A 115,343-nucleotide genomic window follows, 5' to 3' on the forward strand; every position below is an offset into this window, starting at 1 on the left:
GGGTCAGGGCGCGACGGGGCGAGCCAGTCCAAGTCACGATCACCACCAAGACATAAGGGGAGGGAAGAATGTCACATCCTCACAGGATAGGTGCGTTGTTGGGCGGCGTCGCGCTGGCGGCCCTGCTGATGCCGGCCGTTGGCCTGGCCCAGACCACGACGGCCCAGACGACGGCCACGAACCCGGCGCCGCAGGCCGCCGGTGCCGTGGACGAGTTGCAGGAAATCATCGTCACCGGCGTGGCCCGGAGTGACGGCATGAAGAAGCTGGACGCCAGCTTCGCCATCAGCACCATCAAGGCCGAGGACATCGTCGCCCAGCAGCCCAACGGCACCGCCGACCTGCTGAAGCTGACACCCGGCCTGTGGGTGGAATCCACCAGCGGCACGGCCGGCCCCAACATCGACGTGCGCGGTTTCCCGGGCGGCGGCGACGCGCCCTTCATCACCATGCAGATCGATGGCTCGCCCATCTACCCCGCACCCACCCTGTCCTTCATGGACAATTCCACCCTCATCCGCCTGGACGACACGGTGGAGCGGGTGGAGGTGCTGCGCGGCGGTCCGGCCACCGTCTTCTCCAACGCCCAGCCGGGCGCCACGGTGAACTTCATCCAGCGCAAGGGCACGGACACGCCGGAAGGCAGCATCCGCCTGACCGTGGGTGACGAAGGCCTGTACCGCGTCGACACCTATTACGGCGGCCCCATCACCAAGGACCTGAACTTCATGGTCGGCGGCTTCTACCGCTACAATGAGGGCATCCGCAGCACCCAGTTCCCCGCCGACGATGGCGGCCAGGTGGTGGCCAACATCACCAAGAAGTTCGAGAATGGCGAGTTCACGTTCTACGGCCGCCGCACGGACGACAAGAACGCCTTCTACACCGCCATCCCGCTGGTCAGCAGCAACGGCGGCAAGAACATCTCGGCCTTCCCCGGCACCGATCCGGGCACCTTCAGCCTGTACAGCAACGACGTCCGCAACGTCACCATCGAGACGGGCCCCGGCCAGTCCAAGAACGTGGACATCGGCGACGGCCGCGGTATCCAGCTGACCACCCTGGGCAACACCCTGGATTTGGACCTGAAGGGCTGGCAGCTCAGCAACAAGATGAACTTCGTCACCGGCCGGGCCTTCACCCAGTCGGAATTCACGGGCTCAAACCCCGAGACGCTGGGCCAGTTCATCAGCGACACCGTGACCTCGGCCAACGCCAACGCCGCCGTGGTGGCGGCGGCCGGCGGCATCGCCACCGGCGGCTCGGCCAAGATCGTCGGCTCGGGCGCCGCCCTGACCAACATGAACCAGCAGGTCATCGCCGTGGGCATGTGGTCGGTGGACAAGCGCATCCAGTCCTTCACCGACGACGCCCGCCTCAGCCATGAGCTGTTCCCCGGCAACACCCTGACGGTGGGCGCCTACTTCGCCCAGTATTCGTCCAAAGACCAGTGGTACCTGGGCAACAACTACCTGCTGACCATGCAGAACCACCCGCAGGCGGTGGACGTGGTGCTGAACAACGGCGCCAAGGCCTCGCGCGGCGGCCTGACCTCCGGTTCCTTCTACGCGCTGGACGCCAGCTACGACGGCACCGCCGTGGCGGGCTTCATCTCCGACGAATGGAAGATCACGCCGGACCTGCGCCTGGACGCCGGTTTCCGCATGGAACACCAGAGCATCAACGGCACCATCAGCAACGACAGCACCGGCGACCTGGATAACAACCCGCTGACGCTGTACGACAACGCCGCCAGCTACACCAACGGCACCTACTACGGCGTCAGTTCCCACCGGACGGAGCCGTCGTGGACCGTCGGCGCCAACTACTACCTGACCGACGACCTCAGCGTGTACGCCCGCGTCAACAGCGGCCACGAGTTCCCTCAGTTCGACGCCCTGCGCGGCGGCGACTACCAGATGGTCAACATCCGGCAGCAGGAAGTGGGCCTGAAGACGTCGTCGCACTACTACAGCGCCTATGTCACCGGCTTCCACAACACCTTCTCCGGCCTCTTGTACCAGGCCGAGGTGGTGAACCCCGACGGCAGCGGCAGCCTGATCAACGAGATCTATGGATCGGAAGCCTGGGGTGCGGAGTTTGAACTGGCGGTGCGGCCCGTCACCAACCTGACGGTCAGCTTCCGCGGCACCTATCTGGATGCCAAGTACCAGGACAACCCCACCTTCAACGGCGACCAGGTGCTGCGCCAGCCCAAGTTCCAGTTCTCCATCGCGCCGTCGTACGAGATCCCGCTGGACTGGGCCAGCCTGCGCCTGTTCGGCACCTACACCCATGTGGGCGACCGCTACGGCGACCCGAACAACCAGCAGCCGCTGCCGGCCTACGACACCCTGGACCTGGGCGTCTCGGCCGAGTTCGACCGCTACACCGTCCAGCTGACCGGCACCAATCTGACGGACGAGCTGGGCATCACCGAGGGCAACGCCCGCGTGGTCGGGTCCGGCACCAGCAGCAGCGGCGTCTTCCTGGGCCGCCCGCTGTTCGGCCGGTCCATCCACCTGAGTGCCGCGGCCAAGTTCTGACCGCCGGCTGATTAGGGGTCGCCGTCCGTGGGGCGGCGCCCCCGGTATGGGGCCGTCGCCCCGAAGACGGCCTCTGGGGATGGGCGGGCATTGCCCCGATCTTTGCCCGCCCATCCTCCTTTTCCATTCGGCTCCTTTTCCTTCGGCCTACAGTGAAGGTGACCATCCCGTGTCCAGCGCCGCCTCCCTCACCTCCGCCCCCCCGGCCCGCCCGCGTTGACGGAAACCGACATCCCGGCCCGGCTGGACCGCCTGCCCTGGGGCCGATTCCACAGCCTGGTGGTGGCCGCGCTGGGCATCACCTGGGTGCTGGACGGGTTGGAGGTCACGTTGGCCGGCGCCGTCGCCGGCGCCATGAAGGAAAGCCCGTCGCTGGCGCTGAACAACGCCCAGGTTTCGGCCGCCAGTAGCGCCTATCTCATCGGCTGCGTGCTGGGCGGCCTGTTCTTCGGCTGGCTGACCGACAGGCTGGGCCGCAAGAAGCTGTTCAGCATCACCCTGCTGGTCTACCTGACCGCCACCGCCGCCACCGCCTTCAGCTGGGATTTCACCAGCCTGCTGCTGTTCCGCTTCATCACCGGGGCCGGCATCGGCGGCGAATACGTGGCCATCAATTCCACCATCCAGGAACTGATCCCCGCCCGGGCGCGCGGCTGGGTCACCCTGGTCATCAACGGCAGCTACTGGCTGGGTGCCGCGCTGGGCGCCATCGGCGCCGTCGTCCTGCTGGATCCGGGCCTGCTGGGGCCGGACATGGGCTGGCGCGCCAGCTTCTTCACCGGCGCCGTGCTGGGCCTGTTCATCCTGCTGCTGCGCCGGGCCATCCCGGAAAGTCCCCGCTGGCTGATGACCCATGGCCGCGTGCCGGAGGGCGAGGCCATCGTCGCCCGCATCGAGGCCGGCATCCAGGCCCAGGGCCTGACCCTGCCCCCCGCCGGCCCGCCCGTGCGCCTGCGTGAGCTGCGGACGGTGTCGACCGCCGCCGTGGCCCGGTCGCTGCTGCGCGATTACGGCCGGCGCACGGTGCTGGGCCTGTCGCTGATGACGGCCCAGGCCTTTTTCTACAACGCCATCTTCTTCACCGAGGCCCTGGTCCTGACCTCGTTCTTCGACGTGCCGTCCAGCAACGTCGGCTGGTACATCCTGCCCTTCGCGGCCGGCAACTTCCTGGGCCCCCTGATCATCGGCCGCTTCTTCGACACCATCGGCCGCGTGCCCATGATCGCCGGCACCTACGCCCTGTCGGGCGTGCTGCTGATCGGCACCGGCATCCTGTTCCAGCAGGGCCTGCTGACCGCCACCACCATCACGCTGGCGTGGAGTGTCATCTTCTTCTTCGCCTCGGCCGCCGCCAGTTCCGCCTACCTGACGGTCAGCGAGTGCTTCCCGTTGGAAATCCGCGCCGTCGCCATCTCGCTGTTCTTCGCTTTCGGCACCGGCCTGGGCGGCGTCTGCGGCCCGCTGGTGTTCGGCGCCCTGATCGACACCGGCTCGCGCACCAACGTGCTGTGGGGCTACGTCCTGGGCGCCGGCCTGATGATCGCCGCCGCCGTCGCCGAAGTGATCCTGGGCGTGAAGGCGGAGGGCCGGTCGCTGGAAGACGTGGCCGCCCCGCTGTCCTCCACCCCGCACAGCTGAACCAACCCGCCCCAGGGAACCCGGGCCCCCATGCCCTGGTTATCCCCTAGGCCACCCGTAGATCAAAACCACGTGGATCTCCCGTGACAGCCTCCCTTTCCCCCTTCCCCGCCATCCCGTCCGCTACCGATCCCTGGGTGGTCATCGCCCGGGGCGACAGCCCGGCGGCGCTGAAATGCACCGAATCCCTGTTCACGCTGGGCAACGGCTTCATCGGCGTGCGCGGCGGCGTCGAGGAGGATGCCCGCTCCACCGCGCCCGTCGTCCATCTGAACGGCGTCTATGAGATCACGCCCATCACCTATCACGAGAAGGCGCCGGGCTTCGCCGAGGCCAGCGACACCCGCATACCGGTGCCGGATGGCACCCTGATCGGGCTGACCGTGGAAGGCGAACCGCTGGACCTCTCCACCGGCACCGTGCTGGAGCATCACCGCTGGCTGGACCTGCGCACCGGGGTGCTGCACCGGGCCCTGCGCTGGCGCTCGCCGGCCGGGCGCACCCTGCGGCTGGCGACCGAGCGTCTGGTGGTGGAGGACCATCCCGGCCCCGTCGTCATCCAGTACCAGGTGACGGCGGAGGACTTCACCGCCGAGGTGGTGGTGGATTCCTGCCTGGCCCCGCACCAGCCCCCCTCGATGGATGAAGGTGGCGTGCACGATCCCCGCGTGGGCCCGCAGCTGGCGGCCCTGGCCTTCCGCCGCTGGATCGAGGAGGACGGCAACGACGGCATGGTGCTGCGCACCAGCCGCAGTCGCCAGGGCGTGGCCGTGGCCATGAGCCACGGCGCGACCGTCACCAGCGACGCCCCCATCCTGACGGCCAGCATCCGCGACCAGGGCATCGTCAGCCACACCGTGCGCACCACCCTGACGCCCGGGTCCGTGCTGACCCTGGTGAAATGCGTCGCCTATGCCGCCGACAAGGGCGTGGACGGCACCCCTGCCGATGACGAGGTGCTGGCCCGCTCCGCCGTGGCCGCCCTGGCCCAAGCCAACGCGATCGGTCTGCCCGCGCTGCGCCAGGCGCGCACCCAGGCGCTGCAGGACTTCTGGCTGTCGTCGGATATCGCCGTCGAGGGCGCGCCGGATCTGGAGCGCGCCGTGCGCTTCAACCTGTTCCAGCTGCTGCAGGGGGCGGGGCGCGACGGCCTGACCTCCGTGGGCGCCAAGGGGCAGAGCGGCGAGGGCTACGAGGGCCATTACTTCTGGGACGCCGAGATCTTCGCCCTGCCGATTCTGGTCTACACCCGCCCGGCCGTGGCCCGCGCCATCCTGGAATACCGGCATCGCACCCTGGACGGCGCCCGTGCCCACGCGCGCGCCATGGGCCACCGCAAGGGCGCCCTGTACCCCTGGCGCACCATTGGCGGCGGCGAATGCTCCGCCTATTTCCCGGCGGGTTCGGCGCAGTACCACATCAACGCCGACATCGCCCACGCCGTGCGCCAATACATGGACGCCAGCGGCGACGATGATTTCCTGGTGCGCCACGGCGCCGAAATCCTGTTCGAGACGGCGCGCCTGTGGCTGGACATGGGGCATTACAACCCCCGCCGCGGCGGCCGCTTCTGCATCCACGAGGTGACCGGGCCGGACGAATACACGGCCATGGTGGACAACAACCTCTACACCAACGCCATGGCCCAGGCGCACCTGGAGTACGCGGCCGAGGTGGCGGCCCGCCTGGGCCGGGAGAAGCCGGAGGCCCTGGCGCGCATCGCCGCCGCCATCGGCCTGGGCGCGGAGGAACCGGAAGGCTGGCGCCAGGCGGCGCAGGCCATGTACCTGCCCTATGACGAGGCCAGCGGCATATACCCACAGGACGACAGCTTCCTGGACAAGAAGCCCTGGGATTTCGCCGGCACCCCCGCCGACCACCATCCGCTGCTGCTGCACTATCACCCGCTGGTGCTGTACCGCCATCAAGTGTGCAAACAGGCCGACGCCGTGCTGGCCTTCTGCCTGTTGCCTCATCGCTTCGAGCCGGAGGCCGTGCGCCGGTCCTTCGCCTTTTATGAGTCGGTGACGGTGCATGACAGCACCCTCTCGGCCGGTGTGTTCGCCCTGCTGGCGGCCCGCCTGGGGCAGTTGGACAAAGCTCTGGCCTATTTCAACGACACCGCCCTGGTGGACCTGGACGACCTGCACCGCAACACCGGCCACGGCCTGCACATGGCCGCCATGGCCGGCAGCTGGATGGCGTTGGCCCAGGGTTTCGCCGGGCTGCACGCCCTGGGCGGCACCCTGCGCTTCACCCCCACCCTACCCCCGGGGTGGACCGGCTACCGCTTCCGCCTGGATTTCCAGGGCAACCGCATCGAGGTCGCCGTCGGTTGCGACGCCGCAACCACGTACCGCCTGCTGACCGGGCCGGGCCTGGCGCTGAACCATCACGGCCAGGTCGCCCACCTGACGCCATCGGCCCCGGAACAGACCTTGCGGACGGAGGGGACCCGCCATGCCGCGCTTTGACGCCGTGCTGTTCGACCTGGACGGCGTCCTGGCCGACACCGCCCACATCCACTTCGCCGCCTGGCGCCGCCTGGGGGAGGAGCTGGGCATACACCTGGAGCCCGCGTTCGAGGAGAAGCTGAAGGGCGTCGACCGCATGACCTCGCTGGAGCTGATCCTGGCCCACGGCAGGCCAGAGGGGAGCGTGACGCGCACGGCGGAGGAAAAGCGCGTGCTGGCCGATCGCAAGAACGGCTACTACACCGCCGCCATCGCCGAGCAAACGCCCGACGATCTGCTGCCCGGCGCCCGCCGCGTGCTGGAGGAGGTGCGGGACGCCGGCCTGAAAATCGCGCTGGCGTCCGCCAGCCGCAACGCCCCGCCCCTGCTGGAACAGCTGGGCATCGCGCCCCTGTTCGACGCCATCGCCGATCCCGCCGCGGTCAAGGCGCCCAAGCCGGCGCCGGACCTGTTCCTGGAAGCGGCGCGCCTGGTGGGTGTCGTGCCGGAGCGCTGCCTGGGCATTGAGGATTCCGTGGCCGGCATCATCAGCATCAAGGACGCCGGCATGGTGGCGGTGGGCATCGGCGACGCCACCGTGCTGACACGGGCCGACTATGTCGTCCCCAGCACGGCCTTGCTGCATATCCGCGATTTCCTGGGCTGAAACGCCGCCACCCTTACCGCTTGGGGGCGGGCTCTTCCTATGCCACAAGCTCCGGCGCCCCGCAGGCGGCCTGGGCATGGTGGAAATAGGACCGCCCCCAGGAGGTGCGGATTTCCTCATGCCGGGGGGCGCGCGCGAAGCCCGGCTGGCGCAGGGGCAGGGCCAGCAGCTCCTCCCCCTCGCGCAATAGCAGATCCAGCGCCTCCAGTTCCGCCACCGCCGCCGAAACGGCCGCCTCGCCAAAGCGGGGCGCCAGGGCCTTCCGCAGCGGGCCGGCTCCTTGGATTTCGGCGCAGGCGTCCAGCACCGCCGCGGCAGCGGCGTCCAGCGCCCGCCGGCGGGGTTGGCTTCCCCGGCCATCCTCCACCACCGCCGTCCCATCGGCCGCAGGCGTCAGGGTCAGCGTCGCCTCGGCCGTGCGCCAAAGGTTCAGCTGGGCGGCCAGCGCGGCGTGGGCGGCGGCCAGTTCCCCATCCGGCCGGTCCGGCACCATGTCGAAGTGATAGGCCAGGCGCGCCAGGCTGTCGGCGTCGTGCGGATAGATGTGGGCGTAGCCCGGCACCGGCTGGATGGTGACGCCGAAGGCGGCGGGCGTGTTGAAATAAGGGCTGAAACGATCGGCGCGCACCCGGTGGAAGCCGCCGGGCGGATGCAGGTGCGTGACCTTGGGCACCACCGCGGCGGCGGCCAGGTAATGGGCCGCCGTCTCACCCGGGAAACCGTACAGGTGGGACCAGTCCACCAGCACCCCGGCCTCCGCCGCCAGGCGCAGGGTCTGGACGTTGCGCAGCAGGGTGGTGCCCTTGCGCATCAGGGCCAGCACGGGCGTGCTGAGCGATTCCACGCCGGGCTGGATCTTGCGCACCCCGGCCCGGCCCAGCAGGGCTAGCTGCTCCGCCCGCAGGTTGGCCTTGACCTCGTAATGCAGCAGCAGGGGCCGGTCCAGCGCCGCCAGGCGGGGCAGGAAGTCGCCGAAGTAACGGCTGTCCAGGATGTTGTCGACCACCATGATCTCGCGCCCGAAGCGGTCGGCCAGGTCGGTCAGCTCGGCATAGGCGCGTTCTTGGCTTTTGCTGCGGTAGGCCATGCCCAGGCCGTTCAGGCCGCAGAAGGTGCAGTGGTGCTTCTGCCCCCACCAGCAGCCGCGCGCGCTTTCGAACAGGGCAAAGGCAGGAAAGCGGCTCGCCACCGCCGGCAGGCGGGCGCGGTCGGCGTAGAAATCGGCGTAGTCCAGCGGCGGCAGGCTGTCCATGTCGGTGATCATGCCCGCCGGCACGGTGGCGGGCAGGGTCGTCCCGTCGGCCGCCCGGACGGTCGCGCCAGGCAGGCCCGAGAGATCCAGGCCCGCCGCGTGGCGGCGGACCAGTTCGGGCAGCACCTCCTCCGCCTCGCCCCCCACGACCACGTCGATGAAGGCATAGCGGCGGTGCAACTCCACCCCCATCTCGTCGCTGCAGTTGGCGCCGCCGAAGACGATCAGGATTTGGGGATGCGCCGCCTTGATGCGCCGCGCCAGCGCCAGCGAGGCCATGGTCTGCTGGAAGGAGGTGGAGAAGCCCACGACGGCATAGCGCGACCAGTCGACCAGGCTGAAGCAATGCTCGATGAAGCCCGGCGCCTTGGTGCGGGCCGCCAGGATGCCCATCAGCCGCTGCGGCCCGAAGTACCGGCCGTAATCCCCCACCATCAATCCGTTCAGGAATGTGAACGGCTCTTCCTCCGGGGTGCCATGAGCGGCACCGGCGAACACCCAGTCCCCCACCATGGCCAGGAAATAGCGGCTGTCCTCCACCGCGGCATAGGCGTCGAAGCCGATGTAATCCGCGAAATCCAGGTAGAAATGGCGGATATCCGCCGCCAAACCCCGGCGGGCCAGCGCCCCTTTCAGCAGGGACAGGCCGATCACGGGATAATGCAAGGCGGCGACGGGCATGGCCACCAGCAGGGCGCGGCCGTCACCGGCCTCCATCATTCCCGATCCATCGGCCATGATCGCGCCCTGAAATCCCTTAAAACAAGCGACGCGTCCCACTGAGTTCCCTCACTGGGGCGCATCGCCCATGATTAAATCAGTACCGGACGCTGGGAATCGGAAGGTTCGCAGCGGCGGCATTTCCTCATCTTGAATGTCACGCATTGAGAGTACGGAGGAAAGCGTCGCTCGCCCCGGAAGCGGAAAAACCCAAGGCCATCAAACTTGGCTCGATATGATCAGCAACGATTTCCGGCATGAAAATCACCTGATTTAGGAATCATCTAGATAATAATAAAACATTAGCCCGCGTAGAGTGATCTAAAGACAATACAATCACTCTATCGCGCAGAAGGCTGCATCCACCGATTGGATGCAGGCCCTCAGCCTTATCACTATTAGAACCAGGTGTTCGGCAGCGGGTTCGCCGAAATGAAGCTTTCGATATCGTCAGCCGCATCGCCGAATGGCTGGTCGCCCAGTTTGGCGAAGAACGCCAGCGCGGCGGGAGAGGCCTTGAAACCCAGGACGGCGAGCGTTCCCGGTACGTCGGCCAGCAACTGCTTGCGGAAGCCCGGTTCAAGCAGTGCGCGGCCCAGGATCTTCTGGACATCCTCGGGAGACATTTCACGTAGGAATTGCGTCATTTTCCCCTCTAAATGCGTCTACGGTCAAAGAAAGAAGAAATATAAGGCCGGACACATCGGATAAATTGTGGTGATCGGCATTTTCATTCCGATATCACCGGCTCTTCATGGAAGTTTCTACTTAAATAGCGCCTGCTGTGCAAGGCGCAAGGTCACGCGCGAGCCCACGCCCACCGTACTTTCCACTGTGAGCATGCCTTTCAGCCGTTGCGTGGCTTGGTTGTAGGCCACATGCAGGCCCAATCCGGGGTGACCGCTTCCCCGGGCCGTGGTGAAGAAGGGGTCGCAAACGTGCGACAGAACCTCGGGCGCGATGCCACAGCCATTGTCGACGACAATGATCGTCGCATTCGCCCCCTCGTCATCCATCGTCGCGGTGACGGTCACGTGACCACCCTGACCCTCGGGGAAGGCATGATCGATCGTGTTCGCCAGGATGCGTGTCAGGGCGTCTGTCAGCGATTCCGGAACCGTCCGGATCACCAGTCCGTCCGCCACCGCCAAATCCAGGCTAATGGCACCGCGATCCAGGGCCGGCCGGAACAGCGCGATTACGTCATGCAGCAAGATGGACAGATCCGTCTCCAGAATCCTGCCTTCGGTTTCATCCACAGCCACGGCGGAGAAACTTTTCACGAGTGTGGCGGTGCGCAAGGCATTCCGTTCCACAACGGTGGCTAAATCGGCCCATTCGGCAATGCCCTGTTCCAGGGCCGAGCGGGTGAGCCGCCCTTGGGCGATGGCGTCACGCAAATCGGTCACACCGCCATGGAGGCTCCCCGCCGCGGTCAGCACCACGCCCAGCGGCGTGTTGATCTCATGGGCGACGCCCGCGACAAGACGCCCCAGTGACGCCATCTTCTCCTGCTGCACCAGTTTATCCTGGGTGGTGCGCAATTCAGCCAGCGTCGCCTCAAGGTCCCGATAGGAACAGGCGTTGGCGATGGCGATGGCGGCGTAAGCGCAGGCGGAACGCAAAATCTCCAACGCTTGCGACCCATAGGCCCGTGGGTCGTGGTTTTGCACAGTGACCACGGCCAAAACCCGGCCCGACACCACCAATGGCCACCAGATGGCCGCCTGCATGGACGCCTGTAACCGATCTCCTGCCACGCCCCGCGCCCAGGAAGCGGCCTCGTCCGCCGTCAGCACCAGCCCACCGCCCTGCCGCAACGCGCGGACAGCCGGCTCCGTCCCCTGAAGAATGGGTCGGGAGAACGCCGGCCAGGGCTGGCCCTCGAAAACGAAACGCTCGAACAGCAGGTCGCGTCCATCCGCCGAAATCCGGACCATGCCGAAAACATCCACGGGGATGAGTTCGGACAAGTGGCGCCATAGCGCGGCGTGCACCTCGCCCAAGTCCAAAGTGGCGGTTAACGCCAAACCGGCGTCACCCAGTTGGCGCAGAGTCTCCGCCGATGCCGCTAAGTCGCCGTTCGCTTGGCGCAATTCCGCCGTCCGGGCTTCCACCTCCTGGCGCAGTATTTCCGAATTGATGCGCAAACGCTGTTGGTAACGGCCAATCAGCCAAGCCAGGAGAGCGATTCCGACCATGACAGCCACGGCCGAGTAGAGGAACGCGCGCACCGTCACTTCCGCCTGACGGGTGGCCTCGGCCGCACGGGATTGGGCGTCCTGGCCCGTCTCGGCGACGATGCGGGTCAATTCTGCCTGCACCCGGTCGAAAACAGCACCAAAGGGTTCGATGAAACTGACCGTGCTGGCGAAATCGATACCCAGCATTGAGCCCACCCAGGCGACAGAGCTTTTATAATCCGCCAGGTTCCGGAGGATCTCATCTAGGCGGGCGCGCTGGTCGGGTGTTGCCTGGACATCGCGATAGGCCTGCAGATCGATGACAATTGCATCGACCTGCGCCGTGATGGCCGCCAGTTCCGCCGTGACGTCCATTGGCTGTCGCCCGGCGGACTTGACCGCGAGCAAACGATTGAAACGGGCGTTGACGTTCTGAACCCGGGTATTGATATCGGACAGCTTGATGCTACCGGCCAAGTTATGGGTGACGATCTGGTCAATCGCGCCGGTCAAGCGGTTTAAGGTCCGCTCGCCCGTTCCGAAAAGGCCGATCATCAACAGGCCCGCCGCGCACACCGGAACCATGATGCGCAGCATCACCCGCATCCGCTCGATCAAGCGTCGTGATGACGCCGCAACCAGGCCGGGGCCCCAACTGCGGTTTTGTTGCCCCTGCACCAATTCTTCCAACTCGTCACCGTCGCCACTTGTCGAGCCGTCGCGGGTGGGGCTGCCAGCCCATATCCTCAAGGGTCATATTACCCGTAGGGGTTGAGATCCAAAAGGTTTAATCGTGCCGACCAGTCAAATGTAGTGCCGGCAATGCCGTCAAGGGTGGAGGCGCCAGAATTCCGGTGATGCCATCGCCGACGTTCGTCTATCGACGGTTCCGCTCAGCCGCTTGTCGGAGAGGGTGATAACCGTTCCGAACCACAGGGGCAACGTCGGTAAATTCTCCGCATAGACCTGCTGCAATTCGGATAAGGCGGCCGCACGGGCGTCCACATTGCATCCGACCGCGACCAGCCTGTCCAGCGCTTCGTCCATCGTCGGTACATGGATACCGAAGTGGTTGTTGCCTTGCCAGTTGTTGGCAGCGGCTGGAATCATGCTCGAGTGGTACCAAGTCCGTGTCGCCTCCCAGCCTTCTTCAAAGCCTTGCGCAAAACCGACCAGGCCAAGATAGCGCTGGCGCGTGTCCAAAGCATCCCCGGATAACTGGGGATCCTCAATAAGATCGACCTGAACCCCGATAGTGCGCCACGCCGCCGCCAACTGGGGCGCAAGATCGATCCAGGGATAATTGCGACGGTAGCGCAATTCAAAGCGCAGCAGAGCGCCGGCACGATTGCGACGCAGACCGTCCGCGCTTTTCGTCCAGCCGGCGCTCTCCAAAAGCGTCGCTGATTTTTGGGGATTGAAGGGGTAGCGGGTCACAACCGCGTACCCGGCCATGAAAGGACTAAGCAGCCCCTGTGCCACAACCCCTTTATTCTCCAACAAGGTGGCGACCAGTTCCTCACGGTTCAGGCCGTAAAGCAGAGCTTTCCTTACCCTGACGTCGGAAAGGATGGGATTATCAAAGTTCACCTTGAGATGAACCATATGGGCGCTCGGCGAATAGAATGCGTCATATCGCGCGCCCAGCTCGTGGGCCAGACGCTGCCCCATATCGAAGGTAAGTGTTGAGAAGATGTCTACGCCGCCGGCCCGTACCTTCTGTTCCAGGCCTGCTTGATTGGCCGCCACGAGAATATTGACGCGGCTGAAGAAGGCCGTCTGGCCGGACCAGTGCCCATTCTTCACGACCTGAAGGCTATCGGTGCTGATCTTTTCCACGCGGAACGGCCCGTTATACAAACCTGAATGCCCCGGCTGCGTCCGATAAAGAGAGTGCTCGAAATAATGGGTTGGGTCCGCCAGCCAAATCGGCCGTTCCAGGCGGGCAGGCAATGGCGCCGGCACATCGAGCTGCTCACCGCAAACCGCGCCATCGTAAGTGATGCTGAACCTGTATTTATCGATAACGTGAAGGTCCCTGATGTTCAGGCGCCGAGAATCTCCGGCAACCAGGTCGCGGCCCCCTTCCCTCAATACCTCCCAGGAAAAAGCAAGGTCCTGGGTGGTGATCTCGGTACCATCATCCCAGAAGATGCCTGGGTTCAGCGTATAGGTTGCAGTCGTCGTCTGTTCGCCATCAGGGCGGCGAGAGATGATGAGTGTCCCATCCGCCTCGGATGGAATTTTAGTGCAGAAGACGCAGCGCTGGTCGCCATCAAACCGGTCAATAACGGGGCGCGTCACAAATCTTTTAATGGCAAACTGTCCCAATTCATTGCCCGTAAGCGGATGGAAGTCCATTGGCCACGAGGCAATGACCGCCGTGGTCACAGCCTGTCCATTCTCAACGATGCCACCACCGGCGGCCCATGTATGCCCTGCAGCCCCGCCCCAGATGGCAACGGCCCACAAGACGCCCATGGAGCGACGTAGCCACCCCCGCAAAAAGCCCATGTCAGACAACGAAGCGCCCCTGGTCCACGAATAAACACCCATCCCGGAAGCACTATCATCCAACTCTCCGCCGGATTGCAAAGGTCCATTAACGCACCATTGACATGGGCGCGGCGGCACCACCTCTGCTGGTGCCATACAGCCGCACGGCATATTGGATCTACCCCACCGGACTACAGACTGGTAGCTTATCAGCCCAACTACAAACTCAACCGATGGGGGTAGTGATGCCGGACACCAGAATTGCCGACACGCAAGCGATCCTGACTGAAACCAAAGCGAAACAATCCAGCGGAAGCCTGGCCATTGTGGGCACCGGCATGCAGGCGTTGGGTCATCTGACCCGTGAGGCCGAGGGTCACATCCGCCACGCCGACGTCGTGTTCCACTGCATCCGCGATCCGCTGATGCTGGCCGATCTGCACGCCCTCAACCCCAACGTCGTCGACCTGACCAGCCTGTACGGCGCGGACAAGCGCCGCAGCCTGACCTACGTGCAGATGGCCGAGGTGATGGTGGCCGAGGTGCGGTCCGGCCGTCGCGTCACCGGCGTGTTCTACGGCCACCCCGGCTTCTATGTCGCCCCCGCCCGCCTGGCCCTGACCACGGCCAAGGGCGAGGGCTATGACACCTGCCTGCTGCCGGGCGTGTCGTCGCTGGACTACCTGTTCGCCGACCTGCGCGTGGACCCCAGCCAGTCCGGCTATCAGGCCATGGAGGCCACCGACTTCCTGCTGCGCAACCGGCCGCTGGTGACCAGCGGGCACGTCGTGCTGATGCAGGTGGGCCCGGTGGGCGACCTGTTCCGCCCGGTGACCGACAATCTGGAGCGCCGCGCCATCCTGTTCGAGCGCCTGATCGAGATCTATGGTGAGAACCATCCGTGCGTGGACTATGTCGGCGCCACCCGCCCGGGCCAGAAGCCCGTGCTGCGCCGCCTGAAGCTGGGCGCCTACCGGGACCCGGCCAACCTGAAGCGGTTGAGCAAGGCCAGCACCCTGTACATCCCGCCCAAGGACAGCCTGGACAATGACATGGCCATGGCGGAACGGCTGGGCATCGGCGCCCTGGTGGGCAAGCCCGTGCCTACGCCCGTCGAACCGTCGGCCCCCGTTACCCTGGTCCCGTCCGCGCCGCCCGCAATGTCCCAGGCCTATTTCAAGGCCATGCAGCAGATCGCTCTGGACCCTAATGCAGCCCAAGCCTTCCGCGCCGACCCGGTGCGCTACGTCACCAGCTTCGGCGCGCTGAGCGCGGATGAACAGCGCTGGCTGGCGGCCTTCGCCAAGCCGGCCACGCCGGTGAAAATTGTCGCCGCCGTCGAAGACGTTCAGGAGCAGAACGTCTCCGTCGAGGATGTCCAGGAGCAGAACGTCTCCGTCGAGGACGTCCAGGAGCAGAACGTCTCCGTCGAGGACGTCCAGGAGCAGAACGTCTCCGTCGAGGACGTCCAGGAGCAGAACGTCTCCGTTGAGGACGTCCAGGAGCAGAACGTCTCCGTCGAGGATGTCCAGGAGCAGAACGTCTCCGTCGAGGACGTCCAGGAGCAGAACGTCTCCGTTGAGGACGTCCAGGAGCAGAACGTCTCCGTCGAGGATGTCCAGGAGCAGAACGTCTCCGTCGAGGACGTCCAGGAGCAGAACGTCTCCGTTGAGGACGTCCAGGAGCAGAACGTCTCCGTCGAGGACGTCCAGGAGCAGAACGTCTCCGCTGAATAAAAGCGGGTGAAATCACTGTGGGGTCTTGGCAAACAGTCTGGGTACGGCATCCTAGTGGCTGACCCCGCCAAGACCCCGTCTTTACCGGAAGGCGCACATCGCGATAGATGGATCGATGATCACGCTGACGCCGTGGTTCGACGTATAAGTGAGCCTCATGCCGGATTTCCTTTGGAAAATTAGCCAATCACTCCGCCGGGGCAGGCTCATGGGCGTCCTGGCTGCCGCCTGCTTGTCAGTTTTCATGGCATATCCGGCCCATGCCGCGGAGATGTGGCATAATTCGGTCATCGATCTATTTACCCGATTCAACGAAAACAAAGGCAACAGCATCGAATACATCACCGCCATCCAGCAGGACCGCGACGGTTTCTTGTGGATCGGCACAGCCAATGATCTGGCAAGGTTCGACGGCTATCGCTTCAAGTCGTATGGTGGCGGGGCGACAGGCCCCTACGGCCTTCCCGACAGCAACATCCGCACCCTGCACACCGACGTCCAGGGACGGTTGTGGGTGGGCACCAGCGCGGCCGGCCTGGTGCGCTATGACGCCGCCACCGACAGGTTCGTGCGCGTCCCGTTGGACATGATGAGCCACATCGACGTCCGCAGCATCGAGGATGACGGCGCCGGCGGGCTGTGGGTGGGAACCGAGGGTGGACTGGACCATCTGACGGCCAACCGGGAACCGGCCGTCCACCTGCATGGCGCCGACAACCCGGCCGGCGGTATCGTGGGCGATAAGATCCAGGCGCTGAAGCGCGACCATCTGGGATATCTCTGGGTGGGAACGGCCAATGGCCTGGCCTATCTGCCGCCCGGGCAGACGGAGTTCCGCAGCGCCACCTTGCCGCGATCAGCGGCCATGGACGGCGTCACCACCTTGTACGAGGACGGCCGCGGCCGCCTGTGGCTGGGAACCAGCCGCCACGGCGTCCTGTTGCTGCAGGTGGACGAGGCGGGCCTCCCGCAGTTCCAGACCGTGCCAGCTCCCTTCGCCGCTGTGGCCGGCGATTGGGTCAAGGCCATCCTGGAGGTGCAGCCCGACATCTTCTGGGTCGGAACCATGGGCGACGGCCTGCTGGAGGTGGACCTGGCCAGCGGCACCGCCAAACCCATCAAGCGCAACCGCACCGTTCCCGACAGCCTGCTGAATGACAACATCCTGTCGCTGTACAAGGACAAGGCGGGCCTGGTCTGGGTGGGAACCTACCCCGGGCTGTGCCGTTTCGACCCATCGGCACAAGCCTTTCGTTTCCTGACGCCCATCTCCGCCAATCCGCAGACGGAAGACCGTAGCGCCCATTCGCTGATGGTTACCCCGGATGGCCGGCTTTGGCTGGGCCGCGGACGCGGTGGGGTTGATGTACTGGATGCCGCGGGCCAGCTTGTCGCCCATCTGGCATCCGATCCGGACAACCCGAACCATGCCTTGCCACCGAAGTCGGTCCGATCCTTCGCGGTTCAGCAGGACGGTACCGTGTGGATCGGCACCCGCGACGGGCTGTACCGCACCGACCTCACCGCCAGCGCCGTGCATCTGGCTCGGGTGCCGGGCCTGGACGCCGCCTTGAACATTTCCAGCCTGCAGTGGGATGGCGGCCAGTTGTGGATCGGTGACGCCAACATCGGCGTCTGGTCCTACAACCCCGCCACCGGCGCCACCCGCCCGCTGGCCCAGGGCACGGGCGGCCTGCAGGACCAGCGCGTCACCGTGCTGCAGCTGGCGGACGACCACGGCCTGTGGATTGGCACCTATAGCGGCCTGTACCTGGCCAACACCGACAACGGCACGGTCCAGAAGATCGACCTGGACAGCGGCAACCCCACCACGCTGACCAGCCACAACATCGCGTCGCTGGCCACGGACCGCCAGGGCCGGTTGTGGGCGACCATCTACGGCCAGGGGGTGGCCATGGTCGGCCAGCCGGACGCCAACGGCCGGCGGCTGGTGACGTTCCTGGCCAGCGATCGGGAACCCCTGCTGGCCACCGCGAACGCCGTGGCCCAGGATGAGGACGGCTTCATCTGGGTATCCACCGACACCGGTGTGGTCCGCATCGATCCCATCACCATGGCCATCCGCCCCTTCCAGCGATCGGACGGCGTGTGGCTGACCACCCACTGGTCGACCTCCGTCGCCACCGGGCCCAACGGCGAAATCCTGTTCGGGGCGGAGGACGGCGTCACCCTGATCCACCCCCGCCTGCTGGCGGACTGGACCTATGTGCCGCCGGTCGTGGTGACCCAGGCCTATATCGGCCGGCGCCAGATTCCCGGGTCCCAGGTGGCCCACACCACGACACCCCTGACGATCCACCCGGACGACCAGGGCTTCCGCCTGGAGGTCGCCTCGCTGGACTTTTCCGCCCCGGAGCGCAACCGCTACGCCTACAAGCTGGAAGGGCTGGATCGCGACTGGCTGGAGATCGACGGCAACTGGCGGCAGATCGCCTACACCAACCTGCCGCCCGGCAATTATACCCTGCGGGTGCGGGGCAGCAACCGCAGTGGCCAATGGTCCTCGGCGGAACTGACGGTGCCGCTGGCCATCCTGCCCGCCTGGTACCAGACCTGGTGGGCGCAGATGCTGGGTATCGTCGCCCTGGCCGGGGCCGTCGGGCTGCTGGTGCGGGGCCGCACCGCCATCCTGCGCCGCCGCCAGCAGGAGCTGGAAGCCGTGGTCGCGCAGCGCACGGTGGAACTAACGGAGGCCAATGCCGCCCTGACCCAGTCCGCCGCCATTCTGCGCCGCCTGGGCGACGCCGGGCAGGACATCACCGCCACCCTGATCCTGGACGCGGTGCTGAGCACGCTGAAGCGCTATGTGGGTGAGCTGCTGACCGGCCACCGCCTGGTGCTGTACCGCCTGCAGGGTTCGTATCTGGAACCGGCGACCGCCGACGGCAGCGCGGTCGAGCCCGTCTATCTTGACGATCCCCTGTCCCTGCCCGCCCGCGCGGCGCAAAGCCGGCAGGAGCTGACGGAGACGGTGGAGGACGGCGTGGCGCTGGCCTATCCGCTAGTGGTGGAAAACCGCGTGCTGGGCGTGCTGGTCGTCGTCGCCGACCATGCCTATGGCGACCGGGAACAGATGATCTTCCGCACGCTGTGCGCCTACAGCGCCATCGCCCTGGAAAACGCGGAGTCCTACCGCCGCGCGGAAACAGCCTGGATGGAAACGGCCCAGGCCTTGGCCGATCTGCGCACCACCCAGTCCAAGCTGATCCAGCAGGAAAAGATGGCCTCGCTGGGTCGTCTGGTGGCTGGCGTGGCGCATGAGGTCAACACCCCCCTGGGCGTGGTGCTGACCGCCGCCGGCAGCCTGCGCGGCAGCCTGGAGGATGTGCGCGACAACATCGCCCAGGGCAAGCTGACCCGCAACGCGCTTGAAACCGGGCTGGAGGAATGGTCCGACCTGGCCGACCTGGTGGAGCGCAACACCAAACGCACGGCCGCCCTGGTGAAAAGCTTCACCGCCATCGCGGCGGAGGACGGCGAAAGCAAGGTGACGGAGGTCGACCTGTCCACCCTGCTCCCCGACGTGGCCAACGTGGCGCGCACCGCCCTGGCCCAGGGTGCCATCGAACTGACGGTGGACGTGCCCTATGGCCTGATGGTCCCCACCGTGCCGGAATCACTGGTCAACGCTCTGACGCACATCCTGGCCAACACCGCCGACCATGCTTTCGATCCCGGAGCCCATGGCCATGTCACGGTCACGGCCTTGGCCGAGGGGGGCGTGGTGCTGATTTCCGTCACCGACAACGGCCGGGGCATCCCCGCCGATGTGCTGCCCCACATCCTGGACCCCTTCTTCACCACCGCCCGGGGCCGTGGCCATCCCGGCCTGGGCCTGCACGTGGCCTATAACCACGTCACCCAGCGACTGAAAGGCAACCTGACGGTGGATAGCGTGCTGGGTCAGGGCACCACCGTCACCCTGGTCATCCCCTCGATGATCGGCGCCAGCCTCAACGCCACCACGGCCGACCGCCTGCGCGCCTTTCGTGCCTGATCCCTGACGCCCGGATTCCGCGCCCGCCCCGCCTTCCCGGCCGACCCCGGTGTTTGCGACGTCGCAAACGCGGCGGCTGCCTTCGCGCGGTCTATTGCACCCATAATAGTTATTCTATATAAGTTAATCGCCGGCCATGACCTGGCCCATGAAGGAATATGCAGTCGAGGAGGCCCTGAGGCCCATGTCCCAGTCCAAATACGCGGATCGCTGGAAGACCGTGCTGGTCGATGTCGTGGACGGTGTCGCCTGGGTCACCCTCAACCGCCCGGACAAGCGTAACGCCATGAGCCCCACCCTGAACCGGGACATGGTCGACGTGCTGGAAACGCTGGAATTGGACGCGGACGCCCAGGTGGTGGTGCTGACCGGCGCCGGCGACGCCTGGACGGCCGGCATGGACCTGAAGGAATATTTCCGCGAGACCGACGCCGGCCCCGAAATACTGCAGGAAAAGGTGCGCCGCGACGCTTCCACCTGGCAATGGCGGCTGCTGCGCCTCTATGCCAAGCCCACCATCGCCATGGTCAACGGCTGGTGCTTCGGCGGCGCTTTTTCCCCGTTGGTGGCCTGTGACTTGGCCATCTGCGCCGATGAGGCGGTGTTCGGCCTGTCGGAGATCAACTGGGGCATCCCGCCGGGCAATCTGGTCAGCAAGGCCCTGGCCGACACCATCGGCCACCGCGCCGCCCTGCACCTGATCATGACGGGTGAAACCTTCACCGGCCAGGAAGCCGCCCGGCTGGGCCTGGTGAACAAGAGCGTGCCGCGCGATCAACTGCGGGACGAGGTGGCCAGGCTGGCCCAGGTCCTGCTGGCCAAGAACCCGGTGGTGCTGCGCGCCGCCAAGAACGGCTTCAAGCGCTGCCGCGAACTGACGTGGGAGCAGAATGAGGACTACCTGTACGCCAAGCTGGACCAGGCCCAGTTGCGCGACCCGGAAAAGGGCAGGGAACAGGGCCTGAAGCAATTCCTGGACGACAAGGCCATCAAGCCCGGCCTGCAGACCTATAAGCGTGGCGGCTGATAGGCGGGGGCCACAACGCCCCCAGGCGGTAAGGATAAGCGCCGTCGCCTTACCTCTCGGGGGAAGTATCCTTACCTCCTGGGGTGTGACGACGGTGGCAACGATAAACCCGAGGGAGGGTTCCCATGACGATCACCACCATTGGCCTGCTGATCGGCGGCCGCGACACACCCGCCAGCGGCGGTGCCACCTTCACCCGCGCCAACCCGGTCAGCGGCAAGGTCGTGACCACGGCGGCGGCGGCCACCCTGGCCGATGCCGATGCCGCCGTGGCCGCGGCCCAGGCCGCCTTCCCCGCCTGGGCCGCGCTCAGCCCTGGGGAACGGCGTCAGCGCTTGCTGAAGGCCGCCGACCTCATGGACGCCCGCACCCCGGAGTTCATCGCCATCGGCGCGGCCGAGATTGGCGGCATGCCCAACTGGTACGGCTTCAACGCCATGCTGGCCGCCAACATGCTGCGCGAGGCGGCGGCCATGACCACCCAGATCAATGGCGAGGTCATCCCCAGCGACGTGCCCGGCAGCCTGGCCATGGCCCTGCGCCAGCCCTGCGGCGTGGTGCTGGGCATCGCCCCCTGGAATGCCCCCGTCATCCTGGGCACGCGCGCGATCGCCACGCCGCTGGCCTGCGGCAACACCGTGGTGCTGAAGGCCAGCGAGCAGTGCCCCGCCACCCATCGCCTGATCGGCCAAATCCTGACGGAGGCCGGCCTGGGCGACGGCGTCGTGAACGTCATCACCAACGCCCCGGCCGACGCGCCCGCGATCGTGGAGCGGTTGATCGCCAACCCCGCCGTGCGCCGGGTGAACTTCACCGGATCCACCGGCGTGGGCCGCATCGTCGCCCAGCTGTCGGCCAAGCACCTGAAGCCGGCCTTGCTGGAGCTGGGCGGCAAGGCGCCGCTGCTGGTGCTGCACGACGCCGACCTGGACGCGGCGGTCGCCGCTGCCGCCTTCGGCGGCTTCTTCAACCAGGGCCAGATTTGCATGTCCACGGAGCGGCTGGTGGTGGACGCCCGCGTCGCCGACGCCTTTGTGGACAAGCTGGCGGCCAAGGCCCGCACGCTGACCGCCGGTGACCCGGCCGCGCCGGGTTCCATTCTCGGCGCCCTGGTGAACGCCCAGGCCGGCCAGCGCATCAAGGCCCTGCTGGACGACGCGGTGGCCAAGGGTGCCCGCATCGCCGCCGGCGGCACGGTCGACGGCGCCATCATGCAGCCCACCGTGGTGGATGGCGTGACGCGGGAAATGAAGCTCTATGCCGAGGAATCCTTCGGGCCGGTGGTCGCGGTCATGCGCGTGGATGGCGATGAGGAGGCCATCCGCGTGGCCAACGACAGCGACTACGGCCTGTCTGCGGCCGTGTTCAGCCGCGACGTCGCCCGTGCCCTGACAGTGGCCCAGCGCATCGAATCCGGCATCTGCCACATCAACGGGCCCACCGTGCACGATGAGGCGCAGATGCCCTTCGGCGGCGTGAAAAGCAGTGGCTACGGCCGCTTCGGGGGCAAGTGGGGCGTGGCCGAGTTCACGGAACTGCGCTGGGTCACCATCCAGACCGGCCCCCGCCATTATCCCATCTGACAGGCCTCCAGCCGGCCATCCTTACCGCCTGGGGGATGGCCGGCGCCGTTAAAATAGCCCCTGGGAGGCAAGGCTGCCGGCGGCGGAGGTGGTTCCCCTGGACGATCAGGACAATTACCGGGATACTTCCACCAACGCTATTGGCCCCGCCGCCCCGGCTGATATAAGGGCCCTGAACCGATCGTTTCAAAATCCGCACCGCTTTTTTGAGACCGCTCCCATGCCGGCCCTGAAGAACACCACGCCCGCCACCGATATCCTGACCGCTGACGAGGATGGCCTGGACGACGCCCTGCCGGCCACGGTCAAGGCGGAGACGGCGCTGGACTGCTCCAAGCTGGAGCGGTTCGTGGGCTTCAACCTGTCGCGGGCGGAAACCCTGGTGCGGCGCCTGGTGCTGGAGCATCTGGCCCCCTGCCAGCTGACCCTGGCCGAGTTCTCGCTGCTGAGCCTGGTCAGCGTGAACAAGGGTGTGAACCAGCGCCAGGCAGGTGAAGTGCTTGAAATCGCGCCGCCCAACATGGCCCATCTGGTGGACCGCCTCGCCAACCGCGGCCTGCTGAAGCGTGTGCGCGGCCGCCAGGATCGCCGCGTGCAGATGTTGAGCCTGTCCGACGCCGGCCTGGAGCTGCTGGTCCGCGCCGAAGGCCTGGTGGAAGAGCAGGAAGCCAGGGTCTCCGCCGTGCTGACGGCGGAGGAGCAGACCCAGTTGCTGGCCCTGCTGAACAAAATCCGCACCCTGTGAACGTCCCACCAACTCGAGTCCATAACGCAAGCTAAGCGCCATTTAGTTTTCTTTTCATGCCTCGCGGCTCAGCGAATCGGGCGTCAACGACCGATTCGATAGTGCTGGCGAATCGGTGCCGGGCGGCACTGGCGCGGCAGGATGTTGACAGGCGGCGCCAAGCTCCGTAATAGCTGTGCCCGGCAATGGATTCCTGCCTGGCCACCCCAAGGCCGAACCGCCCCGCTCCGGGGCTGATGATTCCTACCTTCGGTGTTTCACCACCTGACGGTTGGAGTCTGTCCGCGATGTCCTTGCCCTATCCTTACTTCATTAGCTCCAGGTCCCAAGCAATGATCCCCCGTCGCCTGTTGGCCTCGTGGGCCGCGCAGACGCGTGCCCTGTCGAAATGGCTCTGCCTCACCGCCCCCGTCGCCGCCGTCATCGGCAGCGCCTGCGCCCTGTTCCTGTGGAGTCTGGACCGGGCCACGCAGGCCCGTTTCGACCATCCCAAGCTGCTGTATGCCCTGCCCCTGGCCGGCGTCGCCATCGTCTGGGTCTACGGCCAATTCGGCGGACGGGCCGACGGTGGCAACAACCTGATCGTGGACCAAATCCATGCGCCCGGGGCTGGCGTGCCTTTGCGGATGGCGCCGCTGATCCTGGTCAGCACCGTCGCCACCCATCTGTTCGGCGGTTCCGCCGGCCGTGAGGGGACGGCGGTGCAGCTGGGCGGCAGTCTCGCCAGCGGTTTCACCCGCCTGGTCAGACTGTCCCCCGCCGACACGCGGCTGATGTTGATGGCCGGGGTGGCCGCCGGCTTCGGCGCCGTGTTCGGCACGCCCGTCGCCGGCGCCGTCTTCGCGCTCGAGGTTCTGAGCCTGGGCCAAGTGCGCTATGAGGCGCTGCTGCCCTGCCTGATCGCCGCCCTGGTGGGCGACTGGACCTGCCACGCCTGGGGCATCGAGCATACGGCCTATACCATCGCCCCCGGCGACGGCGGCTTTCACCTGCAAGGCTGGCTGCTGGTCAAGGTGACGTTGGCGGCGGTGGTCTTCGGCCTGGGCGGCCTCGTCTTTTCCGAGGCCTCGCACAGCGCGGCCGCCCTGGTGCGGCGGCTCTGCCCACACCCTCTGCTGCGACCGGTGCTGGGTGGCCTGCTGCTGGTCGCCTTGGTCTTCATCCTGGGCACACGCGACTATCTGGGCCTGGGTGTTTGGTCGGCCGATCCCGGAGCGGTCACCCTGCCCGGCCTGTTCCAAGCCGTCCCCTATCGTCCCCTCAGCTGGCTGTGGAAGGCGCTGTTCACCATCATCACGCTGGCCACCGGCTTCAAAGGTGGCGAGGTCACGCCCCTGTTCTTCATCGGCGCCGCCTTGGGCCACGCCTTGTCCAGCGTGCTGGACGCCCCCACCGACCTGCTGGCCGGCCTGGGCTTCGTGGGATTGTTCGCCGCCGCCGCCAACACGCCGCTGGCCTGCACCCTGATGGGCATTGAACTGTTCGGCGCCGCGCACACGCCCTATATCGCCGTCGCCTGCTTTGTCGCCTACGCCTTCAGCGGCCATTCCGGCATCTATCTGTCGCAGCGCATCGGCGTGCCGAAGGTGGATCTGGCGCCATCCTTACCGCTTGGGGGCACGCTGCGGCAGGCCCGCGATCTGCCGCCGGCCCCCCTCACCCTTCATCGCCAAATTCGCGTTCTGCTGACGCGCCGATTGCGACGTCGCAATTAGCGGAGGAGTTCATCCAACCGTTGGCGCAGCTTTTCCAGCCGCTCCCGATCCTTGGCCGCCAAGCCGTTGGGGCCGACCGACACCTGCGCCAGATCCCGTTCCATGCGCGTGATCAGGCGCCCGGCCGCCGGCGCCGCCTTGGGCGCCGGCGCCAACGGCTCGGCCGGCTTGTTGGCGGCGCGCAGGGCCTTGATGGTCGCGCCCCCCTTGATCAGAGCCCACAGGCGATGGCGGGCGGCATCATCCTCGGCATCAGCCAGGATGAACAGATGGCTCTTGCTCACCTGGTCACGGTATTCGGGATATTCGGCCAAGATGCCCTCCGGCAGGCGCACCAGGGCCAACAGGCGCGACACCTCGGACTTGCTGAGCCCGACGGCACCGGCCAGCTGGTCCTGCGTGTAGCGGTGGGTTTCACCCAGGCGACTCAGGCTCCAGGCCACCTCCAGCGTATCCAGGTCCTGGCGCTGCAGGTTCTCGATCAGGGCGATCTCATCCACCCCGCCCTGGGTCACGATGGCGAAGATGGTGGCCTTGCCCAGCAACCGGTGGGCACGCCAGCGGCGCTCACCGGCGGCGATCAGATAGCCTCCCTCAACCCGCTTGCGCACGACGATAGGCTGGATCAGGCCCTGGGCACCGATGCTGTCGGCCAGTTCCTTCAGCGCGGCCTCATCGAAATGACGGCGCGGCTGGTCCGGGTTTGGATGCACCTGGTCCAGATCCAGTTCCACCAGCTCCGGAAAATCCTCCGACGTGCCGTACAGCTTGTTCAGCGGCTTGGCCGTGGCGGGCAACAGGCTGGCCGCCGTCGCCGCCAGGGCGGGATTGCTGCGGGCCAGTTTACGCGACATCGGCAACGTCCTCTCCATCCGCCTCAAGCAGGGCTTGGGCAACCTCGCGGAAAGGTGCCACGGTTGCCGGGTCTGACGCCACATCGATGGTGGGCTGCCCGGCGGCCACGGATTGCGGGAAGATGGTGGCGCGCGGCACAGGCGTGAAGATGCGGATGGCGCCGCCGAAGCGCGTCTCCAGATCGGCCAGGGTGGCGCGGTCCTGGGTGTGCCGGGCGGTGAACATGGTGGGTAGGATCCCGATCACGCTGAGGTCCGGGTTACCACGCCGTCGCACCTTGCTGATGGTGTCCAGCAGCAGCGGCACGCCCATCAGGGCCAGCATCTCCGTCTGCACGGGGATCAGCACGCCATCGGCCGCCGCGAGCGCGTTCAGGGTCAGCATGCCCAGGTGCGGCGGACAGTCGATCAGGATGTAGTCATAGGCCCGGCGCACCATGGCCAGCCGCTCGCGCAACACCAGGGTGCCCATGGGTTCGGCGATCAGCTCCGTCTCCGCCGCCGAGAGCAGGATGGTGCTGGGCAGCAGGTGGAAGCGACCGTCGCACACCGGAACGGCCGCCTGACCCGTCGCCTGGTCCTTCAGCATGACGTGATAGGTGGTCTTGCCCGCCTCCGACATGTCGGCCTGGCTGATGCCCAAGTGCACCGTGGCGCTGGCCTGCGGGTCGGCATCCACCAGCAGAACGCGCTGGCCCATGGCGGCCAGCGCGGCGCAGATGTTGACCGAGGCGCTGGTCTTACCCACACCGCCCTTCTGGTTCGACAGGGCGATGATGGTGGCGGTCTGGCGGGCGCGGCGGCGGGGGGTCAACAGGTCCACGACCGCCTGTGGAATCTTCTCCCCACCGGTTTCCCAACGGCTGACACGGCCCTTGTCATACTTACGGCCCAGGCTGGCGTTCAGCCAGTCCGCGAAAGTCTGTTGGGTTTCGCCCCGCGCTTCCCGCGCGATCCGCAGTGCGGCGCCATCCATGGCGTGTCCCTTCCGTGTTGAACCCCAAGATGTTGGCGCGCAGCATAAAGATCTTGGGCGATCGGCGTCAACATGTCCCGTTGTGTTACGTCAACATCACGAACCTGGTTGCGACGTCGCAACCGGGGACGGAACGGCCCATCCTTACACCGTGGGGGCGGGGTCCGGGGCTCTATCCTTACGGCGCGGGGGCGCGACGATTTCCACCCCCGTGATGGAGCCCGAGGTCAGCGAGACTAGGACGCCGCGGATGCTGGGTTCATGGTTCATGCGCGCCGTCTGCGCCGTGGCGGGATGGCCCGCCACCAGGACCAGACGGCGCTCACCCCGCGTCGTCTCCTCGATGCGCTCCACCTCCAGATCGCGCAGCAGGGGGGCGGGCACGTTCTTGGCCAGCAGAGCGTGGCGGGCGGCGGCCCATAGGGCGTTGGCGTCGTCGGCATCGGGCAGGGGGGCCGCCTCGATCGCCGTCGGCTCCAGCTTCTCCACCTTGCCGATGCGGCGTGCCCGGCGGCCGACGCTGTGCCGCTCCCGCTCCAGGAAGGTGTCGGCCACCTCGTCCTCATCCTTGGCGAAGAAATCCAGCGTGACCTCTTCCACCTTGCGGCCCCGGCGCACCATCTTGGCCTCCGGCATTTCCACACGGAAGGGTGCCAGCTGGTTCACCTCGGCGATGGCGCGGTCGATGGTGCGGGTACGCAGGATGCCGAAATCCTTGTACGCCCCCTCCGGCACGTTCAGCAGGCGGCGTAACGTGTCGATGTCCAGCGCCAGCGAGGGGAAGTCCATCTGGTAGCGCTGCATGCCGATCTCATAGAGCTTCAGCGCGTAGGTGCTGGTGACCTTCACCATGGCCGGGCCCGACAGCCGCGCCCATAGCTTCGACGCGCGCTGCAGTTCCAGGAAGGCGTCGGTGAACTGGAAGTGGATGTCGGCGCTGTCGCTCTCGATCTCCTCCTCCGGCCGGACATAGCTGCTGAGGATGCGCAGCTCGGCGCGCGACCGGCGCCCACGAAAGGGGCCGATGACCACCAGGCTGGACTCGTAAATCTCCTTCACCGCGTCGAAGATGCGCTCGTTGCCCTTGTGGTTGCCGCGCACGACCTTCTTGGGCAGGCGGTAGAGCTTGTTGGCGAAGTTCTGGCTGCCGGCCAGATGGATCATGAAGTTCAGCATCTTCTGCGCCGGCAGGGACAGGCGGGAGCCATTGGCGGGGTAGGAATAGACCGCCTCCGCCGCCTTGATCAGGTGCTTGTAGCCGTCCCGCTCGAACGTCGCTGCCGCCACCTTGGCCGTCAGGCCCAGCGCGTTCTCCTCCGCCAGCGCCGGGACCGAGGTGTCCATGCCGCCGTCCATGTCGATGACGATGCCCGGCCCGGCCACGTCCTGCGGCCGGTAGGGCATAAGGGCATCCCTGGTCGCGGCCGCCGCGGGCGACACCAAGCGGTCGGCCGTCGGTGCTGACGGCCTCAAGACCGGTTTATCGCTTTTGCGCGCCATGCCATCATCCCGTGAACGAATGGCGGCACTTTAGGAGCTTCCTTACATGGGCCGCAAGTAAGGAAAGGGTCGAAGCCCTTGATTCACCAGTTCCTTACTGCCTGGGGGCGAAACATGGCCGTGCCCTTACGCCCTGGGGCGGCAGGCGACTCGCCCCCGCCGGTAGGGATATTGCCCCCGGCTGGTAAGCATAATGTCGCAAAACCCCAGGGTTTGTCAGGGTTTGCACACGCTAGAATCCTTTTTGAAAGGGAACACCTTAAAAAGACCGGCAAATTCGGGGGTAAAAAGGGCACGCAAGGCCCAGTTGGATGGGGTGAGCCATCGTCACCGCGACTCGCGATGTAAGGAAACGCCGTTACCCTTCACCCGAATCACGCTGGAGGGGGCGACAGCCTGGGGCGGGAGCAGACTGTGAACTCCATCCGTCCTTACCCCTGGGGGGAATCCTTACCGCCTGGGGGAACGGATCGTCCGTCATCCTTACCGTTTGGGGGTTCCGGGAAAAGCATCCTTACCCCTCGGGGGCGGAAATAGGCCCAGGATTGACGGCGTGTCGTCCTCTAACCGACTGGAATTGCTCATAATGGGCATGACGCAGGCTTTCCCTTGGGTGACAGGCGCCCCCGATGTGGGGAATGGCCCCCAAACGGTAAGGACACGTCCACCGATTCCCGCAAACCCAAGGAGTTGCACGCCCCCAGGCGGTAAGGTCGCGCGCCGGGCGCGCCTCGGCGTCACCTGAAGCCGCGCCGTGCCGCAACTCGCCCCCAAACGGTAAGGATACGCGCGGGTGCCCGAGTCCCACGCCCCCAGCCGGTAAGGACGCGGCCCCCAGAACGTAAGGAAAGGGCGGCTTCATCGTGGCCGGTCGACAGCCTTATCCGTACCCGACGTGTCGGAAGCGTTCCGGCGTGTCATGAGGGGCGCTTCGGCACATGGATGTCCGCAGCAGCACCGCGCCTTGAACTTTAGGGCGGCGTGTTGGATAACTTGGCCGCGTTAACCGATTTTAGGACCCGGGCGGGATTAAATATGGCAGTTGCGATGGGCGGCCTGCGCAAAAGATATTCCTCTGGAATGACGAATATCGGGTCAATTGTTCGGCTTTTTATTACCGTATCCCTTCTGATTTTTTGTGCGGTAATCGTTTTGACGACGATTCTCGCACAGATTCGTTTCGGCGGCGCTGTGCCCTTGTCGGACCAGTGGACCGACTTTGATTATACGCGCCGGCTGGCCGAGGGCCGTTTACGGTTCAGCGAACTGTTCGATCAACACAACGAGCATCGCATATTTTTTCCGCGCCTGATTTTCTTCTTGGACTATCTGATCGCGAATAACACCAACACGGTTGATTTGACATTCAACCTGCTGATCGTGGCGGGCACATTATTCTCGATTTTGGCATTGTACCGAAAGCTGGAGAAAGACCGAAGCGTCTATCTGGGCCTTGCGGCAATCGCCACCGTCATTTTGTTCTCGCTGTCGCAGCGCGAAAACTTCCTGTGGGGGTTCCAGGTTCAGTTTTTCGGCGCGGTCGCCGCCGCCGCCGCCGCCTTCCTGGCGTTCAGCGTTTCCATTGAGCGGGCGCAGCGGGGCGGAGGCGCCATGGCGCCCCGCTGCTTGGCCTACTTCCTGGTCCTGGTGGACACCTACACCCTATCCAACGGCATTCTGGCCGCCTTCCTTCTCATTCCCATGGCTTTGGCGCTGCGGGCGGGACGCGCCGTCGTGTTTTCAACAGCGGGATGGGCCCTGCTGCTGGCGGCCAGCTATTTCTTCAACTTCCATCCGGTGCAGGGGCATTCACCCTATCTTTATTCCATAACGCATCCGCTCGATTATCTGGCCTACCTCAGCGGATACCTGGGTAATCTGGTGACATGCCTGGGATTGGCGGAACCGCTGCGCAGTCGAGGGGCCATTTTGCTGGGCGCGATCGGGCTGCTGCTGACGCTGGCCGCCCTGGCCCGTTCCTTACGTACCTGGGACGAGGCACCGGCGCGTGTCGCCCTGCTGGCCCTGATCCTGTTCGTCCTGGGCACGGCCATGCTGACCGCCCTGGGGCGCATCACCTTCGGGTTGGAGCAAGCCTTCTCCGGCCGCTATGTGACCCCCGTGTCCGTCTTCTGGATGGCGCACATCTGTTATTGGGGCCCCTTGCGACGGCTGCGGGACGGTTTGGGCGCGGGCTTGGCCTTGGCTGGCGTCGCGATGGTGGCTGGCCTCATGTTCTGCGCCGTCAAAGGTCATGTGCGGGGCTGGCGGGAAGGGGCAAACCAGGCGCTGACCACCGCGCAGGCACGCGACGCCTTTCTTAGCGACGTTCGCGACGATGCCACATATCGCAACGTGTTCCCGGTGGCGGAAGTCATCGTTCAACACCTGCCGTTCATGCGGGACCACCATCTGTCGATGTTCGCCGATGCGGACAACCGCCTGCTGGGACAGAAGCCGGCGTGGCTGGCGGCGCCACCGGCGGACCAATGTCTGGGCGCCATCGATGTCATGGAACCGCTGTCGACGAACGATGGAAAGATTAGCCTGTCGGTGACCGGCTGGGCTTGGGATCTGAGCGCGCGGGGTGCGGTGAAGCGCGTTCTTTTCACCGACGCCACGGGTACGGTCATCGGTTACGCCGGCGGCGGCTGGCCACGGCCGGACGTCCGCGCGGCCGTGCCGGTGGTGAGTCACGACAAGGTCGGATGGACCGGCTTCCTGAAGGCCGACCCCGCCGCGCCGATAAGGGCTTATGGCTTGACCGGGGGCCGTCATGTCTGCTTGATCGGTGAGAAGGCGGCACCGCAGAATCATTCCCGCTTCGTGCCCCTCTCATCGTTAGGCGATGACGTTCCCGTCGCGACGGGGCCGATCTTGTCAGGTGGCTGGTCCAAGAATGGACAGAACGCCGCCGCTGGCCCACTTCCTGGCGGCGGCGACGTCTACGGCTCCTGGGGTGGCGCCGACAGCAACGTCGGCGACATGCGGATCGGCCCGTTCACCGTATCCAAGGCGCGGATCGCCTTCCCGGTCGTCACCGGCCCGCACGCGGAAAACCAGGTCGCCATGCTTCTGGATGCGGAGACCGGAGCTGAGTTGCGCAGCTACCCGCTGATCCTCTCCACCGTCTGGACGGCCCTGGAAATCGAACTGCCGGAGGCGGCGATGGGCAAGGCGGTGATCCTGGTGTTCCGCGATCACGGGACGGGTTGGGGTGAATGGTCCGCCGTGGGTGCGCTGCATGAGGTGGCGCCCGGCACGCCTTGAGCGCATGGCGGCTGACGATAGGCCGGCCTTGTTACTTGCGGAACGAGAAGTAACGGTGGCCAAAATAGCTGGTCACGACGGGTGACAGTACGCCGATGACGTGGGCGATGTCCTCCGCGTGCCAGGTGAGGCCCAAGGCGGGGAACGCCAACCGCGCCAGGCCCTCGCTGACCAGCCACACCTGGGCCGCAGCCACGGCGTTGACCAGGCAGAAGCGGATGAACTCCTCGTGCGCCTTGCGGCCTGAGGCCTCGAACACGAAGCGGCGGGACAGCAGGTAGGCCGTCACCATGCCGAACAAATAGGCCACCAGCACCGCGACCTCAAAGGGCATGACGCGGTTCAACAGATAACGTGCCACCACGTTGACGCCGGCGGAGAATCCACCCACCAGCAGGAAGCGGGCGAACTCGCTGGCCAGCAGGCGGTCCAGGGGCGACCGGGGCTTGGTCATGGCCTTGTCCATCACAACGCGTCGACCATACGCTTGGCGAAGCGGATGCTTTCGGCGATGCCACGGTCCTCGGGATAGTAGTAACAGGTGTCGGCCACCTGCAGGCCGGCGATTTCCGTCTTCACCGGCGGCAGTTTGTCCAGGAAGTCAGGCTCGCACACCGGCTGGGCGTAGCGCAGGCGCCCGACGTGGGTGTCGATCAGGTCGGCATCGGTGAGGGCCGGATTCAGGCGGCGCACGCAGGCCATCGTTTCCGCCACGAAATCCGCATCCGTCCAGCCCCATTTGGGATGGCTGTGCGGCATGTAATAGGGAATGTAAACCACCGTGTCGGGCAGGGGCCGCAGGTTGGAGAACTCGATGATGCCGGGGATCTCCATCGTCGGGTCATTCACGTTCAACCAGAAGTGCCGGGTGACCGGCCGCTTCAGCTTCAGCATGACGCAGACCACGCCGATGTTCTTGATGGCGTCGTACTTGTCCTTGGTGGCTTTCGTGAAGGCCGGCACCAAGCCTGCCACGTATGGCGTGGGAACCGTGGAGATGACGGCGTCGGCCGGGAAGAAGCCTTCCGCCGTGCGCACGCCCGTCACCCGGCCACCTTCGGCCACGATCTCCTCCACCTTGGCGCCCAGATGCAGGCCGCCGCCGTGTTGCTTGATGGCCGCGGCCAGGGCCTGGACCAGGGTTTCCGACCCGCCCTCCAGGTAACCCAGCTGCTCCTTCATCAGGGATTGGCGGGAATTGCCGATGCGGCGGATGCGGGTGGCGATCCAGCTGGCGGAGACGTTGTCGGCGTATTCGAAGAACTTCAGGTCCAGCAGCCGTTTCCACAGCACGTTGAACGGCTTCTCACCGGCGCCGCGCTTGAACCAGGTGGCCGCGTCCAGATGCTCGATGGACTGGAAGTCGCGGGCCTTGGTGGTCAGGAACATCTGCAGGCCCAGGCGCAGCTTGTCGATGGGGCCCAGCAGGGGGAAGGACAGCAGGGCCAGCGGGTCGCCCCAGCGGTAATGCTTGCCGTCGATGAAATAGCCCATGGAGGTGGTGCGCCACTTCAGCGTGTCGGCGATGCCCAGTTCCGCCAGCAGGTCGAAGGTCGGCTGGTCCGACTTGCAGATGAAGTGGTAGTAGCGCTCGATGCTGAGGCCGCCGAAATCGAAATGCGCCGCCATGCCGCCGGGCTGGGTGTCGACCTCGTGGACCTCCACCTCATGGCCGGCCTTCAGGGCATAGTATGCTGCGGCCAGGCCCATGGCGCCGGCGCCGATGACGGCAAGTTTAGCCATTGCGGGAACCCTTCGGGAAATCAGAAGTCGAGAACGACGCTGGCGTAGCGTGGATCGTTGAAGGTGACGTCCAGCGCCTGGTCCAGCGGCGTGGGCGGAACGCCGAAGATGCCCGGCCAGTCGATGACGATGAACTCGTCCGGTGTCACCAGGGCCTTCAGCTGCTTGGTGGTGAAGGGCGGGTTGCGGTCGACCAGGGCATAGACCGTCAGCAGCGCATGGAACAGGCCGTAGGGAATGCGCACCAGCGGCGTCTTGGCTTTCACCGCTTTGCGGAGGGCGCGGATCAACTCGATATAGTGAATCTTCTGCTGACCGGAGATGTCGTAGGTGCCGGTGCGGCGGCCTTCCAAACAGGCGATGATGATGGCGCTGAAATCCCCCACGTACAGCGGCTGGCGGATATAGCGGCCGGATCCGGGAATGGGGAAGACCGGCACCTTCCGCATGAAGCGGGCGAGCCAGCCCAGGTGCTTGCGGTCGAACCAGCCGAACATCAGCGTGGGGCGCAGGGTGACGTGGGGGATGGGGCAGGCCTCCACCAGCTTTTCCTGGGCCTTCTTGCTCTCGGTATAGAAGTCCACCGCCATCGAATTCACGACGGAGGAACTGGCGTGGATCAGATAGGGCACACCAGCCGCCTGCATGGCCGCCAGCACCCGTTCCGTCGCCTTGATGTTGTTGTCCTCGAATTCCGACCAATCCAGGCCGCCGATTTGGGCGTGCATCTGGATCAGGGCGGCGGCACCGGCCAAGCTGCCCTGCCAGCCGTCGTCCCGCGCCAGGTCGGCCTGGATGACGGTCAGGTCCGGGTGCATGCGCGCCAGGGCCGGGGTGTTGGCCGGGTGCTTGTCGATGCAGACGATGTTGGTATAGCCGGCGTCCTTCAAGCGAACCACCAGGTTCTGGCCCACCAGGCCGGCGGCCCCGGTGATGACGATCTTGTCAGTGCGGCTGACCATCAAATTCCTATCCGTCATCAGATTTTCATACGCCATCAGATTTTCATACGATTGAAGACGACGCCCGGCAGGTTGCGGATGATCATCATGATGCCCATCCAGAACCAGGGGGTGTAGAGGGTGGTGACGCCCCTTTGGGCGGCCTTGTCGATGTCGGCCGCCACCTTGTCCGGCGTGGCCCACAGCGGCCCGCCCTTCGCCAGGCCGTCGGTCATGGGCGTGTCGATGAAACCGGGCTTCACCGTCAGCACCTTGATGTTCGTGCCGGCGAAGCGGTGGGCCATGCCCTGCGCGAACAGGGCCAGGCCGCCCTTGGCGGCGCCGTAGACATAATTGGACTGGCGGCCCCGATCGCCCGCCACCGAAGATATCGCGATCAGCGTGCCCTGGCCCTGGCGCTCCAGGTGGTTGGCGGCGACGGTCAGCCAAGCGCAGGCACTGGTCATGTTGGTGGTCAACTGGCGGGCCATCTCGCCCGTGTCGGCCTCGGCCGCCTTCTGGTCACCCAGGATGCCATACGCCAGCAGCACGGTGTCCACTCGGCCGTCCAGCGTGGCTGCCATCCCGGCCCAGGCGGCATCGAAGCCGGCCGCGGGCGTCGCCAGGTCCAGCACCGCGACCTGGGCGTCCGCGGCCCCTCGGGCCTTCAAATCGGCGGCGATGGCGTCCAGTCGGCGGGCGTCGCGGCCGGCCAGCACCAGCCGGGCGCCCCGGCCGGCATGCAGACGGGCATAACGTTCCGCCACGGCGGAGGTCGCACCCAGGATCACCACGGTCTGCCCGGTCATCGCGTTCACGCCTGTTTGCTGATTTGAGGGGCCTGTTCCATCCGCCGCCAGAAGTCGGACATGAAGGCGGGGTCCATGTGGCGCTTGAATTCCGCCACGGCGGGATAACCGGCGGCGAACAAGTCCGCCGGCATGCGTGCGTCCTTGGCGGGGTAGAGCCGGCCGCCGGCGGCCGCCACCGTGCGGTCCAGATCCGCCATCAGGGCCAGGGTGCGCGGCCCCTGGTTGGGAAAGTCCAGTGCCAGGGTGGTCCCCGCCATGGGGAAGGACAGCAACCCGGCGGGGGCGATGTCCCCGAAGTTCTTCAGCACCACCAGGCACGACCCCGTGCCTGACGCCGCGATGCGGGTCAGAAGCTCCGTCACCGCCGCGCGCGCCACGGCCGGCGGCACCACGCACTGGTACTGGTAAAAGCCCCGGGGTCCGTAGACGCGGTTCCAGTGGTGCACGCCGTCCAGGGGATAGAAGAAGCTGTCGAAATGGTGGCGGCCGCTGAAGCTCGCGCCCGGCCTGTTGTAATAGGCGGCATTGAAGGCGCGCAGGCTGAGGCCGTTGATCAGGCTGACGGGCGGGGTCAGGGGCACCGCCAGCTTGGCACCCGCCGGCTGGGCGACGCGGGGACCATCCGGCGCGTGGCGCCCCCGGGAAAAGATGCCCCGGCCCAAGGTGGCGCCCTGGCTCAGGCAGTCCACCCAGGCCACGCTGTAGGTCCAGTCCGCGCTTTCCGCCGCCAGGTCAAAAAAGCGGTCGACATGGTCGAAGCGGATGTTCTCCACCTCCATGTCGGAAGAGGCGATGGCCTGCAGCCGGATTTCCACCCATTCGATCAGCCCGGTCAGGCCCAGGCCGCCGACGGTGGCGCGGAACAGGTCGGCGTTCCTGTCGGGTGCGCACTCCAGCAGGGTGCCGTCGGACCGGCGCAGGCCCAAAGCGCGCACATGGTGGCCGAAGCTGCCGGCGGTGTGGTGGTTCTTGCCGTGCACGTCGTTGGCCACGGCGCCGCCCAGGGTCACGAATTTGGTGCCGGGAGTCACGGCCACGAACCAGCCGCGTGGCACGGTGATGGTGTGGAGATCCGCCAAGCTCAGGCCCGCGTCCGCCCGCAGCACGCCGGTGGCCGTGTCGAAGGCGTGGCAGCGGTCCATGCGCCGGGTGACCAGCAGGCCGCCGCCGGCGTTCAGCGGACTGTCGCCGTAGGATCGGCCCAGGCCGTACCCCAGCACACTGCCGGCCTTGTCGACCAGCGCGGATAACAAGGGGGCCGCTTCTTCGCGGAAGGTGGGCGTCGACACCTCGTGCTCTATCGTCCCCAGATTTCCCCAGGATGTGATCGTCTGGCGCATGGATCAGATGGCCGCCAGGACGATGGCCACCATGATGGCGCCGGTGATCAGGCTCGTGCGATCGGTGGCGGCGAACACGACGGGGTCGTCATGCAGCTCACCGCGATGGGCCAGCAGCAGCAGCCGGCTGATCCAATACAGGAGGGGCGCGCAGGCCAGCCATAGCAGCGATGGATTGCGATAGAGGACGTGGACTTCCGGGCTGTTGAAATACAGCGCCAGCACCAGGACGGAACAATAACCACTGGCGCTGGCCAGGCCGGACAGGATGCTGAGATCCTCGAGCCGATAGCCGCGACCCTTGGGATTGCCTTTGTTCGCCTTCAAGCTGCCGACCAGCTCGATATAGCGCTTGATCAAGGCCAGGCAGAGAAAGACGAACACCGAGAAACCCAGCAGCCAGGCAGATGACGGGCGGTCGATAGCGGCGCTGCCCGCCAGGATGCGCATGGTATAGAGTCCGGCCAGTGTCAGCACATCGATCAGCATGTGACGCTTGAGATGCAGGGAGTAGGCCAGGGTGATGACGTAATAGGCGCCCAGGACGGCAAGGAAATTGGTGGACACCCCCAGGCCGCACAAGGCGGAAACACCCAGCAGCAGGGGGGCCAGGACGGCACCCTGGATCAAGGGTAAACGCCCGCTGGCCAGGGGCCGGTTGCGTTTGGTGGAATGAGCACGGTCGTTGGGCAGATCAAGCAGGTCGTTCAACAGGTAGGCGCTGGAGGCGGCCAGGCTGAAGGCCAAGGCCGCCAGCAGGCTGGCCGCGATGGTGTGGGCGTTCAGCTCGTGGCTGGCCAGCAGCGGCACGAACACCAGTAGGTTCTTCAGCCACTGATGCACGCGGGCGGCTTTTAGATATATCTTGATCCCAGTCTTGGGCACCGCCAGTTCTAGGGTGTCCTGATGTTCGGCCTTCAACCGCTGGATCAGGCGGGTGGATGCGTTGGTGACGATCGCCCTGCGGCTGCAGCGCCAGACCGCGAAATCCACCCAATCGTTGCCGATATAATCGAAACCGTGCCGACCGAATTCGCGGCAAAGGGCTTCGGCCTTGGCTTTGCCTGACAGGTTGAGGGCCTCATTCGAACCGAAGACGCCATCGGTGAAACCCAGATGCCGCGCCAGCGCCCGCACCAGCCGATGGTTGGACGCGGAGGCCAAGTAAATACGGCGGCCCTTTGCTTTTTCTTCAAGAAGAAAGTCAACCACAGGCTGATTTAAAGGCAGCGTCGTGATGTCGAGGTCAGCGTTGTTGGCCAGATAATCCTTCAGCCATGCCTTGCTGCGCAGCGGCAAACGCCAGACGCCCAGGGCAGCTAACGGCTTGGTGACCAGAAGGGTTAAGAAACTTTCAATAAGAAGATCAGACCTGATGAGGGTGCCGTCGATGTCAACCACCAACGGTACTTCGGCATCATGCGGTAAGGACTTGCTTTCAGCACCACTCATCGACTGGGGGGTTCCCGTGATATGATGGCCAGCGCGTTGATTATCTGCGAGAAAGTATATTCGACCATGATCTGGGCCATGAAACCATCTGGGCGGACAAGAGCCATAGGCGCCGTCCAGGCGTCAATCTTTTAATATCCGGCTTTATACCGCGGTGGCATTGGTTCGGATATGGTTGACCGAGTGGCCGGGGCACGGGGCTTTGGAAACCGAATCGCTGCACCTGCGAATGCCCGTTGGCCCACTTCCGCTCTCGAATGCCCCTCCAGCCCTGCGGATTTGCCGAAGGTTATAAGCCTAATGGCCTAAAAGCCCTCTCCGCTTGTCGGTCGCTTTTCTTTGGCAGATATGCCTTGCCGGCTTACATCTAAAATTAAGGCGATAATCTTCTTGAATCCGACTTGTGCACCGGAACCCACGTGAATTATATCTAACTCCACGCGGGACTGGCGGAACGCGTTAATAAATTCGCCAAGGGGTTTTAACTGACGCGTCAGTGCCGCAGCGGGCTGCGGCTCTATAGCCATAAGCGACGTTTTAGCGGGGGTATTAAAATATGCCGACTCTCTCCGGTGGTAACGGTACGGTTACCTTCTCGACGGCTCCGACCATTTCGCAGGCAGACCAGAACAAAATCACGACGGCTCTGTCCAACGTTCTCGCGAACACCTCCGGCACGCTGAGCCTCACCACCGCCGCGCCGACGTCGTCCAACACCCCGACGCAGACCCTGTCTTCTACCATCACCTTTGGCACGTCGACCGTGACCTCGGTCAGCAGCGTTGTCGTCAGCGGGGGCTCCACGTCCAACCCGACCCTGGCCTCTGTCGATCTGTCCCAGGTGGCCGCCGGTACCAGCACCGGCAGTACCGTCGTGACCAACGTCGTGGCTGACAGCAGTCTCACCTCCGTCGTGCTGACCGGCACCGCTGCCGGCAACACCACCGCCCTGTTCCTGGACGCCAGCTCTGGCGGCAAGGTCGTCGTCGGCGACTCCGGCAACGACTTCCTGGTGCTGAGCGGTGGGTCGGGCACTGGCTCGGGTGGCGTGAACACCGTCGTCGCCGGTACCGGTAATGACAGCGTCATCGGCTCCTCCACTAACGATATCATCAGCTCCAGCGCGGGCAACGACATCATCAACGGCGGTGCCGGCAACGACGTCATCGACGGTCGGTCCAGCTCCGGCTTCGACACCCTGGGGGGTGGCGCCGGGGACGACACCATTTATGCCAGCACTGGCGGCAGCTACATCATCGGCGAGTCGGGCAACGACAGCCTGGTTGGCGGCGCCGGCAAGGACACCTTCATTTTCAGCCCGGGCAGCGGCAGCGACACGGTCGCCGGCTTCGACGCGACGAAGGATGTGCTGGGCTTCACCAGCACCAATTACGGTGGCAAGTCGCTGGACCTCGGTTCGCTGATCAGCAACGCCACGGTCAGCAACGGCAACACCATCCTGACCCTGCCGGACGGCAGCACCATTACCGTTCAGGGTGCCACGGGCGTGAACATCAACTGGTTCATCAGCAAGGGCTGATCCAGTCGCCTATACATGAGTTACACTATGGCGGGCCACGTGCCCGCCATAGTCGTTTCTACGCCATGGTCCTTCTTGCATTCGAGTTTATTCCAGGGCAGGGTGCGGGTGCTTCCTGCTCCTTTCTGTGTTGGTAGACCCATGCAGCCTAATATCTTGGCGCCAGCCGGCACGACGGCGGTGACGACTCCTGCCCCGAGTGGCGATCCGGTGCGCGCGACGCCCAAGGTCATGGCCCTGCCGGCGGGGACCTATTACATTACCGCCCGTTTCGGCATCGAAGGACGGCAGCAGGTCAAGGGCGTGAATTTTCCTTGTGTCCAGCTTTCCTCACTGCCGGAACCTGGGCGCAAGGCCTTGCAATTCCTGACTCCCGACGGTCTCAGCACGTCGACATGGATCGGTGGGTCGGACGGTGTCGCCGTCCTGGTCACGGCGGATTCGGCACCATTGCTGCTCACCACGTTGACGCTGAACGGCCAGCTCTCGTCTTCGGTCGCCATCGGTGTGCAGCGGCTGGGCGATGAGACGGTTCCCGCCAATATTGAGGTGCGCCTGGTCGCCCATATCCAACGCCTGGGAGATCAGGCTTTTGCCGGGGGCGAGTGGGCTTCGGCGGGGGATCACCTTTTGTGGCTCGAAGGGTTCACGGTTGTCGGTTCCCCCGAGCTGGCCGATGGCCTGGAATACTGCGCCGCCAACCCGATCGACCAAGCGGGCACCTGGGTGAAGGCCGGCACGCTGGCAGGAACCCGAGGCCGCGGCCTGCCCCTGCTGGGCGCCAGCTTCCGCTTGGTGGGGCCGTTGGCCGCTACCCACCGCGTGGACTATACGTTGCGTTTTCTTCGCCAAGGCGACGTCAACGGCCAGGAGGGAGTGCTGTGCCGCTCCAACCAGCCCCAGGATCCCCTGATGGCGATGAAGGTCGCGGTTCTGCCGCGCTGAAGCGATCCGCGTGATGTCCGACTCATCTCCTCCCGTCCGGGATCAGACGCTGGCGGACATGGACGCGGCTTTGGCCCGAAATGACTATGATGCGGCCATGGCCTTGGGCTGGGCTGCCCTGGCCGCGCCCCAGACGCGGCTTGCCGCGCTACGGGGGCTGGTACACGCCGCCCTGGGGGCCGGGCGGTTGGAGGAGGCCGCTCACTACGCCGGCCGTTTGGTCCAGGGCGGCCGAATCGCGGTCGATGTCGTCCTCGAAGGCGTCGTCGCCCTGAGCCAGGGACGGCCAAGTCAAGCCGCGGCCTGCTTCACCCGCGCCTTGGAAATGGACAGCACCCATCCCTTGGCGGCGGTTGGCCTGTTCCAGGTGCTGTCGGCGTCCCCTGATGACCTGGCGGCCGCCCTGGGTCAGCTTGTTCCCGCCCTCTGCTGGAACGCCGAAACCAACGACACCTGTCTCGCCGCGTTAAGGGCTCTGGTGGCGGCGGGTACCGTGCCCGCCGTGATCCACTCCCGCGCCGGCCGGATCGAGGGCATCGCCGCGGCTTCCGGGACACAAGCGGCCCTGATATGGAATGGCCTGACGGTGGAACAGACCACCCTGTCCCCTGAGCCGCAAGATCCCCGCGTTTGCTTGTTCAGTTTCACCGCCCCGCCCGACTTGGCCGGGCGGGCCTTGTTCCAGGTCACCGTGAATGGCGTGCCGGCCTGTGGCGCGCCCCTATCGGGTGCCGCGACCCGGCCGCCCCGCCTGATGGCGCGGTTCACCCGGACACCCGGTGCCGGGATGCCGGATTCCGCTCTTCCAGATGGTGCCGAATGGTCGGTGCGGGCCTGGGACGCGGCCTATCCGGCGCGACCCGTCGCCCTTGACCTGGTGGATGGGGACGGCCAGGCACAGCGACTGGTCTTCCGGCCGGAGCAGGGGGGCGCGCGGCCGGCCGAGCCCCAGACGGTGCGGATGGCGCAGGGCCTACGGCCGCTCTTTCCCGCCACCGGCGAACCCGCCTATTGGCAGGGCGGCGTGCTGCCTGGCGAGGAGACGGTCCGGCACCGCGTGGCTGTCGCCTGCGGAGCGCGGCCGGTGGACATCATCGTCCCCATCTATGGCGATGCCGTTGCGACGCGGGCCTGCTTGGCGGCGCTGCGTGGTACCGTGGCGCGGGAGCGGTGCGGTTTGGCCGTTGAAGTCATCCTGATCGCCGATGGTCCCGCGGACGCGGCCGTGACGGCCCTTGTGGATGAGGTGGCGACCCAAGGCTGGGTGACGGTGCTGCGCAATCCCGGCAACCTTGGGTTCGTGCGGACGGCCAACCGGGGGATGGCCCTGCACCCCGATCGCGACGTGGTCCTTCTGAACGCCGACGCCGTGGTGCATGGTGACTGGCTGCGCCGCCTGGCCGCGGCGGCCTACGGCGATGCCGTCATCGGGACGGTGACCCCGCTGTCCAACGATGCCACCATTCTCAGCTATCCCGATGTCGCGGGGACCCCCCTGGCCGACATATCGGTGCCTTTCCTGGACGGTCTGGCCGCCGCCGCGCTGCCGGGCCGGGTGGCGGATGTGCCGACGGGCGTGGGGTTTTGCCTCTATATCCGGCGCGACTGTCTGGATGACGTGGGCTATTTCGATGCCGGAACATTCGGCCAGGGCTATGGTGAGGAGAATGATTTCTGCTGGCGGGCGCGGACGCGGGGCTGGCGCAACGTGGTGGCGCTGGACACGCTGGTCGGCCATGTCGGCGGTTCCTCCTTCGGCGGGGAGAAGGAGGAACGCATCGCGGCGGCCCTGACGGCCCTGGACCAACGGCATCCTGACTATCAGCCCGCCGTCCACGCCTTCATCGCGGCCAATCCGCTGCTGCCGGCCCGGCGCGCCCTGGATGTGGCCTGGGCGCGCGCGCTGGGGCCGCAGACCTGCCTGGTCCTCTGTCCCGTCCTGGGTGGCGGCACGGATCGTTTCGTCGATGGCCAAGTTGCCGCGTTGAGGGCGCAGGGCATCGGTGTGGTGGTGTTGCGGCCGGAGGGTTGGGGAGGCGAGGCCGGGAAGGCGCCCCGCGTCCGGCTGGAAATCGCCGGCGCCCCGCAATTGCGATCCCTGGTGTATGAAGGCTTGGCGGCCTTGCCGGATCTGCGGCGCGATTTGCTGGCCTTGGGCGTGGCCCGAGTGGCCGTGCACCATGTCATGGGCGTGCCGGCCGCGCTGCTGGCGCTGCTGACCGGCCAGTGGCCATACGAGGCGCATGTTCACGATTACGTCTGGTACTGCCCGCGCATCAATCTGGTGGATGGCGGCGGCCGTTATTGCGGTGAACCGGCGGTGGCCGTGTGCGAAGCATGCGTGCGTGACAACGGCCATTCCCTGCTGTCCGAGGACCTGTCGGGGGATCTGCCGGTCGCGGCTTGGCGCCGGTCCATGGTGGCCTTTCTGGCGGGGGCCCGTTGGGTGATTTGCCCCACCCAGGACACGGCGCGTCGCCTGGCGGCCCAGTTCCCCACCGCCGGGCTCCGCCTGGTGGTGCAGGCGCATCCGGACCACGATGTCCCGCCCCTGGAACCCGCGCCGGCCCGGCCGCAGATGGTCCGGGTGGCTGTCGTCGGCGCCATTGGTGAGGCCAAAGGATACGACGTCCTGCTGGCGTGCGCCCATGATGCCCGGGCCCGGAACTTGCCGCTGGAATTCCTGCTGGTGGGCTATGGGCAGGACAACGACCTGCTGCTGCAAACGGGGCGCGTCCGTGTGACCGGATTCTACGCGAAGGATGAGGGGATTGGGCTGATACGCGCGAACCACGCCCATTTGGGGTTCCTTCCTTCCGTCTGGCCTGAAACCTGGTCCTATACGCTCACGGAAATGCTGGCCGCCGGCCTTATGGTCGCCGCCTTTGACCTGGGCGCCCAGGCCGAACGCCTGCGGACGCTCGGCCGTGGCATGCTGCTGCCCCTGGGGATGCCGGCGCCGCGGATCAATGATGCCCTGTTGGAATTGGCGCGCCGCCAGGGGATAGTACCGTCCGCCAACGCCGAACCGAGTTGGCGTGAGCTTGGGACTAAGTAAGCATGACCTTGGATATCCCGGTTTCCCGCACGGTCCTGCATGTCGGATGCGGCGTCCATAAACCGGAGAAACTGCACAGCCTGTTCCGCAGCGGCGAATGGCGTGAGGTCCGCCTGGATATCGATCCGGCCGTACAACCCGATATCGTCGCCTCCATCACCGACCTGTCCATGGTGGCCGACGGCAGCGTGGACGCCGTTTGGTCCTCGCACAATGTCGAGCATCTTCACGCCCACGAGGTGCCCGTGGCGCTGGCGGAGTTCCGCCGTGTGCTGAAGCCCGATGGCTTCGCCCTGGTGACCTTGCCGGATCTGCAGGCCATCGCCGCCCTGGTGGTGGAGGGCAAGTTGGATGAGACGGCCTATATGTCACCTGCCGGCCCCATCACACCCCTGGACATGCTGTTCGGGCTGCGCAGCGCCATCGCGCGCGGCAACGGATATATGGCGCATCGCACCGGCTTCACCGCCGAAACCTTGGGCAAGGCGCTGCTGGCCGCCGGCTTTCCCGTGGCGAAGGTGACGAAGGACAAGGCTGGCTTCAACCTATGGGCCATCGCCTACGTGACGCCCCCGGCCGGTGCCGGCACGCCATCATGAAGCTGCTGTTCGTCCACCAGAATTTCCCCGGCCAATATCGTCATCTGGCACCGGCCATGGCGGCGGCGGGCCACGAAGTGGTTTGCATAGGCGATGATGCGAACGTCCAGGTGCAGACCCCGCCGCCGGGCATGTCCCTGGTTCGCTATCCCACGCCGGCCGGTTCCAGCCCGGGCATCCATCACTACGTGGCCGGGTTCGAGGCGTCGGTCGTCGGGGCCAGGCCGTGTTGCGGGCCTGCATGGAACTGGGTCGTCAAGGCTTCATCCCGGACGTCATCTGCGCCCATCCCGGCTGGGGTGAGGCGCTGTTCCTCAAGGATGTCTATCCCGAAGCCAAGCTGCTGGCGTATCTGGAGTTTTTCTATAACGCGCGGGGGGCGGACGTCGGCTTCGACCCTGAATTCCCGGGCACGCTGGACGATACCTTCCGCATCCGCATCAAGAACAGCGTCCTGCTGCATGGGCTTCAGGCCATGGACTGGGGTGTCACGCCCACCCGCTGGCAGGCCCAACGCTTCCCGGCGGACGTCCAGCACCGCATCACGACCCTGCACGACGGGGTCGACACCGATCTGGTGCGCCCGGACCCGACGGCGACGCTGACGGTCATGCCCGAGGGCGCTTCCACGCCGCTGACCTTACGTCCGGGGGACGAGGTGGTGACCTTCGTCAACCGCAACCTGGAGCCCTATCGCGGCTTTCACACCTTCATGCGGGCCTTGCCGGAATTGCTGCGCCGCCGTCCCAACGCCCAGGTGGTGATCCTGGGCGGGGATCAGGTCAGCTATGGCTCACACCCGGTGGGCCATCCGCACTATCGCGCCCAATACCTGGCGGAGGTGGGCGCGCACCTCGACATGTCGCGGATCCATTTCCTGGGCAAGGTGCCCTACACCACCTTCCTCTCGGCGCTGCACGTCTCGGCCGTGCACGTCTACCTCACCTACCCCTTCGTGCTGTCCTGGTCACTGATGGAAGCGATGGCCGTCGGGTGCCTGGTGGTCGCGTCGGACACGGCGCCGGTCCGCGAGGTCGTCCGTGGCGGACGCAATGGCCTGCTGGTGGACTTCTTCTCGGCGGGGCAGCTGGCGGACACCGTGGCGGGGGCCCTGGACAATCCCGGACGAGTGGAGCGCCTGCGCCGCCGGGCGCGTGAAACCATCCTGGCGCGCTATGATCTGGAGGCGGTCTGCCTGCCGGCCCAGATGCGCCTGATCGAGGATCTGGCGGCTGGCCGCACGCGATCGCGCCGAGCGTCGGTGCCGTCCTCCGCCCCCAGGGCGTAAGGTTCCCCAAGAGGTAAGGAAACACCCTTCGGCGCCCTGGCCGACAGGTTCCTGTCAGGAAACGCGTGGAAACTGGGGTTGCGTGCCCCATATTGGAAACCGGCCCCCCGCCCTCCGCGATGGTCGGAAGAGCGCGGTTCCCGCGCCGGTCCTGGAGTTGAGAGCCATGCCTGTCGTCCAATCGTCCAAGTCCAAGGGCAAGTCCATTGGCAAACCCCTGGCGTGCGCCCTGTTGCTGACGGTCGCCAGTCTCATCGCCTTGGGCGGCGGCGCCAGGGCGCAGACCACGCCAGCCGATGCGCCGGCGAACGCCATCGACGAGGGTCCGGCACGGCCGCCGGTGCTGGACGGTCCTGGCGTCGCCACGGCCGATGGCCGGGATGATGGCGTGGTCGCGGCCCGCCCGCCGGAGGATGACGGCTGGAAGTCCAAGGATACCAGTTGCCGGGCCGGCGGCAGCGTCACCATGGGGATCGGCTTTGGTGGTGGCATGATCGAACGCGGCGCCGGCGCCACCCTGAATTACGGCCAGGACGGCAATCCGCTGCGCCCTTGCGAGGATACCGGCATCGGCTTCTCCCTGTCGGTGTCCCAAGGCAATGTCAGCGGCCATCCCCGCAATGGCGCCTGGGTTGGGGGCGGCCCCTGGGGGACCCCCGGCGCCTTCCTTGATGGACCCTATGACACGCCGTACGCCTACGGCGGCGCCTATTCCACCCCCTACGCCTTCGGGACGCCCGGCTACAGCCGCTGGGTCGATCACGGCAGCATGGATGGCTGGTTCGCCAGCCGCATCCGCCCCTGAGGGCGCGTTTCAATCCCGGGTGCCGTACAGCGCGTCCAGCCGGTCCATCAGGGTCTTCACCGACAGGGGCTTGATGAAGAACGCGTCGGCGCCGCCGGCGCGGGCGGTCGCCTCGTCCACATTGGCGCTGTAGCCGGTGCACAGCACGCAGATCAGGCCGGGGTTTCCGCCCTTGGCGGCGTGGATCAGGCTCAGCCCCGTCATGCCTGGCATGGTCTGGTCGGTGATCAGGGCGTTGTAGCCCCAGGCTTTGTCGGCCAGCAGGCGCAGTGCCGCCTGCGGCTCGCCGCAGACGGTGACGTCATGGCCCCGTCGGGTCAGCCCCTCGCGCAGCAGTTCGCCCATGGCCTCGGTATCGTCCACCACCAGTACCCGCAGGCGCGCCGGGCTTCGATGGGGTGGTGGGGGCACGGCCGTGAGATCCGAGGGGATCGCCACCGCCGTGGGCCCGGATATGCTGGGCCCGGACAGGCTGGGAAGCGTGATGCGGATGACGGTGCCGGTGCCCAGCTTGCTGGCCACGGCCAGCCCGCCGCCATGCGCCTTCACAATGCTGTGCACGTTGGCCAGGCCCAGGCCGGTGCCCTTGTCCTGGCCCTTGGTGGTGAAGAAGGGCTCGAACATGCGGGCCAAGTGGTCGGGTGCCAGGCCGGTGCCCTGGTCGGCCACCTCCAGCACCACATGCGGGGCGTCCACCGGCGCCGGCAGGGTGGTCACCACCGTCCAGTCGGGCGGAAAGGTGAAGGGCAAGGGGCCCCGATTCAGGCGGATGGTGATGTCACCGGCTTCGTTGCGGCGCGCGTCATGGGCGTTGATGACCAGGTTCATCAGCACCTGCATCATCTGCGTCTGGTTGGCGCGCAGGGGCGGCAGGCCCTCTTCCGTCGTGCAGGTCAGGCGGGTGGTGGCCGGCACGGTGGAGCGCAGCACCACCTGCGCGTCCTCCACGATGGCGCGGGCGGGCAGCACCTCCTGCACGCCGGCATCGGTGCGGGCGAAGCCCAGGATCTGGCGCACCAGTTCCTTGGCGCTGGCGCCCACGGCCAGGATGCGATCGGCATAGCCGCGCGCGGGGCTGCCCACCGGCAGGTCGGCCACCAGGAAGCCGGCATAGCCCAGGATCGCGCCCAGCAGGTTGTTGAAGTCGTGGGCCACGCCGCCCGCCAGCCGCCCCACCGTCTCCAGCTTGTCCTGTTGCAGGATGTGGCGCTGCAGCACCTGGCGCTCCCGTTCCACGCGGTCGCGTTCGGAAACGTCACGGGCCACCACCAGGATGTCGCCCCCGGGATCATTGCTGGCGGTGAACTCCACCGCCTCGATCCGATGGCCGGTCAGGGTGGTCCAATTGTCCAATCGCCCGGTCCACATCCCCCTGTGGGCCAGGCTGGTGGTGATCTGCTGGCGCAGGCCCGCCAGCTTGGCCGCCGTCTCCGGCGTGACGAACTGGCCGATGCGCTTGCCCAGCAGGCTCTCGGCGTTGGCGATACCGATCAGGGCCAACGCCTGGTCGTTGGCATACAACACCCTGTAGTCGCGGCTCATCATGTAGATGGCGTCGTGCGCCACGGCGATGCAGGCGGCCACCCGCTGCAGGTCGCGGCGCAGATGGTCGCGTTCCACCAGGGTTTGGCGGAAGTCTTCCAGGCCCCGTGCCAGATCGCCGATGACGTCTGGACAGCTCTGGTCGGGCAGGGTGCGCTCGTAATCGCCCCGTTTCAGGCAGTCCACCCCCGCCTGCAGGCGCTTCAGGGGCTTGGCCACGATCAGGCGCACGGCCAGGATCATCAGGCCGGTCAGCAACAGGGCGCACAGCAGGCCCGCCATCAGGATGGCGCTGCGGATGCCGGCGAAGGGTCGCGCCAGCCGGTCCAGCGGCACGTCCATGACCAGCAGGCGCTTGCCCTCGCCCGGGAATAGATCCACCGGCCAAGTGAAGCGGCGCAGCCGTGACCCGTCGGCAAGGCGGCGTTCCAGGCTGTAAGGCTGGGCCTGGTCGACGAACACCCGCTCCCCCGGCGAGAACTGATAGTCCGGGCCGTCGCCGAAGGTGGCGGTGCTGCCCAGCCGGGCGGGGTCGGGGTGGTAGTCCCAGACTTCCGCCGTGTCGATGATGGCGATGGGCGCGCCGAAGGGGTGGTGCCCCTCATAGACATGGGCGCGCTCGCGCTGGTCCAGATCGACGCCGGCCACGCCGATGAGGCGGTCGCCCACCATGGCCGGAAAGGCGTGGGAAACCAGGGCGGTGGGCACGCCCTGGATGGGGAAGATATGGACCGGCAGGATGGCCAGGCGGTGGCTGCGCTGGGCGCGGGTGTAATAGTCCTGCGTGTCGAAATCCGCCGGTGGGGATTGCAGGCGCACCGTGCCTTCCTGGCTGGTGGCATACAGGGCGTAGCGGCCCGTGCCGGCCATGCCCAGTTGCGGATCTTCCGTGGCCAGCGCCGCCGCATCGGGACCCAGGGCGTCGGGTTCGGCATAGAACCAGACGCCCACCGCTTCCGGATGCAGGGCCGCCGCCTGGCGCAGGTATTCGGTGATATGCCGCCGGTCGGCCAGGGTGGGGGCGGCCCCCTCCCGTTCCCGCGTGGCGGCCAGGGCGGAAACCAGACGGGCGGCGCCCTCGGCCAGGGTCATTTCCTTCTGGATGCCGGCGCTGATGGCCAAGGCCTCGCGCTGGGCGGTGTCGCGGCCGTAATCGTTGATGAAACGCTCCACCACCTGTTGGCTCAGGTGCACGGTCACCAGGATCATCCCCCCCAGCATGACGCCGGCCGCCGGCAGGATCACCAGCAGCAGCCGCACGGGGAGGGAGGAGCGGATCATCCGCGGTTCCATGATGGGTGCCTGGGCCGGTCCATGGGCCGGCGGTCGCGGGTTTGGTGGCGTGGTTGGCACAAAGGCGAAAAAGCGTAGCGCAATCAACGCGGATTTACGCCTTACCAAGAAGGTCAGGGTTGGGACGCCGTTGTCCGTTCGCCGACGGTCCCGGCGGGCACATCCCCGCCCGCCATTTCCGCCGCCATGCCCTTGGGCAAGACCAAACCGGCAATCGGCAGGCCGGCGACCGATGCCCCGGCGGGCTGTCGCGCCAGGCGTCGGCGCAACAGGGTCGCGGGCAGGGACACGGCGTTGGGCACCCGCACCGCCGGCGCCACCTCATCCGCCGTGCCGTCGGCTTGGCGCAGACGGGCGTGCAGGACCAGGGCGAACACCGGCACCAGCCACACCAATCGGTTCTGGTAACGGTCGTGCGGATTGGACAAGGCGCCGCAGATCAGCGCGTTTCCAGCCAGCGCCGCCCACAGGAACAGCAGGGCGCCCAGGGCGACGCCATCGCGACGCCTTACCGCTTGGGGGACCAGGGCCGCCAGCGCGGCCAGGGCCAGATAGGCCAGGGGGACGGTCAGATAGTTGGACAAGTCCGCCATGCCGGGGGTTGGCCCCTCGCTCTGCTGGTCGGCCTTCAGGTAGGCTGGCTCCAGCGCCGCCAGCCATTGATGCACCGCCTCGCGCGTGCTGCGATGGAACTCATCCAGTCCGTCGCCCGTCTGCACGCGGAAGAACTGCTCGACCCCCGCCTGCAGCGAGGACAGGGCCAGGGCCAGCGGGTAGGACCGCAACACCGCCATGTTGATGCGCGCCGCCTCGGGCTCCATGCCTTCCCAGCCGCCCAGGGCGGTCAGGGGGAATCCTCCGCCCACAGGAATTCATCCGCCGTGGTGGGCAGGCGGTGGCGGTAGGAACACAGGGCATAGGCGCGCGGGTCGTCGGCGCAACGGTCATCCAGCAGGCGGCGCACCTGGCCCTGCTGAAGCAGACTGCCGAACAGGAACAAAGGACCGCCGGGCGTCAGCCTGGTTTCTCCGGTGACGGCGCCGTTCAACAGGGGCAGCGCCATCACGCTGCCCGCCACCAGGGCCGCCGCCGGCAGCAGGCGCAGGGCCCGCCAGGACCGGGGAAGCCCCAGGGCGCCGATGGCTTTCATCAGGGCCAGCACGGCCACCAGACCGGCGCCCAGGGCCATGCCGGACATGTGCGACAGCAGGCAGACCAGGCCCACGGCGACGACGCCCAGCCGCGCGCCCCAGGACAGCCGATCCCAGCGGAACGCCAGCAGCCACAGGGTCGCCACCACCAGGGGGATGGCGATATCCGGCATCAGCTGGGCCGTGTACCAGGCCATGCCGGTGCCCAGCGACAGCAGGCCCACCAGGCCCAAGGTGCCGGACCAGTCGCGGTCGCCGTCCGGCGTCAGTCCGGCGCGCAGCAGGCGTAGCAGCCAGAGGGTCAGCAGGCTCTGCGCCACCACCGGCCCCCACGGGGTGCGCCAGTTCAGCGAGGCCGCCTCCAGGAACAGACCGTAGGCCAGCGACCGGCCTTCCACCAGTTCACGCCCGGCCGCCGCCTCGATGTAGCCGCCAGTGTCAAAGAAGACGATGGGGAAGCCGTTCAGCAGGGCCGGCCACAGCATCAGGACCAGGGCGCCAATGGTCGTCAGCAGCGGCAGCATGACGCGCTGGGCGAAGCCGGCGCGCGCAAATCCCCTCAGCCGCGCACCAAGGTGGCGGGCACCAGACGACCCAGGCATGGCGGATGGGTCCCCCAAAACCAAAACTTCCCCAAAATTCTTATGCTTAGCGTGTCAGTAGCGCTGGCGGCGGCCCCTGCTGTCAAGGGCAAAGGGGGAGATGGTTGCAGATATGCGGCCAAGGTGGTTTTCCTGCCACGGCAAAGCGCTCGCCTGGCGCCCGCCCGGCGTGCCCTAAAGCCCCAGGGCCGGTTCGCCGCCGATCCAGGCGGGGTTGGCGGGGCAGGGGGCCGTGGGCCGCTCGGCGAATTCCGCCGCCAGCGCGTCGATGAAGCCGCGCACCGCGGGCACAAGGCCCCGGCGCGAGGGGAAGACGGCGTGCACCACGCCCGCCGGCAGGGTCCAGCCGGGCATCAGCGCCTCCAGCGCGCCCTGGGCCAGATAGGCGTCGATGACGAAGTGGGGCAGCTGGGCCACAGCCACCCCCGTCACCGCCGCGTCGCGCAGCAGGGCCATGTCCTCGGTGATCAGGCGGGGCTGGTGCGGAACCGTGCGCAGGATGCCGTCCGGGCCGTACAGCCGCCAGACATGGTCGCCGCCGGTGCGCGGCATATCCGCGGCGGGCAGGGCCGACAACTCCTCCGGTGTCGTGGGGCGGCCGTGGCGGTCCAGGAAGGCGGGGCTGGCAACCAGGGCGGAACCGTGGCTTTCCAGCACCTTGACGATCAGGTCGCTGTCCTCCAGCGGTGGCATGCGCACGCGGATGGCCAGGTCATATCCCTCTTCGATGACGTCGACGCGGCGGTTGCTGGCTTCCAGCCGGATGGTCACGCGCGGGTGCTCCGCCATGTAGCGGGTGACGACGGGGCCGACACGCGGGGAGACCAGCGCCGTTGGGCAACTGACGCGCACGGTGCCTTGCGGCTCCGCCCGGGTACGGTCCACCGCCTCCTGCGCCGCTTCGGCCTCCGCGATCATGGCCAGGCAGTGGGCGTGGTAGGTCCGGCCCACGTCGGTAACGGCGAAGCGGCGGGTGGACCGCTGCAGCAGCCGCACGCCCAGCTGGTCCTCCAGCAGGGAGACGCGGCGGCTGAGGGTCGATTTGGGCACGCCCAGCGCCCGCTCCGCCGCGGCGAAGCCGCCATGCTCCACCACCTGGGCGAAGTAATAGAGGTCGTTCAGGTCGCGCATGCTCGGGTCCCGATCGCCCCTGGGTTGCCAGGGGTGGCTATTGTTCCAGTACTGGAACATAGAGTGTGAAATCTGCCCTCTGATGGCAAGAGCGTTCCAGTGGCAATCTCAAGGGGTCTCCGGCGGCCGGACCCCACCGGCGCCCACCCCAGAATTGAGAGTATGGATCATGAAGCTCCTGCACATCAACTCCAGCCCCCTGGCCCAAGCCTCCGTTTCCCGCCAGCTGACCGCCGCCGTGGTCCAGGCCTGGCAGCAGGCCAACCCGTCGGGTGAGGTGGTGTATCGCGACGTGGCGGCCGTGGCTCCCGCCCACCTGGACGCCGAGTTGCTGGCCGTCGCCAAGTTCGGCGCCGACCAGAACCTGACCCCGGCCCAGCAGGCCGAGCGCGTTTTAGTCGACACCCTGGTGGATGAGCTGCTGTCCGCCGACGTCGTGGTCATCGGCGCGCCCATGTACAACTTCTCCATCCCCAGCCAGCTGAAGTCCTACCTGGACCGCTTGGCCCAGGCCGGCCGTACCTTCCGCTACACCGAGGCGGGTCCCCAGGGCCTGGCCGGCGGCCGCAAGGTCATCGTCGTCTCGTCCCGCGGCGGCAAGTATGCCGGCACCCCGTACGAGGCGGCGCTGGACCATCAGGAAGCTTATCTGAAAGCCTTCCTGGGCTTCCTGGGCATGACCGACGTCACCATCGTCCGCGCCGAGGGCGTGGCCATGGGCGCCGACGCCAAGGCCGGCGCGCTGACCGCCGCCAACACCCAGATCGGTGATCTGTTCCTGGCCGCGGTCGCCTAAAGCAACGGGACGGCCCGAACAAAATCCCCCGTTGGCGGTTGGAAGCCGGCGCCCCTTCACCTCGGGGCGCCGGTTTTATTTTGCGCCGGGTGTATGCTTTCAGCCGGCCGTCACGAAAATATGGGAAGGAAGCCATGGACCGCCTTGCCGAACCGCCCGCCGCCATCCCCCGCTGGGACCTGCAACGCTTCGTCGATGCCCAGAACCCGCAATTGGACACGGTGATCCAGGAACTGACCACCGGGCGTAAGCGCAGCCACTGGATGTGGTATTTCTTTCCCCAGATCGCCGGCTTGGGGCGAAGTGCGACGTCGCAACTGTACGCCCTGGCCTCGCTGGACGAGGCGCGGGCCTACCTGGAACACACCATCCTGGGCGGGCGCCTGCGCCAGCTGACCGGGCTCGTCAACGAGCTGCCCGGCCATGATGCCGAGGCGGTGTTCGGCCCGGTGGACGCGTTGAAGTTCCGCTCCAGCATGACCCTGTTCCATTTGGCGGCGGGCGACTGCGACAGCCTGTTCCAGGACGCGCTGGACAAGTATTTTGACGGCCAGCCGGATCTGCGAACGCTGGAGCTGGCGGGGGTGGAGCGGGTCGTGCCGGCCTGAGGAACACGTTTATTGATCGTCACGGACTGTGGATCCCGATCCGAAGGCGGTCGTTCGGATGGCGCGCGGCCTGTGTGAATACAAATGTATTCTGTCAACAGAATACCGGCATAGTATATCTGCCAGGGTTCGGAAATATTGACGCAGATCTTCAGTATATTCATCTATCGTTAACAGTAATATCCATCATGCATATGTCGCCGGATCGGGTTTTCTCAAAATATTATTTTTATTCTTCCTGACACCTCGATCATCCTCGGGCGCCGTGGGCCATGTGGCGAAAATCAGCCCAGCCTATAGGCGCAACCACTTGGATATTGGGGGTTCTATGGCAATCGATACCATAGTGAACATCGCGGCGCTGCGCGCGAACACCGTCGCGTTCACGAGCGTCCAGACCTTGGGCTATCACACTGTCGGCGACGGTGGCGAGGGCATCTACGTCCTCAACAGCGGCGACACCAGCAGCGGCGACAACGGTGGTTCCATCATCGTCGACGCGGCCGGCCATCGTTGGTACCTGTCCAATCTGCGAACGCCGACGGCGCGGCAGTTCGGCGCGTATGGCGACAACAGCCACGACGACACCTCGGCCTTCATCAACGCCTCCAACTGGCTCGCGGCTCTGGGCGGCGGTACCCTGGTGGTGGAGCAGGGTACCTATCTGATCGCCAACAGCCTGACGCTGGCCTGCGCGATGGCGCCGACCCAAGGCGCCAAGCTGGCCATCGCTGGTGGCAAGACCCTGGCCCTCAACGGCAGTATCGACGCCGGGCTGTATCAGATCATCACCGGGGCGGGTGCCTCGACCTTCGGCCCGGCCGTGGGTGTGGCCTATCCCGAGTGGTTCGGTGCGGCCACCGGTGGTGACGACGCGGCGCCAACGCAGGCCTGTCTTGCCGCCTGCGTGGCCAACAAGGTCGGGCTGCATTTCTCCCAGACCATGCGCTTCGCCAATACGGTCACAATAACAGCGGCGGTGCCGATCACCTCCAATTCCGGTGTGAATGTGCTGCCGACCGGCGGCTTCACCGGTGACGCGTTCCGTATCACGGCCTTCGAAGGGGCTTGTGAGATGCGGCTGCCGGCCATCTTGAACTTCACCGTCGGCACCGGCCTGCGCCTGCAGGGCACGACCTTGACCCGGGTATACGTTCCCCTGATCCAGAATTGCCTTGAGGGTGTGGTGCTTGAGACGAAAGCAGCGGCTGGTTATACAAGCTGCTTGGACAACACCATCATATTCGAGGTGATAACGGGGTGTCAGAACGCAATATCGTTCGCGGCGGACAATAATGGCAACGTGATGCAGGGTAACCTGCTTCAGGGAAACTTCATAACCGGCGTACGTAATGCTGTTATCTTCAATGCGCCGGGTTTGGTGCCGAATTGGGACAGCAATTCCTTCATCTTCCAGGCGGTCGACGGCAATCAGGCCTCTTTCACCGGGTTGCAGAACAATAGCAGCGGGCAGGTTCCTCGTGTGACGTTCGAGGTGCGGGACTGGTATGGTGGCTTCTGGGCCGATGGCTCCGGTGGCGCCATCAACGGCTCATTCAACGGCCTGAAGTTCTACGCGAATTTCGCCCAGGAGCCTTGGCTTTACAGTCAGTTCAACGTCTTCAACAGCGTGAACTGCCGCTATGACGTGAACTACCGGCAGTCGAACCTCGTTGCGGCCGCGACCAGCCCTAATTCACGGGGTTCGTTCAACGGCGGTGCGCCGCTGATGCAGAACCGGTTCCTGCTGAACATGACCTTGCCCGGGGATCTGGGTGTGGGGGCGTACCAGTCCTTCTATTGCTACAGCCCGTTCATTGACGGTGGGTCCTTCAACTATTCGGCTGTGCCCTTTAACATGCAGGGCGCCATCATCAATGCCATCGTGACCACCGGCGGACAGTCGGAACTGCAGATCACAGTGCGCAATGTCGGACCCAATACCCTGAGCGCCGGTCTCTCGGTGCAGGTGGCGGTCACGGTGGGAACGGCGTGACCTGAGGCAAGACGGCCGCCGGGGCAGCCTGGCGGCCTACCTTTTTAGGTAGTGTATTATGGATAGATGGGCGCGTTTAAGATAGTGTCACCCCCGCGACTGCTACCGGGGGGATCTGCATGTCCATCATCAAGAGAATACGCGCGGCGGCCATCCTGGGAATGGCCGGGACGGGCATGGGTCTGTCGGCCGCCAGCTCGGCGGGCGAGCTGGTCCAGCCGGAGCCCGTGCCGGTGGTCGGCGGCGTCTCGCAGCTGATGGCCTTCCCGCAGATCTTCACCCTGCCCAACGGCGACGGCGCGCCCCTGAAGGTGCAGGCCAACGCCTTCGTAAGCTTCGGCGACCGGAAGGGGACTGAGGTGAAGGCGGCGGTGACGGCGCGCAAGCAGGTCATGGGGGCGGCGTTGCCCACGAACGAGCTGCTGGCCGGCCCCACCATCCGCGCCCACCCCGGCGACACGCTGGACATCCTGTTCACCAACGGCCTGCCCTTCGAGGCGGACGAAGGCGACGGCACCATGTTCAACGCCACGCCGCATGGCTTCGACGTCCTGAACCTGCACACCCATGGCCTGCACGTCAGCCCGCAGAAGGACGGCGACAATGTGCTGCTGAACATCTACCCGGCCGACACGCCGGCCGACGTCATGGCGATGTGCGCCCGCGACGCGAACGGGGACGCCAGCCTGTGCCAGAAAGGTGATTTCCACTACCGCATCAGGATTCCGGACCAGCATCCGGCCGGCACCTACTGGTACCACCCGCATAAGCACGGGGCCGTGGCCCTGCAACTGGCCAGCGGGATGAGTGGCGCGCTGATCATCCAGGACGAGAAGAACGGCATCGACAGCCTGCCCGCGGTGCGTGACGCGGCGGAAAAGGTGATGCTGCTGCAAGGCATCGAATCCGTCCCCAACCTGACCAGCCCGCAGCGGGTGACGTGCAAGAGCGTCTATCCCTTCGCCCGCTGCACCTATGCCGACCGCCAGCCGGCGCCGGAACCGGCGCAGAAGACGAACCAGAAGCTGTCGGTCAACGGCCAGCTGAACCCCACCGTCACCATGGCGCCGGGGGAGGTGCAGCTGTGGCGGGTGGTGAACACGACGGTGGGCACCGTGGTACCCATGTGCCTGGTGCCGGAAAAGGCCGGGCCGGCCTCGCCCGCCGCCTATGTGCTGGCCGCCGATGGCGTGCCGGTGCAGCGCCCCCTGGACCAGGGGGAGGAGGATTTGCCCCTGCGCCTGACGGCCCCGGTGGTCAAGCCGGACGGAAAGGGGGTCGTGAACAATGAACTGCTGTTCCTGGCGCCCGGCCAGCGGCTGGACATGATGGTGAAGGCCCCGGCCACGCCCGGCCGCTATTACCTGCTGCAGCCCGCCGCGTCGCAGGCGCCCAAGCTGGTTCCGACCATGGCCGACCTGTGCCAGCCGGGCAAGGGACCGGACGTGCAGCTGGTGCTGACGGTGAACGTGACCCAGCCGGCCAGCCTGGGGGCCGCCGCCCCGGCCGTGTCCACCGCCCTGCCCAAGCAGTCCGACCTCAACAAGCTGTACGCCCCGGCCTCGCTGGTCGGGCGGGCGGATCTGCCCACCTCTCCCACTCAAGGGGTGGTGTTCGGCTTCACCAACGGAACCTACGCGCCCACAGCGGGCGGCGCCTCGGTGGTCAATGGCCGCCCCTTCAATGGCGAGGGCGGGCCGCAACGCATCCTGACCCTGGGCCAGACGAACCTGTGGGGCGTGATGAGCGCCGCCGACACCCACATGTTCCACATCCACACCAACCCCTTCCAGGTGGTGCAGCGGGGCCAGGTGCAATACGACTTCCCCATCTGGCGCGACACGGTGCTGATCAACTGCGCCCCCATCGTGGGTGGCGGCAACTGCACCTTCCCCGGCGGCCTCAGCAACCTGAACAGCCAGACGGCCTCCAATTACGGCGAGGTGGTGCAGTTCCTCAGCCAGGCGCTGGACTACACCGGCGCCATCGTCATGCACTGCCACAACACCAGCCACGAGGATAACGGCATGATGGAATTGGTGGAGATGGTGGAACCGGGCAAGGCGCCCACCATCACGCCGCACGCCCACCATCACGAGCCAGTGGGACACCAGTGACGGCTGGCCGGTGATATGAGGAAGGGGCCGCCGGTGTTGACCCGGCGGCCCCTACGCTTTCGCCCCTACTTCATCTCCCACACGTCGTTGGCCCGGTTGGTGTCGGGCAGCGCGTGGGTGGGGTCGATGGTGACGCGGGTGATGGCGGGGCCGCCGTCCAGGCGCACGGTGGCCTCGGCCCGGCCGCGCCAGGTCTCCACGGGAACGCGGACGCTGCGCTGGCTGCCGTCGGTGTAGTCCACCCGCAGGGTGGCGGGCAGGACCAGGCGGTCCAGGGCCGCCAGGGTGACCAGGGCGCCCTTGTCCGGCCCGCCCTCGGCATAGGCGACCTTGCGCACGGCGAAGTCCACCGCCCAGTTGTTGAAATACCAGCCGCGCCAGAACCAGGTCAGATCCTCGCCCGCGCCGGACTCCATGGCGCGGAAGAAATCGGACGGCGCCGGGTGCTTGTAGGCCCAGGCGCGGATGTAGCGGCGCAGGGCGGCATCGAAGCGCTCCGGCCCCAGGATCTGTTCGCGCAGCAGCACCAGGCCCAGGGCCGGTTTGAAATAGCTGACGGGGTGGCGGTACTTCTCCGACATGCCGTCGGGGGCGTTGATGATGTTGGGCGCGGCCCCATCGGCCAGCAGGGGCAGGATCTCGTCCACCGGGTTGCCGCCGCCGGGCGCGTATTCCCCGTCGCGCTTGGGCGCGTATTCGCCGTGGTTGAAGGCGTCCTGGGCGTAGATGTCGATGAATGTGTTCGACCCCTCGTCCATCCAGGCGTCGCGCCGCTCATTGGACCCGACGATCATGGGGAACCATGTGTGGCCGATCTCATGCGCGGTGATCCAGTAAAGTTTGCGACCTTGGTCTTCGTACCCGTCGAACACCATGCCCGGATATTCCATGCCGGCGCCGTGGCCGCCCAGGTTCACGGCGACGGGCCAGGGATAAGGGAACCATTGGCTGGAAAAGTGCTCGATGGAGGCCTTCAGGTACTCGGTCGACCGGTTCCACTTGTCCGGCCCCACCCCCTCCACCGGGTAGACGGACATGGCCAGGGCGTGTTTGCCTTCCGGCAAATTCACGCGCGCGGCGTCCCAGACGAAGGCGTTGGAGGCGGCGAACACCACGTCGCGGGTGTTCCTCATGCGGAAGTGCCAGGTCATCTCGCCATTGGTGCGCGGCCGGCTCTTGGGATCCGTCACTTCTTCCGGCGTGCGGATCATGACCGTGGCGTCGCTGGCGCGGGCCTGGTCCAGGCGCTTCACCTGGCCTGGCGTCAGCACCTCCGCCCCGTTCAGCAGCTCGCCCGAGCCTGCCACCAGCATGCTGGCCGGCACGGTGACGGTGTAGTCGAAGTCGCCGTACTCCAGGTAAAATTCCGACCCCAGGTAGGGCAGGGTGTCCCAGCCGCGCAGGTCGTCATAGACCGCCATGCGCGGGTACCACTGCGCGATCTCATAGATCTCGCCGTTCTGGGTGGGCGTGTGCGCCGTGCGCCCGCCCCAGGTGCCGGGGATGGTGTAGGCGTAGTCGATGTGCAGCGCCAGCTTGCCGCCCTTGGCCGCCAGCGGCTTGGGCAGATCGATCCACATGCGGGTGTCGTCCACGTGGAAGGGCACCGCCACCACCTTGCCGTCGCCCATATCGATGGCCACCGCCTTGATGGCCATGCCGTCGGTGTTGCCCCGGCTGGGCCGCCCGCCACCGGCGACGGCCGCGCGCGCGTCCTTGCGATAAATGTTCTGGTCCAGCTGCAGCCACACCCGATCCAGCGCGTCCGGGCTGTTGTTGGTGTAGCGGATGACGCTGCTGCCACTCAGCGCGGGGGCATCGGGGTTGCTCAGGTCCAGGCGGGCGTGCAGCTCATAATCCGCACGGTTCTGCCAATAGGCGGGGCCGGGCAGGCCGCTGCCGGAGCGGTATTGGTTCACCGCTTGCGGCAGGGTCAGGGGCGCGAACGCCTCGAACGGACGGTAGGTGGTGGCCAGCGGCGGTTCCGGGTCTGCGGGTTTTTCCAGCTGCTGGGTGATTCGCGGTGGCGCCTGCTGCGCATCGGTGGGTTGAACGCTCTGGTCGCGGCTTGCGCCCGCCGTCGTCAAGGCCAGTGCGAACGCGGTGGACACGGCGGGGCGGAACCAGGACATGGCCATGGAGACGGAAACCTTCGGCTGTGTTTCGGCGTGGGGGGAAGATTGGGGCGGCCGCGCGCCGCCATCCCCTGCCCAAGGCGCGGCGCCGGTCGTTAAGTCACTGCCATCATGGGGTATTCGGCGGAAGAGGGGAAGCCCGGCGTCAAGGACGGCGTGGACTACCGCCAATTCTGGGAATGCCTGCGCCGGGGCGGGGCAACTGGCCGCGTCCACCCGCGAGCTGGCGGCCAACATGACCCGGTCGCGCCAGGCGGTGGGCGGCGTCGCGGCGGAGGCCGGGACCGCCGGTTCCGCGACGCGGCGCCTCAACGCCGTCGCCCAGTCCATGGAACGGGTGGTGGACGTCCTCCGCGAGATCGCCGGCCAGACGCGGAAAGCGGCCCGCGTGCTGGCCCAGTAAGCACAAGCGGTCACATCGCTGGTGACCGGGCGGCGGTTCCCCGGCTCTTTGCCCCTACCGCCAACTGGCGCGCATGGATGCCGCCGCCTGGAAACGCCGTGACCTCAGGTGGGGAAGTCGGTGCCCAGGGTGACCTCCCGCCAGTCGGTCAGGTTGGCGGTGAACGCTTCCTGCCGGGCCTGCACCCGGTTCCAGGCGTCCGTGCCCAGCACCAGGTGCAGCGGCGGATGGGGTGACCGCACGGCGGCGGCGATGGCGCGGGCGGCCAGCGCCGGGTCGCCCGGCTGCCCACCGTTCAGCGCCTGCAGACGGGCCACCGCGGCACCCGCCGTGGCGGCGTAGTCGTCGATGCCGGCACCCGTCACGCGCAAGGAATGGTCGGTCAGGAAGTCGGTGCGGAAGGCGCCCGGTTCCACCAGCGTGACGCGGATGCCCAGGGGCGCCACCTCCTGCGCCAGGCTGAGCGACACGCCCTCCAGCGCGCACTTGGACGCGGCGTAAAGGCCGGACCCCACCCCCGGGGCCAGCCCGGCGATGGAGGTGATGTTGACGATGTGCCCGGACCGCCGCGCCCGCATCAGGGGCAGGGCCGCCTGCATCACCGCCAGCGCGCCGAAGAAGTTGACCTCGAACATCTGGCGGGTGGCGGCGGTGTCGGCCCCCTCCACCGCGCCCAGCAGGCCATAGCCGGCATTGTTCACCACCACGTCCAGGCGGCCACGCAAGGCATGGGCGGTGGCCACCGTCTCCTTGACCTGGGCCGCATCCGTCACGTCCAGCGGCAGGACGTGCAGACGCGCGTCTTCCGGCAGATCGCTGCGACCGTCACGGGTGGTGCCGATGACCACCTGGCCCTGGTCCAGCAGCGTGCGCGCCAATTCCCTGCCGAAGCCGCGCGAAACGCCGGTGATGAACCAAATCTTTTGGCCGCCTGTCACGCCATCAGTCGTCATGATCCGCATCCTTTCTGAAAGCCGGTCGCTTGACCGGGGATGCGCTGAAGATGGGGGGCGGCCGCTCTGTGCGGTATGCGCCATAATCGAAACGGTTAATGAAGGAAGGCGCGCATAATCAGCCGTAGGTCGCGCGCATGAAATCGGTGAAGACGCGCAGGGGCAGGGGCGTGTGCCGCTGCTTGGGATAACACAGGAAAAATCCGGGGAAGGCGCCCGACCATTCCTCCAGGATGGGCACCAACCGGCCGTCCTTGACGTAGGGCAGGATACGGTCCTCCAGCCACAAGGCGATGCCCACGCCCTGCAGGGCGGCGGCCAGCACCATGCTGCGGTCGGTGACGATGATGGGGCCCTTCACCGCGACGGAGAACCAATCGCCCCCCGGTTCCTGGAATTCCCAATGGTAGATGCGGCCCGTCTCCGTCCAGCGCCAGTTGATGCAGGCGTGGTCCAGCAGGTCGCGCGGATGCTGGGGCACGCCGTGGCGGGCCAGGTACTCGGGGGTGGCGACGGCCACTTGGCGCAAACTGCCGCCCAACTTGATGGCCACCATGTCGTCGGAGATCATCTCGCCCAGGCGGATGCCCGCGTCGTACCCTTCCGCCACGATGTCGCGCACCACGTCATCCACCGTGGTGTCCAGCACGATGTCGGGATAGGCCCGGTGGAATTCACCTAGGATGGGCGCCAGGAACCGCTCCGCCCCGACGCGGGAGGAGGTCAGGCGCAGGGTGCCGGCCGGCCGTTCGCGCAGGTCGTTCACGTCGGCGACGGCGGCCTCCAGTTCCTCCAGCACCGGTTTCAGCCGGGCGTAGAGGCGCGAACCGGCATCGGTGACGGAAACGCTGCGCGTGGTGCGGTTCAGCAGGCGCACGCCCAGCCGTGCCTCCAAACCCCGAATGGTCTGGCTGAGCGCCGAGGGGGAGACGCTCAACTGCACCGCCGCCCGCGCGAAGGTGCCGTACGCCACGATGGTGGCGAACGCGCGTAGGTCGGCGAACTCACTGCCCCGCATTCCGTCCCTTCCCCGACAGGATCATCGTCGGTTTTTTAGCATGGGCGCCGGCGTTGGCGCTGTGTCGACCGACACTAGGCGATGGGAATCATGGCATAAGGCGATTGCATGGCTTCATATACGGATTGTCCGCATACATGATGTCCATGCAATTGACGATGGGGAGGCGCCATGCCCGACGATGACCTGTGGAAACCCCGTCTGGACGGCCGGGGCGGGCCTGTTTACCTGGCCATCGCCGACGCCATGGCCGCCGACATTGGTGCCGGCCGGCTGGTGCCCGGTGAGCGGCTACCCACCCAAAGGGCCTTGGCGGAGGCCCTGGGCATTGACCTCACCACCGTCACCCGCGCCTATGCGGAAGCGCGGCATCGCGGGCTGCTGTCGGGCGTGGTGGGGCGGGGCACCTTCATTTCCGATCGGGCGGCGGCGGACATGGCGCCCCTGACCCGGGGCGACATCGACATGTCCATGAACGTGCCGCCGCAGCCGCTGGCCCTGCTGCGCACCCATCTGGCCCAGGGGCTGGAGCGGCTGGTGCGGGCACCTGACCTGGGACGGCGCCTGGGCTACCGCGCCGCCGGCGGCGGCGCGACGGAACGCACCGCCGGAGCCGCCTGGTTGCGCCGCCGCTACACCGCCGCCGGGGTCGCCGCCGTCGCCAGCCCCCATGCCGACCGGGTGCTGGTGGCGCCGGGGGCGCAGGCGGCGCTGCATGCGCTCCTGTCCCTGCTGGCGCAGCGGGCCGACGTGGTGCTGGCGGAAACGCTCAGCTATCCCGGTTTCACCGCCATCGCGGCGCGCCTGGGGCTCAGGGTGGTGGCGGTTGCGTGCGACGGCGAAGGGCTGTTGCCCGACGCGGTGGAGGCCGCCTGCCGCAGCGGCGGCGCCCGCCTGCTGTATTGCACCCCCACCCACCACAATCCGACGACGGCGACGATGTCGGAAAGCCGGCGCCAGGCCCTGGCGGCCGTCATCCAGGCCCAGGGCCTGACGGTGGTGGAGGATGACGCCTACGGCGCGCTGGCGGCCGCCCCCGGCACGCCGCTGGCGGCACTGGTCCCCGCCCAGGTCTGGCATGTGGCCACCCTGTCCAAATGCCTGACGCCGGCGCTGCGCACGGCGTACGTCGCCGCCCCCGACGCCATCCAGGCGGAGCGGTTCGAGGGCGTGCTGCGCACCCAGATGCAGATGCCCTCGCCCCTGGCCGCCGGCCTGGCGGCGGACTGGATCCTGGACGGCACCGCCGCCACCCTGGCCGAGGCCATCCGGACGGAGGCCGCGGCGCGCCAGCGGCTGGCGGCGGAGCTGCTGCCCCCGGGCGGCTACCAGGCCCAGCCCGACAGCCTGCACCTGTGGCTCAGCCTGCCGCCCGACTGGACGCCCCACGCCTTCGTCCAGCGCGCCGCCCGCACCGGCCTGACCCTGGTGGCGGGCGACGCTTTCCTCTCCACCGACACCCCGGTGCCCGCCGCCGTGCGCCTGGCCCTGGGCGCCGCCCCCGACACGGCGTCGCTGAAGGGCGCGCTCATCCGCGTGGCTGGCCTGCTGGCGGGCCCCAAGGGGGGCGGCGCGCCGGGGGTCATCTAGCGGCGCCCGGCCGACCGTGGGCTTAACTAAAACTGCGGCCCCCATCCACCACCAGCGACTGCCCGGTCATCATGGACGAGGCGCGCGAGGCCAGGAACAGCACGGCGCTGGCGATGTCCTCGCCTGACAGGGGGCGCTTCAGGCATTGGGCGGCCAGGGTTTCGGCCAGGGCCTCCGGCGTCACCCACAGGCGCTGCTGCCGTTCCGTCATGACCCAGCCGGGGACCACCGTGTTGACGCGGATGCCCTCGGGCCCGAACTCGCGGGCCAGCGCCCGGGTCAGGCCGGTGACGCCAGCCTTGGCCGCGACATAGGCCGGATAGCCCGCCAGTCCCAGATTGTGCGCGGTGGAGCCCAGGTTGACGATGGCGCCGCCGCCGGCGGCCTTCATGCCCGGCGCCACGGCCTGGGCCAGGAAGAACTGTGGCCGCAGGTTGATGGCCATGTTGTCGTCCCACTCCGCCACCGTGAAGTCGGCGGTGGCGTGGCGGTCGTCGCGGGCGGCGTTGTTGACCAACACCTCGAAGGCGCCCATCTGCGCCTCCGCCTCACGCACCTTGGCCTGCAGCGCCTCCACGTCGCGCAGGTCGCAGCGCAGGAAGACGGGGCGCTGGCCCGTCGCGACCTCCACCGCCTGCACCAAGGTCATGGCGGACTGTTCGCGCAGCGCGATGAAGGCGACGCGGCAACCCTGGGCCGCGAAGGCGTAGGTGAGATAGGCGCCGATGCCCGACCCGCCGCCGCTGATCAGCACGGCTTTGCCCGCCAGGTCGCCATACACGGGATAAAGGTGCTGGGTGACGCCTTCCGGGGCGCCGGGCGGCGGCTCTTCCGGCGTATCGATGGGGCCGGTGGCGGGCTGGTTGCTGTCGGGCATGGGATGCCTTCCTTGAGCGTTGGCCCCATGAGCGTCAGGTCATGGGCGGCCGGGTCAGGAAGGATAGTTAGAACGGCGCCACCGGGGCCGCAATTCCCTATGGCACCAAATCCCCTTTACAGGGCGTATTTTTGTCCGATAAATCATATCAAGAACCGGAGGCTGGACGCCGGGTCGCGGGCTCGTGCCATGACGGTCACGATACCGCGAACCATGCGCCGCGACCTCCTATCATAACGACATTGGGTGGGGAAATGGCGGGTGCGGGCACTTTCGGCGCCACACCATCCGCCGCCGCGGGGCGACCGGGTGACTTGGGCGCCCAGGCCACGACCAGGCCTGGGCCCGCAAGGGTCCGGCCATCCATCACCCCCATCCGGTGCCAAGGACCCGGGGCCGCTCCAGGCCCCGAGGTGGACGGTGGGATGATGACCGACGACGGCAAGCGGACGTTACGCAGCGCGCACAGCTATGGGAAACTGGACCGCGACGGGTTCATCCACCGCAGCTGGATGAAGAACCAGGGCCTGCCCGGCGACGTGTTCGACGGCCGCCCGGTCATCGGCATCTGCAACACCTGGTCGGAACTGACCCCCTGCAATTCCCACCTGCGCGAGGTGGCGGAGCATGTGAAGCGCGGCGTGTGGGAGGCCGGCGGCCTGCCGGTGGAATTCCCCGCCATGTCGCTGGGCGAGACGCAGATGCGCCCCACCGCCATGCTGTTCCGCAACCTGCTGGCCATGGAGGTCGAGGAATTGATCCGCGGCAACCCCATCGACGGCGTGGTGCTGCTGGGCGGCTGCGACAAGACCACCCCGGGCCAGATCATGGGGGCGGCCAGCGTCGACCTGCCCACCATGGTCATCTCCTCCGGCCCGATGCTGAACGGCAAGTACCGCGGCAAGGACATCGGCTCCGGCACCGACGTGTGGAAGTTCAGCGAGGCGGTGCGCGCCGGCGAGATGACGCTGAAGGACTTCATGGGGGCGGAGGCCGGCATGTCCCGCTCGCCCGGCACCTGCATGACCATGGGCACCGCCTCCACCATGGCTTGCCTGATCGAGGCCATGGGCCTGTCGCTGCCCTTCAACGGCACGCTGCCGGCCATGGACGCCCGCCGCCGCGCCATGGCGCATGAGACGGGCCGCCGCATCGTCGCCATGGTCAAGGACGACGTGAAGCCGTCGCACATCCTGACCCGCGCCGCGTTCGAGAACGCCATCCGTGTGCACGCCGCCATCGGCGGGTCCACCAACGCCGTGGTGCACCTGCTGGCCCTGGCCGGCCGCGTGGGCGTGGAACTGTCGCTGGAGGATTTCGACGCCTTGAGCGCCGATATCCCCCTGCTGGTGGACCTGCAGCCGTCGGGCCGGTACCTGATGGAGGATTTCCACTACGCCGGCGCGCTGCCGGGTCTGATGACCAAGATCAAGGACAAGCTGAACCTGGACGCCGTCACCGTCGGCGGCATGACCATCGGCGACATCGTGGCCGAGGGCGAGGTCTACAACGACGAGGTCATCCGCCCCATGGCCAACCCGGTGAAGCCCGTCTCGGGTATCTGGGTGCTGCGCGGCAACCTGGCGCCCGATGGGGCGGTGATGAAGCCCAACGCCGCCTCGCCCGAGCTGCTGACCCATCGCGGCCGCGCCGTGGTGTTCGACACCATCGAGGACTTCAAGGCCCGCATCGACGATCCGGCGCTGGAGGTGGACGAAACCTCCATGCTGGTGTTGCGCGGCTGTGGCCCGAAAGGGTATCCCGGCATGCCGGAAGTGGGCAACATGCCCCTGCCGCCCAAGCTGCTGGCCAAGGGGGTCAAGGATATGGTGCGCATCTCCGACGCCCGCATGAGCGGCACGGCCTTCGGCACCGTGGTGCTGCACGTCGCCCCTGAATCCACCGCCGGCGGGCCGCTGGCCCTGGTGCGCACGGGCGATGAGATCGAGCTGAACGGCCCCAACCGCAGCCTGAGCCTGCTGGTGGATGAGGCCGAGCTGGCCCGCCGCCGGGCCGAGCTGGCGGCCCGGCCCGCCGCCCCCATCCCGGCGCGCGGCTACTACCGCCTGCATGTCGAGCATGTGATGCAGGCCGATAAGGGCTGCGATCTGGATTTCCTGGTGGGCGCCAGCGGCGACCGCGTCACGCGGGAGTCCCACTGACATGGCGGCACCCGTCTTCATCGCCGGCGACTGGGGCACCAGCAACCTGCGCCTGTCGCTGGTTGACGCGGACGGCGCCGTGCTGGGCACCCGCACCGGTCCCGGGGCCGCCGCCGTGCCGGCGGGCGGCTTCCCCGACACGGTGCGCGGCCTGCTGGCCGATTGGGATGCCGCCCACGGCCGCCTGCCCCTGCTGCTGTGCGGCATGGTGGGGTCCACCCTGGGCTGGGTGGAGGTGCCCTACGCCGCCGCCCCGGCGGGGGCTGGGGAGATCGCCGGGCATCTGCAGCGCATCGATCTTGACGGACGGCCCGTCTATATCGCGCCGGGCGTGAAGGGCACCAACCTGCAGGGCGCCCCCGACGTCATGCGGGGGGAGGAAACCCAAGTGCTGGGTGCCCTCATCACCCGTCCGGCTCTCGCCACCGGCGACCACCTGCTGTGCCTGCCCGGCACCCATTCCAAGTGGGTGGATTTGTCGGACGGCCGCATCACCGGCTTCACCACCGCCATGTCGGGCGAGATCTACGCCTTGTTGTCCAAGCACAGCACCCTGGCGCGCGGGGCGGCCGAATGGGACGGCACGCCGGACGCCGGTTTCCGCCAGGGCCTGGCCCGGGTGGCCGAGGCGGGCGCCGACGTCCTGCATCTGCTGTTCGAGACGCGCGCCCGCCAGATGGCGGGTGTCCTGACCCCTGAGGATGCCTTGGGCTTCCTGTCCGGCCTGGTCATCGGCGGCGACGTGGCCGCCACCCTGGCCCGGCACCGGGCGCTGGGCCGGCCGGCGCCCGCGCGGGTCGTCCTGGTGGGCGCGCCGGCGCTGAACACCCTATATACCCTGGCATTGGCCAGCCACGGCGTGGCCGCCCTGGCGCTGAACGGCGCCGAGCAATCCACCGCCGGCCTGCTGGCCTATTTCCGCCGTTTGTGAAGGGCCGCCTGTGAAGGGCCCCCCTGTGAAGGAACGCGTCATGACCGAAGCCTGGTTGAAGCACATGCCCGTGGTGGCCATCCTGCGTGGAGTGACGCCCGATGAGGTGGTGGCCGTGGCCTGCACCCTGCACGACGCGGGCATCCGCGCCATCGAGGTGCCGCTGAACTCGCCGGAGCCGCTGCGGAGCATCGAGCGGCTGGTGCAGACCTTCGGCGACGACTGCCTGGTGGGCGCGGGCACCGTGCTGTCGCCGGACAAGGTGGACGCGGTGCGCGCGGTGGGTGGTCAGCTGATCGTCTCGCCCAATGTCGACGTTTCCGTCATCGCCCGCACCGTGGCGCTGGACATGGTGTCCATGCCCGGCTTCTCGACGGGGACCGAAGCCTTCGCCGCCATCGGCGCCGGCGCCCGCCACCTGAAGCTGTTCCCGGCCAGCAGCCACGCCCCGGGGCATGTGAAGGCGCTGAAGGCCGTGCTGCCGGCCGACGTCGCCGTCTACGCCGTGGGTGGCGTGACGGCCGCCAACCTGCAGCCGTGGGTCGATGCCGGCGTCACCGGCTTCGGCTCCGGCGGCGACCTGTACAAGCCGGGCGTGGATTTGGGTGAGATGGCGAACCGCGCCGCCAGCTTGGTGGCCGCCGTGCGCGCCGCGCTGAAGCTCTCGTAAAGTCTGGTACAAGAACCCGCCACCGATCTTCGGCGGCGATAGGACGCGACCGCGTCCGCCGGAAGTTTCCGGGGAACGCGGTGGACTGGAAACTGAGGAAGCCCTTAAGGCCGCTTCGCGGCCGTGGAAAACCTGGGCCGGCCGGATGGCCGCGCCCGGCGACTGAGGGGGCCTTGAAAAGGCCAAATAACATAAGGGGGGTACGCCGATGGGTTTGGCGACGCTTGATATTGCGGTGCTGGGGTTCTACGCCGTGTTCATTTTCCTGCTGGCCCAGTGGGTGTCGCGGGAAAAGGTCGGCCATGAGAAGAACGCCAAGGATTATTTCCTGGCCGGCCGGTCGCTGCCCTGGTGGGCCATCGGCGCCTCCCTCATCGCCGCCAACATCTCGGCGGAGCAGATCATCGGCATGGCGGGCTCCGGTTACGCCATCGGCCTCGCCATCTCCTGCTATGAATGGATGGCGGCGCTGACCCTGATCATCGTGGGCAAGTACTTCCTGCCCATCTTCCTGGAAAACCAGATCTACACCATGCCCCAGTTCCTGGAGCAGCGGTACGGGTCCAGCGTGCGCCTGACGCTGGCCGTGTTCTGGCTGGGCGTCTACGTCTTCGTCAACCTGGCCTCCATCCTGTGGCTGGGCTCCATCGCCGTGCACGCCGTGGCGGGGGTGGACCAGATGTACGCCCTGATCGCCCTGGGCCTGTTCGCCTGCGCCTACTCCCTGTTCGGTGGGCTGAAGGCGGTGGCGCTGACCGACATCGTGCAGGTGGGCCTGCTGGTCATGGGCGGGCTGATCATCAGCTACCTGGCCCTGAACCAGATCGCCGACGGCCAGGGCGTGGTGGCCGGCTTCCACCAACTGGCGGCCAACGTGCCGGAGAAGTTCAAGCTGATCCTCACCAAGGACAGCCCCTTCTACAAGGACCTGCCCGGCATCTCCGTCTTGGTGGGCGGTCTATGGGTCATGAACGTGTCCTATTGGGGCTTCAATCAGTACATCATCCAGCGCGCCCTGGCTGCCAAGTCGGTGCGCGAGGCGCAGCGCGGCGTGGTCTTCGCCGCCTTCCTGAAGCTGCTGATGCCGGTCATCATCGTGCTGCCGGGCCTGGCCGCCGTGATGCTGATCCCGGGCCTGCCGGTGCCTGACCAGGCCTATCCGGAACTGATGAAGATGCTGCCCACGGGCCTGAAGGGCCTGGTGTTCGCGGCCCTGGTCGCGGCCATCGTCGCGTCGTTGGCGTCCAAGATCAACAGCGTGGCCACCATCTTCACCCTGGACCTCTACGCCCACATCAAGACGAACGCGTCCCAGCATCATCTGGTGGCCGTGGGCCGCGTCGTCAGCGTGGTGGCGGTGCTGATCGGCATCGTGGTGGCGAAGCCCCTGCTGGGTAACTTCGATCAGGCTTTCCAGTACATCCAGGAATTCACCGGCTTCTTCACGCCGGGCATCTGCGTCATCTTCCTGCTGGGTATGTTCTGGGCCCGCGCCAGCGCCGCCGGCGCCCTGACCGCCGCCATCGGGTCCGCCGTGCTGTCGCTGGCCTTCAAGATCTGGTTGCCGGCGCTGCCCTTCATGGACCGCGTGGGCGTCGTGTTCCTGTTGTGCCTGGCCGGCGCGGTGCTGGTGTCGCTGGCGGCCCCGGCCGCCATCCCGGGTCAGATCAAAGTCAAGCTGAAGGGCATCGATTATTCCACCACCACCGGCTTCAACATCGCGGCCCTGGTGGTACTGGTCGTCCTGTCCGCCCTCTACATCACCTGGTGGTAAAATGACGAATGCCCATCCCCTGCTCGACGCCCCGCTGATCGCCACCTTCGCCCTGGGCAATGCCCTGGGCGAAGGGGTCACCTGGGATGAACGCGACCAGTCGCTGTGGTGGACGGACATCCATGCGCGCCGCCTGCACCGTCTGGACTGGGCCAGCCGCGCGGTGGAGACCTTCGCGGCACCGGAACGCGTCTGCTCCTTCGGCCTGATCGAGGGCGACGCCGACCGCCTGGTGGTGGCCTTCGAAAGCGGTTTCGCCCTGTTCACGCCGCGCACGGGCCTTGTCGAATGGTTGGCGCGGCAGGATCTGCCCGCCGGCGTCCGCTTCAACGACGGCCGGGTGGACCGCCAGGGCCGCTTCTGGGCCGGCACCATGGTGGAGGATGAGGCGGCGCGGGCGGCCAGGTCGCTGGCTGGCGCGCTCTACCGCCTGGACGGGCGGGACCGGGCCACGCCCCTGGTGCACGGCGCCCTCATCTCCAACAGCCTGTGCTGGAGCCCCGACGGCACCCGCATGTACTACGCCGACAGCGTCACCCGCCGGATTAGCGCCTTCGACTACGATCCCGCCACCGGCACGCCGTCGAATGAAAGCGTTTTCGTGACGACGGAGGAGGGGGCCTACCCCGACGGCGCCAACATCGACGCCACCGGCCACCTGTGGAGCGCGCAGTGGGGCGCGGCCCAGGTGGTGCGCTACGCTCCCGACGGCAGCGTCGCCGGCGTCATCCCCCTGCCCACGGCCCGGGTCAGCTGTATCGCCTTCGGCGGCCCGGACCTGACCCTGCTGTTCGTCACCACGGCGCGCGAAGGCATGACGGAGGCCGAGATCGCGGCCGATCCCAACGCCGGCAACCTATTCGTGTATGATATCGGTACCATCGGCGTGCGCGGCTTGGTGGATAGTGCGTTCAAATTGGCCTCGGCAGGGATATAAGTGGTTGTGAGGAATAATGTGGGGGAAGGGATGATTGCCAAGTTTCGCGGCCAAAACCTGACGTTCGCCATCGTCCAGGATCTGGGGGCCGCGATCGTTACCGGGACCTACAGCGCCGACAAGCCCTTCCCCATCGAGGCCGACCTCTGCAAGCATTACGGCGCCAGCCGCAGCGTGCTGCGCGAGGCGGTGAAGATGTTGACGGCCAAAGGCCTGCTGCGCGCCCGCCCCCGCCAGGGCACCTGGGTCGAGCCCGAGGAAAGCTGGAGCCTGCTGGACCCCGACGTCCTGCGCTGGATTCTGGAGCGCAAGTTTTCCCTGCCCCTGCTGGCGGAATTCACAGAGATCCGCCTGGCCGTGGAACCGCTTGCGGCCCAGCTGGCCGCCGCCCGCGCCACGCCGGATGAGAAGGCCGCCATCAAGGTGGCCATCGACCGCATGTACGCGGCAGAGCGGGGGGAGGATGATCCCCTGACCACCGACATCAACTTCCACGTCGCCATCCTGAAGGCCAGCGGCAACCGCTTTTACCTGCAGCTGCGGGAACTGATCGACACCGCCTTGCGTTTCAGCATCCGGCGCACCAACCAGTACAAGGGCGTGCGCCTGGCCAGCGTGGCCGACCACAATGCCGTGGCCGAGGCCATCCTGGCGGGCGATCCCCCCCGGGCGGAGGCCGCCATGCGCTACCTGATGCAGGAAGCGCTGGACCTGCTGTCGCAGGGCGAGGAGGCCGAGGGCAAGGCCGCGGCTTCGTGAGATCCCGCCTGAAAATCCGGAGTTTGCAGGATGCGTGAAGACGCCAGTCGTGAAAATGGCAGGCTGGCCATCGGGCTGATCGCCCATGACGGCAAAAAGCAGGCGATGGTCGATTGGGCCCTGGCCCACGCCGACTTCCTGCGGGCGGGAAAGATATACGCCACCTCCTCCACCGGCACCCGGGTGGCGGAGGTCATCGACGGCCTGGACATGACCCGCCTGCGCAGCGGCCCCTTGGGCGGCGACCAGCAGATCGGCGCCATGATCGTCGAGGGTGGGCTGGACATCATGATCTTCTTCGTCGACCCACTGGGTACCCTGCCGCACGACGTGGACGTGAAGGCCCTGCTGCGCCTGGCGACGCTGGCCGACCTGCCCTTCGCCTGCAACCCCGCCACCGCCAGCCTTCTGGTGGCGGCGATGGCGCAGAGCTGAGGGCGTTATTTCGTCGGGCAGCGCGTCATCCAGGGCGCCACCATTCCCGTTCCCCGATTCATTAGAGCCGTCGCTTCGTTGACATAGGTGGCGCCATCGTCTCCAGTCAGCGACCAAAGCCGCAACTTGCCCCCATCCTGGGCCAACACGACCTGTGTGCGCTGGTCCAGGGCCATTTTGTTAAGCAATACCAGGGACAGGCCGCCATCCGGTGTCGCCGACAGATCCGCCAGCGTGTACTGGTTGATCGTGTCTATGTCGGCAAAGGCGGTCCAATTGGGGAAGGTTTCAACGGCGATGGTTCCGTCCTTAGCCTTCGACAGCGTGAGAACGAAGGCCCTGGGATCACGCTCACCACATGTGTCCGACCAGGTTCCCAGCAGAGCGGTGACGGCCGGCGCGCTGGCCAAATGCTTGGCCATGAGCTTGCTCAATTCCGTCGTGTAGTCGTCGTAAAGCTCGGCCAAGCAGCCCAACGCCTTCCCCATGGGGATGTCAGGTGACAGGGCGCCATGGTCGGGGATACCGCAGGCGGAGGCCCGGGATTTCAGCCAGGCCCGATGATTGGTCATGAAAGTTGACCGTTCAGCGTCTGTCACACCTGGTACCAGTCCCGTCTGTCGGGTCATCTGGCGGAACACTTCCGCCATGCGTTGATCGTACTCCGGCAGCCAGGGGTCGCGACAGATCAGCAAATCCAGCGGGGCGGAGGCCTTGGCGCAGTCGAAGCTGGGCGCGGCCTTGGCTGGGGTTCCTGGGGCTTGAGGTCCAGGCGCGGTCAAATCCAGGGTCTCGCAGGGGGTGGTGTTGACGCAAATCTTGGCCGCTTTCGGGCTGGTGAAGACCACCATCATGTCCGTATCGTTGTGCGGACGATCATCAGCGGTGGTGTAGAACAAGGCGCTGGCCGCCTCCACATCGCCGACATAGATGGTCGCGTTGGTGGAATCCAGATGATACGGGTTTATCCCCACCGTGATGGAAATCGTCTTATGTCCGCCGAAGTCGCAAACGATGCGCGGCCGGCGATGGTCGTCATAGCGGGGAAAGGATTCGGCGTCGTGGAGCTCCCCCGGCGGGGTCGGCTCTGACGCTGGGTCGTAGGTGAAGAATCTCAAGGTCGCGGTAATGGCCTTCTGGTCGCAGTTGACCGCCACCGTCATATTTGCCTCATCGGCACGGGCGGGGTGGCTGATGGAAAAAGCCAGGGGAATCAGGAAGGTCAGCAGGATGAAGAGCCACAGGCGTGGCTTTTTCCAAGGTGCAATGGGCACAGGCGTCGTCCCCCGAAGATGATCCCCATAAACCTATAGGTACACCAACGGGGACGGGGAATGGCCGAAATCAAGAGGGCGGCCGCGAAGGACCGCCCTTTCCGATACCATTGCCCGCCTGCTTATTTGACCTTGTCCAGGGTCTTGGCCATTTCCAGATGCGAGGCGATGGTGGGTTCGGTCTTGGCGGCCCAGTCCTTCAGGGCCGCGTTGTCGCCGCCCTTGGCATAGCGCTGGAAGGCGCTGTCGGCGTCTTTGTGCACGCTCACCTGATCCTCGCGGTACTGCTTCACGAAGTCGGCGCCGCTCAGGCTGTTCAGCTTGTCCAGCTTCTTCTGATGGGCGCTGTCCAGGGCGGTGGGGATGGTCGCCTGCACGGTGCCGCCGGTGACGATGGTCTTCAGCTCCGTCGATGTCTTCTGGTGCGCCTGGATCATCTGGTTGGCGAAGGACTTGGTGGCCGCGTCGCCCTTCTGCTGCGCCAGCTCGCTGGACTGGATTTCGAACATGTCGCCGATGGCGACCTCCTTCACGAAATCCTCCGTCCGCGGGGTGACGCCCAGGACGGAATTGGCGCCGGTCTTCTCGCCCATGGACTTGGCCTTGTCGCCCACGGAGTCTTGCGCCGACGCCGGGGTGGCGAGGGCGGGGGCGAACAGCATCAGGCACAGGGCGGAGGCGGCGGCCGCCTTGCCGGTCAGGGTCCTCATGATGGCAACTCCTCATGACGGGGATGGATCGGGCGGTCCGGGTGGGCCGCCCACAACCCCAGCAGAAGTGCCAAGGGGGGCATCCGGTTCCGCCCGCCACCTCGGCCAACGACTTGGCGGCATCGGGGGGCGGGACAGTATCGGCGCTAAGGCTGGTCGGATGACCGCATCGAGTTGACCTATGAGGACCGCCTGTGGGATGAGCGGCCCATCGTCCTTGCCAGCAAAGGTTACGCCGACCCGGAAACCAGCCTGGACGGCCTTCTGGATTGACGCCACGGACATGGACGCGCGCCGTATCAAAAATTTCGCCGTTCAAATTATTAAAGAAACAATGCAAGATTTTTACATATGAATTGAAGGGCTAAGCTAAGATTTGGCCCATGCCAACATGCCTGCGCGGGGCGGGCCAACAAGATGGGGTTTGATGTCCGTGAAGTCTTCCGTCCTGTCCCTGGCCGCCGTGCTGGCGGCCGGTACCGCCCTGGTGAGTTCGCTGTCGGCCATGCCGGTCCGGTGCCGATGAGGCCCTGCCGCAGCCCTATCCCGCCGCGGCCCCCATCCCCGACCCGCAGGACGTGACCTATCCCGGCACCATCCGGCTGCAGGTCGACGCCACCGATACCGAGCGCCGGATCTTCTGGGTGAAGGAATCGGTACCGGTGAAGGGCCCCGGCCCGATGACCCTGCTGTATCCGAAGTGGCTGCCGGGCAACCACTCCCCCACCGGGGCCATCGACAAGCTGGCCGGTCTGATCATCCATGCCAAGGGCGGGGCCACCGACGGCCAGCGGGTGGAATGGGAACGCGACCCGGTCGAGGTCTACGGCTTCCATGTCGACGTGCCCAAGGGCGCCACGGCGCTGGAGATGGAATTCCAATTCGTTTCCCCCACCGCCGACAACCAGGGCCGCATCGTCATGACGCCCGACATGACGAACGTGCAGTGGAACGCGGTGGCCCTCTATCCCGCCGGCTACTTCACCCGGCGCATCCCGGTGGAGGCCAGCGTGAAGCTGCCGGAAGGCTGGGGCTTCGGCACGGCGCTGGATGTGGCCAAGGAGGCCGGCAAAGACGGCGTCACCACCTTCAAGACCGTGCCCTTCGAAACCCTGGTGGACAGCCCCATGTTCGCCGGCCGGTACTACCGCCGGCTGGACCTGGACCCGGGCGGGCGCTCCCCCATGCACCTGAACATCGTCGCCGACCGGCCGGAACTGCTGGAGGCGACGCCCGACCAGATCGCCTTCCACCGCAATCTGGTGGTCCAGGCGGACAAGCTGTTCGGCGCCCGCCATTACGATCATTACGAGATGCTGCTGGCACTCAGCGACAAGCTGGGCCACATCGGCCTGGAGCATCACCGCTCCAGCGAGAACGGCACCACGCCCACCTATTTCACCGACTGGAACAAGTCGGCGGGGCATGAGCTGCTGTCGCACGAATACACCCATTCCTGGAACGGCAAGTACCGCCGCCCGGCGGACCTATGGACGCCCAACTTCAACGTGCCCATGCGCGACAGCGGTCTGTGGGTGTATGAGGGCCAGACGCAGTTCTGGGGCTGGGTGCTGGCCGCGCGCGCCGGTTTGACCACCCGGCAGCAGGCGCTGGACAACTTGGCCGGCGTGGCCGCCACCCTGGAAACCCGGGCGGGCCGCGCCTGGCGCGACCTGGCCGACACCACCAACGGCCCCACCGTCGCCATGCGCCGCCCGGCGCCGTGGATCAGCTGGCAGCGCGCCGAGGATTACTACATCGAAGGCCAGATGATCTGGCTGGACGCCGATAGCCTGATCCGCGAGCGGTCGGGCGGCAAGCGCAGCCTTGACGATTTCGCCAAGGCCTTCTTCGGCATCAACGACGGCAGTTACGTCCCGGCGACATACACCTTCGACGACGTGGTCAAGACGCTGAACCAGGTGGAACCCTATGACTGGGCGACCTTCCTGCGCACCCGTCTGGACACGCACCAGGCCGCGCCGCTGGATGGCCTGGCCCGTGGCGGGTACAAGCTGGTCTACACCGACCAGCCGCTGTCCGAGGCCAGCCGCGCCAACGAGGTGCCGGGTTCGCTGAACCTGACCTATTCCCTGGGCCTGGCCCTGGACAAGGCCGGCATGCTGACCAGCGTCCAGTGGAACGGCCCGGCCTTCAAGACGGGCCTGACCGTGGGGACCAGCGTGGTGGCGGTCAACGGTGTCGCCTATGACGCCGACCGCATGAAGGCGGCGGTGACGGCGGCCAAGGGCCAGGGTCCGGCGGTGGAGCTGATCGTGAAGAACGGCGACCGCTACCGCATCGTGCGCATCGACTACCACGACGGCCTGCGCTACCCGCACCTGGAACGGGTGGAAGGCACGCCGGCACGCCTGGATGATTTGCTGACCCCGCGCGACTGATGGGACTGGCACCCCCGGCCCGCGCGGGCCGGGGGCATGCGAAATAAAATGTCCGGAATGGCGGATTTTTGCGCAATGCAGGCCCCAGGTTCCAGGGGTGGACACGGAACAAAATTATCCTATGGTGGCAACGCAAAATTTTCTGACTTAAATTTTTTGACCTACCCTCGCGTGCATCATCCAGGGTGCGCAAGGGGGCCCGGGCAGACGGTGCAAGTACCAAACAGGGCCGGAACCGACCCAACGGTTCCGGAATGGGGCCTAGCGTTTCAGGAGGAGGTGGGGGCGGCCGGGATATCCCCTGGTGTCGGCCCGTTGAGGAAGGTCGAGGAATTCCAATGCAGATTTTGAGTACCCGGGCCAAAAAGCCGTCCATGCCCATCGGGGAGCAAATCCGCAAGCGTCGCAAGGACATGGGCCTGACGCTGCAGCAGCTGGCCGATCGCTCCGGCCTGTCGGCGCCGTTCATCAGCCAGGCGGAGCGCAACCTCAGCGTCCCCTCGCTGGTGTCCTTGCTGGCGCTGGCCGAGGCGCTGGAGGTCGACATCTCCTTTTTTATGCAGGTGCCCAACACCGGCACCATCGTGCACCGCGCCGCCAAGCCCAACATCATCGAGGTGGACAGCCCCGTCCAGTACATCGACCTGGCGTCGGACCTGGATGACCGCAAGCTGGACATCATCCTGATGAAGATTCCGCCGGGCCACGCCTTCCCAGTGGATACCCGCAATGGGGAGCATTTCCGCTACGTCCTGTCGGGTGAGCTTTACGCCACGGCCGGCAACACCCGCACCACCCTGAAGGCAGGCGACAGCATGCATTTCGATGCCCGCATGAAGCACACGGTGGAAAACCGCACGGACCAGGAAGCGGTGTTGCTGTACGTCGGCACGCCCAGCGTCTTCAAGAAGGCCCAGCGCGCCAAGTAAGGGGCGGGCCAGCAAGTACATAATTCCGTTTCAGGCGCCGTCGGCAGTATTTTCGGAACAGCGGCGGCGGTCTTTCGGTCACTTTCACTAACGATCCGACCTTGGTCCCGAACGGGGCACCAGGGTAGGGTAGGGCCCGTCGGCATCAGGCGGCCCGTGGGGGACAACTCCCCCGCGGGCACTCAAGAAGAAAGACGGGACATGGCGGCAGTGCGTCCGGAGGCAGGCGGATCCGGCTGGGAATTCTGGGTCGATCGCGGCGGCACCTTCACCGATGTCGTCGCCCGCCGGCCCGACGGCCGGCTGCTGACCGCCAAGCTGCTGTCGGAAAATCCCGAGCAATACCAGGACGCGGCGGTCGCCGGCATCCGCGCCCTGCTGGCGGACCATCCCGCCTTCCCCGCCGACATCGACGCCGTGAAGATCGGCACCACCGTCGCCACCAACGCCCTGCTGGAGCGCAAGGGTGAGCCGCTGGTGCTGGCCATCACCCGGGGCCATGCCGACGCCTTGCGCATCGGCTACCAGGCGCGCCCGCGCCTGTTCGACCGCCACATCAGCCTGCCCGACGCCCTCTATACCCGTGTGATCGAGGTGGCGGAACGGGTGGATGCCGACGGCGCCATCCCGATGCCGCTGGATGAGGACGCGACCCGCCGCGACCTGCGGGCCGCCTATGACGCCGGCTACCGCGCTGTGGCCATCGTGCTAATGCACGGCTACCGCTTCGACGATCATGAGAGGCGCGTGGCCACCATCGCCCGCGCCATCGGCTACACCCAGGTGTCGGTCAGCCATGAGACCAGCCGGCTGATCAAGCTGGTGCGCCGGGGCGACACCACGGTGGTGGACGCCTACCTGTCGCCGGTGCTGCGCCGCTATGTCGACCAGGTGTCGGGCGCGCTGAAGGACAATGAAGGTGCAAAGGGTGGCAAGCCCCGGCTGCTGTTCATGCAGTCGAACGGCGGCCTGGTGGATGCCCGATCCTTCCAGGGCAAGGACGCCGTGCTGTCCGGTCCCGCCGGCGGCATCGTCGGCATGGTCAGCACGGCGGTCGAGGCCGGGTTCGACCGGGTCATCGGCTTCGACATGGGGGGCACCTCCACCGACGTGTCGCACTACGCCGGCACCTATGAACGCACCTACGAGACCACCGTGGCCGGCGTGCGCCTGTGCGCGCCCATGATGAACATCCACACCGTGGCGGCGGGCGGCGGCAGCGTCTGTACCTTCGACGGGTCGCGCTTCCGCGTCGGCCCGGAATTGGCGGGGGCGGTGCCCGGTCCCGTCTGCTATCGCCGGGGCGGCCCCCTGGCCGTCACCGACTGCAACCTGATGCTGGGCAAGATCCGGCCGGCCTTCTTCCCCCACGTCTTCGGGCCCGGCGCCGACCAGCCGCTGGACCTGGCCGCCGTCGAGGCCCGCTTCCACGCCCTGGCCGCCGAGGTCAAGACGGCGACGGGGGAGGAGCGCACACCGCATCAACTGGCCGAAGGGTTCATCACCATCGCGGTGGAGAAGATGGCCAAGGCCATCAAGGAAATCTCCGTGCAGCGCGGCTACGACGTGGCCCAATACACGCTGGCCTGCTTTGGCGGCGCCGGCGGCCAACACGCTTGCCTGGTGGCCGACGCCCTGGGCATGAAGCGGGTGATGATCCATCCCTTCGCCGGCGTGCTGTCGGCCTATGGCATGGGCCTGGCCGACCTTCGCGTCATCCGCGACCGCACGGTGGAACAGCCGCTGTCGGCGGACCTGGATCTCACTACACCGGCCGACGCCCTGGCGCGGGAGGCCAAGGCCGCCCTTGCCGCCCAGGATGTGCCGGTGGCGGATGTGGCGATCGAACTGACCGCCCGGCTGAAGTACGCCGGCACCGACACCAGCCTGGCCGTGCCCTTCGGTGACGCCACGGCACTGGCCGACGCCTTCGCCGACGCTCACCAGCGCCGCTTCGGCTTCATCGCCCCGGGCAAGGCCGTGGTGGTGGAGGCGCTGGCGGCCGAGGCCATCGGCCATCCCGGCCGCGGCAGCATCACGGCCGCGGCCGGGGACGCGGCCACCGGCGCACCACGGCCCTTGGCCGAGGTCCGCACCTATATGGCGGGTGCCGAGGCCGGCACCCCCGTCTATGATCGCGTCCACCTGGCGCCCGGTCATGAGGTGAATGGTCCCGCCCTGATCCGCGAGGCCACGGCCACCACGGTGATTGAGCCCGGTTGGCGCGCCCGGGTGGACGGCCATGCCAACCTGATCCTGGAACGGGTGGTGGCCCTGGCGCCCCGCACCGCCATCGGCACCACCGTGGATCCGGTGATGCTGGAGGTGTTCAACAACCTGTTCATGGCGGTGGCGGAACAGATGGGCTACGCCCTGCAGAACACCGCCTATTCGGTCAACATCAAGGAACGGCTGGACTTTTCCTGTGCCCTGTTCGACCGCAACGGTGGGCTGATCGCCAACGCCCCGCATATGCCGGTGCATCTGGGCTCCATGGGCGACAGCGTGCGCGCCATCGTCGAGGCGCGGTCCAAGGATGGTCGGGGCATGCGGCCCGGCGACGTCTACATGCTGAACGCGCCCTATAACGGCGGCACCCACCTGCCCGACGTCACCGTGGTCATGCCGGTGTTCGACGGCGACGGCAGCCTGCTGGTGTTCGTGGCGGCGCGCGGCCACCAGGGCGACATAGGCGGCATCACCCCAGGCTCCATGCCGCCCGACAGCCGCACCGTGGAGGACGAGGGCGTGCTGATCGACAACTTCCTGCTGGTGGAGGGCGGACGGTTTTTGGAGGAGGAGACGCGGGCCCTGCTGGCCGGCGGCCGCTATCCCGCCCGCAATCCCGACCAGAACATCGGCGACCTGCGCGCCCAGGTGGCCGCCTGCGCCAAGGGGGCGGAGGAGATGGCGGCCATGGTGGGGCAGTTCGGCCGCGACGTGGTCGAGGCCTACATGGCCCACATGCAGGACAACGCCGAGGAGGCGGTGCGCCGCGTCATCGACGTGCTGAGGGACGGTGCCTTCCGCTATGAGATGGATAACGGCGCCGTCATCCAGGTGGCCGTCACCGTGGACCGGCGGGCGCGCCAGGCGCTGGTGGACTTCACCGACACCAGCCCGCAGTTGGAGACCAACTTCAACGCGCCGCTCAGCGTCTGCCGCGCCGCCGTGCTCTACGTCTTCCGTACCCTGGTGGATGACGAGATCCCGATGAACGAGGGATGCCTGAAGCCCATCGTGCTGAAGGTGCCGGCCGGCTGCCTGCTGAACCCCACCTATCCGGCGGCGGTGGTGGCCGGGAATGTGGAGACCAGCCAGGTGGTGGTGGACGCGCTCTACGGGGCGCTGGGCGTCATGGCCGGTGCCCAGGGCACCATGAACAACTTCACCTTCGGCGACGACGCCCGCCAGTATTACGAAACCATCTGTGGCGGCTCCGGCGCGGGGGCCGATTTCGACGGCACCAGTGCGGTGCAGACGCACATGACCAACAGCCGCCTGACCGATCCCGAGGTGATGGAGGTGCGCTACCCCGTGCTGGTGGAGCGCTTCGGCGTCCGTCGCGGCTCCGGCGGGGTGGGGCGCCATCGCGGCGGTGATGGGGTGGAGCGGCTGATCCGCTTCCGCGCGCCCATGACCGCCGCCATCCTGTCCAACCGCCGCCGCGTGCCGCCCTTCGGTCTGGACGGCGGTGGGCCGGGCGCGCCGGGGGTGACGGAGGTGCACCGGGCCGACGGCACGGTCCAGGTGCTGGCCGCCACCGATACCGTGGCCATGAACCCGGGCGACGCCATCCTGGTCAAGACACCGGGCGGTGGCGGCTATGGCAAGGCGGGCGAGGGCGACGCCTGATGCTCAGCCTGGTCGGCATCGCCATCGTCGCCGCCGGCTTCGCCGCCCGCCTGAACCCGCTGCTGGTGGCGGTGGCGGCGGCTTTCGGCACCGGCCTTGCCGCGGGCATGGGCGTGCTTGAGATCGTCGCCGCCTTCGGCCGCCTGTTCAACACCAACCGCTACATCTGCCTGGTCTACCTGTTCCTGCCCCTGATCGGCCTGCTGGAACGCCTGGGCATCCAGGTGCAGGCGCAGCGCCTGATCGGGGGGCTGAAGGCCGCCACGGTCGGCCGCACCTACCTGGTGTTCTTCGTTCTGCGCCAGGTGCTGGCGGCCCTGGGGGCCAAGGACCTCAGCGGCCATGCCCAGATGGTGCGCCCCGTGCTGGCCCCCATGGGCGAGGCGGTGGCGGAGGAGACGCTGGGCCGGCCCCTGGCGCCGGCGGAGCGCACGCTGGTGCGGGCCCACGCCGCTGCGGCGGAGAACATCGCCCTGTTCTTCAGCGAGGACATCTTTGTCGCCATCGGCTCCGTCATCCTGATCAAGGGCTACTTGGCCGCCAATGGCATCGAAGTCAGTCCCCTGGACGTTTCGGTCTGGGCCATCCCCACCGCCCTCGTGGCGGTGGTGATCCACGGCGCCCGCCTGCTGCTGCTGGACCGCCGGCTGAAGGCCGCAAAAGGGGTGGTGGCGTCATGATCGGCATCAGCGTCGCCTATGACCTGGCCGGCCTGATGTTCGCCGCCATCGCCTGGCGCTCGGCGCGGGACGCCGGCAATCCCCGGCGCCTCGGCGCCGGCCTGTTCTGGGCCTTGCTGGCGCTCAGCTTCCTGGCGGGCGATTACCTGGGGGATCTCGCCAACGGCATCCTGGTGCTGGCCTTGGCCGTCCTGGGTGGCTTCGGCCTCATGGGACGGGGGACGGAGGCCTGCGCCCCGCGCGAGGCGCGCGAGGAACAGGCCCGGCGTTGGGGCTATTGGCTGTTCCCCATCCTGTTCCTGCCGCCTGTCATCGCCCTGGCGGGCACGATCTGGGGGCCGGCCCTGACCTGGAACGGCCGGCCGCTGGTGGACCCCAAGCAGGGCACGCTGATCTGGCTGGCGCTGGGCATCGTGGCGGCGCTGGCGGCGACGGTCCTGTACACCCGGCAGCGCTTGGGCACCCCCCTGCGTGACGCCCGGCGCCTCGTGGAACTGGTGGGCTGGGCCGCCATACTGCCGCAGGTGCTGGCGGCCCTGGGCGGCATCTTCGCGCTGGCCAAGGTGGGTGACGCCGTCGCCGCGCTGGTGGGTCAGTACCTGACCCTGGACCACCGCTTCCCCCTGGTGTGCGCCTACACCGGCGGCATGGCGCTGCTGACCATCCTGATGGGCAACGCCTTCGCCGCCTTTCCGGTCATGACCTCGGGCATCGCCCTGCCGCTGCTGGTGGGCCGCTTCGGCGGCGACCCGGCCGTCATCTCCGCCATCGGCATGCTGTCGGGCTTCTGCGGCACGCTGATGACGCCCATGGCCGCCAATTTCAACATCGTCCCGGCCGCCCTGCTGGAGCTGCCGGACCGCAACGCGGTCATCCGGGCGCAGGTGCCGACGGCCCTGCTGGTCCTGGTGGCCAACACCCTGCTGATCCAAATCCTGGGTTTCCCCAAATGACCAATTCCGCTTTTCCCGGCCTCAGCGAGGCCCACGCCGTCCGGTTCGCCGAGATCGCGCTGGGCCACGTCACCCGTGAATACCCCAACGTCATCACCCATTTCCTGAACGGGCCGGAGGACGCGCGGACGCCGCGCGCCATGCACCCCATCTTCTTTGGCAGCCTGGACTGGCATTCCTGCGTCCATGGCCACTGGCTGTTGGCCCGCACCCTGCGGCTGTTTCCCGGCAGCCCGGTGGCCGACCGCATCCGCGCCCTGTTCGCCGACAGCTACACACCGGAAAAGGTCGCGGGCGAACTGGCCTATTTCCAGCGGCCCAACACCGGCACCTTCGAACGGCCCTACGGCTGGGCCTGGTACCTGCTGCTGGCCGCCGAACTGCGCCGCACCGGCATGGGCGCTGTCGGCGCCGCCTGGGCCACGGCGCTGGCGCCCCTGACGGCGGAGATCGTGGGCCGGCTGAAGGCCTATCTGCCCAAGGCGACGTACCCGGTGCGCACCGGCCTGCACATCAACACCGCCTTCGCCCTGACCCTGTCCATGGCCTATGCCCGACGCCGGGGCGACGACGGCCTGGCCGACCTCATCACCCAAACCGCCCAGGCCTGGTACGGCGGTGATGCCGATGCCCAGGTGTGGGAACCGTCGGGCACCGATTTCCTGTCGCCGGTGCTGACCTCCGCCGTCGCCATGGCCGCCGTGCTGCCGCGTGCGGAGTTCCGCGCCTGGTTCGCCCGCCTGCTGCCCGGCGTGGCGGATGGCCAACCACGAACCCTGTTCACCCCGGCCACGGTCAGCGACCGCAGCGACGGCACCATCGCCCACCTGGACGGTCTGAACCTCAGCCGCGCCTGGTGCTGGCGCGCCATCGCCGCCCAGCTGGACCCGGCGGACCCCGTTGCCATCCAGGCGCGGGCGGCGGCTGACCTGCACCTGGCGGACGCCCTGCCGCACCTGGAATCCGACTACATGGGCGAACATTGGCTGGCCAGCTTCGCCGTGCTGGCGCTGGACGGGGTGTGACGGCGACAGGTTGAATGAGGGAGGGGTTGGATGGGACGGCGCACGATCCTGCTGGACGGTGGCATGGGACGCGAATTGCAGCGCATGGGCGCGCCCTTCCGCCAGCCGGAATGGTCGGCCCTGGCGCTGATCGAGGCGCCGGATTATGTGCGCCGGGCCCACGACGCCTTCCTGGATGCCGGTGCCGACATCATCACCAGCAACAGCTACGCCCTGGTGCCCTTCCATATCGGGGAGGAGAGGTTTGTTGCGCAAGGCGGGGCCCTGGCCTCCCTTGCCGGACGGCTGGCCCGGCAGGCGGCGGACGCCAAGGGCGGGGCCCGCGTCGCCGGATCCTTGCCGCCGCTGTTCGGCTCCTACCGCGCCGACCTGTTCGATGCGGCGCGTGCGGCGGATCTGCTGGCCCCATTGGTAGATGGCCTGGCGCCGCACGTCGACCTTTGGCTGGCGGAAACCCAAAGCGCGGTGGCGGAGGTGCGGGCCGTGCGCGCGGCTTTGGGGGGCGCCTCGGGGAAGGATGATGCCAAGCCGCTATGGCTATCCTTCACACTGGAGGATGAGGCGGCCGACGCGGCCATCGATCCCCGCCTGCGCGGGGGCGAGGCAGTGGCCCAGGCCACCGAGGCGGCGCTGGCCCTGGGGGCCGCCGCCCTGCTGTTCAATTGCAGCCAGCCCGAGGTCATGGGGCCGGCGCTGGTCGCGGCCCAGGCCGCCGCCGCCGGCGCACCGCTGCCTTTGGGCGTGTACGCCAACGCCTTCCCCCCGCAGCCCAAGGATGCCACCGCCAACGACGGCCTGGATGAGCTGCGCGCCGACCTGACGCCCGCCACCTATCTGGACTGGGCACGGCGCTGGGTGGATGCCGGCGCGGCCATCGTCGGGGGCTGTTGCGGCATCGGGCCCGACCATATCCGCGCCCTGGCGGCGGCTTTGCCGTGAGGAGTGCCGGGTCCGCCGCCCTCCGGGCCCGCCTGCTGGGGTGGGGCGCCCCCTGGCTGTTCATCCTCATCTGGTCCACCGGCTTTCTGGTGGGACGGGCGGTGCTGCCCTATGCCGACGTGCAGCTGTTTCTGGTGGCGCGCTTTGGCCTGACGGCGCTGCTCTTTACCGGCGCCACGCTGACGGCCGGCGTTTCCTGGCCCCGTGGCCGGGCGGCGGGTCTGCACCTGCTGGCCGGTGGCCTGATGCAGGGCGTCTATATCGGCTTCTCCTACTGGGCCATCGCCCAGGGGCTGGCCGCCGGCATCATGGCGCTGATGGGTGCCTTGCAGCCCCTGTTCACCGCCCTCATTAGCACCCTCGTGTTCCGCCAGCGGCTCAGCCGCCTGGCCTGGCTGGGCCTGGCCATCGGTTTCGCCGGCGTCGCCTGCGTGCTGGCGCCAAAGCTGGCCCTGCACGCGGCGGCCGGGGCGGGGTCGGGTGGCTTGCCGCCGCTGGGGGCAGCCCTGGCCGTGCTCAGCGTCCTATCCATCACCATCGGCACCCTGCTGCAGAAATCCTCCGTGGCCGGGGATGACTTGCGCCCGGCCGGCGCGCTGCAGAACCTGGGCGCCCTTTGTGTGGTCTGCCTGCTATTCCTGACCGTGGGCACGCCGCATTGGGATCCGCACCCGGTGTTGTGGACGGCGCTGGCCTGGGCCGTCCTGGGCCCTTCGGTCATCGGCATCTCACTGCTGGTGTGGATGGTGCGCCATGGCGAGGCCACGCGCGCCACGGCGCTGCTGCTGCTGGTCCCGCCGCTGGCGGCGCTGGAGGCCTTCTTCCTGTTCCATGAAACACTGACACCGCTGCAGCTGGCCGGCTTCGCCCTGGCCCTGGGCGGCGTCGGCCTGACGCGCCGGGGGTGAGGGCGCGGCCGGTTGCCCTCCGCCACGGGCGGTGTGCTAAGCTGCGCGAATAATGTGTGGCCTATTGTTTGATCTGGGGATGGGGAAGCCATGAGCCGCTTCGTCGGTTTGAGTTCCACGGTGGAAGGCCTGGCGGGGGGCCGGGTCATGGTCATCGGCGACGTCATGCTGGACCGTTTCGTGCGCGGCAAGGTGGGACGCATTTCGCCGGAGGCGCCGGTGCCCGTGCTGCGCAACGCGCATGAGGACGTCATGCTGGGTGGTGCGGGCAACGTGGTGCGCAACATCACGGCGCTGGGCGGCCACGTGGTGTTCGGCGGCGTCATCGGCGGCGATGCCGCCGGTGTGCGCGTCAGCCAGCTGGTAGCGGCCGATGCCCAGGTCACCCCCATCCTGCAGGTGGATACCCGGCGCCGCACCTCGGAAAAGACGCGCTTCGTGGCCGATGGCCACCACCTGCTGCGCTCCGACTGGGACAGTGAGGAGACGGTGGCGGAGGATACGCACCGCGGCCTGGTGACGGCCATGGCCGCGCACTTGTCCGGCGTCGACGTCGTCATCCTGTCCGACTACGGCAAGGGCGTGTTCACGCCGCCGGTCCTGAAGGAGCTGATCGCCCTGGCGCGCGAGGCCGGCAAGCCGGTGATCGTCGATCCCAAGAGCGCCGACTATTCGATCTATCGCGGCGCCACCCTGGTCACGCCCAACCGGGCGGAGCTGGCGCTGGCCGTGGGGCATAATCCCAGGACCACGGAAGAGATCGTGGCCGCCGCCGCCACCCTGATGCGCGACCATGGCATCGAGGGCATGCTGGTCACCCGCAGTGAGGAGGGCATGACCCTGGTTCGGGGCGACGGCACGTCCCTGAACGTGCAGGCGGAGGCTAAGGAGGTCTTTGACGTTTCCGGCGCCGGCGACACCGTGGTGTCCGTCATCGCCGCCGCGCTGGCAACAGGGGCGGACATCGCCGAGGCGGTGGAACTGGCCAACGTCGCCGCCGGCCTGGTGGTGGCCAAGGTGGGCACGGCCGTGGTCAGCCCGGCGGAACTGCTGCACGCCCTGGCCGAACAGGACGACCGCCAGAACCTGTCCAAGGTGCTGGGCGGGGCGGAACTGCGGGAACAGATCGCCCGCTGGCGCCGCCGGGGCCTGAAGGTGGGCTTTACCAACGGCTGCTTCGACCTGATCCATCCCGGCCATGTCCAGCTGCTGGCCGCCGCCCGCGCCACCTGCGACCGCCTGATCGTCGGTCTCAACTCCGACGCGTCGGTGCGCCGCCTGAAGGGGCCGGAACGGCCCATCCAGGACGAGCGGTCGCGGGCCATCGTGCTGGCCGCCTTCGGCTCGGTCGACGCCGTGGCCCTGTTCGAGGACGACACGCCCCTGGCGCTGATCACCGAGGTGATGCCCGACGTGCTGATCAAGGGGGCCGATTACACCATCGACCAGGTGGTGGGTGCCGACGTGGTCCAGGCCAACGGCGGCCGCGTGGCCCTGGTGGAGCTGGTGCCCAACCAAAGCACCACCGGCATCGCCAAGCGCATCCGCGTGACGGGCTGACCCGGCCGCCCCTCTGGCGTGCGTTGGGGGCGGCTTGCCCCGGGGGACGTGGTCCCCTATCAAGGCCGTGTCGGTCTCGACACCAGGGGCCGCCGCGGATTTTACGGGAAACAGCAGTCCATGATCATCGTGACCGGCGGCGCCGGCTTCATCGGGTCCAATCTGGTGGCCGGCCTGGAACAGCGAGGCCTGGGTCCCCTCGTCGTGGTCGATCGGCTGCGCCAGGGGGACAAGTGGCGCAACATCGCCAAGCGCAACCTGCATGACCTGGTGACGCCGGAACAGCTGCCGGAGTTCCTGGAGCGCCACGGCGACGCGGTGAAGGTCATCTTCCACATGGGCGCCATCTCGGCCACCACCGAGACGGATGCCGACCTGGTGGTGGAGAATAACTTCCGGCTGACGCTGGACCTGTGGTCGTGGTGCGCCGTCACGGGCGTACGGCTTATCTACGCCTCCTCCGCCGCGACATACGGCGATGGCGCCCAGGGCTTCGACGACAATTCCTCGGCCGGGGCGCTGGCCCGCTTGCGCCCGCTGAATCCCTATGGCTGGTCCAAGCACCTGCTGGACCGCCGCGTGCGCGCCGCCCTGGACCAGGGGTCGCCCACGCCGCCGCAGCATGTGGGCCTGAAGTTCTTCAACGTCTATGGCCCCAACGAGTACCATAAGGGCGGCATGCGCTCCGTCCCCGCCAAGCTTTATCCCCAGATCATGGGTGGGGAGCCGGCGCGGCTGTTCGCCTCCGATCGGCCGGACTATGTCAACGGCGGCCAGCTCCGCGACTTCGTCTGGGTGGGCGATACGGTCGATGTCATGCTGTGGCTCTATGACAACCCCGGCGTCAACGGCCTGTTCAACCTCGGCACCGGCAAGGCGCGCAGCTGGAACGACCTGACCCATGCCCTGTTCGCCGCCGCGGGCCTGCCGCCGCGCATCGACTACATCCCCATGCCCGACCACCTGAAGGGCAAGTACCAGTATTACACCCAGGCGGACATGGCCCGCCTGCGCGCCGCCGGCTACGATCGCCCCTTCACCGAACTGGAGGAAGGCATCCGCCGCTACGTCCAGGACCACATGGGGACGGCGGATCCTTATGTGTGAGGGTTCCGGCTTGCGCTGGTTCAGTTCCCCAACTTCTGCAGCCAGTTGATCACCGCCGCCTCCAGCGCGATGCGGTGATCGGACCAGCCATGGTCGGTGGCGGCGTGGGCGGTGCTGATCTGGATGCCGCCGTGGGCGCGGATGCCGGCTACCAGGGCGTCGGTATGGCTGGCCAGCCCGTCGTCGGATGTCAAGGCCAGCAGGGGGGTGCCCGTCAGGCGCGCGGTCAGCGGGGCGGTGGCGAAGGCGTCGGCATGGCTCTCGATGTCCTTGGCCATGCTTTCCGGCGTGACGCCCGCCAGCAATTCACGGTTGTCGGCGGCCAGCGCCACCAGCCTGTCATGGGGCAGATGGGCGATGATGCCGATGTCACCCATGGAAATCAGGATCAGGCCGGCCAGCTTGCCATCCTTGGCCGCGGCATGGGCCGCCGTCCAGGCGCCCATGCTGTGCCCGGCGATGACCAGGCGGGCGGTGTCGATGCCCAGCTCCTGCGCGTGGGCCGGGTCGCGCAGATAGGCCAGGGCCGCCGCCGCGTCCTCCGGATTGTTGGCGAAGCGGAAGCTGCCGGGGCTGCCCCAGGACCCGCGATAGTTCATGGTCACCACGTTCCAGCCGGCCCGGCGCACCGCCTGGGCCAGGTCCAGGTTCTTCTCATTGCCGGGCAGGCCATGCAGCAACAGCAAGGTGGGGTGGGGGCCGGCGCCCGATGCCAGATAGGCGACGCTGTTGATCTCCACCGGATGGCCCGTGCGGCCGCCGGTGGGGATGTGCAGCACCGCCATGCGGGCGGGGTGCTGGGAATCCGGGACGGGATCGGTGCCGATGGCGGCGGGGATGGTCTGCGCCGCCAGGTTGATGTCGCCGGCCGGCGCCTTGGCGCTCGCGACGGTTCCCGTCGCGACGGACAGCACGCAAAAGGACACGGCCAGGGCGGCGGTGGCAAGCGGATGCCTACGCATGATTGTCGAAGTCTCCCAGGTTTTCCCGGCCCGCATCCTGGCGCAGTAAAAGCGTCCAGGGAATCAGGAACTTCGCGCCGATCTGAGCGGGGGGATAAAAAAAGAAGCCGGGGCGACGCGCGCCCCGGCTTGGGGAGATAAGACCCTGGGAACGGGAGGGTTCTCTCAGGGCCATCGGGTAACCCCTGCCGGACCATGAGCGGGCCTCTGCAGGACTTGCCAGATGCGATGTGCCGACAGGGCCGGCGAAACTCGGGCGATGGAAGGAAACGGAAGCGTCGGCCGTCTGGCCAACCAGCGCACGCCCAGGGGCGGCGCCGTGTCTTCGGGTGTTTTCGTCCCCATCTTGGTCGACCGGTCCCGCAGGACCGTTCGCTTGGGATAAATAATATTTATATCCGACTGTGTCGTCAAGCGACTTTTGTTAGCGGTAACAAATTTTAATGGCGTTACATGAATGCGCCCTCGCCGCTACCTCCGTAGGGCCCCGGCCTCGCTGACAACCCCAGCCGCGGCGGCGTCAGCCTGGTGATAGACTGCGGGCTATGGGCCTTTTCCCTAGGCTGGGGGTATCGTATCTACGGATTTATGCACAGCCGTTTCGCGAACTTGGTACCTATGCCGCCAGGCCCCCCGCCCGGATACTGGCGGCCTTCACGGTGCCGCGCCATGTTTCCGACAGGGCGCGCCGTCCCGAGGCCAATCCGGGACCGTGACGCAGAATAAACAGGAGCGACCCACCCATGAGCACCCCCGCCCCCCTCGCCCCGCAGCTGGATCCCTATGCCCTGGCCGCCGAGCTGTCGGGCAAGCACCTGATCGGCGGGCGCCTGGTGGCTTCGGTCTCGGGCAGGACCTTCGATGTCATCAATCCCGCGAAGGGTGAGGTCATGGGCCATGCCGGCCATGGCGAGGCCGCCGACGTGGATGCCGCCGTGGCCGCCGCGGTCGAGGCCGGCGTGGCGTGGAAGGCGCTGCCAGCGCGGGAGCGTGGCCGCCTGGTGGCGGAATGCGGCCGCCTGCTGACCCATCACACCGAGGAACTGGCCCGTCTGGTGGCGCTGGAGACGGGCAAGGCCTTGCGCACCGAAAGCCGGGTCGAGGCGGGAGTCTTGGCCGACGCCTTCACCTTCTACGGCGGCCTGGGCGGTGAGTTGAAGGGCGAGACGGTGCCCTTCAATCCCAAGATGCTGACGCTGACGGTGCGCGAGCCCTTGGGCGTGGTGGGCGCCATCATCCCCTGGAACGTGCCCATGATGCTGATGGCCTTGAAGATCGCGCCGGCGCTGGTGGCGGGCAACACCGTGGTGGTGAAGTCGGCGGAGGAGGCGCCCTTCGCCGTGCTGCGCGCCTGCCAGATCATGGCGCGGGTGCTGCCCCCCGGCGTGCTGAACATCCTGTCCGGTTTCGGTCCCGAATGCGGTGCGCCGTTGGTGGCGCATCCGAAGGTGGCCAAGGTCACCTTCACCGGCTCGGTCGAGACCGGCCGCATCGTCAGCCGCACGGCGGCCGACAAGCTGATTCCCGTGACGCTGGAGCTGGGCGGCAAGAGCCCCATGATCGTCATGGGCGACGCCGACTTGGGAGCGGCGGTGGCGGGCGCCATCACCGGCATGCGCTTCACCCGCCAGGGGCAGAGCTGCACCGCCGCCAGCCGCATCTTCGTGCACGACAGCCTGCACGACGCCTTCGTCACGGCGCTGAAGGCCAAGGTGGACGCCATGGTCATGGGCGACCCGCTGGATGAAAGGACGGACATTGGCACCATCGTCTCGCCGCAGCAGTTCGACCGCGTCCAGGGCTACATCGCCGACGGCAAGCGCACCCCCGGCGCCACCGCGCACGAATGCTCCGCCCTCCCCACGGACGCCACCCTGGCCAAGGGCCTGTACGTCCGCCCCGTCATCTTCACCGGCATGACCAACGACAGCCGGCTGGCGCGGGAGGAGATCTTCGGGCCGGTCACCTGCGTCATCCGCTTCACGGATTATGAGGATGTGATCGCCCAGGCCAACGACAGCGAATTCGGCCTGGCCGCCACCATCTGGACCCGTGACCTGAAGACGGCGCTGGACGCCACCCAGCGCCTCCAGGCCGGCTTGGTGCAGGTGAACCAGAACCTGGTGGTGCAGCCCAACCTGTCCTACGGCGGCGTGAAGTCCTCCGGCCTGGGCAAGGAGGCGACGCTGGAGGCCATGCTGGAACACTTCACCCACAAGAAGACCATCATGCTGAACATGGCCTGATCAGGAACAAGAACAGGGAGGGTAGGGCCATGGACTTCGGTTTGACGGAGGAGCAGTCGGCGTTCCGCGACATGGCGCGGGACTTCGCCGCCGAGCATCTGGCGCCGCATGCCGCCGAGTGGGACGAGAAGGAGATCTTCCCGCTCGACGCCTTGCGCGCCGCGGCCGCGCTGGGCATGGGCGGGCTGTACTGCGGGGAAGAGCATGGCGGTTCCGGCCTCACCCGCCTGGACGCGGCCTTGTTGTTCGAGGAGCTGTCGGCCGGCTGCGTCGCCACCTCGGCCTTTCTCTCCATCCACAACATGGCGGCGTGGATGATTGATCGTTTCGGGAACGATACGATCAGGAAGAGGTATTTGCCCGGCCTCATGACCATGGAGCGGGTGGCCAGCTATTGCCTGACGGAACCGGGCTCCGGCTCCGATGCCGCCGCCTTGCGCACCAAGGCGGTGCGCGACGGCGGCCATTACGTGTTGAACGGGTCCAAGGCCTTCATCTCCGGCGCCGGCGTCTCCGACCTCTACGTCGTCATGGTGCGCACCGGCGGGCCGGGCCCCAAGGGCATCTCGGCCCTGGTGGTGGAAAAGGGCACGCCGGGCCTCAGCTTCGGCAAGAAGGAGAGGAAGATGGGCTGGAACTGCCAGCCCACCGCCCAGGTGATCTTCGAGGATTGCCGCGTGCCGGTGGAAAACCGGCTGGGGGAGGACGGGGCGGGCTTCGGCATCGCCATGAAGGGGCTGGATGGCGGCCGCATCAACATCGCGTCCTGCTCCCTGGGCGGGGCCCGCGCCTGCCTGGACCTCGCCACCCGCTACATGGGCGAGCGCGAGGCCTTCGGCCGCAAGCTGGCGGATTTCCAGGCCCTGCAGTTCCGCTTGGCCGACATGGCGACGGAGCTGGAGGCCGCGCGCCTGATGGTGCACCGCGCGGCGGCGGCCCTGGACGCCGGTGACGCGGAGGCCACTACCTGGTGCGCCATGGCCAAGCGCTTCGCCACCGATGTCGGCTTCCAGGTGTGCAACGAGGCGCTACAGCTGCATGGTGGCTACGGCTACATCCGCGAATACCCGCTGGAACGCTATGTCCGCGACGTCCGGGTGCACCAGATCCTGGAGGGCACCAATGAGATCATGCGCTTGATCATCGCCCGTCGCCTGCTGGCGAGGGGTTGAAGAACAATCATTACGGGAGGGAAACGATCATGAGCCGCATCGCGTTCATCGGCCTGGGCAACATGGGCCTGCCCATGGCCCGTAACCTGCTGAAGGCCGGCCACACCGTCGTGGGCTTCGATTTGGCGCCGCAATCGCTGGCCGCCCTGGCCGAGGCCGGTGGCGTCATCGCCGGTTCCGTCGGCGACGCCGCCTCGGGTGCCGAGGTGGTGGTGACCATGCTGCCCGCCGGCCGCCATGTGCGTGGTGTCTATGAGGATGCCGGCAATGTCTTCGACACGGCGGCCCCGGGCGCCCTGCTAATCGACAGCTCCACCATCGATGTCGACAGCGCCCGCGCCGTTGCCGCCGCCGCCGCCGCGCGCGGCTTCGCCATGGTGGACGCTCCCGTCTCTGGCGGCACGGGCGGGGCCGCCGCCGGCACGCTGACCTTCATGGTGGGCGGCAGTGACGAGGCGATGGAGCGGGCGCGGCCCTACCTGGCGCGGATGGGCAAGACGGTGGTGCACACCGGCGGCCCCGGAACCGGCCAGGCGGCCAAGATCTGCAACAACATGATCCTGGGTATTTCCATGATCGCCGTGTCGGAAGCCTTCGCCCTGGCCGACAAGCTGGGCCTGGACCGGCAGAAGCTGTTCGACGTCAGTTCCACCTCCTCCGGCCAGTGCTGGTCCTTGACCACCTATTGCCCGGTCCCCGGTCCGGTTCCGACCTCCCCTGCCAACCGCGACTACGCCCCCGGCTTCGCCGTCGACATGATGCTGAAGGATCTGAAGTTGGCCCAGGCGGCGGCGGCCTCCAGCGGCGCCGCCACGCCCCTGGGCGCCAACGCGGCGGCGCTGTACGCCCTGTTCTCCGCCGCTGGGAACGGGCATCTGGATTTCTCGGCCATCGTGAAGATGCTGAGGGGGAGTTGAGGGATCGGCGCCTCCGAATACTCGGAATTCCAGGCGCGCGGTCTACATTATAGTGGATACAGTAGATGGACTATGCGGCCGCCACGGCGACGTGGAGTTTTCTGTCAAATATCTGCTGCGCCCAGCTGTATAGCTCCATGTCCAAATAGTTGCTGTCAATGAAGTCTGCGATGATGTCGGCACCCGCGAGGTCTCGAGCCCGTTCGACCTCCATCTCGTCAGAGACAAAGGCGGCGTTAGTTATATTCTCGTGGCAAGAGCCTTCGAATAGACCCGGGAAAAGACTACCATAGGCGGCATTGAAAAGAGCCATGGATTTGTCGAAGCGGCGCACGATGCCGAATGTGGACCAGTTCTCCAGTAATGCCTTCAGATCATTCAGATCCTGAATATTTGGTGCGTAATAACCATCCGTCCGATACCGGAAAGCAGCTCCAGTCAGGTGGATGACATGGTAGTTCTTGATGATAGAGCCGACATCATTGGATTTTATTGACCAATCGATGAAGTCCCTGAATGTGCGATTCACCACGAACTGATGTCCTGGTAGGTGCGGATTTGCCTGCCAGAAGCGGTAGACGGACAAGGCTCGATCAACTGGATGTCGCAAGAAAACAATAGGAATGGTGTCGGCATAGGGAATGGGCGGCCTGGCCAAATGGCTTGACAGAGCAATTACATATTCATGACATTCAAAATACTCCCGGATCTGCTGGTCATCTATCAAGCCATAAGGATCATCTCCGTCGAATGAAGCCCACTGATCTTCAAAATACTTCCGCAGTATCTTATCAATACTACTTCCCGCATTCTTGAACAAATGGTAGTGAATAAGGGTCTTGCCCATGATTTCCTGCGCATATTTGCAATTTTATTTATATAATAACACTTCGGATGGACGTTTATACATAGACCATGGGGCTATGCCTTTTTGGTGGCGGCGCGCTTGCCGGATGATTTCCAATTATCCGTATGGCTTTCCTGAAAGGATGCCGCGCCATGAGTTGGTGCCGGTGGCGGCTGCCTCTCGTGGGCAAGAGAGGTGCGTGTTTAAAAACTGGCACTGACGCCAAAAGTATATTATCTGTCAGCGACCATTCCTGGATCGCCCGGGAATGGTTGTCTATGTTATTCCGGGTGTAAGCGGTGACTGACGTTTCTTTTTATTTTCCCCGTCCTGATAATCAGTTGGAATTCACGGGAGAGCGTTATGTTTCAGGTGTGCTCGGCGGAATACAGCATGAGCATTACCACCGCTATTTATTCGCGGCATCCCTGTGCCGGGGCAAGGACGTAATCGACGTAGCGAGTGGCGAGGGCTACGGCAGCTTTCTGTTGGGCCAGGTCGCGCGATCCGTAACTGGTATCGATATCGATCAGCCGGCGGTGGATTTCGCCAACGCCCACTATGGTTCGGACAACGTGCGTTATCGCCACGGCGATGCTGCGCATCTGGATCTGCCCGATGCGTCCATTGATGTTGTTGTCAGCTTCGAGACGCTTGAGCATTTTCAAGAACAAGAGCGATTTATTGAGAATGTCGCCCGTATACTGCGGCATGATGGATTACTGATTATCTCTTCTCCGAACCGTGACGTTTATACTGAGGCGGCAGACTACCATAATCCCTTTCATTGTCGTGAACTGAACCGGCAGGAATTTGAAGACCTGTTGGCTACTCACTTCCCGAATGTTCGTATCTTCGAGCAGCGCGCCTTGACGGGCTCGGTTATTTTGGGGGCGGACGGCGTCGCGGAACCTGCAATCGAAGGATACGAAACGGAGGACGGCACCCATTTCAAAAAGTCGTCCGGCGTCCCCAACCCGCCTTATTATATCGCCATAGCCACGCGCCACGCGCTGCCCACCGTCTTGAACAGTGTGATGCAGTCGCCGGTGCACGAAATGGCGCTGGAGACGGCGCTGGCATCCGCACAAGGTAAGATGGGGGAGCTGTATGATGAGATTTCGCGCGTTAATGGCGAATTCGCTCTGCGCGAGGCGGAGGTCGAACGCCTGAACGGCGAGATCAACCGCATCAATGGCGAGTTCGCGCTGCGTGAGGCGGAGATCGCGCGGCTGAACGGCGAGATCAGCCGCATCAATGGCGAATTCGCTCTGCGTGAGGCGGAGATCGCGCGGCTGAACGGCGAGATCAGCCGCATCAATGGCGAATTCGCTCTGCGTGAGACGGAGATCGCGCGGCTGAACGGCGAGATCAGCCGCATCAATGGCGAGTTCGCGCTGCGTGAGGCGGAGATCGCGCGGCTGAACGGCGAGATCAGCCGCGTCAATGACGAGTTCGCGTTGCGTGAGGCGGAGATCGCGCGGCTGAACGGCGAGATCAGTCGCATCAATGGCGAGTTCGCGCTGCGTGAGGCTGAGATCGCGCGGCTGAATGGCGAGATCAGTCGCATCAATGGCGAGGTCACGGCGCGCGAGACGGAAATCACACGGCTGAATGGCGAGATTTCCCATCGCGATGGTGAGATCAGCCGCATCAACGGTGAGCTCGCGCTGCGTAAGGCGGAAGTCGCGGGGCTGAACGATGATCTTTCCAGCCGGGATGTTGAGCTCGCCCGCTTGAAGGCCAATGCCTTTGAACGGGATAAGCGCCAAGTGTTTATGAGCCGTGAAATCAACCGCCATTTGGCGACCATTAATGCCCGTGACGGCGAGTTGCTGAACCGGGACCATGAAATGAGCCGGCTGGCGCAGGAAGCCGCCGACATTGGCGCCCAGCTTGTCGCCCGGGACGCAGTTCTCGCGGCCCTATACGGGTCGGCGTCTTGGCGGTTCACGGCGCCTTTGCGCCTGGCGGGGAAAGTCAGCCGCCGGGTCCTGCGGTCCGGTGCTTCTGTCCGGTTGAGGCTGTTCATGGGCTGGCTGGTCACCGGCCAGTTGCAGGCCCGCCTGAAGGAACGCCGGCTGGTCAGATTTATCAACGCGAGCGGCGTGTTCGATACCGACTTCTATCTGTCCCAATATCCAGACGTGGCGGCCTCGGGGGTAGTGCCGGTTCTGCACTATGTCGCCTGGGGGGCGGCGGAGGGCCGTCAGCCCAATGCGTGGTTCCATAGGACAGGCTACGTGGCGAAGGGCGACAATCCCCTCGTGCGATGGATCGGCGATCGCCGGCGGCAAGGGCTGCCGATCGTGGACGCTGGTTCGGCGCCGGCTGACGGGACCGTCATTGAGGACGGGCCGGCCACGTCCCTCGTGTCCAACGCGTCCTGGCCGCGCTTCGCGCCTGCGGACCATCCGGAGGTTACCGTTCTGCTTTTAGGCGGCGACCCCGAAGGCGCCCGTGCTTCGCTGGTTTCGCTGGGTGACGAGTTAATCAAGGTCGTTGCCGTGGCCGAATGGGCTGCAGATCCGGCGTGGAAGCAGCAGTGCAATTCGGCGGGCATTGAAGTCGCCGACACCGGGGAGCAATCCTTACCCGCAGTGATCAACCGTTCCATTCTGGCGTCGGGCAGCCCGCAACTCTTGTTGCTGACAGCCGGTACCCAGTTGGCGCCGGGCTGGCGGGACGCCTTGACGCAGGCTCAGGCGCTTTTTCCGCAGGCTGGCCTCGTGACCGCCTGTCACCTGACGGAGGATGGTCGCGTGGCCGCCGCGGGCCTATGCATCCATGCGGATGGCACCATATCGCCCAACGCGGCCGGCCTCCCTGCTGACCACTACGCCGTCGCTTCGGTGCAGGATGTCGATGGGGCTGGTTCCGGCGCCCTGTTCATCGCCCGGTCGCTGTGGCAGGAGGTCGGAGGGCTGTCGGAAGACTATCTGGGCTTGGGTTATGCGCTGGCCGATTTCTCGATGCGGTTGCGCGATGTCAACCGCGCGACCGTGTGCCAACCCTTCGCGCCCGTAGTTGGGGCGCCGCCTCTGGGGGCGCCAGAGCCCTGGACCTTGTCCCACGACCGTTGGCGGTTCCGGCAGGAATGGGCGCGCGCGCTTGGCGGCACCGGTCTGGTCTTGGATCGGCAGCTGTCTTATCGGGCGATGCGTCGGCCGCGAGTCCTGTTCATTGATCATCTGACGCCTGAGGTGGACAAGGACTCCGGGTCTGCTGACATCTTCTGGTTCATGCGCATTTTCCTGGAACTGGGCTACGACGTAACCTTTGTTCCGGCCCATTCCCTTGCACATGCGGGCCGCTATACCGACGATTTACGGCGGTTGGGCGTAACCTGCGTTTGCGCACCCTATGTCGATAGCGCCGCCGGCTTTGTGGAAGCCCACGGGGCCGAGTTTGATCTGGTGATGCTGTATCGCGTCACGGTCGCCTGCCACCTAATCGACCCGTTGCTGCGTCACGCGATCAACGCTCGCATCGTCTTTGACACCGTTGACCTGCACTTCGTGCGGGAGGAGCGGCAAGCGGTCATGATGCGCTCGCCCCAGATGCTAGAGCAGGCGAATTATACCCGCGCGGTGGAACTGGATGTGGCGTCCCGCGCGGACTGCACCATCGTGTTGAGCGAGCAGGAATACCGCCTGCTGGATGAGATCCTGCCGCAGGCGCCCAAGCGGCTGATCCCCATCGTTCGCGACATTCCCGGCCGGTTCGCGCCGTTCGAGACGCGGCGGGACATCGTGTTCATCGGAGGCTTCGCCCACCAGCCGAACGTTGATGCCATCCTGACCTTCGTGGCCGAGACTTGGCCCAAGGTCCGGCACTTGTTGCCTGACGTGATCTTGAGGATCGTTGGCAGCAACCCGACGGCCGAGGTGTTGGCGCTGCACGCCCCGGACCAAGGTGTGGTCGTCGTCGGCTATGTCGCAGACCTAACGGAAACCTTCGCGAATTGCCGAATCACTGTGGCGCCGCTTCGCTTCGGTGCCGGCATCAAGGGAAAGGTCGTGACCAGCTTGTCCTATGGCGTGCCGTGCGTCGCGTCCAAAGTCGCGGTGGAGGGCATGGGGCTGAAGACGGGCTTGAACATACTGACCGCCGAGACGCCTGACGACTATGCGGCGGCCATCGCGGCCCTCTATCAAGAGCGGGAGCTGTGGCAGCGCCTGTCCGATGGCGGCATCGCATTTGCCACCGAGCGCTTCTCCATCCCGGCGATTACCGGGCAATTGAAGGAGATGCTACGCTTCCTGAACTTGCCGGTCCCGAGGTGATGCAGGCGATCTTTGACAATGCTGGCGGTAATGGGGTAGTGCCGTAGCCTTGCCCTTCGCGCGGGGGCCGCCCGGCGTCTGGATGGAAACCATGAACTCTAATCAATCGCGCATATCCGTCGTAATCCCGCTCTATAATCATCAGCATTACATCGGGGCGGCGTTGGAGGGCGTCCTTGGGCAGACCGTTCCCGTGCACGAGATCGTCATTGTGGATGATGGTTCACGTGACCAGTCGGCCCAGGTGGCCCGCGACTACGCCGCCGGTGACGCGCGGATCGTGTTTTGGTCCAAGCCGAATGGCGGCGCGCACGCCGCCATCAACGACGGCATCCATCGGGCGACGGGCGACCTGATCGCCATCTTGAACTCCGACGATATCTATCACCCGGATCGGTTCCAGCGAATGCTAGCGCCCCTTCAGGCGGACCCGGCGTTGGATGTGGTGATGACCGGCCTCGATTTCATTGACGGGCGGGGCGGAGCGCTGGCCAACACCTGGTACGAGGAGGCGGTGGCCTTCCATCGCACCTCCGGCGACCTGGGGCTGACCCTGGTCAACGGCAACATCTTCATGACGACGTCAAACCTTCTCATTCGGCGGCGGGCGTTCGACGAACTGGGGTATTTCAGCGCGTTGCGCTATGCCCACGACCTGGATTTCTTCTTACGCGTGGTCGGCTCAGGCCGGACCATCCATCGCGTCGATGCCCCCTTGCTGAGCTATCGGCAACATGACACCAATACCATCAGCGAAGGCCACTTGAAGGTGAAGGTGGAATGGGCGGCGGTGGTGGCGCACTACCTGCACCGCCTGTGGCGGGCGCCGGATGCGGCGGCCATGGATTGGCAGCGGACCCTGCCCATGCTCGATCTGCTCGATCGCCACACCCTGACCCGGCCGGTGCTGCTTTTCCTCAATTACTTCGACCGTCATCCCAGCCGGACGTTGGAGAACCATCCTTTCTTCACGGACGTCGCCTTCCGCCAGTTCATGAATAGTGTCGTCGCATGAAAATCCTTTTTCTGAGCAATCTCTATCCTCCCAACGTTGTCGGCGGGTATGAACGGCTCTGCGCCGACGTTGCTGGCGCTTTCGTCCAGCGGGAGCACGAGGTTGCTGTCCTGACCAGCACTTATGGCGGCAAGGTCCAGGACTATGCCGGCCAAACGGTGCATCGCAGCCTGACGCTGCTGGCCAACGCCGACGACATCTACAGCCCGTTCTCCGCCGACGAAGCGGAACGCGCCCGCATCAACGCGGCCAACGTCGCCATCCTGCACGCCACCGTGGCGGCGGAAAAGCCCGACGTCATTTTCGCCTGGAACCTGTTCTTCTTCGACCTGTCGCTGCTGCGGGCGTTGGAAGGTGTGGGATGCCGGGTCGTTCTCATGCTCACGGACAACTGGCTTATCGCCGCCCTGGATGGCGATTACATCGGCGGTTTCTTCACCGGGCATGTTTTCGGGGATAAGCCCTTCATGCCGCCGGCTCAGCCCGCGGCCGTGACAGGCTGGCGCCGCCTGCTGCCGTCCTGGATACGCGCCCCGGCCGCCCCCGTGGTCACGCCCCGCTTCCCCTTGGCGGAAGACGCAATCTTCGGTGCGGCGTTTATGCGCGACCTGTATGCCGACGCCGGCATCTCGTTCCGTTCGCACAAAGTAATCCACAATGGCGTGCGCATCGCGGACATGCCGTCCTCGGCTTTCCGTGATCGCCGCCAGTTTTGTGACCCGGGCACGGTGCGCCTCCTGTTCGCGGGCCGGCTTGTCGACTTGAAGGGTGTGCATACTGCGCTGGAAGCCCTGGCCCATCTGCGCCGAACCGAACCGGATCGGCAGTTCCATCTGACCATTGTGGGCGACGGCCAGGACCGTGCCTATTCGGAAAGGCTGAAGGGTCTGATCGCGGATCTGGACGTCGCACCCGCGATCACGTTCCAGGAACCGGTGCGGGAAGACGCGCTGTTCCGGTTGTTCAACGAGCATGACATCTATCTCTTCCCGTCGCTGTACGAGCCATTTTCCCTCACCCTGATCCATGCTTTGGCCTGTGGCATCCCCACGGTGGCCTCGGCCGTGGGCGGCAATGTCGAGATCGTCACCGATCGCGAGAGCGGCATACTCTTCCGCAAGGGCGACGCGCAGGACATGGGGGCCGGGATCATGGCTCTGGTGGGCGATCCTGAACTGCGCCACCGTGTGTCGGCGCGGGCGCGGACGTTCGCCCGCGGTTTCACGTTCGAGCGCATGGTCACCGAGATGGAGCGCTACCTGATATGACGCCTGTTGGCAGTCGAGATGATGTGGGCGGCGCGTCCCCGCTGAAGGGTCGCCGATGCCTGGTCCTGGGTGCGGGCGGCTTTATCGGCACCAACCTTTGCCGCCGCTTGCAGGCGAATGGTGCTGTGGTCCAAGCCTTCGGCCGCTCCCAGCCACTTCCCGGGGCCTTGGGGGGGGTGGATTGGATGACGGGGGACTTCACCGACCACGCCGCGGTGGCCCGGGCGGTGGAAGGCAATGAGGTGATCTTCCACCTCATCAGTGGCAGTTTGCCGGAAAGCTCCAACAAGGATCCGATCGCAGATCTGTCCGGCAGCGTTGTGCAGACGCTGCATTTGCTGGACATCGCCCGTGCCTCTGGCGTGCGCAAGGTCGTCTTCGCCTCTTCCGGGGGAACCGTCTACGGCATTCCCCAGCAAGTCCCCATTCCCGAGAGCGCCCCCACCAACCCCATCGCGGCCTATGGCATTGGCAAACTGGCCATAGAGAAGTATCTGGGGCTGTATCGCCATCTCTATGGCTTGGACTATGCCGTGCTGCGGGTGGCGAACCCCTTCGGGCCTTACCAGACTGGGCGTCGTAAGCAGGGTGTCATCGCCGCACTGGCTCGTCGGGCGTTGGATGGGTTGCCGCTGGAGATCTGGGGCACGGGCGAGGTGGTGCGCGACTTCATTTATGTCGATGACGTGGTGTCCGCGCTCGTCGCGTCAGCCACCCACGACGGATCGCACAAAGTCTTCAACGTTGGCCAGGGCGAGGGCCGCAGCATCAACCAGATCATTGCCGACCTGAGGGCGATCTTGTCCGACAGGACGCTGGATGTCATCTATAAGCCTGGGCGAGCCACCGACGTGCCGGTCAACGTGCTGGATATCGGCCTGATTTACCGGGAAATGGGGTGGCGCCCGCTGACCAGTTGGTCGGATGGGCTACGTGCTACGATTGAATGGATCAGGAAAAGTGCGCCCTAAGTATTATAGTCGCATAAATTTCTTGGTGTGAGCGCGGTTGACGCGGAATTATCGCGCTGCGGCAATCAAGAAGAAGACCCGCCCTGATCACCTCCAATTGAGCCGATCAGGGCCATTCTTCACAGGCGACGAAGTAGTCCATTTGAGCGCAGCGCCATCCGCTACTGGGGGATGGGAAGCCTCTTCCCCGTCCGACATTCCGTCCAATCCCCCATGATTCCAGTCACTCGGCAATTCCCGGTCAGAACTTCTTCTCGGTGATCAACCGTTCATCAGGCATGTGGCGCTGGCGCAGAAACTGGGCCAGCAAATGCATGAAGGACTGATGCAGGTCTTCCACGACGCCGTAGTTATGAGCATCGACATGCAGGCTGACATCCGCAGCTTTAGCCGACGCGCCGCCGGTGAAGCCGGTCATGGCGATGGACTTCATGCCCAGTTCGCGCGCCTTTTCAATGGCTTTGATGATGTTGGGCGATCCACCGGAAGAACTGATGGCGATCAGGACGTCGCCGGGCCTGCCGTATGACTCCAATTGGAACGAAAAGATATCCTCATAGGCAATGTCGTTCGCGATCGCTGTGATGATCTCGATATTGGCCGACAGGCTGTGCACGCGGGGCTTCACTGTCGTGTCGGTGCGCACGCCTTTGACGCAGTCGCAGACCAAGTGATTGGCGATAGCCGCGGACCCGCCGTTGCCACAGGCGTACAGCGTGGCGCCGCCGGCGATCGCGCCAGTCAGCAGATCGGCGGCGCGCTGCAGGGCCGCCCGGTCCACCGTCGCGGAAGCCTTGGCCAGTTGATCGAAATAATCTTCGCCGTATTTGCCACAGTCTTCATAAGACTTGCTTGGGAATTTCAACATTCTTCACCTGAAGATATTTTGCGGGTAAATGATGCCATCTATTGGATGTTCGAGGAAGATCAGTTCCGTATGCTTGCTCTGTCCATGGCGGAACGGTCTAGGTGCGCTTCCGCCAAGCCATGATGGCGCTGTGGAACAACTGCAGCCAGACAGGCAAACAGAACTGATAGAGAGGGCCCACCAATTCCACATAGCGGTGGTCGTTGTGGCCGAAAACCAAGACGGCGACGGCCGTCATCAGGATCAGCCGCGCGAGAACCATTCCGCCCAAGAATAAAACAATGTGGAACGGCGCATAAGACATAGCGGCGGGGCGCCGATTACGGATCAGGTGGCCGAGCAACAGGATCAGGGTGGCGATGCCTATCAGCGTACCCCAGGTCGTCAGCCGAGCCGCGACGCCGGTATAGATCGCAGCGATGCCATCATTGATCGGATGGGCATCGGGGCCACCACCCTTTGGCGTTAGCAGCCAGGTCCGACGCAGGGCCGCCTGATTGAATAGCTCCTCAATTTCCGGCCGCTTGGCCTGGGCGGCAACCGTCTCATCGGTGATGATGTGGCGGTGGACAGCCGTGGGGCGGGCCATGTCACCGACATAGACCTTGAAGAACTTCCAGGCATCTTGTGGGATGCCGGCCCAAAAGCCACGGTAGAAAGGGTAAAAGCTGGGGCGCGAGGGCAGCCGGCCGTCCTCCAGCGCCTTGTCGATTTCCGCACTGCACTGGAGATAGATTTGCTCCATATCCGCGTAGTCGTCCAGCACCGGGCCCGTCTTGCCAGCGGCACGGGCTTGTTCCTCCCGGACGGAGCCGATGGCGGACATGATAGCCCAGTTCAACCATGTGCCAAAATGCCCCTTCACCTGCGTATCGGCATAAGCGGAGGGTTCCAGATCGCGCAGGGCCCTACCCTCCAGACCCGGCTCGAATTGTTTGAAGCAAGGACTGGCGGCGTAGGCCTTTTCCCGAGCGTCCTTCATGAAGGGGGCATAGGGGATGGCCTGTTCACTGCGGATCCGCAGGATCGACCGCTGGATCGCTTCATATCCCGGCGATTCCAGATCGAATGTCAAATAGTAGCCGTAGACCGTATAGTTGGCCAGTTTGATGGCCGAGGTCACCGTGAAGATGCTGATGAGCGGTGCCATTACCGTGAGGCCCAGAATCGCGGCGAAGCGCAGTTTGGTCTGGGCCATTTGCCAGGCCGCAATGAGGCCGATGCCCAGCACCGCCACAGCTACGTAAACATGTTCGGGCCGGGTATTATAGGCTAGGGCCATGACCACGCCAAAACCCCAGCTGACAGGGGATGCCAGGATCCGCTTGAGCGTGAGGGTTCCGGTCTGCTCCAAATGCCGGACGGTGGCTACGAGGATAAGACCGAGGCCGCACCCGAGGGTCATGAGCAGGGTATAGAGCGTGTCGGACATAAGCCGATCAAAGCCGCCAAAAGTACCCGGGAAAAAGGCGCCAAGCGCGAACGCCAGAACGGCGAAAAAGGGCTTAACGCCCAGTCGGCCCATGCCGACGTACATCGCGTAACAGCCGAGCAGGAATAGGAATTCCACGCTCAGCCGCAATGGTATGCCGGTGAACGAATTAAAATATACAAACAGATAATAAACAGGCTGTCGGCAGGCTAAATAACGATCAAAATGATCGAATGACCAAAAGAACTTGAGTCCCCCTTGGGCATAGACCACGGCGTCGGTGTATTCGGTCGTGATTTCAAAAGGGGCGATAAGGGCAATTTTTGCAAAAGATAAAAGTATAATGAAATAAATTGGCTTAAGTATGCTCTTAAGAAAATTCTTGGAGCTGGCAGGTGGCATAAGTATCCCGACAATCACTGTAAATATCCCTCTCTCGAAGATTTCACGAAGCCTGTGCCTGGAAAAGCGCTTCGATAATCCCTGTGATGCGTTGGATAGCTTAAGGTATGCGCGGCGGGAGGATATCGTTTTGTGGCGCAAGATCAAGGCGGTTGAGCGCTTCGGACGGGCGGCGCTGCGGAAAATGGCCCCCGCCCAAGCTTACCTGTCGTCGGGACAGCGGATCGATGAATGGCCCGGCCGTCTCCACTGACGGATCGGCGCCGACCAAGCGACAGCCCGAAATCCAGCGTGTCCGTCAACGTGTCGGTATTGGTGGGGATATCCTTCCGAGACGCCCATCCGGGCAGCTTGGCTCGCCGCCATCACCCGCCGATATTGACCATGCCCCAACTCCAGGGGCCGGCGATCATGCCATGTTTCTTGCCTCCACGCTGTCCACCAATCGGTTCTTGTGGACAGCGCGGAGTTTGGTGGCGGGGTCATATGGGGCGGTATTGCAGCCGCTTGATTAGGGCGTTGACCAGGAGGGTGAAGCCGAACGTCAGGCAGCCGATGGCGATCATTCCCAACCCAAAGATGGCTAGATGGCTTACCTGTTCATCTTGCGAACTCAGGACATAGCCGTTCTGCACATAGCGGTGGACAAGCAGCACATCCAGCACCAGACCGACCATGATCGTGAAGGCGCTTGCCTTCACTGATCGATTGAAGGTGAACACGGATGCCCAGCGGGCGATGTGCCGTCCGTGCAGATCGTTCACCATCTTCGCCAAGATACCCATGTACATCGAAGCCGATCCGATAAGGAAGGTCGATACGCCCAGGAAAAGGAAGTGCAGATCAAGCTGCACATTACCCACCTGACGCGAGCCAAGGGCTGTCAACAGCATCAGCAACAGGCCAGGCAAGGCGAGCAAAATGCCCGGCCACAGCAGAAAAGCTGATGCGCCATAGGTGAAGGTCACCTGCAAACTGGCCCAGCCGGCCTTCCACGGCTCAACCCAGCCACCGCGCTGCGCCAGGTGACTGATGCGGCCCTCAGGTTCCTTCAGGAAATGGATGGGGACTTCAGTGGTCTTCAGTTCCAGCAGCACGGACTTCAACACCATTTCGGGCGCATAGCTCCAGCCCTTAGACTGCAGGTGCATGCGCCGGAAGGCGTCCAGCGTGATGCCACGCATACCACAGTGGATGTCGCTGAAATGGGTGCCGTGGATCATGTTCAGCGCCCAGTTGGTGACCGGCGCGCCGAAATACTGATGCAGGGGCGGGCGCGATCCGGGTTCAACCGAACCTTTCACGCGGGAACCCATGATGTACTCGTACCCTTCCTGGAACTTTTCGATGAAGGGCGTGATCTTACGGAAATCGTAAGTGCAGTCCGCATCACCCAGCAGCAGCCACTTGCCACGAATGAAAGGAAGGGAATCGATGTAAGCCTGCCCCAGCCCCCGCTTCGGCGTGCGGATGACGCGGGCGCCCTTGGCCAGGGCGATGTCCGGTGTCCGGTCGTTGGAACTGTCGATGATGATGATCTCGGCGGCGATGCCCGCCGCCTGGATCCCCTCATGGCACCAGTCGATGAACTGGCTGATCGATATTTCCTCGTTTAAGGCCGGAATGACGATGGACAGGATAGGGTCGGTAGCGTCGTTCTCAGGGACGAGCAACTGGGTCTCAGTAATAGGCTTCGACCGGTCGAACACATCGGGACACATGGTTAATAACCCTTCCTATCGCTAACCTCGGCGGCCCATCAAAAAGGGCTGGCAGTTTCAGGTGCCAGGTAGGCCGAGGCCGCACACGTTGTCTATATCAGTTGTGATAGAAGATTACACTGCTGCCACGCCGATCAAAGGCGAGATCAATGGGGCGCAGGTGGGACAACGCCTTGATGACTTCGGGGTGGCGTTCACGGGGGGCATAGAAGACCATGAAGCCACCACCGCCGGCCCCTAGAAGCTTGCCACCCAGGGCACCGGCCTTGCGTGCCGCCTCATAGCTGTCGTCGATCAGCGGGTTGGAAATGCCTTCGCTCAGGCTTTTCTTCAGCAGCCAGTTCTCGTGAAGGATTTCGCCCAGGGCGTCGACATTGCCACTGTTGAGCTCCCGTGCCAGCACATCGACGTAGCCCACCATGCGGTCCATGGTGCGGCGCTTGTCCTGGTCGGAGCGCATCGTGGCAGTCTGCTTTTCCAGCAGAGCCGACGCCGACCGCGTGATGCCGGTGTAAAACATCAGCATGGACTCTTCCGTCCGCTGCAGCGAGCCCGGCGGCATGATGACGGGCTCTACATCCACCGTCTCATCGGGGTTGAAGCGAATGATGTTCAATCCGCCCATGGCGCCGCCGTACTGATCCTGCTTGCCGATGGGTTCGCCAAGGATTTCGATCTCGACCTCGCACGCCTCGGCCGCCAAGTCGTTCTTGGAACGGTATTCGCCTTTGAAGGCGTGCACGGCGTGCAACAGGCCAACCGTGAAGCTGCTGGACGATCCAAGTCCGCTGCCCCTGGAGGGCACGTCGGCGATGGAGGTGATTTCCAGGCCGCCATCCACATCCAGCTTCTGCAGCACCGTCCGGACGATGCGGTGCTCAATCTGGTCGACATGGTCAACTTCTTCGGTCTTGGCGTAGCTGATGCGCAGCGTGTGATCGAAGCGCTTGTTGACGGTGATATAGATGAATTTGTCGATGCTGGTGCTCAGCACCGCGCCGCCATTTTCCTTATAGTATTCCCGAATGTCACTGCCCCCACCAACAAAGCTCAGGCGCAACGGGGTCTTGGTAATGATCATTCTAAAATTCCGTCAAGGCTAATAATTTGTTCGGCCTGGTCCTTGCTAGCCAGGATCACGGGAAGCTCATCCTGCATACGCGATTGATATGTTGCCTCGATCAGGTCATCGGACCAACCCCGGCGCCGGTACTCCTGGAAGAAGCGACGCTTGCGCCCATCTTCGTCCGCGGCAACGAACCAGCGCTTCCGGGCCTTGGCTAGCCAGGCGTCCTGAGTCAGGGCCGGCACGCCTTCGATGATGAGAATATCGTCCGCCGCCAGGCTGATGGCCTCCGTGCCGTCATGGCTGAGACGCGTCGCGGTGTCATAGCGCGGCGGCGTCACGGCCGGGCCGCGGGCCAGCAGGGTCGTCAGGGCCCGATCCGCCGCCGGCAGGTCGTACCGGCCCAGCACGCCATCATCCCGCTGGTCGTGGGATTTCAGCCAGCTGTCCAGGCCGAGTACCACGGCGCGCCGTCCCTGCCGAGCCAGGTGGAGGGCCAGGCACTGGGCCAGCACGCTCTTGCCCGACCGGGCGCTGCCGCCGATCAGCGCCACGTCGCCGGACCGCAGGTCCGCGGCCAGGCCATCCAGCCGCGCTTCCAGCTTCGGCCATGCGTCTAGGATGAAGCGGACGGCCGCCGCCAAGTCGTCGACCACCAGGTGGGGCAGGGCTGTGCTCTTGCCGTCGTTGCCGCCGTGGCCGCTGCGGACCAGGATGCCGCCCATGCCGCACGCCCGGGCCAGCCCCATGTCGCTGGAACTGTCGCCGATCATCCAGGAACGGGCGACGTCAATGTTCAGGTCGCGCGCGGCTGAATGGACCATGCCCGGGGCGGGCTTCCTGCAGTCACATACGATCTTCAGCGCCGCGACCTCTTTGGGGAAGCCCTTGTCCGGATGATGCGGACAGAAATACAGCCGGTCGAAAAAGGCCCGCTCCGCGCCCAGCAGCGTTTCCAGCCGGGCATGAATGGCGTCCAGTTCCTCCAGCGTGCAGTCGCCGCGCGCGACGATGGCCTGGTTGGTGACTACTACCGTGCGATAGTCCGCGCGGTTGAGGCGCGCCAAGGCGGGGGCCGCGCCGGGCGTCAACTCCAGATCCTCAGGCCGGGCGATGCGGCCCTTCTCCACGTTGAGGACGCCGTCCCGGTCCAGGAACACGGCCGGCACGGGATGGCGCAGGGACATGCGGGCCACCCGGCCCTTCTCGATATCCGTCCTGACCTTGGCGATGCGGTCCGGCGTACCCGCGTCCTTGACGTATTCGGGGCTGACATAGCCCTGCAAGGTGCGACCTTCGGCCAGCATGCGACTGAACACGTGCTTGCCGAAATCCGGCTTGTCCGGCAACCCGCCGGTCGCGAGCACCGCGTCCCGCTCCAGCACGTAGAGGCCGGCGTTGACGATATTGTGATAGTCCATCCCCTCGGGATGGGGGTAGGGAAGGAAGCGGCGCACCCTACCGTCCGCATCCAGATCAACGAGGTCGGAATCATAAGGGTGATCGTTGGGATGCAGGAATAGAGTGGCGTCGGCGCCATGCTGGTGGTGATGGGCCAGCAGCCGGTCCACGTCCACGTCCAGCACGGTGTCACCATAAAAGACCACGAAGGTCGGCGCCAGTAAGTCACGCGCGTCCAGCACCGCACCGGCGGTGCCGCGGGCCTGGGGCTCCGCCACGGTACGCAGGTTCAGCCCCCACTTGGCGCCGTCCTGGCAATAGTCGGCTATGGCGCCAGCGCCATAGCCGGTCAACACCAGCACGTCGCGGATACTCGATTGCGCGATCATTTCCAGCTGCCGGCCCAGAAGCGGCGTGCCGCACACATCCACCAGCGGTTTGGGTAGGTCGCCCGTGACGGACTTCAGCCGTGTGCCGCCGCCACCGGCAAGAATGACCGCCTGGATCAAATCAATCCCCTTTCGACCACCAGTTCCGCCACCGCGCGGCTCACCGCTTGCGCGGAGGAACCGCTGGGCCGCCAACCCAGCTTGGCCAGCTTTTCGACGGAATAATAGAAGCGAGGAACGTCGCCCACCCAGCCGCGGTTGCCGCCGGTATAGCGCAGGCGGGCGCCGGTCTTGGAAGCGTCGAGCACCGCCTGCGCGATGGACGCGACGGTGACGCCGTCGTCTTCTGGTCCGATATTGTAAAGGGCGCGCTTTTCCGTGGCGTTGTTGCGGATGAATAGCATGGCGTTGATCAGGTCGCTGACATGCAGGTAGGGCTTTTTTTGGGAACCGTCGCCCAGCACTTCCAGCTCTTCTCGGTTCTTCAGCAACTTACCCAGCAGATCATAGATGATCCCGTGGGTGCCTCGGCTGCCGACCACGTTGGGGAAGCGGAAGATCCAGGTCCGGGATATGTGGGACTCCGTCGCGGCGCTGATATGCGCCTCGCTTGCCAGCTTCATGGCGCCATAGGCGGAGATGGGCAACAGCGGCCCCATGGTTTCCACCAACTGCTCGGGATGGTTGCCATATACCGCCGAGGTGGACGCGAACGCCAGTTCCTTCATGTCGAAGGCACGCATCAGCGCCACGGTTTCATACGTGGTCTGGAACGTGTCCTTCAGGTCGATGCCGGGATCCGCCACGCCGGCCGCCACGTCGGAATTGGCGGCCAGATGCCAGACCGTGTGCACAGGCTCGGCCAGGCTCTCGAACACGGGATAAAGGACGGTCCGGATGGCCTGGCGGTCAGCCATGTCCACTTCCAGAAACCGGAAGGCGGGATTGGCCAGGGCGGCGGCGATATTGGCCCGGGTGCCGCGAATCATGTTGTCCACGCCGATGACGCGATGACCTTGGGCGAGCAGGCGGTCGACAAGATGGCTGCCGATGAACCCTGCGGCTCCCGTTACAAACATTACCATTGGCGTCGTCTTCGGTTGATACTGCGGGCCGCCACCATACTGGGCTGTCCCTGCCAGCGCAATCACCCCGGCCATCCGGGCCGTGGCGGCGGGGGGCTTGGTTAACGGGGGCGATGCCATGGGTGCCGGGCCGGCGGATTATGGAGATGCCGCGACGAGGGGCAGGTTGACTTGAGTCTCGCCGGGCGACGTCGTATACCCGGCCTCTAAAGTTTCCACGCCGTCGGGCGCCGGGGCGCGTTGGCCCTTTGCGCCCTGGCGGCTCTGTCAATCCGAGTCGCGTTTTGCCCGAGGCTTCTTGATGTCCACTGCCGCAGTGATGTCGCCGTCAATCACCAGCCGCCTTTACGCCAACCGGCGTTTGATCCTGCGCCTCGCCGCCCGACAGCTCAGCGCCAAATGGCAAGGCACGATGCTTGGCATGGTCTGGTCCCTTTTGACGCCGCTGCTGACCTTCGCGGTCTATGGCTTCGTCTTCACGCAGATTTTTCACTCGCGCTGGACGGGATCCCTGTCGGCCGCCAGCTATCCCCTGCTGATCTTCTCGGGGCTGGTGACCTTTTCCATCTTCAGCGAGACGGTCAACGCCGCGCCCACGCTGATCTTGGAGAACGCCTCTTACGTCAAGAAAGTGATCTTTCCGTTGGAGATCCTCCCGATCGTCAGCATCCTGGTCAACATCGTGAACGCCGGTTTCGGCTTGGCCATCCTGTTGATTGTGCAGTTGGTGACGACGGGATCGCTGTCTTTCGGCTTGATCTATGTTCCCTTCATCATCTTGCCCTTGGGCGTGGCGACGCTGGGCGTCGCCTGGTTTCTGGCGTCCTTGGGGGTTTTCATCCGCGACATGCGTCACATCGTCGGTGTCGCCACGTCGCTGCTGATGTTCCTGACGCCGATCTTCTACGCGCCGGAAACCGTGCCGGACTCGTTCAAGTTGGTGATGAAGCTGAACCCCATCGCGCTGACTCTGGAACAGATGCGCGCCGCTATCTTCCTGGGGCAATTCCCAGATCTGCTGGATTACCTGGGGTTATGGGCCTATGCGCTGTTCATCGCATCCCTAGGGTACGCCTGGTTCGCCCGCAGCCGGAAGGCCTTCGCTGATGTCCTCTGAAATCGCCCTTAAAGCCGAAGACCTTGGCAAGGCCTATCTCATCTACAAGCGCCCCGAAGACCGCCTGAAGCAGATGCTGTTTCGCTGGCGTCGCTTCTATGAGGAGTATTGGGCCTTGCGGGGGGTGAGTTCGAGATTCGGAAAGGCGAGTCCGTAGGCTTGGTTGGGCGCAACGGCGCCGGCAAATCCACCTTCCTGCAGTTGGCCGCCGGCATCATCCAGCCCACGACCGGCAGTGTTACCGCCCACGGACGCATCGCCGCGTTGCTGGAGTTGGGGGCCGGCTTCAATCCGGAATTCACCGGGGCGGAAAACGTGCGCCTGTCGGCCGCGATCTTGGGCCTCAGCAGTGAGGAGATTGAAGACCGCTTCCAGTCAATCGCGGAATTCGCCGCCATCGGTGATTTCATCAACCTGCCGGTGAAGCTCTATTCCAGCGGCATGTATGCCCGTCTGGCCTTCGCGGTCGCCGCGCATGTGGATGCCAGCATCCTGATCGTGGACGAAATCCTGGCGGTGGGTGATGCGGCCTTTACGCAGAAGTGCATGCGCTTCATCCGCAAGTTCCGTGAGAATGGCACCCTGATCTTCGTGTCCCATTCGCCGAGTTCGGTCGTATCTTTGTGCGACCGCGCCATCTGGATCGACGGGGGCGAGGTGCAGGAGATTGGTGATGCCAAGGTGGTTTGCGACAACTACCTGGCGTCATTGGATCGGGAACGGGACAACGGGGCATCCTTCAAGATCGGCGGTCGCCGCCGGTCCACCATGGAACGGCCTGCCTCGACAGTCAGTCTGCCCAAGGCGGTGAACCCCATCCAGGTGTTCTCGTTCGACCCCGAAGCCAGCTGGTATGGTCGCCGCGGCGCCACCATTGAAAGTGTCCGGTTCCTCGACGCCAATCGGCTGCCCTTGCAGATCATGCATGGCGGGGAGGAGGTCATCCTCCAGATCCGGTGCAGCATCGCGGATGAACTGTCGTCCCCCATCGTCGGTTTCTATATCCGTGACCGGTTGGGGCAGAACCTCTTCGGCGACAACACGTACCTGCATTATGTGAACGATCCCGTCGCCGTGCGGCTGGGTCAGGAGTTGCACGCCGAATTCCGCTTCGAAATGCCCTACCTACCCACCGGACAGTATTCGGTCTGCTGCGCCATCGCCAATGGCACCCAGCAGGATCACGTGCAGCATCATTGGTATGACGAGGCGCTGATTTTCGACGTGGCGTCCAGCCATATTGTCCGGGGTCTGGTTGGCATCCCGATGCTTGGCGTGGATCTGCACCCGGTCGAGGTCAGCGAGGCGGCGGCGCTTCCGGCTACGAACGCCGCCATGAGTGACTAACCGTTGAGCTCGCCAGAGCCAGAGAATTGATCGTGGATCGCTCGCGAATAATAAGCGAAGTGTTGGTATCTTTACGCCAAGTGACGGTCTGCCGCGCTTCCGGTGCCAAGCCGGTGGCCAAGGTTCTGGTCGACACCCGCTCAAATCCGAAGCCGCGGCGCAGGCATGAGGGTGGCCGCCTCTTGCCATCCAGGGCTTGGGCGGCAAGGGCCAGGCGCAGCGCGCTGATCCCGCCGCGCGGATCAGTGTCGTGGCCGGCATCATCCATGAGCGGCACGGACCTGGTCCGGGGCGATGGCGGGCTTGGTCCGGAAGATGACAGTATCGGGAACGCCAGCCTTGGCCCGTAGCGCCGGGCTGTTGGCCCGGGCCGGCCTTCGATGCCGCTTTCCCGTGAGGAAAACCCAAGGCTGCCCTAGAACAGAACATGAATCTCCCTTATGCTTTTCACCTCATTTTATCGCTATGCTGTATGACATAGTGGAATTAGGACAGCACGGACCTGTATGGGCGGCTCAAGGCGCTTCGCGACATCGCATGTCGAATTGACGGGCTGGTTAGGTAACCCGATCTAGCTGCGTCACGCGGGCTACGGATGTTAGGCGAATCGCGACCGTCGGCGGCAACCGATCGGCGGGAAATATTGCTTGGAGGATTTGTGGTGCTCGGTGGCCTCGTGAAAATATGTATCTCCAGGCAGTTCCTGATGTTCCTGCTTTTTGGCGGCTCGGCGGCGCTGGTTAGTCTGGTGAGCGGAAAGTTGCTGTATGATTATCAGCAGTTGGTGAAATTGCCTTATCAGCTGGCCGTCTTCCTGGCGGCCGTGGCCGGCATGTTCGTCAGCTTCGCGATGAATTATATCTTCAATTACAAATTTAATGGGCGCTCCATTTGGGGTCAATTCTTGACATTTACTTGGGTGTCTTTAATCGGTATGGGCCTTTCGGCCGTATTTGCTGAGATTTCCCTAATAATGCTTGAGTTTATAAAGGCAGATTTCTCATCATTTCTGCATATAAAAGGGATTACAAATAAATTTGCCGCCCACATCATCTCTATAGTGATTGTGACTATCTACTCATATGCCGCCCATACGTACTTTAGCTTCAACGTGGGAATACGGTCCCGCGTTCAGTCATGGTTGCGCTCAAAGGCGACTTGAATATTTTAGGGACTCCGGCATTACCCGGATGAGTGTCCTGCGGCTTTGAGATTCCGGCCGGAAGCGGCACCGTGCGGTGTTCAGCCCTGAGGCGCCCGATGAAGGGCTCAATGGCGGCGCTTCATCTCTTGTTTGATGACGGTGGTGGTCTTGCTGACCTGGCGGGTGATCCAGCCTTGAACTTGTTGGGATGGTCATGGCCGCGATGTCGAGCCTTGCGGGAGCAAGGTCATGGTGAAGCACCAGGTTCACAGCATCGCGTTCAAACGCCAGTGGTTGCCGAATATGCCGGTGGTGAATCCCTTCACGGCTTGGCGACACGGCCTGGCATCTGCCACAATCTGATCCGGATTTGGACGGCCAAGGCGGAGGCGGGCTGGCCTTGAATGGCCGTCCCGGATCCAGGCGCCGCTGGGCCGCAGCTAATGGGCAGCGGACGCGCTGCGGGAATGTTGCGCATGACTATGTGATTGCAGCGCTTGGCGATCGCGGCGGCGTACTGGTGGCTGATGAGACCGGCTCTGTTAAGAAGGGCCGGCGCCCCGTAGGTGTGGCACGGCAGTATTCCGGCACGGCGGGCCGGATCGGAACGTTTGGCCGGAGCCCCGGCCCCACCCGTTGGTTGCACGTCTGTGACGCGTCAGGGATGGCCGTCCCCCTCCAGTCGAACAATGTCATCATCGCCCAGGTAGGCTCCAGACTGCACCTCGATCAATTCCAGCGGCAGCTTGCCCGGATTCTCCAGCCGGTGAACACAGCCGGACGGCAGGTAGATGGACTCGTTTTCGCGGACCAGCACCTGCTCCTTGTCCCGTGTCACCAAAGCCACGCCGCTGACCACCACCCAATGTTCCGCCCGATGATGATGTTTCTGAAGCGACAGCTTGCCGCCGGGCTTCACCGAAAGGCGCTTCACCTCGTAGCGATGGCCGGAGAGCAGGCTCTGGCTGGAGCCCCAGGGGCGATGAACCTTGCGGTGCTGCAAGTACTCGGTCCGCCTGTCCCGCTTCAGGATATCAACGACATGCTTCACATCCTGGGCCCGATCTCGGTGCACAAGCAGGACGGCGTCATCGGTGGTGACGAGAATAACATTGTCCACGCCGACGACGGCGGCGACGCGCCCGTCATCGCAGCGTACATAGGTGTTGTTGGCGTCAACGTGTATCGCCGTGCCTACGGTGGCATTGCCATTCTGATCCTTGGCGCTGATGTCCCAAAGCGCCGACCACGTGCCGACGTCGGTCCAGCCGATGTCGGCGGCAACCATGGCCGCCCTGTCCGTTTTTTCCATGACGGCGTAGTCGATGGACAGATTGGGCGCCCGGGCGAAGGCGGTGGCGTCCAGGCGTAGGAAGTCCGTGTCCTGTTTCGCCAGGTCCAACGCGTCGCGCACCGCGGCCAAGGTCTCCGGGCTGTGCTGCCGCAGCTCTTCGATCAAAATGCGGGCTGGCATCATGAACATGCCACTGTTCCAATAATGGTCCCCGCTGGCGATGAAGGCCTCCGCCCTAGACAGGTCCGGCTTTTCGATGAAGGCCGCGA

At 65.9% G+C, this 115,343-nt stretch carries 82 protein-coding genes and 1 riboswitch (1 of these 83 running past the window's edge); of the genes, 50 read left to right on the plus strand and 32 right to left on the minus strand.

Translation table 11 applies throughout. The annotated features are described in order from the left end of the window. The first annotated feature begins 95 nt into the window (after window positions 1-95). From UAA55_RS03255 to pgmB, 4 genes are all read left to right on the plus strand, one after another. On the plus strand, window positions 96-2,546 hold the full coding sequence (locus UAA55_RS03255) for a TonB-dependent receptor (protein WP_322951231.1): 2,451 nt from the start codon (window positions 96-98) through the stop codon (window positions 2,544-2,546). 216 nt (window positions 2,547-2,762) lie between these two features. Further along, entirely contained in the window at window positions 2,763-4,184 is a 1,422-nt protein-coding gene (locus tag UAA55_RS03260) for an MFS transporter (protein ID WP_322951232.1), read from the plus strand. A gap of 83 nt (window positions 4,185-4,267) precedes the next feature. Beyond that, window positions 4,268-6,658: a glycoside hydrolase family 65 protein gene (locus tag UAA55_RS03265; protein ID WP_322951233.1), complete on the plus strand. Its 2,391-nt coding sequence runs from the start codon at window positions 4,268-4,270 to the stop codon at window positions 6,656-6,658. Further along, window positions 6,645-7,304: a beta-phosphoglucomutase gene (gene pgmB, locus UAA55_RS03270; protein WP_322951234.1), complete on the plus strand. Its 660-nt coding sequence runs from the start codon at window positions 6,645-6,647 to the stop codon at window positions 7,302-7,304. Before UAA55_RS03265 ends, pgmB begins: the two co-directional genes overlap by 14 nt. Before the next feature lie 37 nt (window positions 7,305-7,341). Here the strand turns inward: pgmB and UAA55_RS03275 are convergent, their stop codons facing one another. The 4 genes from UAA55_RS03275 to UAA55_RS03290 all read right to left on the minus strand — a co-directional run bounded on the left by UAA55_RS03275 (window position 7,342) and on the right by UAA55_RS03290 (window position 13,940). Continuing rightward, entirely contained in the window at window positions 7,342-9,276 is a 1,935-nt protein-coding gene (locus UAA55_RS03275; protein WP_322951235.1) for a RiPP maturation radical SAM C-methyltransferase, read from the minus strand. A 398-nt stretch (window positions 9,277-9,674) separates the two neighbouring features. Beyond that, window positions 9,675-9,923, minus strand: a complete 249-nt coding sequence (locus UAA55_RS03280; protein ID WP_322951236.1) for a hypothetical protein — start codon at window positions 9,921-9,923, stop codon at window positions 9,675-9,677. Between the two features lie 117 nt (window positions 9,924-10,040). Next, window positions 10,041-12,056 carry a sensor histidine kinase gene (locus UAA55_RS03285; RefSeq protein ID WP_322951237.1) on the minus strand — a complete coding sequence of 672 codons (2,016 nt, stop codon included), beginning with the start codon at window positions 12,054-12,056 and terminating at the stop codon, window positions 10,041-10,043. 231 nt (window positions 12,057-12,287) lie between these two features. Continuing rightward, window positions 12,288-13,940 (minus strand): ABC transporter substrate-binding protein, encoded by a 1,653-nt coding sequence (locus UAA55_RS03290; protein WP_322951238.1) that lies wholly within the window; start codon window positions 13,938-13,940, stop codon window positions 12,288-12,290. 260 nt (window positions 13,941-14,200) lie between these two features. On the opposite strand from UAA55_RS03290, the gene UAA55_RS03295 reads away from it, so the two are divergent. The 6 genes from UAA55_RS03295 (at window position 14,201) to UAA55_RS03320 (ending at window position 24,779) form a co-directional block, all read left to right on the plus strand. Next, window positions 14,201-15,691, plus strand: coding sequence for an SAM-dependent methyltransferase (locus tag UAA55_RS03295; protein WP_322951239.1), 1,491 nt, complete (start codon window positions 14,201-14,203; stop codon window positions 15,689-15,691). Window positions 15,692-15,935: 244 nt separating this feature from the next. Beyond that, a complete protein-coding gene (locus UAA55_RS03300) occupies window positions 15,936-19,709 on the plus strand; it encodes a two-component regulator propeller domain-containing protein (protein ID WP_322951240.1) in 3,774 nt (1,257 codons plus the stop codon). A 184-nt stretch (window positions 19,710-19,893) separates the two neighbouring features. Next, window positions 19,894-20,736: a p-hydroxycinnamoyl CoA hydratase/lyase gene (locus tag UAA55_RS03305; RefSeq protein ID WP_322951241.1), complete on the plus strand. Its 843-nt coding sequence runs from the start codon at window positions 19,894-19,896 to the stop codon at window positions 20,734-20,736. A gap of 125 nt (window positions 20,737-20,861) precedes the next feature. After that, window positions 20,862-22,319 (plus strand): aldehyde dehydrogenase, encoded by a 1,458-nt coding sequence (locus UAA55_RS03310; RefSeq protein WP_322951242.1) that lies wholly within the window; start codon window positions 20,862-20,864, stop codon window positions 22,317-22,319. Window positions 22,320-22,539: 220 nt separating this feature from the next. Continuing rightward, the gene (locus UAA55_RS03315) at window positions 22,540-23,064 is read left to right on the plus strand and encodes a MarR family winged helix-turn-helix transcriptional regulator (RefSeq protein ID WP_322951243.1); all 525 of its coding nucleotides are present in this window, start codon (window positions 22,540-22,542) and stop codon (window positions 23,062-23,064) included. 172 nt (window positions 23,065-23,236) lie between these two features. After that, window positions 23,237-23,317: riboswitch (Fluoride riboswitch) on the plus strand. Between the two features lie 79 nt (window positions 23,318-23,396). Continuing rightward, window positions 23,397-24,779 carry a voltage-gated chloride channel family protein gene (locus tag UAA55_RS03320; RefSeq protein ID WP_322951244.1) on the plus strand — a complete coding sequence of 461 codons (1,383 nt, stop codon included), beginning with the start codon at window positions 23,397-23,399 and terminating at the stop codon, window positions 24,777-24,779. Here UAA55_RS03320 and UAA55_RS03325 read toward each other — a convergent pair. From UAA55_RS03325 to UAA55_RS03335, 3 genes are all read right to left on the minus strand, one after another. Further along, window positions 24,776-25,633 carry a ParB/RepB/Spo0J family partition protein gene (locus UAA55_RS03325; RefSeq protein WP_322951245.1) on the minus strand — a complete coding sequence of 286 codons (858 nt, stop codon included), beginning with the start codon at window positions 25,631-25,633 and terminating at the stop codon, window positions 24,776-24,778. The genes UAA55_RS03320 and UAA55_RS03325 overlap by 4 nt on opposite strands. After that, window positions 25,623-26,609 carry an AAA family ATPase gene (locus UAA55_RS03330; protein WP_322951246.1) on the minus strand — a complete coding sequence of 329 codons (987 nt, stop codon included), beginning with the start codon at window positions 26,607-26,609 and terminating at the stop codon, window positions 25,623-25,625. The genes UAA55_RS03325 and UAA55_RS03330 overlap by 11 nt, the downstream gene beginning before the upstream one ends. Window positions 26,610-26,753: 144 nt before the next feature. Further along, window positions 26,754-28,013 carry a replication initiation protein gene (locus tag UAA55_RS03335; RefSeq protein WP_322951247.1) on the minus strand — a complete coding sequence of 420 codons (1,260 nt, stop codon included), beginning with the start codon at window positions 28,011-28,013 and terminating at the stop codon, window positions 26,754-26,756. 1,131 nt (window positions 28,014-29,144) lie between these two features. Here UAA55_RS03335 and UAA55_RS03340 point away from each other — a divergent pair. Further along, window positions 29,145-31,379, plus strand: coding sequence for a hypothetical protein (locus tag UAA55_RS03340; protein ID WP_322951248.1), 2,235 nt, complete (start codon window positions 29,145-29,147; stop codon window positions 31,377-31,379). A gap of 31 nt (window positions 31,380-31,410) precedes the next feature. On the opposite strand, the gene UAA55_RS03345 is transcribed toward UAA55_RS03340, so the two are convergent. From UAA55_RS03345 to UAA55_RS03370, 6 genes are read right to left on the minus strand one after another with little or no spacing between them, the layout of a single operon-like run. Next, entirely contained in the window at window positions 31,411-31,833 is a 423-nt protein-coding gene (locus UAA55_RS03345; RefSeq protein ID WP_322951249.1) for a GtrA family protein, read from the minus strand. A gap of 11 nt (window positions 31,834-31,844) precedes the next feature. Next, on the minus strand, window positions 31,845-33,122 hold the full coding sequence (locus UAA55_RS03350) for an NAD(P)/FAD-dependent oxidoreductase (protein WP_322951250.1): 1,278 nt from the start codon (window positions 33,120-33,122) through the stop codon (window positions 31,845-31,847). 20 nt (window positions 33,123-33,142) lie between these two features. Further along, window positions 33,143-34,084, minus strand: coding sequence for an NAD-dependent epimerase/dehydratase family protein (locus tag UAA55_RS03355; protein WP_322951251.1), 942 nt, complete (start codon window positions 34,082-34,084; stop codon window positions 33,143-33,145). Between the two features lie 35 nt (window positions 34,085-34,119). After that, window positions 34,120-34,872 (minus strand): SDR family oxidoreductase, encoded by a 753-nt coding sequence (locus tag UAA55_RS03360; RefSeq protein ID WP_322951252.1) that lies wholly within the window; start codon window positions 34,870-34,872, stop codon window positions 34,120-34,122. Between the two features lie 5 nt (window positions 34,873-34,877). Beyond that, window positions 34,878-36,215: an FAD-binding oxidoreductase gene (locus tag UAA55_RS03365; protein WP_322951253.1), complete on the minus strand. Its 1,338-nt coding sequence runs from the start codon at window positions 36,213-36,215 to the stop codon at window positions 34,878-34,880. A 3-nt stretch (window positions 36,216-36,218) separates the two neighbouring features. Beyond that, window positions 36,219-37,667: a UbiA family prenyltransferase gene (locus UAA55_RS03370; protein WP_322951254.1), complete on the minus strand. Its 1,449-nt coding sequence runs from the start codon at window positions 37,665-37,667 to the stop codon at window positions 36,219-36,221. Window positions 37,668-38,223: 556 nt separating this feature from the next. Between UAA55_RS03370 and UAA55_RS03375 the strand changes: the two genes are divergently transcribed. From UAA55_RS03375 to UAA55_RS03400, 6 genes are all read left to right on the plus strand, one after another. Next, the gene (locus tag UAA55_RS03375; RefSeq protein WP_322951255.1) at window positions 38,224-39,207 is read left to right on the plus strand and encodes a calcium-binding protein; all 984 of its coding nucleotides are present in this window, start codon (window positions 38,224-38,226) and stop codon (window positions 39,205-39,207) included. 141 nt (window positions 39,208-39,348) lie between these two features. After that, window positions 39,349-40,152, plus strand: a complete 804-nt coding sequence (locus tag UAA55_RS03380; protein WP_322951256.1) for a hypothetical protein — start codon at window positions 39,349-39,351, stop codon at window positions 40,150-40,152. A gap of 97 nt (window positions 40,153-40,249) precedes the next feature. Next, window positions 40,250-43,210 carry a glycosyltransferase gene (locus UAA55_RS03385; protein ID WP_322951257.1) on the plus strand — a complete coding sequence of 987 codons (2,961 nt, stop codon included), beginning with the start codon at window positions 40,250-40,252 and terminating at the stop codon, window positions 43,208-43,210. A gap of 2 nt (window positions 43,211-43,212) precedes the next feature. Next, window positions 43,213-43,809 (plus strand): class I SAM-dependent methyltransferase, encoded by a 597-nt coding sequence (locus UAA55_RS03390; RefSeq protein ID WP_322951258.1) that lies wholly within the window; start codon window positions 43,213-43,215, stop codon window positions 43,807-43,809. A 241-nt stretch (window positions 43,810-44,050) separates the two neighbouring features. Further along, window positions 44,051-45,097 (plus strand): glycosyltransferase, encoded by a 1,047-nt coding sequence (locus UAA55_RS03395; protein ID WP_322951259.1) that lies wholly within the window; start codon window positions 44,051-44,053, stop codon window positions 45,095-45,097. Between the two features lie 166 nt (window positions 45,098-45,263). Next, window positions 45,264-45,902 carry a hypothetical protein gene (locus tag UAA55_RS03400; protein WP_322951260.1) on the plus strand — a complete coding sequence of 213 codons (639 nt, stop codon included), beginning with the start codon at window positions 45,264-45,266 and terminating at the stop codon, window positions 45,900-45,902. A 9-nt stretch (window positions 45,903-45,911) separates the two neighbouring features. Here the strand turns inward: UAA55_RS03400 and UAA55_RS03405 are convergent, their stop codons facing one another. The 4 genes from UAA55_RS03405 to UAA55_RS03420 all read right to left on the minus strand — a co-directional run bounded on the left by UAA55_RS03405 (window position 45,912) and on the right by UAA55_RS03420 (window position 51,621). Beyond that, window positions 45,912-48,737 carry an ATP-binding protein gene (locus tag UAA55_RS03405; protein WP_322951261.1) on the minus strand — a complete coding sequence of 942 codons (2,826 nt, stop codon included), beginning with the start codon at window positions 48,735-48,737 and terminating at the stop codon, window positions 45,912-45,914. Window positions 48,738-48,850: 113 nt separating this feature from the next. Continuing rightward, the gene (locus tag UAA55_RS03410; protein WP_322951262.1) at window positions 48,851-49,603 is read right to left on the minus strand and encodes a hypothetical protein; all 753 of its coding nucleotides are present in this window, start codon (window positions 49,601-49,603) and stop codon (window positions 48,851-48,853) included. Beyond that, window positions 49,582-50,490, minus strand: coding sequence for a hypothetical protein (locus tag UAA55_RS03415; protein WP_322951263.1), 909 nt, complete (start codon window positions 50,488-50,490; stop codon window positions 49,582-49,584). Before UAA55_RS03415 ends, UAA55_RS03410 begins: the two co-directional genes overlap by 22 nt. 174 nt (window positions 50,491-50,664) lie before the next feature. Further along, window positions 50,665-51,621: a LysR substrate-binding domain-containing protein gene (locus UAA55_RS03420; RefSeq protein WP_322951264.1), complete on the minus strand. Its 957-nt coding sequence runs from the start codon at window positions 51,619-51,621 to the stop codon at window positions 50,665-50,667. A gap of 169 nt (window positions 51,622-51,790) precedes the next feature. Between UAA55_RS03420 and UAA55_RS03425 the strand changes: the two genes are divergently transcribed. From UAA55_RS03425 to UAA55_RS03440, 4 genes are all read left to right on the plus strand, one after another. Then, a complete protein-coding gene (locus UAA55_RS03425; protein WP_322951265.1) occupies window positions 51,791-52,417 on the plus strand; it encodes an FMN-dependent NADH-azoreductase in 627 nt (208 codons plus the stop codon). A 134-nt stretch (window positions 52,418-52,551) separates the two neighbouring features. Continuing rightward, window positions 52,552-53,025, plus strand: coding sequence for a DUF1810 domain-containing protein (locus UAA55_RS03430; protein ID WP_322951266.1), 474 nt, complete (start codon window positions 52,552-52,554; stop codon window positions 53,023-53,025). Window positions 53,026-53,353: 328 nt separating this feature from the next. Beyond that, entirely contained in the window at window positions 53,354-55,021 is a 1,668-nt protein-coding gene (locus tag UAA55_RS03435) for a hypothetical protein (RefSeq protein ID WP_322951267.1), read from the plus strand. Window positions 55,022-55,140: 119 nt separating this feature from the next. Continuing rightward, window positions 55,141-57,138, plus strand: a complete 1,998-nt coding sequence (locus UAA55_RS03440; RefSeq protein ID WP_322951268.1) for a multicopper oxidase family protein — start codon at window positions 55,141-55,143, stop codon at window positions 57,136-57,138. A 65-nt stretch (window positions 57,139-57,203) separates the two neighbouring features. Here the strand turns inward: UAA55_RS03440 and UAA55_RS03445 are convergent, their stop codons facing one another. Next, window positions 57,204-59,276, minus strand: coding sequence for a M1 family metallopeptidase (locus tag UAA55_RS03445; protein ID WP_322951270.1), 2,073 nt, complete (start codon window positions 59,274-59,276; stop codon window positions 57,204-57,206). A gap of 232 nt (window positions 59,277-59,508) precedes the next feature. On the opposite strand from UAA55_RS03445, the gene UAA55_RS03450 reads away from it, so the two are divergent. After that, window positions 59,509-59,676 (plus strand): hypothetical protein, encoded by a 168-nt coding sequence (locus tag UAA55_RS03450; protein ID WP_322951271.1) that lies wholly within the window; start codon window positions 59,509-59,511, stop codon window positions 59,674-59,676. A 104-nt stretch (window positions 59,677-59,780) separates the two neighbouring features. On the opposite strand, the gene UAA55_RS03455 is transcribed toward UAA55_RS03450, so the two are convergent. Continuing rightward, a complete protein-coding gene (locus UAA55_RS03455; RefSeq protein WP_322951272.1) occupies window positions 59,781-60,629 on the minus strand; it encodes an oxidoreductase in 849 nt (282 codons plus the stop codon). Between the two features lie 118 nt (window positions 60,630-60,747). Beyond that, entirely contained in the window at window positions 60,748-61,647 is a 900-nt protein-coding gene (locus UAA55_RS03460) for a LysR family transcriptional regulator (RefSeq protein ID WP_004273595.1), read from the minus strand. Between the two features lie 171 nt (window positions 61,648-61,818). Between UAA55_RS03460 and UAA55_RS03465 the strand changes: the two genes are divergently transcribed. Beyond that, window positions 61,819-63,237: an aminotransferase-like domain-containing protein gene (locus UAA55_RS03465; RefSeq protein ID WP_322951273.1), complete on the plus strand. Its 1,419-nt coding sequence runs from the start codon at window positions 61,819-61,821 to the stop codon at window positions 63,235-63,237. Between the two features lie 22 nt (window positions 63,238-63,259). Here the strand turns inward: UAA55_RS03465 and UAA55_RS03470 are convergent, their stop codons facing one another. Further along, window positions 63,260-64,114, minus strand: coding sequence for an SDR family NAD(P)-dependent oxidoreductase (locus tag UAA55_RS03470; protein ID WP_322951274.1), 855 nt, complete (start codon window positions 64,112-64,114; stop codon window positions 63,260-63,262). A gap of 425 nt (window positions 64,115-64,539) precedes the next feature. Here UAA55_RS03470 and UAA55_RS03475 point away from each other — a divergent pair, with 425 nt between their 5' ends. The 7 genes from UAA55_RS03475 (at window position 64,540) to UAA55_RS03505 (ending at window position 71,782) form a co-directional block, all read left to right on the plus strand. Beyond that, on the plus strand, window positions 64,540-66,276 hold the full coding sequence (locus tag UAA55_RS03475; protein ID WP_322951275.1) for an IlvD/Edd family dehydratase: 1,737 nt from the start codon (window positions 64,540-64,542) through the stop codon (window positions 66,274-66,276). Window position 66,277: 1 nt separating this feature from the next. Continuing rightward, window positions 66,278-67,207 carry a 2-dehydro-3-deoxygalactonokinase gene (locus UAA55_RS03480; RefSeq protein WP_322951276.1) on the plus strand — a complete coding sequence of 310 codons (930 nt, stop codon included), beginning with the start codon at window positions 66,278-66,280 and terminating at the stop codon, window positions 67,205-67,207. 40 nt (window positions 67,208-67,247) lie between these two features. Beyond that, complete coding sequence (locus UAA55_RS03485; RefSeq protein ID WP_322951277.1) at window positions 67,248-67,877, plus strand: 2-dehydro-3-deoxy-6-phosphogalactonate aldolase; 630 nt, start codon at window positions 67,248-67,250, stop codon at window positions 67,875-67,877. Between the two features lie 208 nt (window positions 67,878-68,085). After that, window positions 68,086-69,651: a sodium/sugar symporter gene (locus tag UAA55_RS03490; protein WP_322951278.1), complete on the plus strand. Its 1,566-nt coding sequence runs from the start codon at window positions 68,086-68,088 to the stop codon at window positions 69,649-69,651. Between the two features lies 1 nt (window position 69,652). Continuing rightward, window positions 69,653-70,588, plus strand: coding sequence for an SMP-30/gluconolactonase/LRE family protein (locus tag UAA55_RS03495; RefSeq protein ID WP_322951279.1), 936 nt, complete (start codon window positions 69,653-69,655; stop codon window positions 70,586-70,588). A gap of 30 nt (window positions 70,589-70,618) precedes the next feature. Continuing rightward, on the plus strand, window positions 70,619-71,347 hold the full coding sequence (locus UAA55_RS03500) for a FadR/GntR family transcriptional regulator (protein ID WP_322951280.1): 729 nt from the start codon (window positions 70,619-70,621) through the stop codon (window positions 71,345-71,347). A gap of 30 nt (window positions 71,348-71,377) precedes the next feature. Next, window positions 71,378-71,782: a methylglyoxal synthase gene (locus tag UAA55_RS03505; protein ID WP_322951281.1), complete on the plus strand. Its 405-nt coding sequence runs from the start codon at window positions 71,378-71,380 to the stop codon at window positions 71,780-71,782. A gap of 5 nt (window positions 71,783-71,787) precedes the next feature. On the opposite strand, the gene UAA55_RS03510 is transcribed toward UAA55_RS03505, so the two are convergent. Both UAA55_RS03510 and UAA55_RS03515 read right to left on the minus strand, forming a co-directional pair. Continuing rightward, window positions 71,788-73,056 carry a lysozyme inhibitor LprI family protein gene (locus tag UAA55_RS03510; RefSeq protein ID WP_322951282.1) on the minus strand — a complete coding sequence of 423 codons (1,269 nt, stop codon included), beginning with the start codon at window positions 73,054-73,056 and terminating at the stop codon, window positions 71,788-71,790. Window positions 73,057-73,178: 122 nt separating this feature from the next. Beyond that, entirely contained in the window at window positions 73,179-73,766 is a 588-nt protein-coding gene (locus UAA55_RS03515) for a DUF4142 domain-containing protein (protein ID WP_322951283.1), read from the minus strand. Window positions 73,767-74,344: 578 nt separating this feature from the next. Here UAA55_RS03515 and UAA55_RS03520 point away from each other — a divergent pair. From UAA55_RS03520 to rfaD, 10 genes are all read left to right on the plus strand, one after another. Further along, a complete protein-coding gene (locus tag UAA55_RS03520) occupies window positions 74,345-76,168 on the plus strand; it encodes a M61 family metallopeptidase (protein WP_322951284.1) in 1,824 nt (607 codons plus the stop codon). 338 nt (window positions 76,169-76,506) lie between these two features. Continuing rightward, the gene (locus UAA55_RS03525) at window positions 76,507-77,097 is read left to right on the plus strand and encodes a helix-turn-helix domain-containing protein (RefSeq protein WP_004271904.1); all 591 of its coding nucleotides are present in this window, start codon (window positions 76,507-76,509) and stop codon (window positions 77,095-77,097) included. A 201-nt stretch (window positions 77,098-77,298) separates the two neighbouring features. Beyond that, complete coding sequence (locus UAA55_RS03530) at window positions 77,299-80,952, plus strand: hydantoinase B/oxoprolinase family protein (RefSeq protein WP_322951285.1); 3,654 nt, start codon at window positions 77,299-77,301, stop codon at window positions 80,950-80,952. Then, complete coding sequence (locus tag UAA55_RS03535; protein WP_322951286.1) at window positions 80,952-81,632, plus strand: DUF969 domain-containing protein; 681 nt, start codon at window positions 80,952-80,954, stop codon at window positions 81,630-81,632. The genes UAA55_RS03530 and UAA55_RS03535 overlap by 1 nt, the downstream gene beginning before the upstream one ends. After that, window positions 81,629-82,585 carry a DUF979 domain-containing protein gene (locus UAA55_RS03540; protein WP_322951287.1) on the plus strand — a complete coding sequence of 319 codons (957 nt, stop codon included), beginning with the start codon at window positions 81,629-81,631 and terminating at the stop codon, window positions 82,583-82,585. Before UAA55_RS03535 ends, UAA55_RS03540 begins: the two co-directional genes overlap by 4 nt. Further along, window positions 82,582-83,610: a DUF2891 domain-containing protein gene (locus tag UAA55_RS03545; protein ID WP_322951288.1), complete on the plus strand. Its 1,029-nt coding sequence runs from the start codon at window positions 82,582-82,584 to the stop codon at window positions 83,608-83,610. Before UAA55_RS03540 ends, UAA55_RS03545 begins: the two co-directional genes overlap by 4 nt. Before the next feature lie 30 nt (window positions 83,611-83,640). Continuing rightward, window positions 83,641-84,549: a homocysteine S-methyltransferase family protein gene (locus tag UAA55_RS03550; protein WP_322951289.1), complete on the plus strand. Its 909-nt coding sequence runs from the start codon at window positions 83,641-83,643 to the stop codon at window positions 84,547-84,549. After that, the gene (locus UAA55_RS03555; protein ID WP_322951290.1) at window positions 84,546-85,457 is read left to right on the plus strand and encodes a DMT family transporter; all 912 of its coding nucleotides are present in this window, start codon (window positions 84,546-84,548) and stop codon (window positions 85,455-85,457) included. Before UAA55_RS03550 ends, UAA55_RS03555 begins: the two co-directional genes overlap by 4 nt. A gap of 90 nt (window positions 85,458-85,547) precedes the next feature. After that, the gene (rfaE1, locus tag UAA55_RS03560; protein ID WP_322951291.1) at window positions 85,548-87,017 is read left to right on the plus strand and encodes a D-glycero-beta-D-manno-heptose-7-phosphate kinase; all 1,470 of its coding nucleotides are present in this window, start codon (window positions 85,548-85,550) and stop codon (window positions 87,015-87,017) included. 120 nt (window positions 87,018-87,137) lie between these two features. Beyond that, window positions 87,138-88,124 carry an ADP-glyceromanno-heptose 6-epimerase gene (rfaD, locus tag UAA55_RS03565; protein WP_322951292.1) on the plus strand — a complete coding sequence of 329 codons (987 nt, stop codon included), beginning with the start codon at window positions 87,138-87,140 and terminating at the stop codon, window positions 88,122-88,124. 20 nt (window positions 88,125-88,144) lie between these two features. Here the strand turns inward: rfaD and UAA55_RS03570 are convergent, their stop codons facing one another. Beyond that, the gene (locus UAA55_RS03570; RefSeq protein ID WP_322951293.1) at window positions 88,145-89,086 is read right to left on the minus strand and encodes an alpha/beta fold hydrolase; all 942 of its coding nucleotides are present in this window, start codon (window positions 89,084-89,086) and stop codon (window positions 88,145-88,147) included. Window positions 89,087-89,829: 743 nt separating this feature from the next. On the opposite strand from UAA55_RS03570, the gene UAA55_RS03575 reads away from it, so the two are divergent. Genes UAA55_RS03575 through mmsB form a run of 3 tightly spaced genes read left to right on the plus strand, consistent with a single transcriptional unit; the run spans window position 89,830 to window position 93,421 of the window. Then, window positions 89,830-91,332: an aldehyde dehydrogenase family protein gene (locus UAA55_RS03575; protein WP_322951294.1), complete on the plus strand. Its 1,503-nt coding sequence runs from the start codon at window positions 89,830-89,832 to the stop codon at window positions 91,330-91,332. Between the two features lie 29 nt (window positions 91,333-91,361). Then, window positions 91,362-92,504 (plus strand): acyl-CoA dehydrogenase family protein, encoded by a 1,143-nt coding sequence (locus tag UAA55_RS03580; protein WP_322951295.1) that lies wholly within the window; start codon window positions 91,362-91,364, stop codon window positions 92,502-92,504. 29 nt (window positions 92,505-92,533) lie between these two features. Continuing rightward, window positions 92,534-93,421, plus strand: a complete 888-nt coding sequence (gene mmsB / locus UAA55_RS03585; RefSeq protein ID WP_322951296.1) for a 3-hydroxyisobutyrate dehydrogenase — start codon at window positions 92,534-92,536, stop codon at window positions 93,419-93,421. 70 nt (window positions 93,422-93,491) lie between these two features. Here mmsB and UAA55_RS03590 read toward each other — a convergent pair whose 3' ends face one another. Beyond that, window positions 93,492-94,268, minus strand: a complete 777-nt coding sequence (locus tag UAA55_RS03590; RefSeq protein ID WP_322951297.1) for a sulfotransferase family protein — start codon at window positions 94,266-94,268, stop codon at window positions 93,492-93,494. Window positions 94,269-94,567: 299 nt separating this feature from the next. On the opposite strand from UAA55_RS03590, the gene UAA55_RS03595 reads away from it, so the two are divergent. The 4 genes from UAA55_RS03595 to UAA55_RS03610 all read left to right on the plus strand — a co-directional run bounded on the left by UAA55_RS03595 (window position 94,568) and on the right by UAA55_RS03610 (window position 101,808). After that, complete coding sequence (locus UAA55_RS03595; protein ID WP_322951298.1) at window positions 94,568-98,554, plus strand: methyltransferase domain-containing protein; 3,987 nt, start codon at window positions 94,568-94,570, stop codon at window positions 98,552-98,554. Between the two features lie 82 nt (window positions 98,555-98,636). Continuing rightward, complete coding sequence (locus UAA55_RS03600) at window positions 98,637-99,569, plus strand: glycosyltransferase family 2 protein (protein ID WP_322951299.1); 933 nt, start codon at window positions 98,637-98,639, stop codon at window positions 99,567-99,569. Further along, window positions 99,566-100,837 carry a glycosyltransferase family 4 protein gene (locus UAA55_RS03605; RefSeq protein WP_322951300.1) on the plus strand — a complete coding sequence of 424 codons (1,272 nt, stop codon included), beginning with the start codon at window positions 99,566-99,568 and terminating at the stop codon, window positions 100,835-100,837. The genes UAA55_RS03600 and UAA55_RS03605 overlap by 4 nt, the downstream gene beginning before the upstream one ends. After that, window positions 100,834-101,808: an NAD-dependent epimerase/dehydratase family protein gene (locus tag UAA55_RS03610; protein ID WP_322951301.1), complete on the plus strand. Its 975-nt coding sequence runs from the start codon at window positions 100,834-100,836 to the stop codon at window positions 101,806-101,808. The genes UAA55_RS03605 and UAA55_RS03610 overlap by 4 nt, the downstream gene beginning before the upstream one ends. Window positions 101,809-102,049: 241 nt before the next feature. Here UAA55_RS03610 and UAA55_RS03615 read toward each other — a convergent pair whose 3' ends face one another. From UAA55_RS03615 to UAA55_RS03640, 6 genes are all read right to left on the minus strand, one after another. After that, window positions 102,050-102,676, minus strand: a complete 627-nt coding sequence (locus UAA55_RS03615; protein ID WP_322951302.1) for a D-sedoheptulose-7-phosphate isomerase — start codon at window positions 102,674-102,676, stop codon at window positions 102,050-102,052. Window positions 102,677-102,773: 97 nt separating this feature from the next. Next, window positions 102,774-104,510 carry a hypothetical protein gene (locus UAA55_RS03620; protein WP_322951303.1) on the minus strand — a complete coding sequence of 579 codons (1,737 nt, stop codon included), beginning with the start codon at window positions 104,508-104,510 and terminating at the stop codon, window positions 102,774-102,776. Window positions 104,511-104,992: 482 nt separating this feature from the next. After that, entirely contained in the window at window positions 104,993-106,231 is a 1,239-nt protein-coding gene (locus tag UAA55_RS03625) for a glycosyltransferase family 2 protein (protein ID WP_088875108.1), read from the minus strand. A gap of 97 nt (window positions 106,232-106,328) precedes the next feature. Next, a complete protein-coding gene (locus UAA55_RS03630; protein ID WP_322951304.1) occupies window positions 106,329-107,312 on the minus strand; it encodes a GHMP family kinase ATP-binding protein in 984 nt (327 codons plus the stop codon). Next, the gene (locus UAA55_RS03635) at window positions 107,309-109,207 is read right to left on the minus strand and encodes an HAD-IIIA family hydrolase (RefSeq protein WP_322951305.1); all 1,899 of its coding nucleotides are present in this window, start codon (window positions 109,205-109,207) and stop codon (window positions 107,309-107,311) included. Before UAA55_RS03635 ends, UAA55_RS03630 begins: the two co-directional genes overlap by 4 nt. Then, window positions 109,204-110,292, minus strand: a complete 1,089-nt coding sequence (locus UAA55_RS03640) for an SDR family NAD(P)-dependent oxidoreductase (RefSeq protein ID WP_322951306.1) — start codon at window positions 110,290-110,292, stop codon at window positions 109,204-109,206. Before UAA55_RS03640 ends, UAA55_RS03635 begins: the two co-directional genes overlap by 4 nt. Before the next feature lie 181 nt (window positions 110,293-110,473). Between UAA55_RS03640 and UAA55_RS03645 the strand changes: the two genes are divergently transcribed. The 3 genes from UAA55_RS03645 to UAA55_RS03660 all read left to right on the plus strand — a co-directional run bounded on the left by UAA55_RS03645 (window position 110,474) and on the right by UAA55_RS03660 (window position 113,798). Beyond that, window positions 110,474-111,289, plus strand: a complete 816-nt coding sequence (locus UAA55_RS03645) for an ABC transporter permease (RefSeq protein WP_322951307.1) — start codon at window positions 110,474-110,476, stop codon at window positions 111,287-111,289. A gap of 108 nt (window positions 111,290-111,397) precedes the next feature. Next, entirely contained in the window at window positions 111,398-112,636 is a 1,239-nt protein-coding gene (locus UAA55_RS03650; RefSeq protein ID WP_322951308.1) for an ABC transporter ATP-binding protein, read from the plus strand. Between the two features lie 706 nt (window positions 112,637-113,342). Further along, complete coding sequence (locus UAA55_RS03660) at window positions 113,343-113,798, plus strand: GtrA family protein (protein ID WP_322951309.1); 456 nt, start codon at window positions 113,343-113,345, stop codon at window positions 113,796-113,798. A gap of 640 nt (window positions 113,799-114,438) precedes the next feature. Here UAA55_RS03660 and UAA55_RS03670 read toward each other — a convergent pair. Further along, window positions 114,439-115,343 carry the 3' portion of a mannose-1-phosphate guanylyltransferase/mannose-6-phosphate isomerase gene (locus UAA55_RS03670; RefSeq protein WP_322951310.1) on the minus strand. The gene runs 535 nt beyond the window's last position, so the window shows 905 of its 1,440 coding nt (coding positions 536-1,440); its start codon lies beyond the right edge, outside the window; its stop codon occupies window positions 114,439-114,441.

It is taken from the genome of Nitrospirillum guanabarense (assembly GCF_034653355.1).
Taxonomy (GTDB): Bacteria; Pseudomonadota; Alphaproteobacteria; order Azospirillales; family Azospirillaceae; genus Nitrospirillum.

Coding starts and splice junctions, on each gene's coding strand:
- pgmB (WP_322951234.1), top strand. CDS start 6,645: ATGCCGCGCTTTGACGCCGTGCTGTTCGACCTGGACGGCGTCCTGGCC.
- UAA55_RS03275 (WP_322951235.1), bottom strand. CDS start 9,276: ATGATGGAGGCCGGTGACGGCCGCGCCCTGCTGGTGGCCATGCCCGTC.
- UAA55_RS03280 (WP_322951236.1), bottom strand. CDS start 9,923: ATGACGCAATTCCTACGTGAAATGTCTCCCGAGGATGTCCAGAAGATC.
- UAA55_RS03285 (WP_322951237.1), bottom strand. CDS start 12,056: ATGCTGCGCATCATGGTTCCGGTGTGCGCGGCGGGCCTGTTGATGATC.
- UAA55_RS03290 (WP_322951238.1), bottom strand. CDS start 13,940: ATGGGCGTCTTGTGGGCCGTTGCCATCTGGGGCGGGGCTGCAGGGCAT.
- UAA55_RS03295 (WP_322951239.1), top strand. CDS start 14,201: ATGCCGGACACCAGAATTGCCGACACGCAAGCGATCCTGACTGAAACC.
- UAA55_RS03300 (WP_322951240.1), top strand. CDS start 15,936: ATGGCATATCCGGCCCATGCCGCGGAGATGTGGCATAATTCGGTCATC.
- UAA55_RS03305 (WP_322951241.1), top strand. CDS start 19,894: ATGTCCCAGTCCAAATACGCGGATCGCTGGAAGACCGTGCTGGTCGAT.
- UAA55_RS03310 (WP_322951242.1), top strand. CDS start 20,862: ATGACGATCACCACCATTGGCCTGCTGATCGGCGGCCGCGACACACCC.
- UAA55_RS03315 (WP_322951243.1), top strand. CDS start 22,540: ATGCCGGCCCTGAAGAACACCACGCCCGCCACCGATATCCTGACCGCT.
- UAA55_RS03320 (WP_322951244.1), top strand. CDS start 23,397: ATGATCCCCCGTCGCCTGTTGGCCTCGTGGGCCGCGCAGACGCGTGCC.
- UAA55_RS03325 (WP_322951245.1), bottom strand. CDS start 25,633: ATGTCGCGTAAACTGGCCCGCAGCAATCCCGCCCTGGCGGCGACGGCG.
- UAA55_RS03330 (WP_322951246.1), bottom strand. CDS start 26,609: ATGGATGGCGCCGCACTGCGGATCGCGCGGGAAGCGCGGGGCGAAACC.
- UAA55_RS03335 (WP_322951247.1), bottom strand. CDS start 28,013: ATGCCCTACCGGCCGCAGGACGTGGCCGGGCCGGGCATCGTCATCGAC.
- UAA55_RS03340 (WP_322951248.1), top strand. CDS start 29,145: ATGGCAGTTGCGATGGGCGGCCTGCGCAAAAGATATTCCTCTGGAATG.
- UAA55_RS03345 (WP_322951249.1), bottom strand. CDS start 31,833: ATGACCAAGCCCCGGTCGCCCCTGGACCGCCTGCTGGCCAGCGAGTTC.
- UAA55_RS03350 (WP_322951250.1), bottom strand. CDS start 33,122: ATGGCTAAACTTGCCGTCATCGGCGCCGGCGCCATGGGCCTGGCCGCA.
- UAA55_RS03355 (WP_322951251.1), bottom strand. CDS start 34,084: ATGGTCAGCCGCACTGACAAGATCGTCATCACCGGGGCCGCCGGCCTG.
- UAA55_RS03360 (WP_322951252.1), bottom strand. CDS start 34,872: ATGACCGGGCAGACCGTGGTGATCCTGGGTGCGACCTCCGCCGTGGCG.
- UAA55_RS03365 (WP_322951253.1), bottom strand. CDS start 36,215: ATGCGCCAGACGATCACATCCTGGGGAAATCTGGGGACGATAGAGCAC.
- UAA55_RS03370 (WP_322951254.1), bottom strand. CDS start 37,667: ATGAGTGGTGCTGAAAGCAAGTCCTTACCGCATGATGCCGAAGTACCG.
- UAA55_RS03375 (WP_322951255.1), top strand. CDS start 38,224: ATGCCGACTCTCTCCGGTGGTAACGGTACGGTTACCTTCTCGACGGCT.
- UAA55_RS03380 (WP_322951256.1), top strand. CDS start 39,349: ATGCAGCCTAATATCTTGGCGCCAGCCGGCACGACGGCGGTGACGACT.
- UAA55_RS03385 (WP_322951257.1), top strand. CDS start 40,250: ATGGCCTTGGGCTGGGCTGCCCTGGCCGCGCCCCAGACGCGGCTTGCC.
- UAA55_RS03390 (WP_322951258.1), top strand. CDS start 43,213: ATGACCTTGGATATCCCGGTTTCCCGCACGGTCCTGCATGTCGGATGC.
- UAA55_RS03395 (WP_322951259.1), top strand. CDS start 44,051: ATGGAACTGGGTCGTCAAGGCTTCATCCCGGACGTCATCTGCGCCCAT.
- UAA55_RS03400 (WP_322951260.1), top strand. CDS start 45,264: ATGCCTGTCGTCCAATCGTCCAAGTCCAAGGGCAAGTCCATTGGCAAA.
- UAA55_RS03405 (WP_322951261.1), bottom strand. CDS start 48,737: ATGGAACCGCGGATGATCCGCTCCTCCCTCCCCGTGCGGCTGCTGCTG.
- UAA55_RS03415 (WP_322951263.1), bottom strand. CDS start 50,490: ATGCCTGGGTCGTCTGGTGCCCGCCACCTTGGTGCGCGGCTGAGGGGA.
- UAA55_RS03420 (WP_322951264.1), bottom strand. CDS start 51,621: ATGCGCGACCTGAACGACCTCTATTACTTCGCCCAGGTGGTGGAGCAT.
- UAA55_RS03425 (WP_322951265.1), top strand. CDS start 51,791: ATGAAGCTCCTGCACATCAACTCCAGCCCCCTGGCCCAAGCCTCCGTT.
- UAA55_RS03430 (WP_322951266.1), top strand. CDS start 52,552: ATGGACCGCCTTGCCGAACCGCCCGCCGCCATCCCCCGCTGGGACCTG.
- UAA55_RS03435 (WP_322951267.1), top strand. CDS start 53,354: ATGGCAATCGATACCATAGTGAACATCGCGGCGCTGCGCGCGAACACC.
- UAA55_RS03440 (WP_322951268.1), top strand. CDS start 55,141: ATGTCCATCATCAAGAGAATACGCGCGGCGGCCATCCTGGGAATGGCC.
- UAA55_RS03445 (WP_322951270.1), bottom strand. CDS start 59,276: ATGGCCATGTCCTGGTTCCGCCCCGCCGTGTCCACCGCGTTCGCACTG.
- UAA55_RS03450 (WP_322951271.1), top strand. CDS start 59,509: ATGACCCGGTCGCGCCAGGCGGTGGGCGGCGTCGCGGCGGAGGCCGGG.
- UAA55_RS03455 (WP_322951272.1), bottom strand. CDS start 60,629: ATGACGACTGATGGCGTGACAGGCGGCCAAAAGATTTGGTTCATCACC.
- UAA55_RS03460 (WP_004273595.1), bottom strand. CDS start 61,647: ATGCGGGGCAGTGAGTTCGCCGACCTACGCGCGTTCGCCACCATCGTG.
- UAA55_RS03465 (WP_322951273.1), top strand. CDS start 61,819: ATGCCCGACGATGACCTGTGGAAACCCCGTCTGGACGGCCGGGGCGGG.
- UAA55_RS03470 (WP_322951274.1), bottom strand. CDS start 64,114: ATGCCCGACAGCAACCAGCCCGCCACCGGCCCCATCGATACGCCGGAA.
- UAA55_RS03475 (WP_322951275.1), top strand. CDS start 64,540: ATGATGACCGACGACGGCAAGCGGACGTTACGCAGCGCGCACAGCTAT.
- UAA55_RS03480 (WP_322951276.1), top strand. CDS start 66,278: ATGGCGGCACCCGTCTTCATCGCCGGCGACTGGGGCACCAGCAACCTG.
- UAA55_RS03485 (WP_322951277.1), top strand. CDS start 67,248: ATGACCGAAGCCTGGTTGAAGCACATGCCCGTGGTGGCCATCCTGCGT.
- UAA55_RS03490 (WP_322951278.1), top strand. CDS start 68,086: ATGGGTTTGGCGACGCTTGATATTGCGGTGCTGGGGTTCTACGCCGTG.
- UAA55_RS03495 (WP_322951279.1), top strand. CDS start 69,653: ATGACGAATGCCCATCCCCTGCTCGACGCCCCGCTGATCGCCACCTTC.
- UAA55_RS03500 (WP_322951280.1), top strand. CDS start 70,619: ATGATTGCCAAGTTTCGCGGCCAAAACCTGACGTTCGCCATCGTCCAG.
- UAA55_RS03505 (WP_322951281.1), top strand. CDS start 71,378: ATGCGTGAAGACGCCAGTCGTGAAAATGGCAGGCTGGCCATCGGGCTG.
- UAA55_RS03515 (WP_322951283.1), bottom strand. CDS start 73,766: ATGAGGACCCTGACCGGCAAGGCGGCCGCCGCCTCCGCCCTGTGCCTG.
- UAA55_RS03525 (WP_004271904.1), top strand. CDS start 76,507: ATGCAGATTTTGAGTACCCGGGCCAAAAAGCCGTCCATGCCCATCGGG.
- UAA55_RS03530 (WP_322951285.1), top strand. CDS start 77,299: ATGGCGGCAGTGCGTCCGGAGGCAGGCGGATCCGGCTGGGAATTCTGG.
- UAA55_RS03535 (WP_322951286.1), top strand. CDS start 80,952: ATGCTCAGCCTGGTCGGCATCGCCATCGTCGCCGCCGGCTTCGCCGCC.
- UAA55_RS03540 (WP_322951287.1), top strand. CDS start 81,629: ATGATCGGCATCAGCGTCGCCTATGACCTGGCCGGCCTGATGTTCGCC.
- UAA55_RS03545 (WP_322951288.1), top strand. CDS start 82,582: ATGACCAATTCCGCTTTTCCCGGCCTCAGCGAGGCCCACGCCGTCCGG.
- UAA55_RS03550 (WP_322951289.1), top strand. CDS start 83,641: ATGGGACGGCGCACGATCCTGCTGGACGGTGGCATGGGACGCGAATTG.
- rfaE1 (WP_322951291.1), top strand. CDS start 85,548: ATGAGCCGCTTCGTCGGTTTGAGTTCCACGGTGGAAGGCCTGGCGGGG.
- rfaD (WP_322951292.1), top strand. CDS start 87,138: ATGATCATCGTGACCGGCGGCGCCGGCTTCATCGGGTCCAATCTGGTG.
- UAA55_RS03570 (WP_322951293.1), bottom strand. CDS start 89,086: ATGCGTAGGCATCCGCTTGCCACCGCCGCCCTGGCCGTGTCCTTTTGC.
- UAA55_RS03575 (WP_322951294.1), top strand. CDS start 89,830: ATGAGCACCCCCGCCCCCCTCGCCCCGCAGCTGGATCCCTATGCCCTG.
- UAA55_RS03580 (WP_322951295.1), top strand. CDS start 91,362: ATGGACTTCGGTTTGACGGAGGAGCAGTCGGCGTTCCGCGACATGGCG.
- mmsB (WP_322951296.1), top strand. CDS start 92,534: ATGAGCCGCATCGCGTTCATCGGCCTGGGCAACATGGGCCTGCCCATG.
- UAA55_RS03590 (WP_322951297.1), bottom strand. CDS start 94,268: ATGGGCAAGACCCTTATTCACTACCATTTGTTCAAGAATGCGGGAAGT.
- UAA55_RS03600 (WP_322951299.1), top strand. CDS start 98,637: ATGGAAACCATGAACTCTAATCAATCGCGCATATCCGTCGTAATCCCG.
- UAA55_RS03605 (WP_322951300.1), top strand. CDS start 99,566: ATGAAAATCCTTTTTCTGAGCAATCTCTATCCTCCCAACGTTGTCGGC.
- UAA55_RS03610 (WP_322951301.1), top strand. CDS start 100,834: ATGACGCCTGTTGGCAGTCGAGATGATGTGGGCGGCGCGTCCCCGCTG.
- UAA55_RS03615 (WP_322951302.1), bottom strand. CDS start 102,676: ATGTTGAAATTCCCAAGCAAGTCTTATGAAGACTGTGGCAAATACGGC.
- UAA55_RS03620 (WP_322951303.1), bottom strand. CDS start 104,510: ATGCCACCTGCCAGCTCCAAGAATTTTCTTAAGAGCATACTTAAGCCA.
- UAA55_RS03625 (WP_088875108.1), bottom strand. CDS start 106,231: ATGTGTCCCGATGTGTTCGACCGGTCGAAGCCTATTACTGAGACCCAG.
- UAA55_RS03630 (WP_322951304.1), bottom strand. CDS start 107,312: ATGATCATTACCAAGACCCCGTTGCGCCTGAGCTTTGTTGGTGGGGGC.
- UAA55_RS03640 (WP_322951306.1), bottom strand. CDS start 110,292: ATGGCATCGCCCCCGTTAACCAAGCCCCCCGCCGCCACGGCCCGGATG.
- UAA55_RS03645 (WP_322951307.1), top strand. CDS start 110,474: ATGTCCACTGCCGCAGTGATGTCGCCGTCAATCACCAGCCGCCTTTAC.
- UAA55_RS03660 (WP_322951309.1), top strand. CDS start 113,343: ATGTTCCTGCTTTTTGGCGGCTCGGCGGCGCTGGTTAGTCTGGTGAGC.